The 115,090-nt window shown below is 62.6% G+C and carries 101 protein-coding genes, 6 pseudogenes and 1 riboswitch (1 of these 108 cut by a window edge); of the genes and pseudogenes, 63 read left to right on the top strand and 44 right to left on the bottom strand.

Annotated features, from left to right (window positions below):
- The 7 genes from IAE40_RS00530 to IAE40_RS00500 all read left to right on the top strand — a co-directional run.
- Positions 1–229, top strand: partial view of a cyclic peptide export ABC transporter gene (locus IAE40_RS00530; protein ID WP_197890849.1) — the 3' end only. Its footprint begins 1,421 nt before the window's first position; only the last 229 of its 1,650 coding nucleotides appear in the window; its start codon lies off the left edge, out of view; it ends in the stop codon at positions 227–229.
- Positions 230–395: 166 nt separating this feature from the next.
- Positions 396–2,753: a TonB-dependent siderophore receptor gene (locus IAE40_RS00525; protein ID WP_234465012.1), complete on the top strand. Its 2,358-nt coding sequence runs from the start codon at positions 396–398 to the stop codon at positions 2,751–2,753.
- Positions 2,754–2,988: 235 nt separating this feature from the next.
- Positions 2,989–3,792 (top strand): 2,5-didehydrogluconate reductase DkgB, encoded by an 804-nt coding sequence (dkgB, locus tag IAE40_RS00520; RefSeq protein ID WP_200602388.1) that lies wholly within the window; start codon positions 2,989–2,991, stop codon positions 3,790–3,792.
- A gap of 79 nt (positions 3,793–3,871) precedes the next feature.
- Positions 3,872–5,053 (top strand): MFS transporter, encoded by a 1,182-nt coding sequence (locus IAE40_RS00515; RefSeq protein ID WP_200602387.1) that lies wholly within the window; start codon positions 3,872–3,874, stop codon positions 5,051–5,053.
- A 190-nt stretch (positions 5,054–5,243) separates the two neighbouring features.
- Positions 5,244–5,522, top strand: coding sequence for a hypothetical protein (locus IAE40_RS00510; protein ID WP_153773700.1), 279 nt, complete (start codon positions 5,244–5,246; stop codon positions 5,520–5,522).
- The gene (locus IAE40_RS00505; protein ID WP_200602386.1) at positions 5,509–6,240 is read left to right on the top strand and encodes a zeta toxin family protein; all 732 of its coding nucleotides are present in this window, start codon (positions 5,509–5,511) and stop codon (positions 6,238–6,240) included. The genes IAE40_RS00510 and IAE40_RS00505 overlap by 14 nt, the downstream gene beginning before the upstream one ends.
- 131 nt (positions 6,241–6,371) lie before the next feature.
- Positions 6,372–6,836, top strand: coding sequence for a nuclear transport factor 2 family protein (locus IAE40_RS00500; RefSeq protein ID WP_063544979.1), 465 nt, complete (start codon positions 6,372–6,374; stop codon positions 6,834–6,836).
- 62 nt (positions 6,837–6,898) lie between these two features.
- Here the strand turns inward: IAE40_RS00500 and IAE40_RS00495 are convergent, their stop codons facing one another.
- Positions 6,899–7,819 (bottom strand): LysR substrate-binding domain-containing protein, encoded by a 921-nt coding sequence (locus IAE40_RS00495; protein WP_063544980.1) that lies wholly within the window; start codon positions 7,817–7,819, stop codon positions 6,899–6,901.
- Between the two features lie 163 nt (positions 7,820–7,982).
- Between IAE40_RS00495 and IAE40_RS00490 the strand changes: the two genes are divergently transcribed.
- The 10 genes from IAE40_RS00490 to IAE40_RS00445 all read left to right on the top strand — a co-directional run bounded on the left by IAE40_RS00490 (position 7,983) and on the right by IAE40_RS00445 (position 16,261).
- Entirely contained in the window at positions 7,983–8,759 is a 777-nt protein-coding gene (locus IAE40_RS00490; protein WP_197890841.1) for a YqcI/YcgG family protein, read from the top strand.
- Positions 8,760–8,761: 2 nt separating this feature from the next.
- On the top strand, positions 8,762–9,400 hold the full coding sequence (locus IAE40_RS00485) for a LysE family translocator (RefSeq protein ID WP_197890839.1): 639 nt from the start codon (positions 8,762–8,764) through the stop codon (positions 9,398–9,400).
- Positions 9,401–9,425: 25 nt separating this feature from the next.
- Positions 9,426–10,517 (top strand): hypothetical protein, encoded by a 1,092-nt coding sequence (locus IAE40_RS00480; protein WP_054890673.1) that lies wholly within the window; start codon positions 9,426–9,428, stop codon positions 10,515–10,517.
- A gap of 158 nt (positions 10,518–10,675) precedes the next feature.
- On the top strand, positions 10,676–11,371 hold the full coding sequence (locus IAE40_RS00475; protein ID WP_197890837.1) for a sel1 repeat family protein: 696 nt from the start codon (positions 10,676–10,678) through the stop codon (positions 11,369–11,371).
- Positions 11,372–11,530: 159 nt separating this feature from the next.
- A complete protein-coding gene (locus IAE40_RS00470; protein WP_054890674.1) occupies positions 11,531–12,367 on the top strand; it encodes a bifunctional allantoicase/(S)-ureidoglycine aminohydrolase in 837 nt (278 codons plus the stop codon).
- A 121-nt stretch (positions 12,368–12,488) separates the two neighbouring features.
- Entirely contained in the window at positions 12,489–13,106 is a 618-nt protein-coding gene (locus tag IAE40_RS00465) for an START domain-containing protein (protein WP_200602385.1), read from the top strand.
- A 111-nt stretch (positions 13,107–13,217) separates the two neighbouring features.
- Entirely contained in the window at positions 13,218–14,228 is a 1,011-nt protein-coding gene (locus IAE40_RS00460) for an ABC transporter substrate-binding protein (protein ID WP_197890833.1), read from the top strand.
- Positions 14,225–15,010 carry an ABC transporter ATP-binding protein gene (locus tag IAE40_RS00455; RefSeq protein WP_197890831.1) on the top strand — a complete coding sequence of 262 codons (786 nt, stop codon included), beginning with the start codon at positions 14,225–14,227 and terminating at the stop codon, positions 15,008–15,010. The genes IAE40_RS00460 and IAE40_RS00455 overlap by 4 nt, the downstream gene beginning before the upstream one ends.
- Before the next feature lies 1 nt (position 15,011).
- Entirely contained in the window at positions 15,012–15,848 is an 837-nt protein-coding gene (locus IAE40_RS00450) for an ABC transporter permease (RefSeq protein ID WP_197890829.1), read from the top strand.
- A 125-nt stretch (positions 15,849–15,973) separates the two neighbouring features.
- Complete coding sequence (locus IAE40_RS00445; RefSeq protein ID WP_063544989.1) at positions 15,974–16,261, top strand: hypothetical protein; 288 nt, start codon at positions 15,974–15,976, stop codon at positions 16,259–16,261.
- A 24-nt stretch (positions 16,262–16,285) separates the two neighbouring features.
- On the opposite strand, the gene IAE40_RS00440 is transcribed toward IAE40_RS00445, so the two are convergent.
- On the bottom strand, positions 16,286–16,564 hold the full coding sequence (locus IAE40_RS00440; RefSeq protein WP_081311661.1) for a DUF1652 domain-containing protein: 279 nt from the start codon (positions 16,562–16,564) through the stop codon (positions 16,286–16,288).
- Between the two features lie 323 nt (positions 16,565–16,887).
- Between IAE40_RS00440 and IAE40_RS25855 the strand changes: the two genes are divergently transcribed.
- Positions 16,888–17,115, top strand: a complete 228-nt coding sequence (locus IAE40_RS25855; protein WP_054890681.1) for a DUF6555 family protein — start codon at positions 16,888–16,890, stop codon at positions 17,113–17,115.
- Positions 17,116–17,157: 42 nt separating this feature from the next.
- Here IAE40_RS25855 and IAE40_RS00430 read toward each other — a convergent pair whose 3' ends face one another.
- A complete protein-coding gene (locus tag IAE40_RS00430) occupies positions 17,158–18,027 on the bottom strand; it encodes a pirin family protein (RefSeq protein ID WP_200602384.1) in 870 nt (289 codons plus the stop codon).
- Positions 18,028–18,222: 195 nt separating this feature from the next.
- Here IAE40_RS00430 and IAE40_RS00425 point away from each other — a divergent pair, with 195 nt between their 5' ends.
- Positions 18,223–19,278, top strand: coding sequence for a HEAT repeat domain-containing protein (locus tag IAE40_RS00425; RefSeq protein ID WP_200602383.1), 1,056 nt, complete (start codon positions 18,223–18,225; stop codon positions 19,276–19,278).
- A gap of 100 nt (positions 19,279–19,378) precedes the next feature.
- Complete coding sequence (locus IAE40_RS00420; RefSeq protein WP_153773710.1) at positions 19,379–20,971, top strand: response regulator; 1,593 nt, start codon at positions 19,379–19,381, stop codon at positions 20,969–20,971.
- Positions 20,972–20,977: 6 nt separating this feature from the next.
- On the opposite strand, the gene IAE40_RS00415 is transcribed toward IAE40_RS00420, so the two are convergent.
- Entirely contained in the window at positions 20,978–23,047 is a 2,070-nt protein-coding gene (locus IAE40_RS00415; RefSeq protein WP_200602382.1) for a hybrid sensor histidine kinase/response regulator, read from the bottom strand.
- A 341-nt stretch (positions 23,048–23,388) separates the two neighbouring features.
- Here IAE40_RS00415 and IAE40_RS00410 point away from each other — a divergent pair, with 341 nt between their 5' ends.
- Positions 23,389–24,195 carry a CSS-motif domain-containing protein gene (locus IAE40_RS00410; RefSeq protein WP_197890820.1) on the top strand — a complete coding sequence of 269 codons (807 nt, stop codon included), beginning with the start codon at positions 23,389–23,391 and terminating at the stop codon, positions 24,193–24,195.
- A 16-nt stretch (positions 24,196–24,211) separates the two neighbouring features.
- Here IAE40_RS00410 and hppD read toward each other — a convergent pair whose 3' ends face one another.
- Positions 24,212–25,288 carry a 4-hydroxyphenylpyruvate dioxygenase gene (gene hppD, locus IAE40_RS00405; protein WP_063544992.1) on the bottom strand — a complete coding sequence of 359 codons (1,077 nt, stop codon included), beginning with the start codon at positions 25,286–25,288 and terminating at the stop codon, positions 24,212–24,214.
- A gap of 308 nt (positions 25,289–25,596) precedes the next feature.
- On the opposite strand from hppD, the gene IAE40_RS00400 reads away from it, so the two are divergent.
- Positions 25,597–27,183 (top strand): EAL domain-containing protein, encoded by a 1,587-nt coding sequence (locus IAE40_RS00400; protein ID WP_197890819.1) that lies wholly within the window; start codon positions 25,597–25,599, stop codon positions 27,181–27,183.
- Between the two features lie 33 nt (positions 27,184–27,216).
- Positions 27,217–28,104 carry an EamA family transporter RarD gene (gene rarD / locus IAE40_RS00395; protein ID WP_197890817.1) on the top strand — a complete coding sequence of 296 codons (888 nt, stop codon included), beginning with the start codon at positions 27,217–27,219 and terminating at the stop codon, positions 28,102–28,104.
- Here rarD and IAE40_RS00390 read toward each other — a convergent pair.
- Positions 28,067–29,638 carry a TerC family protein gene (locus tag IAE40_RS00390; protein ID WP_197890815.1) on the bottom strand — a complete coding sequence of 524 codons (1,572 nt, stop codon included), beginning with the start codon at positions 29,636–29,638 and terminating at the stop codon, positions 28,067–28,069. The two genes, rarD and IAE40_RS00390, sit on opposite strands and share 38 nt — an antisense overlap.
- Positions 29,639–29,900: 262 nt before the next feature.
- Here IAE40_RS00390 and IAE40_RS00385 point away from each other — a divergent pair, with 262 nt between their 5' ends.
- Entirely contained in the window at positions 29,901–30,485 is a 585-nt protein-coding gene (locus IAE40_RS00385; protein ID WP_153773716.1) for a LysE family translocator, read from the top strand.
- Positions 30,486–30,490: 5 nt separating this feature from the next.
- Here IAE40_RS00385 and IAE40_RS00380 read toward each other — a convergent pair whose 3' ends face one another.
- Both IAE40_RS00380 and IAE40_RS00375 read right to left on the bottom strand, forming a co-directional pair.
- The gene (locus IAE40_RS00380; RefSeq protein WP_197890813.1) at positions 30,491–31,270 is read right to left on the bottom strand and encodes an AraC family transcriptional regulator; all 780 of its coding nucleotides are present in this window, start codon (positions 31,268–31,270) and stop codon (positions 30,491–30,493) included.
- A gap of 10 nt (positions 31,271–31,280) precedes the next feature.
- Complete coding sequence (locus tag IAE40_RS00375) at positions 31,281–31,823, bottom strand: helix-turn-helix domain-containing protein (protein ID WP_200602381.1); 543 nt, start codon at positions 31,821–31,823, stop codon at positions 31,281–31,283.
- A gap of 151 nt (positions 31,824–31,974) precedes the next feature.
- On the opposite strand from IAE40_RS00375, the gene IAE40_RS00370 reads away from it, so the two are divergent.
- The 3 genes from IAE40_RS00370 to IAE40_RS00360 all read left to right on the top strand — a co-directional run bounded on the left by IAE40_RS00370 (position 31,975) and on the right by IAE40_RS00360 (position 35,571).
- A complete protein-coding gene (locus tag IAE40_RS00370) occupies positions 31,975–32,757 on the top strand; it encodes an aldolase (protein ID WP_200602380.1) in 783 nt (260 codons plus the stop codon).
- 33 nt (positions 32,758–32,790) lie between these two features.
- Positions 32,791–33,681 (top strand): dihydrodipicolinate synthase family protein, encoded by an 891-nt coding sequence (locus IAE40_RS00365; RefSeq protein WP_200602379.1) that lies wholly within the window; start codon positions 32,791–32,793, stop codon positions 33,679–33,681.
- Between the two features lie 135 nt (positions 33,682–33,816).
- Positions 33,817–35,571, top strand: a complete 1,755-nt coding sequence (locus IAE40_RS00360; protein WP_200602378.1) for a hypothetical protein — start codon at positions 33,817–33,819, stop codon at positions 35,569–35,571.
- 27 nt (positions 35,572–35,598) lie between these two features.
- Here IAE40_RS00360 and IAE40_RS00355 read toward each other — a convergent pair whose 3' ends face one another.
- On the bottom strand, positions 35,599–35,775 hold the full coding sequence (locus IAE40_RS00355; RefSeq protein WP_153773721.1) for a hypothetical protein: 177 nt from the start codon (positions 35,773–35,775) through the stop codon (positions 35,599–35,601).
- A 192-nt stretch (positions 35,776–35,967) separates the two neighbouring features.
- Here IAE40_RS00355 and IAE40_RS00350 point away from each other — a divergent pair, with 192 nt between their 5' ends.
- Complete coding sequence (locus IAE40_RS00350; protein ID WP_153773722.1) at positions 35,968–36,744, top strand: hypothetical protein; 777 nt, start codon at positions 35,968–35,970, stop codon at positions 36,742–36,744.
- 22 nt (positions 36,745–36,766) lie between these two features.
- Here IAE40_RS00350 and IAE40_RS00345 read toward each other — a convergent pair whose 3' ends face one another.
- Genes IAE40_RS00345 through IAE40_RS00330 form a run of 4 tightly spaced genes read right to left on the bottom strand, consistent with a single transcriptional unit; the run spans position 36,767 to position 39,606 of the window.
- Positions 36,767–37,501, bottom strand: a complete 735-nt coding sequence (locus IAE40_RS00345; RefSeq protein WP_197890810.1) for an amino acid ABC transporter ATP-binding protein — start codon at positions 37,499–37,501, stop codon at positions 36,767–36,769.
- Entirely contained in the window at positions 37,488–38,135 is a 648-nt protein-coding gene (locus IAE40_RS00340; RefSeq protein WP_197890808.1) for an amino acid ABC transporter permease, read from the bottom strand. The genes IAE40_RS00345 and IAE40_RS00340 overlap by 14 nt, the downstream gene beginning before the upstream one ends.
- A complete protein-coding gene (locus tag IAE40_RS00335; RefSeq protein WP_054890699.1) occupies positions 38,136–38,801 on the bottom strand; it encodes an amino acid ABC transporter permease in 666 nt (221 codons plus the stop codon). It lies immediately after the preceding gene.
- A 22-nt stretch (positions 38,802–38,823) separates the two neighbouring features.
- Positions 38,824–39,606 (bottom strand): transporter substrate-binding domain-containing protein, encoded by a 783-nt coding sequence (locus tag IAE40_RS00330; RefSeq protein ID WP_200602377.1) that lies wholly within the window; start codon positions 39,604–39,606, stop codon positions 38,824–38,826.
- 278 nt (positions 39,607–39,884) lie between these two features.
- Here IAE40_RS00330 and IAE40_RS00325 point away from each other — a divergent pair, with 278 nt between their 5' ends.
- Entirely contained in the window at positions 39,885–40,568 is a 684-nt protein-coding gene (locus tag IAE40_RS00325) for a FadR/GntR family transcriptional regulator (protein ID WP_054890701.1), read from the top strand.
- 177 nt (positions 40,569–40,745) lie between these two features.
- Complete coding sequence (locus IAE40_RS00320) at positions 40,746–42,068, top strand: MFS transporter (protein WP_063545000.1); 1,323 nt, start codon at positions 40,746–40,748, stop codon at positions 42,066–42,068.
- A 27-nt stretch (positions 42,069–42,095) separates the two neighbouring features.
- On the opposite strand, the gene IAE40_RS00315 is transcribed toward IAE40_RS00320, so the two are convergent.
- Genes IAE40_RS00315 through IAE40_RS00305 form a run of 3 tightly spaced genes read right to left on the bottom strand, consistent with a single transcriptional unit; the run spans position 42,096 to position 47,721 of the window.
- Positions 42,096–45,227, bottom strand: a complete 3,132-nt coding sequence (locus tag IAE40_RS00315; RefSeq protein ID WP_200602376.1) for an efflux RND transporter permease subunit — start codon at positions 45,225–45,227, stop codon at positions 42,096–42,098.
- A gap of 14 nt (positions 45,228–45,241) precedes the next feature.
- A complete protein-coding gene (locus IAE40_RS00310) occupies positions 45,242–46,447 on the bottom strand; it encodes an efflux RND transporter periplasmic adaptor subunit (RefSeq protein WP_200602375.1) in 1,206 nt (401 codons plus the stop codon).
- A 47-nt stretch (positions 46,448–46,494) separates the two neighbouring features.
- Positions 46,495–47,721 (bottom strand): TolC family protein, encoded by a 1,227-nt coding sequence (locus IAE40_RS00305; protein ID WP_200602374.1) that lies wholly within the window; start codon positions 47,719–47,721, stop codon positions 46,495–46,497.
- 216 nt (positions 47,722–47,937) lie between these two features.
- Between IAE40_RS00305 and aroQ the strand changes: the two genes are divergently transcribed.
- Together aroQ and IAE40_RS00295 are read left to right on the top strand one after the other, a co-directional pair.
- Positions 47,938–48,387 carry a type II 3-dehydroquinate dehydratase gene (aroQ, locus tag IAE40_RS00300; protein WP_065863678.1) on the top strand — a complete coding sequence of 150 codons (450 nt, stop codon included), beginning with the start codon at positions 47,938–47,940 and terminating at the stop codon, positions 48,385–48,387.
- Positions 48,384–49,232, top strand: coding sequence for a shikimate dehydrogenase (locus IAE40_RS00295; protein WP_200602373.1), 849 nt, complete (start codon positions 48,384–48,386; stop codon positions 49,230–49,232). The genes aroQ and IAE40_RS00295 overlap by 4 nt, the downstream gene beginning before the upstream one ends.
- A gap of 30 nt (positions 49,233–49,262) precedes the next feature.
- Here IAE40_RS00295 and IAE40_RS00290 read toward each other — a convergent pair whose 3' ends face one another.
- The gene (locus tag IAE40_RS00290) at positions 49,263–49,832 is read right to left on the bottom strand and encodes a thioredoxin family protein (protein ID WP_125929988.1); all 570 of its coding nucleotides are present in this window, start codon (positions 49,830–49,832) and stop codon (positions 49,263–49,265) included.
- Entirely contained in the window at positions 49,822–50,097 is a 276-nt protein-coding gene (locus tag IAE40_RS00285; RefSeq protein WP_054890709.1) for a DUF2790 domain-containing protein, read from the bottom strand. Before IAE40_RS00285 ends, IAE40_RS00290 begins: the two co-directional genes overlap by 11 nt.
- Positions 50,098–50,314: 217 nt before the next feature.
- Here IAE40_RS00285 and IAE40_RS00280 point away from each other — a divergent pair, with 217 nt between their 5' ends.
- From IAE40_RS00280 to IAE40_RS00265, 4 genes are all read left to right on the top strand, one after another.
- Entirely contained in the window at positions 50,315–51,055 is a 741-nt protein-coding gene (locus IAE40_RS00280) for a response regulator (protein WP_054890710.1), read from the top strand.
- Positions 51,052–52,353 carry a sensor histidine kinase gene (locus IAE40_RS00275; protein ID WP_200602372.1) on the top strand — a complete coding sequence of 434 codons (1,302 nt, stop codon included), beginning with the start codon at positions 51,052–51,054 and terminating at the stop codon, positions 52,351–52,353. Before IAE40_RS00280 ends, IAE40_RS00275 begins: the two co-directional genes overlap by 4 nt.
- Positions 52,354–52,545: 192 nt before the next feature.
- The gene (locus IAE40_RS00270; RefSeq protein WP_054890712.1) at positions 52,546–53,172 is read left to right on the top strand and encodes a ferric reductase-like transmembrane domain-containing protein; all 627 of its coding nucleotides are present in this window, start codon (positions 52,546–52,548) and stop codon (positions 53,170–53,172) included.
- A 15-nt stretch (positions 53,173–53,187) separates the two neighbouring features.
- Entirely contained in the window at positions 53,188–53,682 is a 495-nt protein-coding gene (locus IAE40_RS00265; RefSeq protein WP_197890803.1) for an HvfX family Cu-binding RiPP maturation protein, read from the top strand.
- Positions 53,683–53,806: 124 nt separating this feature from the next.
- Here the strand turns inward: IAE40_RS00265 and IAE40_RS00260 are convergent, their stop codons facing one another.
- The 5 genes from IAE40_RS00260 to IAE40_RS00240 form a co-directional block, all read right to left on the bottom strand.
- Positions 53,807–54,511, bottom strand: a complete 705-nt coding sequence (locus IAE40_RS00260; protein ID WP_197890801.1) for an HvfC family RiPP maturation protein — start codon at positions 54,509–54,511, stop codon at positions 53,807–53,809.
- A complete protein-coding gene (locus IAE40_RS00255; protein WP_197890798.1) occupies positions 54,504–55,337 on the bottom strand; it encodes an HvfB family MNIO-type RiPP peptide maturase in 834 nt (277 codons plus the stop codon). The genes IAE40_RS00260 and IAE40_RS00255 overlap by 8 nt, the downstream gene beginning before the upstream one ends.
- A 315-nt stretch (positions 55,338–55,652) precedes the next feature.
- On the bottom strand, positions 55,653–56,213 hold the full coding sequence (locus tag IAE40_RS00250; protein WP_153773734.1) for a DUF4174 domain-containing protein: 561 nt from the start codon (positions 56,211–56,213) through the stop codon (positions 55,653–55,655).
- Positions 56,214–56,414: 201 nt separating this feature from the next.
- A complete protein-coding gene (locus IAE40_RS00245; protein ID WP_200602371.1) occupies positions 56,415–61,301 on the bottom strand; it encodes an NEL-type E3 ubiquitin ligase domain-containing protein in 4,887 nt (1,628 codons plus the stop codon).
- Positions 61,302–61,410: 109 nt separating this feature from the next.
- The gene (locus IAE40_RS00240; protein WP_200602370.1) at positions 61,411–63,771 is read right to left on the bottom strand and encodes a DNA polymerase II; all 2,361 of its coding nucleotides are present in this window, start codon (positions 63,769–63,771) and stop codon (positions 61,411–61,413) included.
- A 198-nt stretch (positions 63,772–63,969) separates the two neighbouring features.
- Here IAE40_RS00240 and IAE40_RS00235 point away from each other — a divergent pair, with 198 nt between their 5' ends.
- Positions 63,970–66,123, top strand: coding sequence for a TonB-dependent siderophore receptor (locus IAE40_RS00235; protein WP_197890795.1), 2,154 nt, complete (start codon positions 63,970–63,972; stop codon positions 66,121–66,123).
- A gap of 27 nt (positions 66,124–66,150) precedes the next feature.
- Here IAE40_RS00235 and IAE40_RS00230 read toward each other — a convergent pair whose 3' ends face one another.
- On the bottom strand, positions 66,151–66,630 hold the full coding sequence (locus IAE40_RS00230; RefSeq protein WP_153773738.1) for a VOC family protein: 480 nt from the start codon (positions 66,628–66,630) through the stop codon (positions 66,151–66,153).
- A 215-nt stretch (positions 66,631–66,845) separates the two neighbouring features.
- Here IAE40_RS00230 and IAE40_RS00225 point away from each other — a divergent pair, with 215 nt between their 5' ends.
- The 3 genes from IAE40_RS00225 (at position 66,846) to IAE40_RS00215 (ending at position 69,436) form a co-directional block, all read left to right on the top strand.
- Positions 66,846–67,415 (top strand): ComF family protein, encoded by a 570-nt coding sequence (locus tag IAE40_RS00225; RefSeq protein WP_153773739.1) that lies wholly within the window; start codon positions 66,846–66,848, stop codon positions 67,413–67,415.
- Positions 67,415–68,089, top strand: coding sequence for a hypothetical protein (locus tag IAE40_RS00220; protein WP_200602369.1), 675 nt, complete (start codon positions 67,415–67,417; stop codon positions 68,087–68,089). The genes IAE40_RS00225 and IAE40_RS00220 overlap by 1 nt, the downstream gene beginning before the upstream one ends.
- A gap of 144 nt (positions 68,090–68,233) precedes the next feature.
- Entirely contained in the window at positions 68,234–69,436 is a 1,203-nt protein-coding gene (locus tag IAE40_RS00215) for an MFS transporter (RefSeq protein WP_200602368.1), read from the top strand.
- 4 nt (positions 69,437–69,440) lie between these two features.
- Here the strand turns inward: IAE40_RS00215 and IAE40_RS00210 are convergent.
- The 3 genes and pseudogenes from IAE40_RS00210 to IAE40_RS25905 all read right to left on the bottom strand — a co-directional run.
- Positions 69,441–69,701, bottom strand: a pseudogene (locus IAE40_RS00210) (LysE family transporter); the annotation flags it as partial.
- A 115-nt stretch (positions 69,702–69,816) separates the two neighbouring features.
- Positions 69,817–71,019, bottom strand: coding sequence for a hypothetical protein (locus IAE40_RS00205; RefSeq protein WP_200602367.1), 1,203 nt, complete (start codon positions 71,017–71,019; stop codon positions 69,817–69,819).
- Positions 71,020–71,348: 329 nt separating this feature from the next.
- Positions 71,349–71,594 (bottom strand): DUF2971 domain-containing protein, encoded by a 246-nt coding sequence (locus tag IAE40_RS25905; protein ID WP_442797130.1) that lies wholly within the window; start codon positions 71,592–71,594, stop codon positions 71,349–71,351.
- Positions 71,595–71,768: 174 nt separating this feature from the next.
- Between IAE40_RS25905 and IAE40_RS00195 the strand changes: the two are divergent.
- A pseudogene (locus IAE40_RS00195) lies at positions 71,769–72,399 on the top strand (LysE family translocator).
- Between the two features lie 121 nt (positions 72,400–72,520).
- Here the strand turns inward: IAE40_RS00195 and IAE40_RS25645 are convergent.
- The 4 genes and pseudogenes from IAE40_RS25645 to IAE40_RS00175 all read right to left on the bottom strand — a co-directional run bounded on the left by IAE40_RS25645 (position 72,521) and on the right by IAE40_RS00175 (position 80,202).
- Complete coding sequence (locus tag IAE40_RS25645; RefSeq protein WP_234465011.1) at positions 72,521–72,997, bottom strand: hypothetical protein; 477 nt, start codon at positions 72,995–72,997, stop codon at positions 72,521–72,523.
- A gap of 2 nt (positions 72,998–72,999) precedes the next feature.
- Positions 73,000–73,293, bottom strand: coding sequence for a hypothetical protein (locus IAE40_RS00185; RefSeq protein ID WP_200602365.1), 294 nt, complete (start codon positions 73,291–73,293; stop codon positions 73,000–73,002).
- A 74-nt stretch (positions 73,294–73,367) separates the two neighbouring features.
- A pseudogene (locus tag IAE40_RS00180) lies at positions 73,368–73,736 on the bottom strand (LysE family translocator); the annotation flags it as partial.
- Positions 73,737–73,854: 118 nt separating this feature from the next.
- On the bottom strand, positions 73,855–80,202 hold the full coding sequence (locus tag IAE40_RS00175; RefSeq protein WP_200602363.1) for a non-ribosomal peptide synthetase: 6,348 nt from the start codon (positions 80,200–80,202) through the stop codon (positions 73,855–73,857).
- 415 nt (positions 80,203–80,617) lie between these two features.
- Between IAE40_RS00175 and IAE40_RS00170 the strand changes: the two genes are divergently transcribed.
- Both IAE40_RS00170 and IAE40_RS00165 read left to right on the top strand, forming a co-directional pair.
- Positions 80,618–81,382 carry a helix-turn-helix transcriptional regulator gene (locus IAE40_RS00170; RefSeq protein WP_200602362.1) on the top strand — a complete coding sequence of 255 codons (765 nt, stop codon included), beginning with the start codon at positions 80,618–80,620 and terminating at the stop codon, positions 81,380–81,382.
- 16 nt (positions 81,383–81,398) lie between these two features.
- Entirely contained in the window at positions 81,399–82,793 is a 1,395-nt protein-coding gene (locus IAE40_RS00165; RefSeq protein ID WP_153773744.1) for an efflux transporter outer membrane subunit, read from the top strand.
- Between the two features lie 51 nt (positions 82,794–82,844).
- Here the strand turns inward: IAE40_RS00165 and IAE40_RS00160 are convergent, their stop codons facing one another.
- The 4 genes from IAE40_RS00160 to IAE40_RS00145 all read right to left on the bottom strand — a co-directional run bounded on the left by IAE40_RS00160 (position 82,845) and on the right by IAE40_RS00145 (position 86,671).
- Positions 82,845–83,825, bottom strand: coding sequence for an LLM class flavin-dependent oxidoreductase (locus tag IAE40_RS00160; RefSeq protein WP_125929998.1), 981 nt, complete (start codon positions 83,823–83,825; stop codon positions 82,845–82,847).
- A gap of 104 nt (positions 83,826–83,929) precedes the next feature.
- Positions 83,930–84,841: a LysR family transcriptional regulator gene (locus IAE40_RS00155; RefSeq protein WP_125929999.1), complete on the bottom strand. Its 912-nt coding sequence runs from the start codon at positions 84,839–84,841 to the stop codon at positions 83,930–83,932.
- Positions 84,842–84,869: 28 nt separating this feature from the next.
- On the bottom strand, positions 84,870–85,589 hold the full coding sequence (locus tag IAE40_RS00150; RefSeq protein WP_267912163.1) for a TraX family protein: 720 nt from the start codon (positions 85,587–85,589) through the stop codon (positions 84,870–84,872).
- Positions 85,586–86,671 carry a metal-dependent hydrolase gene (locus tag IAE40_RS00145; protein WP_197890782.1) on the bottom strand — a complete coding sequence of 362 codons (1,086 nt, stop codon included), beginning with the start codon at positions 86,669–86,671 and terminating at the stop codon, positions 85,586–85,588. The genes IAE40_RS00150 and IAE40_RS00145 overlap by 4 nt, the downstream gene beginning before the upstream one ends.
- 191 nt (positions 86,672–86,862) lie before the next feature.
- Here IAE40_RS00145 and IAE40_RS00140 point away from each other — a divergent pair, with 191 nt between their 5' ends.
- Complete coding sequence (locus tag IAE40_RS00140) at positions 86,863–87,747, top strand: alpha/beta hydrolase (protein WP_200602361.1); 885 nt, start codon at positions 86,863–86,865, stop codon at positions 87,745–87,747.
- A 15-nt stretch (positions 87,748–87,762) separates the two neighbouring features.
- On the opposite strand, the gene IAE40_RS00135 is transcribed toward IAE40_RS00140, so the two are convergent.
- Positions 87,763–88,494, bottom strand: a complete 732-nt coding sequence (locus IAE40_RS00135) for a hypothetical protein (protein WP_197890780.1) — start codon at positions 88,492–88,494, stop codon at positions 87,763–87,765.
- 169 nt (positions 88,495–88,663) lie between these two features.
- A riboswitch (cobalamin riboswitch) is annotated at positions 88,664–88,886 on the top strand.
- Positions 88,887–88,985: 99 nt separating this feature from the next.
- Here IAE40_RS00135 and IAE40_RS00130 point away from each other — a divergent pair.
- The 7 genes from IAE40_RS00130 (at position 88,986) to IAE40_RS00100 (ending at position 95,488) form a co-directional block, all read left to right on the top strand.
- Positions 88,986–89,171 carry a CbtB domain-containing protein gene (locus tag IAE40_RS00130; RefSeq protein WP_063545029.1) on the top strand — a complete coding sequence of 62 codons (186 nt, stop codon included), beginning with the start codon at positions 88,986–88,988 and terminating at the stop codon, positions 89,169–89,171.
- A gap of 10 nt (positions 89,172–89,181) precedes the next feature.
- Positions 89,182–89,871 carry a CbtA family protein gene (locus IAE40_RS00125; RefSeq protein ID WP_054890887.1) on the top strand — a complete coding sequence of 230 codons (690 nt, stop codon included), beginning with the start codon at positions 89,182–89,184 and terminating at the stop codon, positions 89,869–89,871.
- A complete protein-coding gene (locus tag IAE40_RS00120; RefSeq protein WP_200602360.1) occupies positions 89,871–90,266 on the top strand; it encodes a cobalamin biosynthesis protein in 396 nt (131 codons plus the stop codon). The genes IAE40_RS00125 and IAE40_RS00120 overlap by 1 nt, the downstream gene beginning before the upstream one ends.
- 31 nt (positions 90,267–90,297) lie before the next feature.
- On the top strand, positions 90,298–91,050 hold the full coding sequence (gene cobM / locus IAE40_RS00115; protein ID WP_197890777.1) for a precorrin-4 C(11)-methyltransferase: 753 nt from the start codon (positions 90,298–90,300) through the stop codon (positions 91,048–91,050).
- Between the two features lie 63 nt (positions 91,051–91,113).
- Entirely contained in the window at positions 91,114–91,365 is a 252-nt protein-coding gene (locus tag IAE40_RS00110) for a DUF1272 domain-containing protein (RefSeq protein WP_153773749.1), read from the top strand.
- 221 nt (positions 91,366–91,586) lie between these two features.
- Complete coding sequence (locus IAE40_RS00105) at positions 91,587–92,201, top strand: response regulator transcription factor (RefSeq protein ID WP_054890738.1); 615 nt, start codon at positions 91,587–91,589, stop codon at positions 92,199–92,201.
- Positions 92,202–92,212: 11 nt separating this feature from the next.
- Positions 92,213–95,488, top strand: a complete 3,276-nt coding sequence (locus IAE40_RS00100; protein WP_200602359.1) for a transporter substrate-binding domain-containing protein — start codon at positions 92,213–92,215, stop codon at positions 95,486–95,488.
- Here the strand turns inward: IAE40_RS00100 and IAE40_RS25900 are convergent.
- From IAE40_RS25900 to IAE40_RS00090, 3 genes and pseudogenes are all read right to left on the bottom strand, one after another.
- A pseudogene (locus tag IAE40_RS25900) lies at positions 95,463–95,897 on the bottom strand (methyl-accepting chemotaxis protein); the annotation flags it as partial. The gene IAE40_RS00100 and the pseudogene IAE40_RS25900 overlap by 26 nt on opposite strands.
- A 102-nt stretch (positions 95,898–95,999) precedes the next feature.
- Positions 96,000–96,716: pseudogene (locus IAE40_RS25895) on the bottom strand (PAS domain-containing protein); the annotation flags it as partial.
- 193 nt (positions 96,717–96,909) lie between these two features.
- A complete protein-coding gene (locus tag IAE40_RS00090; protein WP_197890773.1) occupies positions 96,910–97,929 on the bottom strand; it encodes a LacI family DNA-binding transcriptional regulator in 1,020 nt (339 codons plus the stop codon).
- Between the two features lie 195 nt (positions 97,930–98,124).
- On the opposite strand from IAE40_RS00090, the gene IAE40_RS00085 reads away from it, so the two are divergent.
- The 3 genes from IAE40_RS00085 (at position 98,125) to IAE40_RS00075 (ending at position 100,513) form a co-directional block, all read left to right on the top strand.
- A complete protein-coding gene (locus tag IAE40_RS00085) occupies positions 98,125–98,664 on the top strand; it encodes a gluconokinase (RefSeq protein ID WP_200602358.1) in 540 nt (179 codons plus the stop codon).
- A gap of 111 nt (positions 98,665–98,775) precedes the next feature.
- Positions 98,776–100,128: a GntP family permease gene (locus IAE40_RS00080; RefSeq protein WP_065863646.1), complete on the top strand. Its 1,353-nt coding sequence runs from the start codon at positions 98,776–98,778 to the stop codon at positions 100,126–100,128.
- Between the two features lie 85 nt (positions 100,129–100,213).
- On the top strand, positions 100,214–100,513 hold the full coding sequence (locus IAE40_RS00075) for a hypothetical protein (RefSeq protein WP_112898371.1): 300 nt from the start codon (positions 100,214–100,216) through the stop codon (positions 100,511–100,513).
- A gap of 3 nt (positions 100,514–100,516) precedes the next feature.
- Here the strand turns inward: IAE40_RS00075 and IAE40_RS00070 are convergent.
- Together IAE40_RS00070 and IAE40_RS00065 are read right to left on the bottom strand one after the other, a co-directional pair.
- Positions 100,517–100,711: pseudogene (locus IAE40_RS00070) on the bottom strand (helix-turn-helix domain-containing protein); the annotation flags it as partial.
- Positions 100,712–100,815: 104 nt separating this feature from the next.
- On the bottom strand, positions 100,816–101,712 hold the full coding sequence (locus IAE40_RS00065) for a LysR family transcriptional regulator (RefSeq protein ID WP_054890745.1): 897 nt from the start codon (positions 101,710–101,712) through the stop codon (positions 100,816–100,818).
- Positions 101,713–101,824: 112 nt separating this feature from the next.
- On the opposite strand from IAE40_RS00065, the gene IAE40_RS00060 reads away from it, so the two are divergent.
- The 3 genes from IAE40_RS00060 to IAE40_RS00050 all read left to right on the top strand — a co-directional run bounded on the left by IAE40_RS00060 (position 101,825) and on the right by IAE40_RS00050 (position 104,889).
- Complete coding sequence (locus IAE40_RS00060) at positions 101,825–102,220, top strand: RidA family protein (RefSeq protein ID WP_153773753.1); 396 nt, start codon at positions 101,825–101,827, stop codon at positions 102,218–102,220.
- A gap of 295 nt (positions 102,221–102,515) precedes the next feature.
- Positions 102,516–103,613, top strand: coding sequence for a carboxynorspermidine decarboxylase (locus IAE40_RS00055; RefSeq protein WP_054890747.1), 1,098 nt, complete (start codon positions 102,516–102,518; stop codon positions 103,611–103,613).
- Positions 103,614–103,644: 31 nt separating this feature from the next.
- Positions 103,645–104,889, top strand: a complete 1,245-nt coding sequence (locus IAE40_RS00050; protein WP_200602357.1) for a saccharopine dehydrogenase family protein — start codon at positions 103,645–103,647, stop codon at positions 104,887–104,889.
- Positions 104,890–104,932: 43 nt separating this feature from the next.
- Here IAE40_RS00050 and IAE40_RS00045 read toward each other — a convergent pair whose 3' ends face one another.
- A complete protein-coding gene (locus IAE40_RS00045) occupies positions 104,933–105,331 on the bottom strand; it encodes a RidA family protein (RefSeq protein ID WP_197890771.1) in 399 nt (132 codons plus the stop codon).
- A gap of 134 nt (positions 105,332–105,465) precedes the next feature.
- Complete coding sequence (gene mqo, locus IAE40_RS00040; protein ID WP_200602356.1) at positions 105,466–107,040, bottom strand: malate dehydrogenase (quinone); 1,575 nt, start codon at positions 107,038–107,040, stop codon at positions 105,466–105,468.
- 255 nt (positions 107,041–107,295) lie between these two features.
- Here mqo and IAE40_RS00035 point away from each other — a divergent pair, with 255 nt between their 5' ends.
- From IAE40_RS00035 to IAE40_RS00025, 3 genes are read left to right on the top strand one after another with little or no spacing between them, the layout of a single operon-like run.
- Complete coding sequence (locus IAE40_RS00035) at positions 107,296–108,516, top strand: putative DNA modification/repair radical SAM protein (RefSeq protein WP_153773757.1); 1,221 nt, start codon at positions 107,296–107,298, stop codon at positions 108,514–108,516.
- Positions 108,507–109,340, top strand: a complete 834-nt coding sequence (locus tag IAE40_RS00030; RefSeq protein ID WP_200602355.1) for a TIGR03915 family putative DNA repair protein — start codon at positions 108,507–108,509, stop codon at positions 109,338–109,340. Before IAE40_RS00035 ends, IAE40_RS00030 begins: the two co-directional genes overlap by 10 nt.
- Positions 109,341–109,393: 53 nt before the next feature.
- A complete protein-coding gene (locus tag IAE40_RS00025) occupies positions 109,394–109,612 on the top strand; it encodes a DUF2970 domain-containing protein (RefSeq protein WP_054890753.1) in 219 nt (72 codons plus the stop codon).
- A 293-nt stretch (positions 109,613–109,905) separates the two neighbouring features.
- Here IAE40_RS00025 and IAE40_RS00020 read toward each other — a convergent pair whose 3' ends face one another.
- Positions 109,906–110,985, bottom strand: a complete 1,080-nt coding sequence (locus IAE40_RS00020) for an ABC transporter substrate-binding protein (RefSeq protein WP_200602354.1) — start codon at positions 110,983–110,985, stop codon at positions 109,906–109,908.
- Positions 110,986–111,199: 214 nt separating this feature from the next.
- Here IAE40_RS00020 and IAE40_RS00015 point away from each other — a divergent pair, with 214 nt between their 5' ends.
- From IAE40_RS00015 to IAE40_RS00005, 3 genes are all read left to right on the top strand, one after another.
- Positions 111,200–112,852: a nitrite/sulfite reductase gene (locus IAE40_RS00015; RefSeq protein WP_054890755.1), complete on the top strand. Its 1,653-nt coding sequence runs from the start codon at positions 111,200–111,202 to the stop codon at positions 112,850–112,852.
- Positions 112,836–113,330, top strand: a complete 495-nt coding sequence (locus tag IAE40_RS00010; RefSeq protein ID WP_054890756.1) for a DUF934 domain-containing protein — start codon at positions 112,836–112,838, stop codon at positions 113,328–113,330. Before IAE40_RS00015 ends, IAE40_RS00010 begins: the two co-directional genes overlap by 17 nt.
- 126 nt (positions 113,331–113,456) lie before the next feature.
- Positions 113,457–115,034: a hypothetical protein gene (locus tag IAE40_RS00005; RefSeq protein ID WP_200602353.1), complete on the top strand. Its 1,578-nt coding sequence runs from the start codon at positions 113,457–113,459 to the stop codon at positions 115,032–115,034.
- Positions 115,035–115,090: the final 56 nt, after the last annotated feature.

The following is a 115,090-nucleotide window of genomic DNA, read 5'->3' as shown; positions in this document are numbered from 1 at the left end:
GCTGGTCAATGCCTGGATCGAACAACGCCCGGTGCTGGTCTTCGATGAATGGGCCGCCGACCAGGATCCGACCTTCCGTCGCATCTTCTATACCGAGCTGCTCCCGGACCTCAAGCGCCTGGGCAAGACCATCATCGTGATCTCCCACGATGACCGCTACTTCGACATGGCCGACCAGCTCGTGAGGCTGGAAGCCGGCAAGGTCGTCGAGGAGCTGACACCCGCCTGAAAAAAACAGAACCGGATTTTTCCGGTTCTGCTGTGTGTGTGCGTCTCACTAGATGTAATGCAAATCATTATCTACAACATAATCATAGAGTCTGCCAATGCACGTCTTCCCTAACCTTCGCCCGTTGTCAAAGGCCATGCTTGTCCGGCGCCTCATGGCGTCCGGCTTGCCCGCCACCGCTGTCGGCATGATGCTGGCAGCGCCGATGGTTGCCCAGGCCCAGCAAGTGGCCTTCAACATTCCCCAGCAGGCGCTTGGTAGCGCGTTGATTGCCTTCGGGCAGCAGAGCCAGTGGCAACTGCTGTACTCTCCCGACCAGATCAGCGGCCTGCGCAGCACCGCAGTCAAGGGTTCGCTGGAGCCCGATGCCGCGTTGCGCCAATTGCTCGGCGGCACGGGCCTTGGCTACAGCATCAACGGCACCACAGTGACCATCAGCGGCCGTAGGGAAGGCGGCGCGGTGGAACTGGGGGCGACCAACGTCAACGCTGGCGTGCTGGGCGAGACCACCGAAGGCACAGGCTCGTACACCACAGGCTCGATGAGCACGGCGACCAAGTTGCCGACGTCGCTGCGCCACACGCCGCAGTCGGTCACGGTGCTGACCCGCCAGCGCATGAACGACCAGAACATGCAGACCCTCGAAGACGTCTCGCTGTACACCCCTGGCCTCACCCTGCGCAAGACCGGCGGTGAACGTCCGACCTTCTATTCACGCGGCACCTCGGTCGACAACATCATGATCGACGGCTTGCCGGTGGCCTACGATACCGACACCCTCGGCACCTCGATGCTGTCGATGTTCGATCGCGTGGAAGTGGTGCGCGGCGCCTCCGGCCTGATGGTCGGTGCCGGCAACCCCTCGGGGACGTTGAACCTGATCCGCAAGCGACCAACCATCGAGCCGCAGATGTCGATCACCACCAGCGCAGGCTCGTGGAACAACTTTCGTACCGAACTCGACGCCAGCAGCAAGCTCAACGACAGCGGCAGCGTACGGGGTCGCGCCGTCGTCGCGCTGCAGGACAAGGACAGCTTCGTCGACGACTACAGCAACAAACGCCAGTTGATGTACGGCATCACCGAATTCGACCTGACCGAGGACACCACCCTCACCCTGGGCGGCTACTACAACCGCGAGGACAACCCTGGCGCCGATTGGTCCGGGCTGCCGACCTACGCCAACGGCAACTTCCTGCCGATCTCCCGCTCACACCGCATGAGCCCGTCCTGGACCTACTGGGACAAGAAGAACAAGAGCGTCTTCGCCGAGATCGAGCACCACTTCGACAATGACTGGAAGCTGCGCCTGAACACCACCTGGCTGCGCGGTGAGATGGACATGCTCGGTACCAGTTTCTATCGCCTCGACCAGGCGGCCGACACCCTGCAGCTCAACGTAGGCCGCTACACCTACGAGCACACCCAGAAGAGCGTCGATGGCTATGTCAGTGGCCCGTTCAGCCTGTTCGGTCGCACCCACGAACTGGTGCTCGGTGGCAGCTACCGCCACGACCGCACCGACGACGGCCCTGGCGGCGGCCCGCTGGGCACCTTCGATTACCCGGTCGATCCGCTGTCGTTCGATTTCGGCTCGGTGCCCAAGCCCGAGATCGACTTCAACTGGTCGCGCAAGGGCAAGGTCGAGCAGTCCAGCACCTACGCCACCGTTCGCTTCAACATCCAGGACGACCTCAAGCTGACCCTCGGCTCGCGTCTGGACTGGTATGAATACGAACAGCAGACCCAGTCCGGCGACTTCGCCTTTGGCGGCAGCTCCAAGGCCACCCGCGAGTTCACGCCCTATGCCGGCGTGGTCTACGACCTGAACGACACCTACTCGGTGTACGCCAGCTGGACGCGTATCTTCAAGCCACAGGAATCCCGCTCGGCCACCGGTTCCATCCTCGATCCGGTCACCGGCACCAACTACGAGACCGGGATCAAGGGCGAATACTTCGGCGGCGCCCTGAACGTGAGCCTGGCCTACTTCCAGTTGAACCAGGAAAACCTCGCCAAGGCCCTGCCACAGTCGTCCTGCCCGGACCTCTCCGACGGCTGCTACGAGGCGGCGGGCGAAGTCGAGACCAAGGGCGTCGAGCTGGAAGTGCAAGGCATGCTCGCCGAGGGCTGGCAGGCGTCGGTCGGCTACACCTATGCCGCCGCCAAGTACGCCAAGGAAACCGGTACTCAACAGAAGGGCGACCGCTTCGACAGCGACACCCCTTACAACCTGTTCAAGGTCAACACCGTGTACCAGTTGCCGGGTGACCTGAACCAGTGGAGCATCGGTGGCGGCTTCCGTACCCAGAGCCGGGCCTATACCAGCTTCGGTGTGCAACAGGGCGGCTACAGCGTGACCGACCTGATGACCGCCTACCGGATCAACAAGCACTTCACCGTGCAAGGCAACCTGAACAACGTGTTCGACAAGCGTTACTACCAGAACATCAGCAACCCGGCCGGGGCCAACATCTTCGGCGATCCGCGCAACTTCACCGTCACCATGAGGTGGACGCTGTAACCTCTGCACCCTCGGGCCTGCCAGTCAGGCCCGATCCATTCTGGCGCGATCGAAACGCCCACCACACGAAGCAATCACCCGCCATTCATGACTCCAGGTCAAAAGACCTTGCCCCCCGCCCCTCTTAATCAACCCCGCTGCAACCTTCAAACTGCTCCCCACTCGAATGGTCGATGTGTCCAGGCGCCAGCGCCTCCCGATCGATCCCGAATTCCCCCATACCAGGAGCAGATCCATGAGCATTCCATCCTTCGGCCTCGGCACCTTCCGCCTCACCGGCCAAGTCGTCATCGACTCGGTCAAGTCCGCGCTGGAGCTGGGCTACCGGGTCATCGACACCGCGCAGATCTACAAGAACGAGGCCGACGTCGGCCAGGCCATCGCCGAAAGCGGTGTGCCTCGTGAAGAGCTGTTCATCACCACCAAGATCTGGACCGACAGCTATGCTGCCGACAAGCTGATCCCCAGCCTGCGCGAGAGCCTGGCCAAGCTGCGCACCGATCATGTCGACCTGACCCTGATCCACTGGCCCGCCCCAGGCAACGGTGTCGAGCTGCGCGAATTCATGGGCGCCCTGGCCGAAGCCAAGAAGCTCGGCCTGACCCGCCAGATCGGCATCTCCAACTTCAACATCGAGCTGACCCGCCAGGCCATCGATGTGGTTGGCAAGGGCGAGATCGCCACCAACCAGATCGAGCTCAGCCCCTACCTGCAGAACCGCAAGCTCACTGCTTTCCTCAAGGAACAGGGCATCGCCGTCACGTCGTACATGACCCTGGCCTACGGCAAGGTGCTCAAGGACCCGGTACTGGCCAAGATCGCTGCCAAGCACAAGGCCACGGTGGCCCAGGTCGCCCTGGCGTGGGCGCTGCAACTGGGCTATGCCGTCATCCCCTCCTCCACCAAGCGCGAGAACCTGGCCAGCAACCTGCTTGCCCGTGACCTGCGCCTGGATGAAGAGGACATGGCGCAGATCGCAGACCTGGAGCGCAATGGTCGCGAAGTCAGCCCGGACGGCCTGGCGCCGGCCTGGGACTGATCCCTCGCCGCACTTGGGCGTCGACTGCGGTCGACGCCACACCTGACATTCCTGAATTCGCCATAACCCGGAGTTTCCGATGAGCGCGCTTTCCCCTAAACGGGTCCTGTTTGCCCTGGCCATCGGCGCCTTCGGCATCGGCACCACCGAATTCGCCCCCATGGGCCTGCTGCCGGTCATTGCCGAAGGTGTCAACGCCAGCATCCCCACTGCCGGCATGCTGGTCACCGCCTACGCCATCGGCGTGATGGTCGGCGCACCGATCATGACCCTGCTGTTCAGCCGCTTCGGCAAGCGTGCTGCACTGATGATGCTGATGAGCATCTTCACCGTCGGCAATCTGCTGTCGGCGCTGTCGCCGGAGTATTACACCCTGCTGGCATCGCGCCTGATCACCAGCCTCAACCACGGCGCATTCTTCGGCCTGGGCGCGGTAGTCGCGGCCAGCGTGGTACCCAAGGACAAGCAGGCCAGTGCCATTGCCACCATGTTCATGGGCTTGACCATCGCCAATATCGGCGGCGTACCGGCCGCCACCTGGATCGGCCAGCAGATCGGCTGGCGCATGGCCTTCGCCGGCACCGCCGTGCTCGGTCTGATCGCCATCGGTGCCTTGTGGTACGCCCTGCCCAAAGGCGAGCGCGGCAGCGTGCCGCATGTGCGCAAGGAACTGGCGGTGATCGCCCGCCCAAGCGTGCTGCTGGCGATGGCCACCACGGTGCTCGGCGCAGGCGCCATGTTCACGCTGTACACCTATGTGGCCCCGGTGCTTGCGGAATTGACCGGTGCCTCCAATGCGTTCGTCACACTGGGCCTGGTACTGATCGGTGTCGGTTTCACCCTCGGCAACAGCCTTGGAGGTCGTCTGGCCGACTGGTCGCTGGACGGCGCGGCACGGATCTTCCTCGGTACCCTGGCGGTGATCATGCTGCTGATGCCGTTGGTGCTGGGTAGCCATGTCGGTGCTGCGCTGGCCCTGCTGGTCTGGGGAGTATTCACCTTCGCCGTGGTGCCGCCGCTGCAGATGCGGGTGATGATCGCGGCGGCCGAGGCCCCAGGCCTGGCCTCGTCGATCAACGTGGGTGCATTCAACCTTGGCAATGCGGTCGGTGCCGCACTGGGCGGCGCGGTGATCAGCCTGGACCTGGGCTACGCCGCGGTGCCGATGGCCGGCGGTTTGCTGTCGGCGGCCGCGCTGCTGCTGGTATGGCTGGGTGGACGCAACAAGGTGGCGAACAGCACCATCAGCGAAGCGCTGTAAGCGCGGTACAGGGCTCTTCGGAGGGGGACTACAGGTAATGGGGAAACGCTGAACCGCGTCTTCTGCCAGTATCGAATGGCCCCTCTTCAGGACCTTCGCCATGCCACCTGCTGATGTTTTCCTGCGCGGCCAGCGCTATGATGCTCCTCATGCACACAGCCCCTTCGTGGCTGACCGGAGGTACATCACGATGACCGCAAAAGCCAGGAAAGTCTCCGAACCTGAGCTCGACGCTCTTGAGCAAACCGTGCCCGAGCATGCCCGTGAGGCGACACTCAGCGCCTATCAGCGCGCCCTGCAGATGAGCCAGCAGGGCGTGCTGACCACTGACGACGGCGAACTGGTCAGGGTCAGCGCGGATGGCGCCCGGACCGTCCTGGCCAAGGCCGGCCCACGGCGCAGGGTCAAGCTCGGCGAGGTTGTCACCGTTCGCAAGGTCGACGACAGCAGCGCCGGTGAGCGTGCCTAGGCTGCGGGTCTTTGCCGGTCCGAACGGCTCCGGCAAGAGCACCATCAAGGCCAGCCTGCCCGCCGCACTGACCCGCCTGTTCGTCAATGCCGACGAGCTGGAAACCCAGGCCAAGGCCAGCGGCTTCATCGACCTCTCCCTCTTCGGCATCCAGGCCACGCTGCCTGACTTGCTGGCGTTCCACCTAGAGCATCCCTTGATCATCAGCAAGCGACTTGCCGGGCAGGTCGGGCGACTGGGGCTCGAGGCGCAGCGGATCGACTACCGTGCGGTACGCATGGATGCCTACTTCGCCTCGGCCATCGCCGACTTCATCCGCCAGCGCCTGCTCGAAGCCCGGGCCAGCTTCACCTTCGAAACCGTCATGTCCCATGGCAGCAAGATCGAGTTCATGCGCCAGGCACAAGCCAGTGGCTACCGCACCTACCTCTACTTCGTCTCGACGGAGAATCCGGAAATCAACCTCGACCGGGTGGCCATCCGTGTCCGCCAGGGCGGGCATCCGGTCAGGCCGGACCTGGTGCGCAGTCGCTATGGACGTTCGCTCGACCTGTTGCCGGAGGCCATCGCCGCCAGCAACCGGGCCTATGTATTCGACAACTCGCAGCAGAGCGCGCTATGGCTCGCAGAGATCACCGATGGCACGCAGTTGGAGTATCGCACCGAGGAGATCCCGGACTGGTTCTTTGAGGCCTATGTGGACGAAGTCGAAACCTGAGGCTGGTCCATGATTATTCCAGTTGCCGCAATTATGAACTGCCGCCTGCACTTATTCCCAGCGAACACGCTTGAGCCTACGCTTCATCCATCAGGCCACTTCTTCCGGGCCTGCACATGAGGAGTCCCGCGATGTCCCGCCCACCATTGCCCCCGTTCACCCGCGAAACCGCTATCGAGAAAGTCCGCCTGGCCGAGGATGGCTGGAACAGCCGCGATGCGGCCAAGGTTGCCCTCGCCTACACCCTCGACACTCGCTGGCGTAACCGGGTCGACTTCGCCACCAACCGCGACGAGGCACAGGCCTTCCTGACCCGCAAGTGGAATCGTGAGCACGAATACCGCCTGATCAAGGAGCTCTGGGCCTTCACCGAAAACCGCATCGCCGTGCGCTATGCCTATGAGTACCGCGATGACAGCGGCCAGTGGTACCGCGCTTATGGCAACGAGAACTGGGAGTTCGCCGCCGATGGTTTGATGCAGAACCGTCACGCCAGCATCAATGAAATGCCGATCACGGAAGAAGAACGCCAGTTCCGTTGGCCGCTGGGGCGTCGTCCGGATGACCATCCGGGGCTGAGCAGCTTCGGCTTCTGATCTTGCAGACGCATTCGCCCAGGCCTGTCGTGACAGGCCTGGGCGAAGTGCTTTTACGGTATTCAACCGTACAGGTAGTTGATGTCCTTGAGCGCCAGCGGTGGCACCTGGCCAAGCAGGTAATCACGCAGCTTGCTCATCTGCCGAGCCTTGGGGCTGGCCTTGAGCCAGGTCATGTAATAGCCATCGCCAGTCGCCACGGCCTGCTTGAAGGGTGTGATCAGGCGGCCTGCGGCCAGGTCGGCACTGGCCAATGCCAGATCGACCACCGAAATGCCCAGCCCCTGCTGGGCCGCGGAGATCCCTTGGTCAAGGGTGTCGAACACCTGCCCTTGATCGATGCTGATGTCCAGGGCATCGACCCGCGCCAACCAGCGCCGCCAATCACGGCGGTCGGACGAGGGATGCAGGAATTCACAGTCGCGTAGCACCGACAGGTCTGGCTCAGGATCCTTGAGGTAGTCGGGGTGGCAGACCGGAATCAGCCATTCATCGAACAGCTTCAAGCTCTCCACATCGGCAGGGAAATTGCCGCTGCCCAGCAGGATGGCGCAATCGTAGGGCTCGGAATAGAAATCCACCGTGTCGATGTCCATCCACACGCTCGACAGTTGTACGCTGCAGCTGTCGTCGATCTTCTTGAAACCGTCCAGTGCCTTGAGCAGCCAGCGCACGGTGAGCGTGGAGGCGGCTTTCAGGCGCAGGCCGTAACGGTCCTGGCGCAACAATGCGCAAGCATTCTCGATGATCTTGAAGCCGACCTTGAGCTCCTGGGCCAGCAACCGACCGTGCTCGGTCAAGCGCAGCTTGGGGCCACGGCGCTCGAACAGGTCGCAACCGAACATGGCTTCGAGGGTCTTGATGTGGTGGCTTACCGCCCCTTGGGTCAGGGCCAGTTCTTCCGCTGCGCGGGTGAAAGAGCCGTAACGAGAAGCCACTTCGAAGGCACGCAAGGCGTGCAGGGCTGGAATCCGTTCTGACATCGTCGCCGTCCAAAGCATGAGTGAAACTAATAGTAGGTCATAGTTCCAGGCGTTTTACAACCTTGGGAGGTTCTTCGAAAATGCCGTTAAATAACAATTACAGCTAACCAACACGCCGCGATAAGGCAGAAAAACCACCTTATAGAAACTTCCTGGGGAAACCATGTTTACGGGTTATGGAAACTGCTATCGCCTGGATGCGCTAGAGCTGGCCGATGAACATGTTCGGAACAGGCAGCATTGGACGTACAAGACCATAGAGCACTTCAAGGAAATCCTCGGCAACCCCGGCTTTCCCTGCCTCTTCGGACGCAAGGCAGTCGCTGCCGCCACCTGCCACATCATTTTCGCCCGCGCCGATGATCCGGCCAATGATATCGCCCGCGGTCTCGCCGACTACGTCAGTACCATCGCGCCGATCCCGCTCAAGCAGCGCATCGGCAACCCGCTGCTGGTGTTTCTGGAAACGACCACCGACGCAACGCTGGCCGAACAGCAGGCCCTGGCCTGGAAGATCCTCCAGCAAGTCCACGCCCGCGATCCTCAGCCTTGGCCACAGGATGTGCCACGCGACCCGCATGACACTCAGTGGTCGTTCTGCTTTGCCGGCATGCCACTGTTCATCAACATGAGCTTTCCCGCCCATCGCCAGATGAAAAGCCGCAACCTGGGCAACAGCATCGCCTTCGTCATCAACCCACGGGAAAGCTTCGACGAGGTGGCCAGTGCAGGCACCGAAAGTGGTCAGCGCATCCGCGCTCGGATACGTGAGCGGGTTGCGCAGTACAACGACGGGGTCATCCCCGACAGCCTGGGGTTCTTCGGCCAGGACGACAACTTCGAATGGAAGCAGTACCAACTCCAGGAAGCCGGCTCGCTCAAACCGTCGCGCTGCCCCTTCCATGCCGCTGCAACGCCTGAAAACCAGATCGAGAACTGAATGTGAATACCGCACTGACTGCTACCTACGCCCTCACCGTCCTGCTGCTGATCGCCACGCCAGGCCCGGTAGTGGCGCTGATCGTCAACACCGCTGCCGCCTCCGGTTCGCGCAAGGCCCTGTTCACCGCCGTCGGCACCAACTGGGCGTCACTGGTGCTGATTGGTGCTGCCGCCTGGATCATCATGACCAGCGCCGCCATCGACAAAGCCTGGCTCAGCAGCATGAGCCTGCTGGGCTGCCTGTTCATCGGCTACATCGCCGTGGGCACGCTGCGCGAAGCACTGCAGCCGCAACCGCCGAAGCACACCGCCGAAACCGTCGAAACGCCGCGCAGCGCCGGCCGAGGCGGCCTGCTGCAAGGTTTCATGGTGGGCATTTCCAACCCCAAGGACATCATCTTCTTCATCGCCTTCTTCCCGCAGTTCATCCAGGTCACTGAATCCTTCGAGAAGAGCATGGTGGTGCTGTCGCTGCTGTGGATCGCCATCGACTTCGCGGTGCTGAGCCTCTACATCTTCGCCATCGGCAAGATCGCTTCGCAGCGCAGCAACCGCCTGATCAGCCTGGCCTCTGGCGTCGCCCTGCTGCTGATCGCCGCGGGCGGCCTGCTCTACAACCTCAAGGAGCTGGCCGCCTGAGCCCGCCCGACTCCCAGGAGCGCCCATGACACCGATCGACATCACCCCGGACGTGGGCAGCGCCATTCCCCTGCGAGAAGACTACCAGCGCTTCCTGCTGCTCGGCGGACGCCGCGCGCCGCATACCCTTTACGTGCACGAGCGCGGCTACCGCTCCGACACCATCAATACCGATGCCTTGGGCCTGCGCTACAGCCACTGCGCCGGCAAGCGCTTTTCACTGGCCGAGCGCGGCGGCGCGGCGCGCATCAACCTGCTGGTGGGCGGCTCTACTGCGCTGGGTATCGGCGCCAGCTCCGATGAACACACCGTGGCCTCCTACCTGTCGATGCTCACTGGCGAGATCTGGTTGAACCTGGCCGGCTGCGGCCTGAACGCCACCCAGGAGCTGCTGATGTTCCTCAGCCACCAGCATCGCCTTGGCCAGATCGGCCATGTCGTGGTACTCAGCGGCCTCAACACCTTGGCCCAGGAAGGGCTTGGCGAAATTCTTTCAGGTGACCAGGAACCTGAAGCGGCCCGGCCATACCAGCGTTTTCTCAACAGCTTCAACGAGGGCGTGCAACTGGCCAAACCCGGACGGGCCTCGTTCTGGCAGCGTCTGGGGCAAAGCCTGGCGCCCCGTCGTTCGGCGCCAGCGCCCTGGGCCTGGCCGCTGTCAGCGCCGGAAAAGCGCCTGCTTCGCGCCGCCGATTGCATCGGCCGTACCCTGTGCCAATGGGAGCGATTACTGGCCGACAGCCACACCTCCCTGACGTTCATCCTGCAGCCACTGCTGCCCTGGTGCCGCGAGCAGTTGCCCGTCGGCGAGCAGGCCATGCTCTCGGCGCTGGACCGTCAGCCGGGCAACTTCGACCGGCTGCTGGAGGGTGTCTACGACAGCGAACTGCATTCAACCTTCTTCCGGCGCATCAAGAGCCAGGCGCAGAGCGTACCCTGCTATGACATGAACGGTATGCTCAGCAGCTCACCGGTGTTCAACGAACATCTGTTCATCGATCGCCTGCATTTCAACGACCTGGGCAACAATGCCCTGGCCAAGGTAATCACCGCGAAGCTGGGGTTGGCCCAGGAAAAGTACGCCAACCGCAAGGTCACGCCTTTCAAGCTCGTCTGACAGTCGACAAAGCCTCTTTCGACAGCACCTCGGGATGGCTAGAATAGCCCTTCACCGCTCCCGGTCGCCCGAGGCAAACGCGAATTCGTCATGAACACCCCTGCTGCCCAAACGCTTCTGGTTCGTCCCACTTGGGCGCCAGCCTGCGAGGCCCACTCGTGAGTCCAGCCGTCTTCCTTTCGGGCTTGTTCGCAGCGCTGACGCCGCTTGCCGCCCAGGCGCTCGACGTTCGCATCGATCCCCATGCCGATCTTCTCTACCGCCAGGCATTGCCATTGCTCGAGCAGGCCGACACCGAGGATGACAGCCCCAGCCCACTGCGCACAGCCGAGACCAATGATCCGGAGCTCAGCCGCCAGGGCCAGGCCATGGCCCGCACATTGCCAACGGCGGTAGCGCTACTGGAAAAGTCGGTTGCCTTGGGCCATCCCGTAGCGCAGTACCGCTTGGCTCTGTATTACATGACTTACCTGCCTGCCGGGAAAATTGCCGACGCTGCCTGCCCATTGCTCGAAGCCAGCCTGCGCCAGGGCTTCGCCCCGCCAGCGACAGCAATTGCTAACTGGTGCCCGTCCTACAACCATACTCTCGCCTACCGCGAGGCGCTGGAAGCCATTCCGAGCATGGCGACCCTTTACGCCGCCTACTATCCGCAACCCGCCACTCGACTGGCTTGCAACCGCAGTCGCCCGCAAGGCCTGGAACTTCAATGGGGGCGTCAGCGCGACTACCAGGCCGAGGTCTACCGCCTGCTCGGCGAGCTCGACCCGCAACGGCGTCAGGCTTTTCTGCAGAAGGCGGTGGAGATCAACGGTTGCGCGGCGGCCCAGCAGCGGCTGACCAGCAATCGCTGACCGCACGACCGCTGAGCATTCAGCCGGCAAATACCGGGTATTCCAACATTTAATTTGTGGATGCCAGGGCCTCGCCCCTATGCTGTCCGTGCATCCCCTGCGCCGCACCGGACGGTGCGGTTCACGGCACGGGGAGAGAACAACAAGTCGAGACTGTCCATGTCGAATCACTCCTACTTCGCCCCCCACGGTGGGCACCCGGCTCAAACCGAGCTGCTGACTGACCGTGCCATGTTCACCGAGGCCTATGCCGTCATTCCCAAGGGCGTGATGCGTGACATCGTCACCAGCCACTTGCCGTTCTGGGACAAGATGCGCATGTGGGTCATCGCCCGCCCACTGACTGGTTTTGCCGAAACCTTCTCGCAGTACATCGTCGAAGTCGCCCCTGAAGGCGGCAGCGAACGCCCTGAGCTGGACCCGAATGCCGAAGCCGTAGTGTTCGTCGTCGAAGGCGAGATCGACATCACCGTCGAAGGCAAGCACCACACCTTGGTGCCCGGTGGCTACGCCTTCCTCGCACCAGGGGCCGAGTGGAGCCTGCGCAATAACAGCAAGGCTAACGTCACCTTCCACTGGCTACGCAAGCACTACCAGAAAGTCGAAGGCCTGGCGGTTCCCGAATCGTTCGTCACGCACCGCGATAACGCCACGGTCATCGAGATGCCGGGCACCGAAGGGCGCTGGGTCACCACTCGCTTCGTCGACATGGCCGACATGCGTCACGACATGCACGTCAACATTGTGACCTTCCAGCCAGGCGGCGTGATTCCGTTTGCTGAAACCCACGTCATGGAACACGGCTTGTACGTGCTCGAAGGCAAGGCGGTATATCGCCTCAACCAGGACTGGGTGGAAGTGGAAGCCGGTGACTTCATGTGGCTGCGTGCGTTCTGCCCACAAGCCTGCTACTCGGGTGGTCCAGGGCCGTTCAGCTACCTGCTGTACAAGGACGTGAACCGTCACGTGCACCTGACGCTCAATCCGCAGCGCTGAGGCGCCCACCCGCATCAACCGATCGGGGTCGGCCACGGCCCTGATCGGCGCAACATCATCTTCATGATCGTTCTGCCTGTTCCCGCGCATACTAGGGTGACCCTCTGCGTGGAGCCTGAACATGCCGCAGCTCCTGACCCGAATTCGCCTCGCCATGCTCTGCGCACTTGTCCTGCCGACGCTTGCGTTGTCTGCCGACAACTGGCGCCTCACGCACCAGGAAAGCGGCATCGACATTTATCTTGGCGACGTCCAGGGTTCGCCCTACCAGCAATTTCGCGGCGTTGTCCGGATCAAGGCCAGTGTCCGCACCCTGAGCGATCTTCAGGAAAACCTGCGTGTCGCCTGCAAGTGGTTGTACGCCTGCGCACAGATGCGCCTGCTGGAAGTGGATGGCGACAGCACCTGGGTCTACCTCACCACCGAGCTGCCCTGGCCGGCGCAACCCCGGGACATGGTCCTGCGCGTACGTACCGAGCGGCTCGACGACGGCTCACTGATCCGCAGGCTCGGCGCTGACCCGGACAAGGTGCCGGAGGCCCCCGGCTTCATTCGCGTGCGCCAATTGCAAGGTGAGTGGATCATGCACCCGCTGGCCGAACGTGATACCGAGGTCACCTATAGGCTGCAGGCCGATCCTGCCGGTGATGTACCGGGCTGGCTGGCCAATCGTTTTGTGGTCGATGCGCCAATGGTCACGCTGAAAACACTCAGAGCGGTGGCCGAGCGCCAACCCTGACGCTCCTGGCTGAAGCGGTTTAGGAGCGTTCCTACACGCACTTCGGAGCGTCTGCGCCCATCACCCATCCTTGATGCCCTACCCTGTGGACCTTTCCAACAAGGAGGTGCCATGCGCGCATTTGTTCTCAGTTGCTTCATGCTGCTGGTTGCAGCCCCTGCCACGGCCAAAGAGCAACCCCCTGATCTGACCCCTGTCCACCTGGGCGTCGGTGGCCAGGCCGTCATCTACAACCTGCCGCTGACCGTCGCACTGGAACAGGGCTATTTCCGCGATGAAGGTCTCGATGTGAAGGTCATCGACTTCACTGGTGGCGGCAAAGCGGCACAGGCGCTGGTGGCCGATGCCGTGCAGGTAGTCAGTGGCGCCTACGAGCACACCTTGCGTCTGCAGGCTCGCGGCCAGGCACTTCAGGCCTTCGTGCTGGCAAGCGAGAGCCCGCAGCTCGCCATGGGCATCTCCACCAGAACCCTGGCGAACTACAGCTCGATCGCAGACTTGCGAGGCAAGACCATCGGCATCAGCGCGCCCGGCTCCTCGACCCAGATGCTCGCCAACCGCGTGCTGGCACAAGGAGGGCTCAGCACCGAGGACGTTGCCTTTGCCACCGTCGGCACTGGTGCGACAGCAGTACAGGCGATGCTGAGCGGCAAGATCGATGCGCTGGTCAACGCCGAACCCTTGATCAGCCTGCTGGAGCAACAACAGGCGATACGCCTGATCGCAGATGCGCGCACCCCCGCCGGCACCGCGGCGCTGTTCGGCGGCCCCATGCCGGCTAACACCCTCTATGCCAAAAGCACCTATATCCAGAACAACCCACAGACCGTTCAGGCCCTGACCAATGCCATGCTCAAGGCGCTGACCTGGCTGCACGACGCCACGGATGCGGAAGTCGCCGACCTAGTGCCGACACCCTACCTGATGGGTGATGCAGAGCTTTATCGCCAGGCGTTTCGCAACATCCAACCATCCCTCAGCGTGAACGGTCGCTTCCCTGCAGAGGGGGCACGCAACGCTTTGCAGGCGCTGCAGAGTTTCGACCCGGTCATGGCCCAACGCCAGATCAACCTCCAGGCGACATGGACCAATCAGTTCGTTGACCAAGCCACGCAACCATGACCTCCACACTCGCTCTGGAAATGCTCGACGTGGAAGCGCGTCACGATCACTTGCTGGCATTGGCACGGGTCGACCTGACTGTACGTGAAGGTGAATTCGTCTGCGTATTGGGCCCTACCGGTTGCGGCAAGTCGACCCTGCTCGACCTCGCCGCAGGCCTCAAACCGGCCTACAGCGGGCAGATCCGCTGCCATGGCAAGCCCTTGGTCGGGTTGAACCACCACGCTTCCTACATGTTTCAACACGATGCGCTGTTGCCGTGGCGCACAGCGCTCGACAATGTGAGCCTTCCCCTGCAACTGCGTGGTGTGAACAAGCAACACGCCAACCAACACGCCGCGTGTTGGTTGAGGCGAGTCGGGCTGACCGACGTTCCCGATCGCTACCCTCACCAATTGTCTGGCGGCATGCGCAAACGTGTCGCCCTTGCCCAGGCGCTGATCCACGACACTTCGCTGCTGCTCATGGATGAGCCCTTCGCCGCGCTGGATGCCCAAACGCGTCAAGCGATGCAGCAATTGCTGCTCGAATTGTGGGACGAACAACGCAAGTCGGTCTTGTTCGTCACCCACGATCTCGACGAAGCCATCACCCTCGCCGACCGCGTACTGGTTTTCAACGCCGGACCTGCATCCCGGTGCATCGAAGACATTCGAATACCCCTGCCACGCCCACGCGACACGATGTCACTACGCAAGAATCCCGAGTCCGCAGCTCTGTACCAGCGTCTATGGCACACCCTGGGGCACCTGCCTCCCGCCACTACAATCGCCCGAGACTGACATGTCGTGGACCATCCTCTGGCTACTACGCGCCGCCCTCCTGCTCGCACTGTTCTCCTTCTGGTCATGGCTGGCTGCCGACGAAGAGCTGGCGTTCTTTGTCGGTCACCCACACGCAGTCTTGCAGCAACTCTGGCGCTGGCTGAGCACGGGCAACGGTTCGCTGGAGCTGTATTGGCAAGATCATCTGCTGACTACGCTGAACTTTCCCGGCACGCTCTACCCTCACTTGCTGGTCACACTGACCGAAACGCTCCTGGCCTTTTTGCTAGGGCTCACCTCAGGCCTGGCACTCGGTCTCTGGTTAGGGCTCACGCCCACGCTGGCGCGGGTATTGTCGCCGTTCATCAAGGCTGCCAATGCGGTCCCCAGGGTGGTGCTGGCGCCCTTGTTGGTGATGTGGCTGGGGCTGGGCATCGCCTCGAAGGTCGCGCTGGGCATCACATTGGTATTCTTTGCGGTCTTCTTCAACGTCTACCAGGGCGTGCGCGAGGTAAGTCCTGCGCTGTTGGCCAACGTAAGATTGCTTGGCGCCAACCGCTGGCAACTCATTCGTATCGTCTATCTGCCTGCCGCCCTGGGTTGGGTGTTTTCCAGCCTGAACACCGTCATCGGCCTGGCATTCGTCGGGGTCGTGGTCGGTGAATACCTGGGATCGACACGCGGAATTGGCTACCTCATCCTGCAAGCCGAGGCCACCTTCGACGTCAACACCGTGCTGGCGGGCATCATCGTTCTCACCTGCTGCGCCCTGCTCTTCGATGCCCTGCTCGCCAGGCTGGAGCGGCGTCTGTCAGCCTGGCGCCAGCAGTCGGATGATGAACCTCGACGTTGGTAGAAAATTCCAATGGAACATAGTCCGGCTGGCGCCCTCAACATGCCTACGTCCTTCGGAGACTTAGCCATGTCATTGCCCTTGAGTACGCACGATCACCGGCATCACCGGCCGTTCTGGCAACAGCCATGAAGATGCCCGGCCGCGCGCCCAGCTCCTGCCTGCAGCTCGACTATGTTCGCGACACACTGTTCGGCCCAGTGGCGCAGAGTGTCGAATGCCATGCCCAACTGGCCGCGCTTAATTTGCAAGGGCACCCTGCGCTGCGTTTGCACATTCACCCGCCACTTCCGGACAAGGTTGAACGTGCTCATAGTGTTGCATTCGTCTGGCAGGGACGCCGTTATCGGGGGGTAGTGCGCGACTGCGGCAAATGCGGCGACGGTGGTTTGAATCTGCTGCTTGAGCTGCAGTGAAGCGATCGGCCGCCCGGGATCAGGCTATATAAGAGCCTTCTGGGTAGTCACCTTGAGGTCAGGTGCATGCCCCACTCGTTGCGCGCCACGCAACTGCCCGACCAAACCGACCAGGTCACGACAACTGTTAAGGCTATCGAGCGGTATGCCTGTCAGAGTGTAGCCATCCTCCAGGCTCTCACCCCGTCCCAGGCGAATGGTCAGGCTGACGCCATCGGGGCTACTCACTTCGCACCGATCGGGCAGACAGGCCTGCTCGATCAACTGACGCATCTCCAGCATCGAAACGCCGATCAACGACATGTCATGACCCTCTCTTCAACGGATTGCCTTTGATGGGACTACACGTTGTGCAGGTGTAGCGCCAATTGATAGTGCTCATGTCCCCGCCGGCAGCCCATTCATCCTGGCAATGTCCAACGCGCAAAAGCCTTATCCACTCTAGTGAGTGGAACCATGGCGCGATGGCTCGTTCGATTGGTTGCCTGGGCGATGCGACAAACGGCAGCAAAAGTACCGTTCGTCGTGTGCAACGAAGATTTTGCAAACTTTACCGTCTGGCTCGATTTCACAGCATCAAGCCATGGACCGTCGTGTTGCGCGTTGCGCTGAGGAATCGGGTAGCGATGATTGATGCAAAACTGTTCGTGATCGACTATGCGCTGCACGGCGAGCACAAGTCGTTCATCATTCGCGCCGAACGTATGGATAATGCCGAGGCCTGGCATTGGGCAAGTTGCGATGCCGGCGTCGGCAAAATCGGCCGCTATGGCCGAGAAAAGATCAAGAAAGTCAGTAGACCCATGGCCGAGCGCTATGGCATCAGCGAGGTGAGCTGGCGCGCCTCTGGCTGAAATTGGCTTGTGGCAGCGCCAGATACCCCGCATGACGTGCGTTCAGGATTTCACCATCTGCCCAAAACGCCCTGCGTGGAAGTCGTCGAATGCTTCGGCGATTTGAGCCTGGGAGTTCATCACGAACGGGCCATAACCAACGATCGGCTCATCGATCGGTTCGCCACTGAGCAATAACAAGGTGGCGTCTTCCAGCGCAGTCACGCCGGCATGTTCGCCATCGCGCTCCAGCAACACCAGGCTGGCCGGGCTGACGTCCTGCTGGTCGTTAACCCGTATCGACCCGCGCAGTGCAACCAGCGCGGCATTACGCCCCAGCGCAATCGGCAAATGCAGCGTTGCCCCAGCCTGCAAACGCACGTCCCACACATCCATGGACGTGAACGTCCGGGCAGGTCCCCGGTGTCCACGGTAATCGCCTGCGATCACCCGCAGGCTGCCGATACCCTCGCCTAGCGCTACTCGGGGAATCTCAGCATCCAGTAGCGTCTGGTAACCCGCCGGAGTCAGTTTGTCGCGGGCAGGCAAGTTGACCCACAGCTGCACCATCTCAAGCACGCCACCGCTGCGGGCAAAGGCCGGCGAATGGAATTCTTCATGGATGATGCCATTGGCTGCGGTCATCCACTGCACGTCGCCAGGGCCGATCAAGCCGCCGGCGCCGGTGGAGTCTCGGTGTTGGAGTTCTCCCTGGTAGACAATGGTCACGGTCTCGAAGCCGCGATGCGGGTGCTGGCCGACTCCGCGACGGGCGTTGGTCGGCGGGAACGTGTGAGGGCCAGCGTAGTCCAGCATCAGGAACGGGCTGATATGGCGTGCCAGTTGATCGTAAGTGAACAGACTGCGCACGGGGAAACCATCCCCAACCCAATGGGCGTGAGGACTACGGTGAATACCCAGAATCTTTTTCACGAGATATCTCCTCTCTTGGCTGGCAAGTATTCTACCGATGAACACAATGATGCATTAGGCGGACAAAATAGCTTTATTTGTCTCATATGCAGGACAATCCTTCCCTGCACCTTCCAATCCGAAGGCTTGCCCGGCCCCGTTGCATTTAGCCGCCGGCTGCCCCAAGCTCAGCCCTTCCTGACCCCGGTACCACTAATGCCCAAACGTAGCCGCTACCTGATCGCACTGCTGCTCATCCTGGCGATCCCAGGGGTGATCGGTTATTTGTGGCGCGCGCCGAAACCGGTGCCCTCCAGCCTGCCGCCGCAGAGCTATGCCAAGGCACTGCGCCAGGCGCACGAAGGTCTTCCGGGGGCAGCCCGGGTGCTCTACCAACAGTTGCAACGCAAGGACCTGCCGCCGATCCGGCGCGCTGCGCTCTACGCCGAACTCCCTCACTACCCCTCCCCCCAGGCGCTGAAACTGGCCCAGCAGGACCTCGACCACGGTGATCCCCTTGTACGCCGTGCGGCGATCACCAGCATCCGGCGCCTGCTGCCACCAGCCCAACGCAGTCTGGTCCTCGGCCCTTTGCTCGAGGATGACGACCAGAACGTACGGTTCGCCGTGGTGGATGCATTGCTGGGCCTGGACCCCGATGCCATCGGCCTGTATTTCCGACCGCTGCAGGCGGCCTTGGAGCAATACCAACAAGCACTCCAACAGCGACCCGACGATGCCGAGGCACAAGTCCACCTGGCGCGGCTGTACCTTCACGAACAGGATTACCCACAGGCCGAAGCGGCGCTTCAGCGCAGCCTTGCTCTGGCACCGCAGGATCTGCAAGCGCTTGCAACGCGGGTACGCCTGCTGGAGCGCCAAGGCCAGCACGACGCCTCCCGCGAGGTGCTGGGCAAAGCCCTGGCGCTGCGCCCGGACTCTGCGTTTCTGCAATATGAACTGGGCCTGTGGCTCACCCGCCATGATCAACAGGAATACGCCTTGCTGGCTTTTTCCCGAGCCGTTGAACTCGAGCCGGACAATGCCGACTACCGCTACACGTTGGCCGTCACCCTGCATGACCTTGAACAGGTCGAAGCAGCACAAAAACAGCTGGAAACCCTGCTCGACCGCCAGCCCGCCAATCGTCGAGCTCGGGTACTGCTGATTCGCTACTGGAAGGAAACCGGGCAGATACAGAATGTACAAGTCTTGCTCGCCGAACTTGAGCGACAGAACCCAGACGATCCCTATTTGCAACAAGGTTTGTAGAACCGGTTTGAACCTCGGCGGAACGCTGGTGGTCCAGTGGGTAGTAGCACGCTGAACGCACGGCCATTTCCGGCCAGGCCACTGCCCTGGGAGATTCGTCTTGTCCGGTTCGTTGTCGTTGGACGAACGCACCCTGATCCTCGCACCCGAGCAGGTTGCAGCGACTGTCGCCAACCTGTTGTCTGGCAGCGGTATCGCCTGCCTGTGTACAAGCGACAAGCAGCGCTTTGGCCTATGGCTGGCAGAGGGTGTTGCCGTGGTAATCGTCGACTCGCAGGCTTTGTCCGACAACCCGCAGTCACCCCTGCACCTGTTCATCGAGGGTCAACCCGAATGGTCCGACCTGCCGGTATTGCTGCTCAACACCCATGCGACGACCGTTAATGTGTCGATGTTGCAAGGGTTGGGTAATCTGTCGTACCTGAGTTACCCGTTCGACGAACAGCAACTTTTGGGCGCGACGAACCAAGCTCTGCGCGCTCGGCGTCGACAGTACATGGCGCGCAACGCGTTGAGCGCGCTGCACCAGCGCCTGGAAAGCCTACAGACTGGCGACCAGGTCCGACACCAGACTCGCAAGATGGAAGCTATTGGCCAGTTGGCCGGCGGCGTTGCCCATGACTTCAACAATCTGCTGACCAGCATCGGCGGTAGCTTCGAATTGATCGACAGGCGTCTGCAGCAAGGACGCACCGAAGGGCTCGACAAAGTCCTGCGCATGGGGCAAGACGCCGTAGCCCGCGGGGCGACGCTGACTCACAGGCTGCTGGCCTTTTCTTCCCGTCAATCGCTGCAGAGCCAGGCGGTGGACCTGCATGCCCTGCTCCAGCCTGCGCGGTTGCAGGCTATATTGGGCAGTTCGGTGAAACTGTCCTTGCGCGTGTCGGATGAACTCTGGCCAGTCGAGGCAGACGACAAGCAGTTACGCGAATCGTTGAACAACCTGCTGCTCAACGCCCGGGAAGCCATGCCCAGCGGGGGGCGGCTGTCTATCGAAGCCAGCAACCAGCACATCGACGCTGCACAGTTCCAAGATGCTGGCTTGAGCAGCGGCGACTACCTGCAACTGACCATCAGCGACACTGGCCAGGGCATGTCGCAAGGCACCCTGGAACATGCCTTCGAACCCTTTTTCAGTACCAAGCCCGTGGGCCAGGGCATAGGCCTGGGCTTGTCGATGGTCTATGGGTTCAGCAAACAGTCCCACGGCCATGTCACGGTGGACAGCCAGATTGGCCGGGGCACGCGGGTGGATCTCTACCTGCCGCGCTGCCTGGGCATCCCGCCGCAGGCCTTGGAGGCTGCAAGTACGCCGACGGCAGGGAACTGCCGCGAGGTGTTGATCGTCGAGGACGATCGCGAAGTGCGCGAGCTGCTCTGCCAGGCTCTGTGTGATGACGGCTTCCCCTGCCAAAGCGCCTGCAACGCTACGCAGGCGCTGCACCTTCTGCGTTCCCCCCAGCCCATCGCACTGCTTATCAGCGATGTCGGACTGCCAGGCATGAATGGTCGACAGCTGGCCGAGATTGCTCGCACACTACGACCGAACCTGCCTGTCCTGTTCATTACCGGTTACGCGGAAACGGCCATGTCCCGCGAAGGCTTCCTCGCCCCTGGCATGCAACTGATCTGCAAACCCTTCGAGCTGAACCAGCTGAGCCAGCGCGTGGCACAGATGCTCGGCGAAGCATGATCGCCGTCAGGGCTCGAGCATCCGCTGAACCTGGACCGCGAGGCTTTCCAGCGAGAACGGCTTGAGCATGAGTGCGGTGCCTGGCTGGTCGAGAAGGCTGCGTTCGAGAGGCTGCGCGGTGTATCCGGTAATGAACAGGATTTTCTGAAGGGGTTTGGCCTGGCGAATCGTCTTGCCCACCTGGCGTCCGCTCATACCACCTGGCAAACCGATATCGGTGATCACCAGATCGAATACACCACTCTCACGATAGTGCTCCAGCGCCATACCGGAATCACTGGCTTCGATGACGTCAAAACCATGCTCTACCAGCACCTCCTTCATCAATGACCGTAAATTCCCCTCGTCGTCGACCAACAGTATTCGCTCAGTCCTGCCCTGCTTCAACGCAGGCACCTCTCCCTCTTCATTGACTACAGGCAACTCGCCTGGGTGGCGCGGGAACAGGAGTGTGACCTGAGTACCCTTCCCTGGCGTCGACTCGATCCACACATAACCCCCAGACTGGCGAGCAAATCCGTAGATCATCGGCAGCCCAAGCCCGGCGCCACGACCTTTGGGCTTGGTGGTGAAGAACGGCTCGAAAGCACGGCTCACCGCGTCTGCGGGCATGCCCTGCCCATCATCCTGGACGTGAATGGCGACATAATCCCCGGCAGGGATGCTCTCATCGTGCTCCACCCCATTCTCAAATCGTTCGTTGGCCGTCCGAATAGTCAAGCAACCCCTTTCAACCACCGCATCCTGGGCATTGCTGCACAGGTTGAGAATCGCAACCTCCAACTGCCCAGGATCGACCTGCACTGGCCAGGGCGCTACGTCCAGTTGCCAGTTCAATGCGAATTCTGGCCCGAGAGCCTGATGGATCAATGGCTCAAGATCTTGCAACAGGCCGTTCACATCGAGTAGTCGCGGTCGCAATGGTTGGCTGCTGGAAAATGCCAGCAACCGATGGGTCAGCGCCATCGCACGCTGTACCGACTCGCGCGCCACATGGACGTACTCATCGATGCGCTCCAAGCGTCCCTGGCCCAAGCGACGCTGGAGCAACTCGAGGCTACCGCCAATGCCCGCCAATAGATTGTTCATCTCATGCGCCATGCCGCCCGCCAATTGGCCAACGGTTTCCATTCGCTGCCTATCACGCAGCAGGCTTTGGGCCTCGCGCAAGATCGTGGTGCGCTCCTCGGTAATATCCCGCCCTACTGCAATCAGCACGTCGCCCTCGGGCCGCGCACTCCAACTCATCCAACGGTAGTACCCATCCTTGTGCCTGAGCCGCGACTCCACCTGTTCGATCACCTTGCCCAGCAGCAGATCATTGATCGCCAGGCGGACCTCCGCACGATCAGCGGGATGCACAAGATCGACGAGCGCAATCGCGTTCAGTGACTGCTGTTCCCATCCCAGCACCCGATGCCATGCGTCGTTCGCGGCCAGCAGTTCGAGATCGCGGCTGACGATGATCATCGCATCCCGTGACAGGCGCCAGAGAGGATCACTGTTGGGTAGATGACACCCGACCTGTTGCTCGAAGCTCTGCGCCAGTTCACGCCACTGGCGGATTTGCTCCAAGCTGGCAGTGGTATCGATCGCGGTGTGCAAAAACCCGGCAACCGTACCTTCCTCATCGCGCACGGGGGCGTAACCGAACGCGAACCAGGCATGTTCACCGCTCTCACGATAACGCACCTGGATGGGCGACTCGTCGACAAAACTGGCCCTCCCCTCCAGCGCCTGGAAGACCCGTGGGCCCATTCGCTCCCATTCAACATGCCACAGCTGATCAAAACGTTCCCCTACCTGGCGCTGGTCGTCAGCCAGCAACGCCAGGTAGCTCTGGCTGGGAATCAGAGTCAGTTCCTTGCCCCAGGCCAGTGCGCAGGGAAAGGGCGACAAAAGCATGATATCCACCGCGATACGTAGCGAGGGAGGCCACTGCGACAATGGGCCCAGCGGAGTGCTGCCCCAATCGAAGTGGAGAATATGTTCAGCGCGCACCTCGACCGAGGGTGACGGCGAAACCAGATGTATGACTTGTGTGGCGCCCTTTCGCGCCTGTTCATCGGCAGCCAAGAACAATGCTCCCGGCAAAGGCACCAAGTGGCATGAGCACGTTGGCTGGCAGGGTTTCCGAATCCATGGCAACTCCTGAAGATCATGAAATACCTGAAGGCTAGCACATTGCTATAGAGAACAGCCCGAACACGATTGCACTGATCAGCCTGCACCTTTATCGGCCAGCAGGCTTTTTCAAGGCACGGGTCAAGGAGCAAATGATCTAGCGACTCCATCAACCGTAATCAATCGCACAGGCAAGGGGTGGTTTGTCTCCCCCCATTCACGACATGACTTACAGCGTCACTGGATACACAAGAGCAAGCTTCTTCATTCATCGAAACGATAGGGAGAAGTCAATGAGCATTTCCAGGTATCTGAACCACCGCGTGACCAATCTCATGCTCTCCGTATTGATCGGCACAACCCCCGTGATCTCGGGATTGGTGGTCATGGACTACCAAATGCACAGACAGCTTGAGAAAAAATCGAAGGTCTCCATCGAAGAAGCCGTGTTCGCTATCGATCGTGTACTCGATAGCCTACATAGCGCGGCACTGCAGGCGCAGCCGCTGAGTACCCAGCCATGCAGTGAAGTTCAACAAGAACTGGAGAACCAGGCCAGGCGTAACCCGCGGATTCACTCGTTGGTGTTGACCCGCAACGACATCGGATTTTGCAGTAGCCTGGGCACAAAGCCTTTGTACACGCCTCACTTCGCAAAGGGCGAATACCTGCAACTCAACATGAATTCACCGACCATCCCCAACGGTATTCTCGTGGAGTACCGCTTGGTCGCCGATAACCATTCAGTTATCGCCAGCACCTACGGGCTCGAGCTACGGAACGAACTGCGCGGCTTCAAGGACGGGGTCGTGTTGGAACTTGAGTTTGGCGACCTTTACATCTCGGCCAAAGGTGACAGCCGTAACGAAGTACGCCCCTCGCTGTCGGAGTTCTCGCAGAGCGGCGTATCGGAAAAGTACGGTTACCTCGTCAGAGCGGGTTATCCTGATGGTTTTACGGCTCGCGAGTCACACTATATCAGGACAAATATCATGCCCTCCCTCGTACTTATCGGCCTGTTCACCTCGGTGCTCGTACTTTGGAGCCTCTTGCGTAAACGATACCCTGTCAAAGGGGTGTTGCCGGTCACTGACCGGTAACACCCTGTTCACAAGGCTAGTCGACGTTAAGCACGCCGCGCCGAACCTGATCGCGCTCAATGGACTCGAACAGCGCCTTGAAATTACCTTCGCCAAAGCCATCATCGCCCTTGCGCTGGATGAACTCGAAGAATACCGGCCCCAGCAGGGTTTCCGAGAAGATCTGCAGCAACAGGCGTTTGTCGCCAGGCGCGGACGCACCATCGAGCAGAATACCCCGAGCCTGTAGCTGATCGACGGGCTCGCCATGCCCCGGCAGGCGCTCTTCGAGCATCTCGTAGTAGGTCTGTGGCGGCGGGGTCATGAAACGCGTGCCGATGGCCTTGAGAGCATCCCAGGTCTTGAGCAGGTCGTCGGTCAGGAAGGCCACGTGCTGAATACCTTCTCCATTGAACTGCATCAGGAACTCTTCGATCTGGCCCGAGCCCTTGGACGATTCCTCGTTCAGCGGAATACGGATCATGCCGTCCGGCGCAGTCATGGCGCGCGAGGTCAGCCCGGTGTACTCGCCCTTGATGTCGAAATAGCGGATCTCGCGGAAATTGAACAACTTCTCGTAAAAGCCTGCCCAATAGCTCATTCGCCCACGGTAGACGTTGTGCGTGAGGTGATCGATGATCTTCAGCCCCGCGCCTGCCGGATTGCGGTCAACGCCTTCGATAAAGTTGAAGTCGATGTCATAGATCGAGCTGCCTTCCTCGAAACGATCGATCAGGTACAGCGGCGCACCGCCGATGCCCTTGATCGCTGGCAGCCGCAGCTCCATCGGGCCCGTTTCGATTTCGACCGGCTGAGCCCCCAACTCCAGCGCGCGGGCATAGGCTTCATGCGCATTGCGCACGCGGAATGCCATACCGCAAACGGACGGACCATGCTCGGCAGCAAAGTAGGAAGCGATGCTCTTGGGCTCGTTGTTCAGGATCAGGTTGATGCCACCCTGGCGATAGAGGTGGACATCCTTGGAGCGGTGAGTGGCCACCTTTGTGAAGCCCAATGCCTGGAATACCGGTTCCAGCACGCCAGGAGTGGGCGAAGCGAACTCGATGAACTCAAAGCCCATCAGGCCCATCGGGTTGTCGAAGATATCAGCCATGTTCGTGTCCTCATCTACAGCAAAAAAAACGGTGTCAAACGCTTGGGATGTCGGACAGATGAGGTGGTGAGCAGGGAATACCCCTCACGCTGCGGGAGAGGAAATCGCCATAGAGAAGCTTGAACCCGTGATATGCCATATGGACCTGGTCTCGGCTGGGTCGGCTTTCCAGAAGGGAAAGACCTTATTCTTGTATTCGTAAACTGATTCTACAGTGCGTAATTTCCTTTGTCGCGCATTAGTTCGGTACTCCGCCGAAGGTCCGAGCTATCCTTGTGCAACCACCAGTCATACAAGTCTAGACCCGCATGCCTCTTACGGTTAAACGCACTGCTCGCTGGAGCTGGCGCCGCCTGCTGCCCTGGGCGGTCGGCACACTGCCAATACTGTGCGGCCTGGCGATCATGCACTGGCAGATCGAACGCGATCTGCGAGACAACAGCCAGGCCACCGTCCAGCAGGTCGTCAACCATGTGGAGCGTATCCTGGATGGTGTCTCCAAGGCGGCGCAAGCGCTGTTGCCTCTGGCCGGACGCCCGTGTAGCGAAGTCACACTGGCTTTGCGCGAGCAAGTGACGCGCAATGCGTTCGTACGCTCCACCAACCTGTTTGACCACGACACCCTGTATTGCTCCTCGCTGTTGGGCGATTACGACGAACCGGTCAACCCCCTCGACTACACCGAAGGTCAGCTGTGGCTGATGGATGGCAATTCGATCACGCCCGGCCATCCCCTATTGGTGTATCGCACCGGTCAGGAGGGCCGCGGAGCCATCGCCACGGTCGATGGCGACCACCTGCTCACGGCCCTGCGCTTGATTGCCGATGACGAAACGCTAGGGGTTCAGATCGGCAGGCACTGGTTGGGTGCCGACGGCCTCGTGCATACCGGCACCCCTCCGACAGCCGCCAGCGCACACGTCTCTCAATACTCGGCACGCTACCCGTTCAGCGTCCACGGTGGCTATGGTCCGGACAAACCGATGGAAGTGCTGCGCAGCCAGTACCCGGCGCTGCTGGGCCTTCTATTGGTCATTGGCGCGTTGATCGGTCTGGCCTGTCGTTGGCAACTGCGACGTGCCTCGTCGTCAAGGGCCGAGTTGAACCGGGCGCTGGAGGCGAACGAGTTCATCCCATACTTTCAGCCGGTGGTGCGCAAGGGTGACTACCGCTGGGCCGGCGCCGAGATACTGATGCGCTGGCAACACCCGCACGAGGGATTGGTGCGCCCCGACCTGTTCATCCCCTACGCCGAGCACAGTGGGCAGATCGTGCCCATGACCCGTGCTCTGATGCTGCTTACCGCCCAAGGCCTGGCGCCCTATTCGGCGCTGATGGAGGACGGCTTCCACATCGGCATCAACATCACCGCCGACCACTGCCGCGACCTGGGACTGCTTGACGATTGCCGCACCTTTCTCCAGCACTTTCCACCTGGCCGAGTGATCCTGACCCTGGAGTTGACCGAACGCAAACTGATCGAAGCGACGCCGATCACCCTGGAGCTGTTCGAAAAGCTTCACCAGATGGGCGTGATGATTGCCCTGGACGACTTCGGCACCGGCCAGTCCAGCCTCAACTACCTGCGGCAGTTCAAGATCGACTACCTGAAGATCGACCAGAGTTTCGTCGCCATGATCGGCAGCGATGCACTGTCACAGCACATCCTCGACACCATCATCGACCTGTCGACCAAGCTGGGGCTGGGCATTGTCGCCGAGGGCGTGGAAACCGACATTCAGCGTGATTACCTTGCGCGACAACAGGTGGATTTCCAGCAAGGCTACCTTTACGCCCGGCCAATGCCGCTGGAAGAATTCCTTCAGGCGCTCGCTGCACAGCCTGCCAGCTTGCGGTTGCCCCAGGGCGTCCCCCCTGAGATCATGCCCGGCTGATTCGTCCGTTTACTTTCTGCAACCGAGGCTTTCGTGTCAAAAGGCATCATCTCGTCTGTCATGGCATCCTGTCTGTTCGCCGTGATGTACTTCTATACCTCCATGCTCGCACCGCTCGACGGCGAGGAGATCTTCGGCTGGCGCACCCTGCTGACCCTCCCGTGCCTCACCCTGTTCATGCTGCTCAGCAAGGACTGGAAGCATGTCGGCGAGCTGCTGGCGCGCGTTCGCCAGACCCCTCGCCTGTTACTGGGCATGGTCGGCACGTCATGGCTGCTGGGTGTCCAGCTATGGCTGTTCCTCTGGGCGCCGCTGCACGGGCGTAGCCTTGAGGTGTCGATGGGGTATTTCCTGCTGCCGCTAGCCATGGTCCTGACCGGCAGAGTGGCCTATGGCGAGCGCCTGTCACGCTTGCAGAAGCTGGCGGTAGGCTGCGCCGCGCTTGGCGTTGGTCACGAGCTGTACCAGCATGGCAGTTTCGCCTGGGAGACGCTGGTGGTTGTGATCGGCTATCCGATCTATTTCGTGCTGCGCCGACGCTGCCGCACCGACCACCTGGGCGGCTTGTGGTGCGACATGTGCCTGTTGCTGCCATGGGCCTTGTACTTCGTGATCCAAGGCCCGCTGTCGAGTGCCGACCTGGCTGCACATCCAGGCCTGTACGCCCTGATCCCGCTGCTGGGAGCGATCAGCGCTTCGGCGCTGATCGTCTACGTGCTCGCCAGTCGCCTGCTGCCGTTCGGTCTGTTCGGCCTGCTCAGCTACGTCGAACCGGTGCTGCTGGTCGGCGTAGCCCTGCTACTGGGCGAGAGCATCGCGCCTGACCAGTGGCTGACCTACCTGCCGATCTGGGCTGCGGTGCTGGTGCTGGTGCTCGAAGGCATCAAGCACCTGCTGCGTCAGCGTCGTCGGTCGGTGTAAGACGCACCTGGCGCACCCGCCTCTCCTCCACCGCCACCACCGTCATGGTCCAGCCGTTCCAGGCCAGTTGATCGCCTACCACCGGCAGGCGATCCAGCAGGCTCATCACCAAGCCCGCCAGGGTCTGGTAATCCTCGGTGGCGCGGGCGACGAAGCCGGTACGCGCCTGAACCTGGCTCAGGTTCAGGGCACCACTGACCACGAAACCGCCCGACTCCTCGACGATCCCCGGTCCTTCCACCTCACTGGCGTCTGGTAATTCGCCAGCAATGGACTCGAGGATGTCGGTCATGGTCAGTACGCCGGTGAAGTCACCAAATTCGTTGACCACGAAGGCAATGTGGGTGGACTGACCACGCATCTGCTCCAGCGCGTTGAGAATACTGAAACTCTCCAGCAGGTTCAGCGGTGTACGCACCATGCTTTCAAGGTCTGGCTGATTGCCCGAGAGCAATTCCTTGAGCAACTCCTTCTTGTGCACAAAGCCCAGTGGCTCGTCGATACGACCGTCACGAATCAACGGCAGTCGCGAGTATGGCGAGTTGACCAAGACCTGCGTAATGGCTTCATCCGACAGCGCCAGATCAATGGCATCCACCTCGGCACGGACGGTCATCACGGTGCGTATCGGTCGCTCTGCCAGGTTCAGCACACCGCTGATCATCACCCGCTCGCGGCGGTCGAACAGCACCTGCTCTTCCCCCCCTTCGACCAGGTCGGCGATCTCCTCGCCCACTTCATCGGCCTCGATGCGTCGCCCACCCAGCAAGCGCAGTACAGCATGCGCGGTGCGCTCGCGCAGCGGCTTGTGCTGCTGCAGGCTGCGTTTGCGGCGGGCCCGTGCCACCTGGTTGAACAGCTCGATCAGGATCGAGAAACCGATAGCCGCATACAGATAGCCTTTAGGGATATGGAAGCCCAGGCCTTCGGCAGTCAGGCTGAAACCGATCATCATCAGGAAGCCCAGGCACAGCATGATCACCGTCGGGTGGGCGTTGACGAAACGGGTCAGCGGCTTGCTGGCAACGATCATGATACCGATGGAGAAGATCACTGCGATCATCATCACCGAGAGCTGCTCGACCATGCCAACGGCCGTGATAACCGCATCCAGCGAGAACACCGCATCGAGTACGACGATCTGCGCGACGATGGGCCAGAAGGCAGCGTGACGCACAGCGCCGGTGCTCTGGGCCACATGCCCTTCCAGGCGCTCGTGCAACTCCATGGTGGCCTTGAACAACAGGAACACACCACCGAACAGCATGATCAGGTCACGGCCAGAGAAGCTCTTGCCCCAGACCTCGAACAACGGCGCGGTCAGGGTCACCATCCACGAGATGGAGGCCAACAAGCCCAGGCGCATCAGCAGTGCCAAGGTCAACCCGATCACCCGGGCACGGTCGCGCTGATGCGGCGGCAACTTGTCGGCGAGGATTGCGATGAACACCAGGTTGTCGATACCCAGCACCAGCTCGAGGACGATAAGCGTCAACAGGCCTAGCCAGGCCGTGGGGTCAGCTAGCCATTCCATTAGCGGGTACTCTCGGGAGAAACGTCACGAAGACGCGGAAAGGATGGCCAGGACGGCCGAAGACTGGGGGGCTCCGCGAAGGTGCTCATAAATACCTTGATAGAAATTTGGGAAGGTGATCCTACAATCGAAGCAGGTTTTCCTGACAGTGTGAAACTATTACAAAAGCTGTAACAGCTCCGTTTGAGCACTTTCGTTCAATACCAGGGCCTCAAAGGTGAGCCAGGATGCGTGACCTCATTCGACATCAAGGAAGCCTTTCATGAGCCTGTCACTGTCCATGGCCGCCTTCGCCTTGGCGGCCTCGATTTCTCCTGGCCCTGTGAATATAGTCGCCCTCGGCAGTGGTGCACGTCATGGGCTGCGTGCCAGCCTGGGCCATGCTGCCGGCGCCAGCCTGGGGTTCTGCCTGCTGCTGGTACTGATCGGCCTGGGGCTGCATGAAGTGCTGCTGCGCTGGCCAGTGTTAAGCCGCCTGCTGCATTGGGGTGGGGTGCTGTTCCTGTTGTACATGGCCTGGAAGCTGTCCAGCGACAACGGCCAGCTGAACGCCAGCCATCAGACGCAGGCGCCCTCGTTCTGGCACGGTGCTGTGATGCAGTGGCTCAACCCCAAGGCCTGGCTGGCTTCAGTGGCCGGAATCGGCGCCTATACCGGCGGCGACCAGCAACTGCTGTGGCTGTTCACCTGGCTGTATGCACCCATCTGCTTCGTCTCAGTGGCCAGCTGGGCGTGGGCTGGCAGCGTGATCAGTCAGTACCTGGGTAACCCACGTCGCATGCGTCTGTTCAATCGCGGGTTGGCGGTACTGCTGGTCGCCAGCGCGGTGTACCTGGTACTGGGCTAACGCGCTCAACCGCCGCTGCGGTAATGCCCTGGCGTGGCGGCCAGATGCTGCTTGAAAGCCCGCTGCAGATGCGCCTGATCGGCAAAGCCCGCCTCCAGCGCCACCTCGGCGATCCCGCGTCCGCGACGCAATTGCGCCCGGGCGTGCTGTACCCGCTGGTCGACCAGATACCCATGGGGCGTCAAGCCAAAGCGTCGACGGAACGCGCGAATCAGATACGCCCGCGACAACCCCGCGGCGGCGCAGATATCGTCAAGGCTCAAAGGGTCGAGGCGATGGGCACGAATGAAGGCCGCTGCCGTCTCCAGACGCGGATGTGCCTGCGAATGCACGCCGGGCGCTGCCTCTAGGTATCCCGGCAGTGCCTTGAAGAACGCCTTCAGCATCGTTTCACTGACGTCGGTATCGCCATCGAACAGCCCGGCGAAGAGCTGCAACAGACGCGCATAGAGCGCTGGCGACTCGCTGTAGGTTGCCTGGGGCAGGACGAAGCCCTGCGCCTCAAGCCAGGGCAGGTCGACGTACAACATCAGGTACGACCAGACCTCACCCTCGATCGGATTGCACGCATGTACCACACCGGGGTTCATCAGCACCGTAGCGCCGGCCGCAAGCTCGCGCCAGGTATCGCCGGACAGATAGCTGCTGCGCCCGCCCGTCACCACACCCACGGAAAAACCTTCATGCGAATGCGGGCCATAGCAGACCTGGCGCCCATCTCCCACCCGCCGCGCCTCGACGAAGGGCAGCGCTGGATCGCGCCAGAACCGCGACACCTCGATCATCGTCCGCGCCTCACGCCTCACCGCCTTGTACCACGACCAGCAACTGCGCCTGGCATTCACCGACCGAGCGCAGCCGATGCGGTGTCTGCGCGTTGAAATGCAGGGCATCGCCCTGCTCCAGCAACACCCGCTCAGACATGAAATCGACCTCGACCTGGCCCGCATGGACGAACAGAAATTCCTCGCCCTGGTGCTCCTTGAACGTGGGATCACTGAAATCGCGGGGTGGCTGAACAAGAAAGGGTAAGAGGCTGCGCTGCCCGATCTGTGACGTCAGCACCGTATAACCCGGGCCTGCACCATCACCTACCAGGGCCTGGCGCTCACCGCTGCGCATCAGGCTGTAGCGCGCCTGGAGAGTGTGATCTTCGGCAAACAATTCTTCGACATTGACGTTCAATGCCCTGGCCAGCTTCAACGCCGCCGCGATCGAAGGGGTGTTCAACCCACGCTCGACCTTCGACAGGTAGCTCTTGGTCATGCCGGATTTCTCAGCCAGCACCTCCAGGGTAATGCCCAGTTTCTTTCTCAGCAGTTTCAAGCGGATAGACATGCGGCGCGGTTTTCCCGTGTGAACGGCCTTGCTAATGACACTTTGTGTCATGTAGATTGTTTTGTGTCATGTGGTTGACCGCCCCTCTCCCGATCAAAGCAGCGAGGCGGGCAAGCACTGGCATCATCAGCACGCCACAGAGGATATCCCCATGGCCAACACCCTGACACTCGGCAAAGAGCAACTGGTGCACAAAGCGCTGGCACAGATGCAAGGCTCACTCGCCGATAATACGTGGACTGTACGCGAAAAGCTGGCCCTGACCTGTCGAATTCTCTTCGACCATGGCCATGATTCAGGCCTGGCCGGGCAGATCAGCGCCCGTGGCCCGCAACCTGGCACGTTCTACACCCAACAACTGGGCCTGGGCTTCGACGAGATCAGTGCCAGCAACCTGCTGCTGGTCAACGAAGACCTGGAGGTGCTCGAAGGCCAAGGCATGCCCAACCCCGCCAACCGCTTTCACAGCTGGGTGTACCGCGCCCGGCCAGATGTGAACTGCATCATCCACACCCACCCCACCCACGTTGCCGCCCTGTCGATGCTGGAGGTGCCGCTGCAGGTCTCACACATGGACCTGTGCCCGCTGTACGACGATTGCGCGTTCCTCGGCGCCTGGCCTGGCGTACCGGTGGGCAACGAAGAAGGCGAGATCATCAGCCAGGCCCTGGGTGACAAGCGCGCCATCCTGCTTTCGCACCACGGCCAGCTGTCCACCGGCACCAGTATCGAGCAGGCTTGCGTCTATGCCCAATTGATCGAACGCGCCGCGCGCCTTCAGTTGCTGGCGATGTCCGCCGGCAGCATCAAATCCATCGACCCGCAGCTTGGTCGTGAAGCCCACGACTGGATCGACCGCCCCAAGCGCCACGGCGCCTCGTTCAACTACTTCGCCCGGCAGAGCCTGCGCAAACACGCCAACTGCCTTGACTGACCCCTGAATGCCTTGCTTGCGGAGCCATCCATCATGACCACAGAATTCCACGGTATCATCGGCTACACCATCACTCCGTTCAGCCAGGACGGCGAACAGCTCGACCTGCCTGCCCTGGGCCAGTCCATCGATCGCCTCATCGACAGCGGCGTACACGCGATCGCCCCGCTGGGCAGCACCGGTGAAGGCGCCTACCTGAGCGACAGTGAATGGCATCAAGTCGCTCAATACAGCCTCGAACGCATTGCCAAGCGCGTGCCCAGCATCGTCAGCGTCTCCGACCTGACCACCGCTGGCGCGATCCGCCGCGCCCGCTTCGCCCAGCAGCACGGTGCCGATGCGGTGATGGTGCTGCCTTCAGCCTACTGGAAGCTCAGTGCAGCCGAGATCCTCACGCACTACCGCAGCATCGGCGCTGCGGTCGACCTGCCGATCATGCTCTACAACAACCCCGCCACCAGCGGCACTGATATGCCGGTGGAACTGATCCTGCGCATTGTCCGCGAGGTGGACAACGTCACCATGGTCAAGGAGAGTACTGGCGACATCCAGCGCATGCACAGGCTGCAGCTGCTCGGAGAAGGCCGGGTGCCGTTCTACAACGGCTGCAATCCGCTGGCGCTGGAGGCTTTCGTGGCCGGAGCAAAAGGCTGGTGCACTGCAGCGGCCAATCTCATTCCACAACTGAACCTGCAGCTGTACCAGGCGGTACTCGACGCCGACCTCAAGCAAGCACAGGCGTTGTTCTACCACCAATTGCCATTGCTGGACTTCATTCTCAAAGGCGGCTTGCCAGCGACCATCAAGGCCGGATTGGCCATGACCGGGCTGCCGGTGGGTGAACCACGTCGACCGGTGTTCGGGCTCGATGAGCAAACTCGCGACACCTTGGAGCGCCTGCTGCACGACCTGCGCAGCCATTGAAGGCCTGGAGATCACTGCACGCCATACGATTGATAGGTGTGACTCCCCCCTACAACTGACAAATTTGCCAGTTGTAGGGGCGAGAAAGCCGAGCTTAAATTCCGCCCAACATCCAACAAGATGAAGGGGCGCGACATGCCAGGCAAGGCTCGAGTCTTTGTATATTGCTGTGCCATTTTTGGCGTATTTGGCCAACTGCCCTCCTTCGCCGCCGCCCCCCCTAATGAACAGCAGGGCGAGCAAGGACCCAGCCAGGCGGCGCCCGCCACGATCCTGGACCAGTCCACGCTGCAGATCGCCGAGCAACCATCGCTGATCGACCGGCTCAACCTGCGCTACAACAATGTAGTGGAGCACTGCGATGACGGTGCTTCGGCCTTGCACTGCAGCGGTATCATCCTGCGCCGCTCCACCTTCAACCCCAACTTCAGCTTCTGGACTCACAGCCCTGCGGCCAAAGCACTCGGTTCGGTGACTTTTTCCTGGTTGCGTGCCGACGGCACCAGCAACAGCAACGACTTGTCCAGCGGTTTCATATTCATGGATAACAGCACCGCGCGTGCTGCTGGCTATGCGCTGCAGACGCCGCGTTGCATCTACCCGTTCATGGCTGGCACCCAAGGGGCCGCCGCGGGTCGATGGCTGCATGGGTGCGGCCCGACCAAAACCGAGATCTGGCAACACAAGGACGAAAGTTCCTGCATGATCAAGGCCACACCCGCGACCGACCCAGACGGTTGGGCTGCCGATTTCAAAGGCGGCGGGTTGGATCGCAGCAAACAGTGCTCTCTGAGTGTCCAGGTACCGGAACAACTGATCACCAGCCTGAAGGTGCGGGCGTCTCACAGTGACATTGCCAAGGCCTATGGCAACGAACTGCTGATTCCCACATGGGACGAAAATTACTCAAAACAGCTGCCGATCGAGGCGTTTTTCTACAACACCGCCAAAAGCGGAGCCTTCGAAAATTCCCTCAACTTGCGCGATGCCTTCTACAAGGAAACCTTCCGCCTGGTCCCCATCGTAGGGCTGGACCTTGGCGCCACTGACAAGCAAGTTTTCAAACCGCTCAGCCGCGATCAGCAAGGCATAGCAACTGCCAATGGCCTGAACCTGCGTTATGCCAACACACTAAACGATTGCGAATTCAAGGCGCCACTCTACTGCGCCGGCGTGATCCTGCGCACCACGACATTCTCCCCCAACTTCCGAGCATGGAATCCAAGCCAGAAATCCGTAGACAGCGGCGCAGTGTCGTTCTCGTACCTGAGAACGGATCTGGGTATCACGACGCTTGCATGGAACACGCTGAACCAAGGGCTGATCTTCAACGAGCTCGACGCCGTCAAGCAACCGCGCATGTATCCGATCACACCGCTGTGCATGTACCCCACCGATGCCGCAAGTTGGAATCGAGGTGCGAATGGCTGTGGCATTCATAGTCAATACGGTGCGATCAGCGACAAATGCGCACCGCAGAATGTTACAAACCTGGCACAACTTCAGCGTCACTTTCATTCGGTAGCCGACAACGGTTCCTACTTCAACGAGCGCAACAAACATCAATGCAGCCTTGCCATCAACCTAACTGAATTCAATCTCGCGTCGGTATCGCGCAAGTCCATGCTCAATGCCCAGCAGCAACTTCACCATAACGAGCTGATCGTGGGGACCTGGCCGCAAAACATTCCTGACCTGCTGCCGCTTGAGGCGTTCTTCTATCAGTACAAGGATGACAATACCGCCAAACCAGCCATTGAGCAGGCCAAGGGCATGCAACAGGACTTGCTGACCACTGCCAACGGCCTGTGGAAGCCCGTGATCCGCCTCAATCTGGCAGCCCCAAGCGGTGGTGCGTTCGCGACATACCGGGCACAAGATCAGAACTGATCGTTCCTCGCCTGTCCCGGACTTGCTTCATACCGACGCCGTCATCCCGATGAAGTTCGCCAGCTCTGCCGTGCGCGGAGCGGCGAACAGTGCGTTCGGCTCCCCCACTTCATGGTTGAGCTGATCCTGCCAGTGGGCGAGCCGCGGCGGCCAGTGTTCGGGCTGGATGAGCAGGGTCGTGGCGTGCTGAAGGATCTGCTGCACGACTTGCAGGATCGTTGAAAGCCCAAAAGCTTGATGGTTGTGCCATGATTCTCGTGGCTGCGGGCTCGGAAGGGCCCGCAACACCCTGAAAAATCTTCGCCAGCCCTGAATTTTGCCTCAGCTCGTCCGTTCGATATGCTGCCCCTCCAAAACGGACCATGACGGTTCCGTCCTGCTATCAAGGATGTGTTCGTGCCAGATCCACGCTTGTCCCTTGCATTGCTCGGCCTTGCCACTATCCTGCTGCTCGGTGGCTGCCAGAGCGGGCCCAAGGCCGACGCTGCGCCACCTGTCGACCCCAAAGCTCGCCAGGCCTTCATCGAGCAGACCATGGGCATGCTGCACCACGACATGCTGGCTGCCACCGGCGGCCAGATGGCTGGAGTGCTCAACCTGAAAGTCACCCTGGATCGCGACGGCCGCCCGATCGCCTGCAGCACCCATCGCGCCAAGACGAGCCTGGCCATGCAGTTCCCTCAAGACATGACCGCCACCGACCGCAAACTCTTGGCCAGTACCGTCCAGAGCCAGTGCTGGAAAACTGTCTATCCCAAAGTGCCCGCCGGGATGCAGGGTGACAAGGGAGAGGCGCAACTGGTCGCGCCGTTGGTCCTGCTCAGGCCGCCCTATGTGTCGGAACTTGAGCAGCAACGACGCCAGCAGCATGCCGATAATCAGTTTCTGTGGCGGACGCTGATGCGCGATGAACCAGTCGACAGCGTAGGTCTGGCCCTGATCCGCTACCAGGCAGATGCGGCAGGCCGGGTAACAGGCTGCCTGGTTGAGCTTGCTCCGCACCCGGTGCGCAAGGACGCGTTTCGCATGGACGGAGCCCTCCAGGCACGGCTCAACCGGCAGTGCCTGAACCTCGACCTGGGGCAGATGCCAGGGTTCGCGCCAGACGCGCATGGCAATTTCGCCGGTAACGGGCTGCTCCAGTACGCGCCCTGGAAAGTCGGCCGTGATTAGGCTGTGTCTGGTCCCGAGGCATTCAGGTCGGTACCGTCATGCCAATGAAGTTCGCCAGCTCCGCGGTACGCGGAGCGGCGAACAGCTCGCCGGGATCGCCCACCTCATGCACCTTGCCCTGATGCATGAACACTAGCTTGTCGCCCACCTCACGGGCGAAGCGCATTTCGTGGGTGACCATGATCAAGGTCATGCCTTCGCTGGCCAACTGGCGCACCACTGCCAACACCTCGTTGACCAGCTCCGGATCCAACGCCGAGGTGATCTCGTCGCACAGCAAGACCTTGGGCGACATCGCCAGCGCGCGGGCGATCGCCACCCGCTGCTGCTGCCCGCCCGAGAGGCGATCCGGGTAGGCGTCGAATTTCTCCGCCAGCCCCACCCTGGCCAGCATGCGCTCGGCCAACTCACGCGCCTGCGCCTTGCCGGTGTTCTTCACCACTTGCGGCGCCAGCATCACGTTCTCGCCCACGGTCAGGTGCGGGAACAGATTGAACTGCTGGAACACCATCCCGACCTTCTGCCGCAAGGCGCGCAAGTCGGCACGGCTGGCGTCGAGGTATTCACCGTCCACCTCGATCACCCCGTCGCTGATCGACTCAAGGCCGTTCAGCGTGCGCAGGAAGGTACTCTTGCCCGAGCCACTGCGGCCGATGATCGCGACCACTTCGCCCTCTTCGATGCTCAGGTCGACGCCCTTGAGCACGTGATTGTCGCCGTAGTACTTGTGCAGCGCGGACACTCTAAGCAGGGGCATGCAGCCTCCTTTCCAGATAACGGGCGCTCAGCGAGAGCGGATAACAGAGGATGAAATAGCCCAGCGCGACCAGGCCATAGACCATGAAGGGTTCGAAGGTGGCGTTGGCGATCATGCCGCCGGTCTTGGTCAGTTCGGTGAAGCCGATGATTGAGGTCACCGCCGTGCCCTTGACCACCTGCACCGAAAAGCCCACGGTCGGCGCGATGGCGATGCGCAGTGCCTGGGGCAGGATGACGTGGCGCAACTGCTCCATACGGCTGAGTGCCAGGCTGCCGGAGGCCTCCCACTGGCCACGTGGAATCGACTCCACGCAACCCCGCCAGATCTCGGCGAGAAACGCACTGGTGAACAAGGTCAGGGAGGTCGCCGCCGCCATCCATGCCGAGACGTCGATGCCGAACAGCGCAATGCCAAAGAACACCATGAACAATTGCATCAATAGCGGTGTGCCCTGAAACAGCTCGATGTAGCCACGGGCCAGGCGCCTTGGCAGTGCCCGCTCGGAAATGCGCCCGATCAGTACCAGCAACCCGGCCAGGCCGCCACAGGCGAATGCCACCAGCGACAAGGCCAGTGTCCATTGAAGGCCCGTCAGCAAGTTGCGCAGGATGTCCCAGAAGGTGAAGTCCATTCAGCGTTTCCCCATCAGCAGGCGCTGCCCGATCCAGCTCAGCAACTGGCGCACGAGGATGGCCATCAGCAGGTACAGGACGGTGGTCAGCAGGTAGGTCTCGAACGCACGGAAGTTGCGCGACTGGATGAAGTTGGCGGCGAACGACAGTTCCTCGGTGGCAATCTGCGAGCACACCGCGGAGCCGAGCATGACGATCACGATCTGGCTGGTCAGCGCCGGCCAGACCTTGGCCAGCGCAGGCCGCAGGACCACGTGGCGGAACGCCTCGAACCGGCTCATGGCCAGGGCCGCTGCGGCTTCCAGTTGCCCCCTGGGAATCGCCTGGATGCCGGCGCGAATGATCTCGGTGGAATAGGCCCCCAGGTTGATCACCATCGCCAGCACTGCCGCCTCCCATTCGCTCAGGCGCACGCCCAGCGCGGGCAGGCCGAAGAAGATGAAGAACAGCTGCACGATGAACGGCGTGTTGCGGATCAGTTCCACGTACAGGCCGAACAGCAGGTCGAACGGGCGCAGGCGCCAGGCCCGCACACCGGCGCCGATCACGCCGATGGCAAGGCCGAGCACAGTGCCGATGGCGGTCAGCTGCAGGGTGAACAGGGCCCCCTTGAGCAGCAGGTCACCCTGGGCGAGCACGGGGGCGAAGTCGAATTGATAAGCCATGGCTAGAGGTGTCCGCAGCCGCTCAAAGATCGGCTGGGAGAGGTTGCTTGAGCCATTTCTCGGCATTGCGGTTCAGGCTACCGTCGGCCTTCGCCGCGGCCAGGCTGCTGTTGACCTTCTCCAGCAGCGCCGCCTCGTTCTTGGCCACACCCACATAGACTGGCGAGTCCTTCAGCTTGACCTTCACCACCGGCACCTTGGCCGGGTTCTTCTCGGCGATGGCCGACATCACCACGCTGCCGCTGGCAATCAACTGGACCTGCCCGGAAAGGTAGGCGGCGATGGTCGAGTTGTTGTCTTCGAAGCGCTTGATCACCGCATTCTTGGGCGCCACGGCGGTCAGGGCCATGTCTTCGATCGAGCCGCGGGTGACGCTGATGGTCTTGCCGGCGACCGCGCCAATGTCATCGATCTTCGCCTCGGCTGGGCCGAACACGGCCAGGTAGAACGGCGCGTAGGGCTGCGAGAAGTCGATCACTGCCTCACGCTCAGGGTTCTTGCCCAGGCTCGAGATCACCAGGTCGACCTTGCCGGTGGTGAGGAACGGGATACGGTTGGTGCTGTTGACCGGGGTCAGGGCCAGCTTCACACCGAGCTTGTCAGCCAGCAGTTGCGCGGTATCGATATCCAGGCCACGGGGCTTCATGTCCGGGCCGACCGAACCGAACGGCGGGAAGTCCTGGGGCACGGCCACCTTGAGCACGCCACGGGCACTGATATCGGCCAGCGCGTCGGCCTGAGCCAACGGCAGGGCCAAGGAGGTGCCACAGAACAGGGTTGCCAGGAGCAGGGAGCGGAACGTCATGGGTAGGCCTCGCAGGAACTCGGGTGATGGGACTGACCTGGCCATTGCAGGGGGCATGCCAGTCTGCGCCCCACCCCGTTGCGAAACGCTGCCAGGCCCGTGACTGCAAGGTCTTACTGGTCTGAACAGTTGCAGCGCATGGTCGTCCTCTGCCCCGCAATGCGCCCTGCTTTCGTGCAGGGCCTTGAGGGGCTGCGCCAGGTTGGCGCAACGCTTGCCAGCACGGTCGGTTCACCGTAAAACGTCAGCGTCATTGCCCTCTGACTGGTCTGAACAGCATGCTCGACACCCTCCCCCGCGCCGTCCCGGAACTGGCCCTGCAGGCCATCCGCAAGCTTATCGATGAAGGCGGTTACCAGCCGGGTGATGCCCTGCCCTCGCAACGCGATCTGGCCGAACGGCTTGGCGTCAGCCGCGCCTCACTGCGCGAGGCGCTGTCGTCGCTCAGTGCCCTGGGGCTGGTGAGCGTGCAGCCGGGCAAAGGCGTCTTCGTGCAGAGCCCGACACCCAGCGGGTTCTCATGGCCCTATGCCGAACAGGTATCGGCGGCTGATACCTTCCAACTGCGCTATGCGCTGGAGGGTTTCGCCGCCGGGCAGGCTGCGCTGGCACTGACCGCCGATCACATCGACAGGCTCCAGGCCAACGTCGAGGCCATGCGCCAGGAGCTGCGCAACGGACGCTTCGAGCAGGCGGCGCGGCTTGATTTCGAGTTCCATCAGTTGCTGCTGCAGGCCTGCGGCAACCAGGCGATGCTGCAGGTGATCACCACCAGCCAGGAAATTTTCCTGGAGAGCCAGAAGCTGCCGTTCATTCGCCCTGAGCGGGCCATGGAGACCTGGCAGGAACATCGCAAGATCCTCAAGGCCCTCGAGCGCAGGTCGCAAGCCGGGGCGCAGCGAGCGATGCAGGAGCATATCCGCAATGCTGCCTCGCGTACCGGGGTGGTATTCGCCGTCTGAGCGAGTACTGCCGTGCGCTGGTTCGCGACAGATTACCGGTTGAAACAGATATCCCGGTGTCGCCCTCAAGGATGCACCGCCCCCCGCCCTCCGCTCTACTGGCCCTGACAACGAGACGACACGGCTCGACCGTGTCCAACCCCGCCAGGCTGCCTATGACAACCGGAGAGCATTCGCATGTCTGTATCCCATGAGGTATCCCCCGCCACCCTGCGTCGGGTGATTGCCGCCTCGGCCATCGGCAACTTCGTCGAGTGGTTCGATTTCGCGGTATACGGTTTTCTCGCCACGCTGATCGCCAGCCAGTTCTTCGCCAGCCAGGACGCCAGCGTCGCCCTGCTCAAGACCTTCGCCGTCTTCGCCGTGGCCTTCGCCCTGCGTCCGCTGGGCGGCATCGTGTTCGGCGCACTGGGCGATCGCCTGGGACGCAAGCGCATCCTGTCGCTTACCATCCTGCTCATGGCGGGCTCCACCACGCTCATCGGGCTGCTGCCGACCTACGCCAGCATCGGCATCGCCGCGCCCGTACTGCTGACCCTGGCGCGCTGCCTGCAAGGTTTTTCCGCCGGTGGCGAATACGCCGGGGCCTGCGCTTACCTGATGGAGCATGCGCCTCGGGAAAAACGTGCGTTCTACGGTAGCTTCGTGCCGGTCTCGACCTTCTCGGCGTTCGCCTGCGCGGCGGTCATTGCCTATGCCCTTGAAGCCAGCCTGACGCCGGACGCCATGAACACCTGGGGCTGGCGCGTGCCCTTCCTGATCGCCGCGCCGCTGGGTCTGGTCGGGCTCTACCTGCGCTGGCGCATGGAGGAAACACCGGCCTTCCGCGAAGCCATCGCCGAGGGCCGCGAGCACGAACATTCGCCACTCAAGGAAACGCTGCGCCACCATGGCCGGGCGATCCGCAACCTGGGCGCGTTCATCTCACTGACGGCGTTGTCGTTCTACATGTTCACCACCTACTTCGCCACCTACCTGCAACTGGTCGGCAACCTCAGCCGCGCCCAGTCGCTACTGGTCACCACCGTGGCGCTGCTGTTCGCAGCGGCTGGCTGCCCGCTGGCAGGTGCCTTTTCCGACTGGATCGGACGCCGCCGGACCATTGGCTTCACATGCCTCTGGGTGATGGTCTGCGTGTTCCCGGCTTACTGGCTGGCAAGCTCCGGCTCGATGGCGGGCGCGTTGCTGGGGGTGATCCTGCTGGCGGTAGGCGCTTTGTCGAGCGGGGTGGTCACCGCGGCCTTGTTGTCGGAGAGCTTCCCGACCCGCACCCGCTACACCGCCTCGGCCATCACCTACAACGTCGCCTATACACTTTTCGGCGGCACCGCGCCGCTGGTGGCGACCTGGCTTATCGGCCAGACCGGCAGCAGCCTGGCGCCGGCCTTCTACCTGGTGGTTATCGCCCTGGTGGCGCTGGTTGGCGGGCTGGCGCTACCGGAGACTTCACGCATCTCCCTGCATGAGGAATCGCTGGGGAGCCAGCCAGCCTCGGTCTGACATCACCGGAGCCGGCTGGTAGCCCTCTCAATCTTCCTCCCGCCGGTACGCCCAGCGATAGAGTGCGGGCAACACCAGCAAGGTCAAGGCCGTCGACGACAAGACCCCACCGATCACCACTGTCGCCAGCGGCCGCTGCACCTCGGCGCCCGTGCCGGTGGCCAGCGCCATCGGGATGAACCCCAGCGACGCCACCAGCGCGGTCATCAGTACCGGCCGCAGACGGGTCAACGCGCCCTCCTCGACCGCCACCCGCAGCGATCGCCCCTCTTCTCGCAGGCTGCGAATGAAGGCGATCATCACCAGGCCGTTGAGCACCGCCACCCCCGACAGCGCGATGAACCCGACCCCTGCCGAAATCGACAATGGAATATCCCGCAGCCACAGGGCCAGCACCCCTCCGGTCAGGGCAAACGGAATGCCTGTGAACACCAGCAAGCCGTCACGCAGGTTGTTGAACATCATCAGCAGCAACGCCATCACCAGCAGCAGTGAAACCGGCACCACCACCCGCAGCCGCTCGGCAGCCGACTGCAACTGCTCGAACTGCCCACCCCAGCGTGTCCAGTATCCAGGCGGGACCTGCACCTGGTCGATCAGGGTCTGCTCGGCCTGCTCGACGAACGAACCCAGGTCACGGCCACGCACGTTGGCACTGACCACCACCACGCGCTTGCCATCCTCGCGGCTGACCTGGTTCGGCCCCAATTGCAGGTTGAGGCTTGCCACCTGCGACAACGGGATAAAGCCGATCTGAGTGGCGCCAGCACTGGCCGGCACCGGTATCAGCAGGTTCGCCAGGCCGTCGACGTCTGTGCGCAGCGCCTCGGACAGGCGCACCACCATGTCGAAGCGCCGGTCCCCTTCGTACAGCGTCCCCGCCTTGCGCCCGCCGACAGCGATGGCCACCGCATCCTGCACCTGGGCAACGTTCAGACCGTGGCGTGCCGCCTTGTCGCGGTCGATATCGATGGTCAGTACCGGCAGCCCGGTGGTCTGCTCGACCTTCACCTCCGATGCCCCCGGCACCTGCTGCAAGGTGGTGGCAATTTTCGCCGCCGTGGCGTTGAGCACGTCCATGTCGTCGCCGAAGACCTTCACCGCCACATCGCTGCGCACCCCGGAAATCAGCTCGTTGAAGCGCAGCTGGATGGGTTGCGACAGTTCATGGTTGCTGCCCGGCACACTGGCGGCAGCCTGCTGCACCTCGGCAATCAACGCGTCGCGCGGTTTGCCTGGATCGCGCCACTGCTCACGCGGTTTGAGCATCACGTAGGCATCGGAGATGTTCGGCGGCATCGGGTCCGAGGCGATCTCGGCGGTCCCGGTGCGGGCGAACACCCGCTCGACTTCGGGTACCTGGGCGATGATCGCCCGTTCCAGGCGTTGCTGCATGTCCACCGATTGGCTCAGGCTGGTGCCCGGCACGCGCAGCGATTGCAGGGCGAAGTCGCCCTCGCTGAGGCTGGGAATGAACTCACTGCCCATGCGACTGGCCAATACACCCGACAGCAGTACCAGGCTTGCGGCAGCGGCGAAGGCCAGCTCGCGTCGACGCAGTACCCAGGCGAGCACCGGGGCGTAACGCTGGCGAGCCGTACGCATCAGCACACCCTCTTCCTCCTTGACCTTGCCGGTAACGAACAGCGCAATCGCTGCCGGCACGAAGGTTACCGAAAGAATCATCGCCCCCAGCAAGGCCATGACCACGGTGAACGCCATGGGGTGGAACATCTTGCCTTCGACACCGGTCAGGGCAAAGATCGGCAGGTACACCACCATGATGATCAACTGCCCGTAGATCAGGGGCCGGCGTGCCTCGCGGGCAGCCGCAAACACTTCATGGAACCGCTCGGCACGGGTCAGCATGCGCCCGTGCTTGTGCTGGGCATGGGCCAGTCGACGGATGGCGTTCTCGACGATCACCACCGCACCGTCGACGATGATGCCGAAGTCCAGCGCCCCCAGGCTCATCAGATTGGCGCTGACCTTGTTGGCGAACATACCGGTGAAGGTGAACAGCATCGACAGCGGAATGACCATGGCCGTGATCAACGCTGCACGGATGTTGCCCAGGAACAGGAACAGCACGGCGACCACCAGGATGGCGCCTTCGACCAGGTTCTTCTTCACCGTGGCGATGGCTTTTTCCACCAGGTTGGTGCGGTCGTACACCGTGACCGCCACCACGCCCTCGGGCAGGCTGCGGTTGATCTCGGCAAGCTTCGCCGCGACGGCCTGGGACACCGTGCGACTGTTCTCGCCAATCAGCATGAACACCGTGCCCAACACCACCTCGCGACCATTTTCGGTCGCCGCTCCCGAGCGCAGTTCTTCGCCCAGGCCGACCTGGGCCACATGGCTGACACGAATCGGCGCACCATCGGCACTGGAGATGACTATGTTGGCAATGTCCTCGATCGACGCCACCTGCCCCGGCGCACGCACCAGCAACTGCTCGCCGTTGCGCTCGATGGCACCCGCGCCGACGTTGGCATTGTTGCCCTGCAACGCCGCGATCAGGTCATCGAGCGTGAGCTTGTAGGCCGCCAGGCGCTTGGGATCCGGTGCAATCAGGTACTGCTTGGCGTGGCCACCGATGCTGTTGACTTCGGCCACCCCCGGCACATTGCGCAGTTGAGGTTTGATGATCCAGTCCTGGATCACCCGCAGGTCGGTGGCGGTGTAGGGCGTACCGTCCTCCTTGAGTGCACCGTCCCGGGCCTCGACCGTCCACAGGAAGATCTCCCCCAGGCCCGTCGAGATGGGCCCCATGCCCGCTTCGATGCCCTCGGGCAATTGTTCGCGGGCGACTTGCAGGCGCTCGTTGACCAGCTGCCGGGCGAAGAAGATATCGGTGGCGTCATCGAAGATCACGGTCACTTGCGACAAACCCGAACGCGACAGCGAACGGGTCTGCTTGAGCCCGGGCAGGCCGGCCATGGCCGTTTCGATGGCGTAGGTGATGCGCTGCTCGGTTTCCAGCGGCGAATAGCCTGGTGCAGCGGTATTGATCTGCACCTGCACGTTGGTGATATCGGGCACCGCGTCGATCGGCAGCTTCTGGTAGCTGTGGATGCCCACCGCAGCCATCAGCACCACGGCGAGCATCACCACCAGGCGTTGCTCGATGGCAAATTGAATCAGGCGTTCGAACATGAGGGTTTCCCGGATCAGTGACTGTGCTCGGCCGAGCCCTTGCCCAGCTCGGACTTGAGGACAAAGCTGCCTGCCGCCGCCACCTGGGTGCCGCGGGCCAGGCCTTCGGTGATTTCGACGAAGCCGCCATCGCGGCGGCCGGTCTTGACTGGCAGCGCCTGGAAGCCATCAGGGGTGCGAGCGAACACCACGCTGCGCTCTTCGAGGGTCTGCAGTGCAATCTGGGGGACCACCACGGCCGCCTCTGCTTGCTCGACGGTCACCGCGATATTGACGAACAACCCGGGGCGCCAGGCCCCATTGGGGTTGGCCAGCGTGGCGCGGGCAGTGGCAGCGCGGTTCTGCTCGCCGAGCAGGTTGCCGACATAGTTGATGGTGCCCTCGACTTGCGCATCGAGGTCCGGCGAACTCACGGTCACGGCGCGGCCGCTGGTGACCTTGTCCAGATCGCGCGGGGTCACGGCGAACGTGGCCCAGACTCGGTTCAAATCGGACAGGGTGAAGGCATTGCTGGCCTCACTCACCACTTCGCCGACGGTCAGGTGTTTTTCCACCACCACCGCATCGAACGGTGCACGCAGCTCGTAGCGATTACCCACCCCCGCCGGGGCCACGGCCGCAACCTTCTGCCCGGCATTGGCCAAGGCGATCTCAGCTTCCTGCAAAACCTGGCGAGCCTGCAGGTAATCCTGCTCGGCGCTGATGCGCTCCTGCCACAACTGCTTTTCACGCTCGAAGGTCAGCCGCGCCAGCTCGACCCGCCGCTGCGCCGCCTGCTGCTCGCTGCGCAGCTCGGAGATCTGTTGGCTGGCGATCACCGCCAGCACCTGGCCACGCTTGACCGGCTGGCCGAGGTCGGCCTGCACCGACTCGACCACACCCGGAACACGCGGCACCACGTGGGCGGTACGGTCCTCATCGAAACGAATCTCGCCAGGAAAACTGATCGCCGTACCCAGGGCACGCGGGCCGGCGGTCACCAACTGGACCCCGGCCGCCTCGATCTGCGCTGCAGAAAGATGCAGCTCGCCCTCTTCATCGTGACCTTCCTCGCCGGACGCAGCAGGCGCACTGCCGTGGTCGTGGCCGTCATCGCCATGCTCGTCATGGCCTGATTCGCTGGTCTTTGCGGGGGCGAGATTGCCGGTCCAGGCCAGCCCACCGACGCCGATCACGGCGACCAGAGTGGCAAGGATGGCGAACGTGCGTGTGGTGTTCATGGGGGCTCCTGCTGCAAATGAAGAAGGTAGAACGCTCGATCCGCGCCTCAGCGCCCGGTATCCAGCTGGCCATAGATCCGCTCGATCTGTGCCCGGGCATCGCTTGCCGACGCCAGGGCGTCGAGGTACTGCCCGCGGGCCTCGATCAGCGTGCGCTGGGCGTCCAGAACGTCGAGGAACGCGAACTTGCCGCGCTCGAAGCCACGCGTAGCGGTATCTACCGCCTGGCGTGCCGAGGGCAGGATGGTGCGGTCGTAGGCGTTGACCTCGGCCATGGCCATGGCCCACTGGCTCAGTGCGCTGCGGGTATCGCTGCGCAGGCGCAGTTCCACTGCGTTGCGCAGGTCGCGGGCCTGGTCGGCGCGACGCGAGGCCGCCAGCACGTTGCCCTGGTTTCGGTCGAACAGCGGCAGCGGCATGGACAGCCCGACCACGTTGACCCGTTCACGGTCCTCGCGGCTGTACTGGCTGCCCAGGCTGACCGTGAGGTTGGGGATCCGCTGGGCCTTTTCCGAACCCAGCGCGGCTTCTCCACGCTCGATCTGCGCGGCCGCAAGGCGCCACTCGACGGTCTGCTCGACCTTGCCCAGCAAGACCTCGGCCTGTGGCGCCGGGCCAGGCAACAAGCCGTTGCCATCAAGCTGCGTGAACGCCACATCGGCGCTGCCAATCAAGCGCGACAGCGCCTGCCAGGCCACCGTGCGATCCGCTTCGGCACGGCGCAGTTGCGCCAGAGCCTGGGCCAACTGCACGTCGGCGCGAGTGGCCTCGACCGGCGATGACTGGCCCGCCGCAACCCGCGCCTTTACCACCCGCAGGCCCCGTACGGTCAAGGCCTTGGACTGCTCGGCCAGCTGCACCGCAGTCTGCGCCCGCAGTGCAGCATGGAAAGCCTGGGTCACATCGGCACGCAGGCCATTGCCCTGGCGCTCGAGCTCCAATCGGGCGATATCCTGCCCGGCCTTGGCCACCTCGACACGCGCGCCACGCTTGCCACCCAACTCGAGCGCCTGGCTGAGCATGACCGTGGTGGTGCTGGTATCGCGGCGAGTGTCTTCACGCTCCCAGGAAAGCTCCGGGTTGGGTATCAGACCCGCCTGGCGCCGTTCGCCTTCGGCAATGCCGAGCGCCTGGCGCACGGCAGCCAGGTCCGGATTATCGGCAAACGCCGCATCGAGCGCCTGGTTCAGGGTCAGGCCCTGTCCTGCCTGGGCGACAGCACTGGCCGACAGCAGGCAAATCAGGGCGAGGAAGCGGGAGGGTTTGAACGGCACGGTCTGGGGTCCTCGACGGCTGGCGATTGCTGGCGAGGGACTCTAGGACGCGGCGGTTATCGTGGCGGTGGCGTGAAGATTACGATTCTGTAATCCAGCCGGAACGGTGGGCGATTATCGCCCCCGATTTTCATACCGAGCGGCGGCAGCTGATTTACAAAACTAACCGGATAGTACAAAAATTGTTGCAACTAACAATAAAAGCGATGCTGCGCCATGCCATGCCCCATCCTTGTACTCAACGGCCCCAACCTCAACCTGCTGGGCACCCGCGAACCTGGTCACTACGGCCGGGAAACCCTCGCCGACCTTGCCAATCTGTGCGCAGCCAGCGCCCGTGAGCTGGGCCTGGAAACCGAGTTTCGCCAGACCAACCACGAAGGTGAACTGATCGACTGGATACATGGCGCCCGTGGCCGCTGCGCCGGCATCCTGATCAATCCCGGCGCCTGGACCCACACCTCGGTTGCCATCCGTGACGCGCTCGTCGCCTGTGAACTGCCGGTGATCGAGGTGCACCTGTCCAACGTCTACAAGCGCGAGCCGTTCCGGCACCTCTCGTTCGTATCGGCGGTGGCCGTGGGGGTGATCTGCGGCTTGGGCAGCCAGGGCTACCGCGCAGCGCTTGCCCACTTCCAGCAACTGCTGCAGGAGGTCGCAGCATGACGCCGCACAGCATCCTCGCTGGCCTGATCGGGCGCGGCATCCAGGCCTCGCGCACACCCGCGCTGCACGAGCACGAAGGCGACGCCCAGGCCTTGCGCTACCTGTACCGGCTGATCGATGCCGACCAGCTGGGTGTGGACGACAGCGCGCTGCCCCGCTTGCTCGACGCGGCGCAGCACACCGGTTTTACCGGGTTGAACATCACCTTCCCGTTCAAGCAGGCGATCCTGCCGCTGCTCGATGAGCTCTCGGACGAGGCGCGCGGCATCGGCGCCGTCAACACCGTGGTGTTCAAGGACGGCAGGCGCATCGGCCACAACACCGACTGCCTGGGTTTCGCCGAAGGCCTGTGCCGAGGCCTGCCCGGCGTTGCTCGGCGCCAGGTAGTCCAAATGGGCGCTGGCGGCGCGGGGGCCGCGGTGGCTCATGCGTTGCTGGCCGAGGAAGTCGAGAGCCTGGTGCTGTTCGAGGTAGACCGCGCACGCGGGCAAGCGCTGGTGGACAACCTCAGCGCACGCTTCGGGGCCGGCCGCGCGCAGTTGGGCGAAAACCTGGCCCACGCCCTGGCGACAGCCGACGGGCTGGTCAATACCACGCCGGTGGGCATGGCCAAGCTGCCGGGTACGCCGTTGCCGGTCGAACTGCTGCACAGGCGCTTGTGGGTGGCGGAGATCATCTACTTCCCACTCGAAACCGAGCTGTTGCGCCACGCCCGGGCGCTGGGCTGCCAGACACTCGACGGCGGCACCATGGCCGTGTTCCAGGCGGTCAAGGCATTCGAGCTGTTCAGCGGTCGCAAGGCCGACCCGATAAGGATGCAGGAACACTTTGCCAGTTTGCGCTGAGTGGCCCGCTGCAGCGGCGCTAGCCGGCGCCTACGTCGACGGCTCGGCCAGCAGCTCGCGGATCACCTGTTCCTGGCCAGCGTAGTCCCCTTCACCGAAATGCACATGGCGCACTTGCCCCTTGCGATCGACGAAGTAATGCGCCGGCCAGAACTGGTTGCCCCAGGCATTCCAGATCCGGTAGTCGTTGTCGACCGCCACCGGATAACCGATGTCGAGCGAGCGTACCTTCTGCCTGAGATTGCCCACATCATGCTCGTAGTCGTACTCCGGCGTATGCACGCCCACCACCACCAGCCCCTGGTCGGCATAGCGCTTGGCCCACTGGTTGACGTACGGCATGCTGCGCTTGCAGTTGATGCAGTCCCAGGTCCAGAAGTCCACCAGCACGACCTTGCCCTTGAGCGCAGGCGCATCCAGCGGCGGCGAGTTGATCCACGCCTGGGCACCTGCCAGCGAAGGCATCGGCCCCAGGTCGTCGCGCGCCAGCAGGTGCCCGGCCAGGCCCAGGCCTGCGAGCGCCAGGATCACACCGCCCACCTTGAGCCAGCGACGTCGCCAGGGGCGGCCTGGCTCGGCCTGGCTACGATCAGTTGTCATGGCAACCGCCGGTGGCGTAGGTACGGTACTCGACGCTCTGTGCCTGACCCTGCGAGTCCAGGTAATCCATGCGGGTATTGACCACGCCACAGGCGTTGCTGCGCTCGTTCTTCACCGACAGTACGCGCTTGACGTCCAGGTGATCACCGTAGCGGTACTGCATGGCCTGGCTGTCGGGCATCGGTTGGGTGCTGGCCTGGGCGGCGATGGCGCCGAAGCTGAGTACGGCGAACAGGCTGGCACTGGCAAGGGTCTTGAAGTTCATGGTGAATCTCCTGCGGGGCTTTAGGTGGGGAGCAGTTCACTCCCCGGTCGAGAGCCATTTGAAGCCCGCCAGGTATCGCCCATGTGTCGAGAAACGCGCGTGCTGCTTCGTTCTGTATCTGTGTCGCCGACAGATACACTGCAATACAAACACCCGCAGGCAAGCGAGCCGAGCCTCGTTACACTGTGCCCATCGCACTCATTACAGGACCACCATGATGGAACACGTCGATCACATCCTGATCGTCGACGACGACCGCGAAATTCGCGAGCTGGTCGGCAACTACCTGAAGAAGAACGGTCTGCGCACGAGCATCGTCGCTGACGGTCGGCAGATGCGCAGCTTTCTCGAGGGCAACTCCGTCGACCTGGTCGTGCTCGACATCATGATGCCCGGCGACGACGGCCTGTTGCTGTGCCGCGAATTGCGCGCTGGCAAGCACCGCAACACGCCAGTCTTGATGCTCACTGCACGCAACGACGAGACCGACCGCATCATCGGCCTGGAAATGGGCGCCGACGACTATCTGACCAAACCGTTCTCCGCCCGCGAGCTGCTGGCGCGGATCAATGCAGTGCTGCGTCGCACGCGCATGCTGCCGCCCAACCTCACCATCAGCGAAAGCAGCCGGCTGATCGCTTTCGGCCAATGGCGCCTGGACACCACCGCCCGTCACCTGCTCGACGACGAAGGCACCCTCGTGGCCTTGAGCGGCGCCGAGTACCGCCTTTTACGGGTATTCCTCGACCATCCGCAGCGGGTGCTCAGCCGCGAGCAACTGCTCAACCTCACCCAGGGCCGCGAAGCCGACATCTTCGACCGGTCCATCGACTTGCTGGTCAGCCGGTTGCGCCAGCGCCTGGGCGACGACGCGCGCGAACCGACCTGCATCAAGACCGTGCGCAGCGAGGGCTATGTGTTCTCGCTGCCGGTCTCGCTGATCGAGTCGCCGACATGAAGTGGCCGGGCACCCTCGCTTCGCGCCTGGCGCTGATCTTCCTGACGGGGCTGGTGCTGGCCTACGGCTCCTCGTTCGGCCTTCAGTTCTACGAGCGCTATGTCAGCAGCCGCTCGATGATGCTGAGCAACCTGGAAATGGACGTCGCCACCTCGGTGGCCATCCTCGATCGCCTGCCCGCCGCCGAACGTGCTGGGTGGCTTGCGCGCCTGGAGCGTCACAACTACCGCTACCGCCTCGACCAAGGCCTTGTCGGCCAGAGCATGCCCAGCGCCGACCCGCCCATGGCAGCAGAGTCGATCGTCAAGGCGATCGGCAAGGACTATCACCTGACCTTCCAGGATATCCCCGGGCCGAACCCGCACTTCCAGGCGCACCTCAAGTTCGCCGACGGCGCACCACTGACCATCGACGTCACCCCGGCGCCGGTGCCACTGGCCACCTGGCTACCGGTGGTGCTGTTGTTCCAGCTGGCGATCCTGCTGCTGTGCACCTGGCTTGCGGTACGCCTGGCGATCGGCCCGCTGACGCGCCTGGCCCAGGCCGTCGACCACCTCGACCCCGACAAGCCGGGGCCACAGCTGGATGAGAGCGGCCCGCGCGAGGTGAAGTACGCGGCCGTCGCCTTCAACGCCCTGCAGGCACGCATCGCCGCTTATCTCAAGGAGCGCATGCAATTGTTGGCCGCCATCTCCCATGACCTGCAGACACCGATCACACGTATGAAGCTGCGCGTGGAAGTGATGGACGACGGGCTGGAGAAGGACAAACTGTGGAGCGACCTGAGCGCCATGGAGCATCTGGTGCGCGAGGGGGTAGCCTACGCCCGCAGCATGGACAGCAGCACCGAACAGCCATGCAAGGTCAATCTAGACGCGTTTCTCGACAGCCTGGTATTCGATTACCAGGACAGCGGTGCGCAGGTCGTACGCTGTGGCGACACCGACACGGTGCTGCACACCCGCCCGCATGCCCTGCGCCGAGTCCTGGTCAACCTGCTGGACAACGCCTTGAAGTTCACCGGCTCTGCGCGCCTGGAAGTCAGCCACCGGAGTACCGGCGACACCCTGATCCGGGTGCTCGACGAAGGTCCGGGGATTCCCGAGCAGGAGTTGGGCGAGGTGCTCAAACCCTTCTATCGGGTCGAAGGTTCACGCAATCGCAGTACCGGTGGGACCGGGCTTGGGCTGGCAATTGCCCATCAACTGACCCAGGCCATGGGTGGGCGTCTGAGCCTGAGCAATCGTGAAAGCGGTGGGCTGTGCGCCCAGGTAGAACTGCCGCCCTCGCACCTGTAGAGATAACCCTGTCTATAGGAGGGGTCTCCCCTCCTACCCTCGGGTCTTGTACGGTTCTGTAGCACACCCGCCCAACGGTACACGCCGATACACAACCCGCGCCTCGCCGACACACTGCAGATACCCCTTTCCAACACACTCCCAGCCACAACAACGCGACGGCATTCGCCGTCGACGACCTGGGAGCTGCTCATGAAAAACCTCGCGTTACCCTCCGGCTGGAAGCTGTTCGCTGCCCTTGCCGGCCTGACCCTGCTGATGACCGGACTGGCACTGTGGATGCACCCCGTCGGCTCTGCCGATGCCCTGCGCACCGCCATCCGCGCCACCGCGCGAAGCTCCTTCGCGCTGTTCCTGCTGACGTTTCTGGCCTCCTCGCTGGTGACCCTGTTGCCTGGCGCCTTCAGCCGCCAGGTGCTGCGTGAGCGACGTTTCCTCGGGTTGGCCTTCGCCTTCTCCCACACGGTTCATGGCGTGCTGATCTACCTCTATGCGCAACGCTTCCCGGAACTGTTCTGGGCCGGCCGCACCGCAGTGGCCAACATTCCTGGCAGTGTCGGCTACCTGTTCATCCTGCTGCTGACCCTTACATCGTTCAAAGGTGCCATGCGCCTCCTAGGCGGTCGCCTGTGGCGAGGCCTGCACAGCACCGGCACCTGGGTGCTGGCCGGGGTGTTCTGCCTGTCGTTCTACAAGCGCATCCCGATGGGCGGCTGGTACCCGCTGGCATTCGCCCTGATGTTCGCCGCCATCGTCCTCAAGCTCACCGCAAAGCGCGCTCAACACCTGCGCCGCGCCAAACCCGCCCTTTCCTGCTGAAGCGAGACCTGCACCATGACAACACTGATCAATCGCACCCTTGCACGCATCGATAACACCGGCAACTGGAGCGCGGACCTGCCCCTGCGGCTGTTCCTGGCCTGGGAGTTCTTCGAGTCGGGCCTTGAAAAGTTCAACGGCAACAACTGGTTCGTCGACTTGCAGGCCAACTTCCCCTTCCCGTTCAACATGCTGCCCGCTGAGTTCAACTGGCAGGTGTCGATGTGGGCCGAGCTGATCTGTCCGTTGCTCCTGCTGCTGGGCTTCGGTACACGCCTGGCCTCGGTCGTGTTGGCCGTGGTGACGGTCGTCGCGATCGCCTCCGTGCACTGGCCGGCACATTGGTCCTCGCTGGCTGAGCTGGCCCAGGGCTATACCATTACCGACCGCGGCTTCGGCAACTTCAAGCTTCCGCTGATCTACCTGGTGGCGTTGCTGCCCCTGATACTCAAGGGATCGGGTCGTCTGAGCCTGGATTATTGGCTGACTCGCCGCTGGCAGCACGGCTGACCAAGGGTCTGCAGAACACAAAGCCCACGCCTGTTACCAGGTGTGGGCTTTGTGTTTTTCGCGAAGTGGAAACACCCGTGGATGGGCCCGCACGATTGATACGGGCACCTGTTGAGGCGCCCCGTCAGGGCGCCCGGGTTCCAATGATCACACCCTGGGCGCGCAACCCTTCGAGCATTGCTCTCCCGCCCTCGAGCGACGCCTCGCCCCCCAGCGCCAGCAAGCGCTCACGCCCGCTGCCCGAGGCGTTCAACAGCTGCCACGCCAGTGGCGCCAGGCGGGAAAAGTGCACCTTGAATCCTGCATCGCGGTGTACCAGCAGCAGGGACGGCATCTCTGGCGCCTGTTCAGGCTGGTAACCCGGGCCGATTTGCTCCACCGGCCACTGGTAAGCCAGCACCTGGGCCACACAGGAGAGCAGCGGCTCGCCGTCGAGCAGATCGCCGTCTGGATCGTGTGCCGGGTCCTGCGCATCAGTGAGGCTCAGGTACGCCTCGATCCACTCGTAATGCGCCAGTTCCAGTTGCCAGGGTGCATCCAGCTCGACACCCTGCAGGTAATCGATGAAGCACTCGGCGATTTCGGTGAACAACGGGGTCTGGCTGCGATAGTTGGCGTAGAAGTCGCGCACCCGGGCATGCCAGACCTGATCGCCCAAGGTCCTGCGCATCACCGGGAAACTGCCGGCCAGCAAGCCCTCGATGGCACCGTAGAACAGCTCGCGGTAGACCCTCAACCGCCGCGCCTCGATACCGGGTGGCGCCGGATGGCGCAGCGGGTCGCGCAGGTGACGGGCCAGGGTGAATTGTTGCTCGCGCAGCTCAGTCATGGCGCAACCCTCCGGCAGCCTGCTGCAGCGCCCGGATGCGTGCAGTCTCGGCCAGCAGCTCGGCCATGGGCGGGTAGTTGAAATCGCGCTCCAGCACTGTCGGCTGGTTGCCGAAACGCTGGCAAGCGATCGAGAACAGCGTCCATACGTCTTCCTTCACCGCAGCGCCGTGGGTATCGACCTTCAAGTCCGGCGCCTCGTCGTAGTGCCCCGCCACATGCATGCCAACCACCCGTTCGCGCGGCAGCCCTTCGAGAAAGGCCAATGCGTCGTATCGATGGTTGCAGGCATTGACGAAGACGTTGTTGACGTCCAGCAGCAGGTCACAGTCGGCTTCCTCGAGCACGGCGCAGATGAACGACAACTCGCTCATCGCCTGGTAAGGCGCGGCGTAGTAGCTGATGTTTTCCACCGCGATACGCCGGCCCAGACAATCCTGGGCCTGGCGGATACGCGCAGAGACATGGCGGACAGCTTCGTCGGTGAAAGGAATAGGCATCAGGTCGTAGAGATGGCCATCATCGCTGCAATAACTCAGGTGTTCGCTGTACAGCTTCACCCGGTATCGGTCCATGAAACGGCGGGTGCTATCGAGCAGCTTCAGGTCCAGCGCCTCGGGGCCGCCCAGCGACAGTGACAGGCCATGGCAAGCGATTGCGAAACGTTCGGCGAGCTGCGCCAGGCCATGGCCAAAGGCGCCGCCGACATTGATCCAGTTTTCCGGGGCGCACTCGAGAAAGTCCACGGTGCCTGGCTCCAGTTTCAGCAGTTCGGCAAGCAGGCCGCGTCGCAAACCAAGGCCGGTGAGCAAGGGTTGGGAATGCATGAGAGAAGTCTCCGCAGGGGCCGGAAACGACTGCGGGGCAAGCCGCCTTCCGTTGAACGATGGAAGATGGCTTGCCCCGCGCGCTAACCGGCGAGAGGTCAGATTTGTCGAATGAAACGGCAGAACGGCGGGAGAGGATTGCAGATAGCGGTCATGGCAAGGCTCCACATCGGTCGAAAGGTCAGCTCATTTCGCCGCAATGGTGTGTCCTTGGTGTATCGGGCAATGGCGGAATTTGTATGGCAATCGGTCACCGGGGCCCGGTGATACAGTGCGATACAAAAACGCCGGTCTGCAAAGACCGGCGCGGGGGGTTCAGTCGTCCAGTGGCTTGGGCGGTGCTGCCGGCTTGGCCGGTCTGGTGGCCTTGCCAGTTTCTTTCGCTTTGGGCTCTGCGGCCGGGGCGGCGGCTACCGGCTCGGGTGTCGCGATGGCTTTCTCAGCGGCGGGCAGTTCGTCAACCGCCTTGAAAATCGCCTGCGGGTCGATCTTCTCACCGCTTTCATCATCCTTGAGCATGTGCCGCTCGCCATCCTTGCCGATCAGGATCACCTTGGTGCCTTTGCTCGCGCCAAGCTTGAGCTCGCGGATCAGCGCCATGGTGGTCTGCTGCTCAAGGTTCTTGTCTTCGCGTTTGCCCATCATCTGGGCAACGCTGAACAGCACCAGGTTGCGCTCCTTGAACCCGGCCTGGGTAGCTGGATCCTTCATGGCCTCTTCCAGCCCGCGCAAGGTCGGGTCGGCGCTGCTGGGGGCGATCACGACCAGTGGCCGTGCCTTGCCCAGCTCCTTGGCCAGGGGCGCATCGCTGTCTGCCGCCAACAGCGGGGCGGCGACGGCAAGCAGGGTGGCGAGGGTCAGTGACCGGACGAGCATGTGTATCTCCTTGTTCTCTCGATATATCAATGACTACAGATCATAGAGAAAGATCCGAAACGGAGCCTAAACCACCTGCGGTGGACCATGCGCTGTGCAAAGGTAACTTCCGGTGTCCAGGCCTTCGCTCAGGAGGTACGGAAATGGCCGGCACCCACTGCAGAGCATAGCCCAACAATGAACGCCGGCCCCCTTCGCCGCTCAGCCCATGCCGCTGCCACGGCTTGGTCCAGGCTGCGGCTCGGAAGCACCCGGTTCCAGCTGGGATGGGTTCTGCGCCAGTGCGGCTCGGGTCAGTTCTATGATCCGTGCCTGCACCGCCGCATCGTGCTCGGTCGACAGCAGGTCCATCGTCTGGCGAAAGGTCTGTGAATCCATGCCTGTGCCAAGCGCGCGCATGCGCTCGGCGAATTCGCTATCGACCAAGCGCATCTCAAGGCTGGCACGCTGCTCGCGCAGTTGCCGGTCGATATCGGCCTGCCGCTGCTGATGGTCCTCCAGGGCGTCCCCGCTCAGGCCGTCGGCTTGAAGGCTCAGTTGGCCGGACTGCGCCTGCAGCCGCTGCACCTCGTCACGCAGGGCTTGCAAGGTGTCGTCATAGGATCGAGCGCCTGATGAATCATCGCCAGCCATCTCCTGAACCACCTCGATACGCTCGAAGAACGGCTTCTTGATGGCGTCGAACTCCGCTTGATGGCTGTTCTTGAGATGCTCGGTCCAGAATTCACGCATGAACAACGACTCGACCATGGCCTGCTCGGTTTCCCCCTCGCGCAGCCGCTGGCGGGCGGCTGCCAGACGCTCGGGAGTCAAGCCGGCAGTCTGCTGATAGGCGATGTCTGCCGGTTGTGCAGGCAGATCGAAGTCATCGCGCAGCATGACACGGTAGGCCAGTTCCACCTCGACTTCATCGGGATCACGCCCCGCGACCACACGAGCGGCAATGTCATCGACGGCAATCCGTTCGATTTCATCCAGGCGCCACAGCTGCCGGCCCAGGCGAACCAATGCCGCATCTTGGGCACCCGCCTTGGCGTCGACCAGCGCCTTCCAGACCAGCATGCGCACTTCCAGTCGGCTGAAGTTACCGATGACACTGTCCTGGCAGGTCCTGGGCAACATCGCCTGGGTGAACAGTTCCTCGCGCACCTCGGCATGCTCGCGCATCGCAAGCATCATGCTGGTCACTCGCCGCCCGAGATCCGCGCCATGGTTGCGAAAATCCAGTGTCTCCAGCAGGCGGCGCAACAAGTCCATGAAGTCGGCGCTGCCCGGCGCCTCGGCCAGCCCATTCCAGTACTCGTCGAACTGTGCGGTGGCGCCTGATTCGATCACCCGTTGCCAGGTATTGCGGGCACTGTCGAGCGCAGCAGCACCCTCCTCCGCTTGATCACTGACATTTTCGGCTTCCAGCTCCTCTTCAATTATCAGTTGATGACGAATCATGAAGCTGCGCAGTCGCTGGGTCGACGTGGCGCTCAGCGGGTTCTCGCTCAACAGCACCGCGCGGGCGTACCACCTGGGGGCACTGAAGAAGTGATCGGGAAGTTCGACAATTGCGTTGTGACGCAGGTCAGCGACCACCAAAGAGCCTCGACTCAGCAAGCCCTCGGGCAACTCGCTGATTCCGGTATGCGCCAACTGCAGGGAGTTCAGATGCGGCATGCCCGCCACGGAAAAACTACGCCCCAATGGGTTGTACGACAAATCCAGCAGCCTCAGGTGCGTCAGCTGCAGCAGCGTGGTCGCCTGGCGATCGTCCAGCATGATCTGATTGCCGGTCAGGTCCAGCTCACGCAGTCGCGACAGGTGACGTAACCGGGGCGGCAGGCGGGTAAGCCTGTTGTTGGGTAACTCGAGGACTTCCAGGCGACTGAACGCCCGCATGAATGTGCTGGAAATCTCGGTCAGGCCAATGCCGCGCAACGACAATGACACCACCTGATCGAAGCGAACCTGTTGCGAAAGCTCCGGGAGCGACTGCAGCGACACGGTCCACAGGTTCAGGCGTTGGCCGATCACGCGCCCGTTCTGGTCGTACACCCTGGGCAGCGTGCGCCGCCAGGCCGCAAGCAAGGCGTCACGCATGTAGACTCTTTCGCCACGGGCGCTCAGGCTCATGGGCTGATTGGTCCACAATTGCAGGTCCGTCTCCAGCACTGCCAACTCATCCTCAAGCCGACTCAGCTCGGTGTGAAAGTTCCCGCCGCTGTTGCCAAGCGTCACCAGCCAGGCTCGTACATCGTTGTCGCTCAGGTTCGGGTAGAGGTTACGCACTCTGGCGAACAACGGCCGGCCTCGCCCCCGCCCGCCCCCGCGACCACTCAACGGGTAACCGACCCGGCCATCCGCCAGACGTTGCGGCGCGCGGAACCAGCCTGCAGAGTCCCGCCTGCCGAGCATCGTCTGGACGTCCGCCCGACGGGCCGCGGTCGCGCGCGCCAGGGTCACACGCAGGTTGTGGGCCAGGGGCTCGCCCAATCCCAGGGCCTCCCGCTGAGGGCCATCCATCGCACTGCTCAGGACCTCGAACAACTCCCCTTCCCCGAGCACCGCCTCGGTTGCCCCATCGAGCAGTAGGAAGTCCCCATCGGTGTGAAGCAGTGTCAGAGTGCGAACGGCCTGTGTGCGGTCTATCGACAGCAGCACCGGGCCGTTCGCAGAGCCCTCGCACAAGCGCCAGGCCACGTTGCGCGAAGCACCCGGCAGGATGTCGAGCACCTGCAGCGCAACACGGGCAAGGTCGGCATTCTGGCTAGCGTCCAGATACAACCCTTCGAACACTCGGGCCACTCTGATACGCCACACCGCAGCGCCCGCCTTTGAAGCAAGGTCCACCGCAACCCGGCCGTCATCCAGCAAGCGCTGGCGATCCACAACACTGGCTTCGCGCATCAGTTGCGCAGCCGCTCGACCGTGCAATGAAGCGAACTGCCGACACAGACGCTGGACGCCTGCGTCCCCCGGTGGCTGCTCCAACGCATACAGCTGCTCGAACAGACGCCTTCGTTCGAACCAGATCAACTCCGCCAATGCCTGGTCCGAAGCACCAGCGGCGCCGGGCAGTAACCGCGCCTGATCAAGCACGGCCTCTTCGGTGGGCATGACCCCGCCGCGCAATTGCCTGACCACTCGACGGATGCGCAGGTCCAGCCGATACCGAACGACACTGTCCTGCCATTCGCCATGGGCCACGCGCCCCTCGACATGTACCGCTCGCAGATGCTGAGCCTGTATGTCGTGGGCGAGCAGGATCTCATCGATCTGGTCGTCATCCAGCTCGGCAAAGTCATGGCCCAGGCGCCGGAAAGAGCGCCGAGGGTCATCCCACTCCAGCGGTTGCTCCCACCACAGCCGCCAGCTACCCGCGCCATTGTGTCTGAGCACCGGCGCATGCTTGTCGTCACCCTGCAGGCGCCAGCGCTGATCGCTGCCCTGCGCAACGCGATAGTACTGGCCATCCATTTCAACCCAGCAGCCTTCACCTGCCCGGTATACACCCAGGTCGTCACGCACGGCCCCCGCAGGCGGCGCACTGCGAAAGGGTGTGAGGTCTTCTTTCCACAGCCGCGTGCTGCCGTCCTCCAGCCGCACCGGCAACAGGCTATCGACGAGTGCCGAACGGCTCCAGGCCGCTCGCGCCAGCTGCGCACCTGCCGCCGTAGCCGCAATCATGGCGACATCGCCGGCGACGTTGAGCAGGTGATCGAGTGCCTCGCTGCTGTCCCCCTCGTGCCAGGCCTCGACACCGTGGTAGACCTCACCCAGCAGTTGCCATGCGCTCACCGCGAGCAACACCGCGCCCAGGGCCGGCACGAAAAGCCCCGCTATGTTGAGCAAAGCCCAGCCCTCTGCGGACAAGCGCTGATCGTGCTCACGCCGGACCTGTTCATCCACAGCAGCCGAGGGCACGGCGATCATCGCCGCATCGGCCTTGACCTGCGCGATGCGCGCACGACCCAGCGCAATGAACAGCGAGCCCTCCAAGGTACTGGCGGTGGCCTGGTCGCTGATCTCCCAAGGATGCATGTGCTCTTCCAACGCAATGTTCGCCAGGTCCGACACACCCTGGTAGCCCGAAGCCACAGCAGAAAAGAACGACTGCGCATCGCGGCGCAACACGAAGCGGCTGAAGAAACGCTGATACCCGGGCAGCCGCAAGCGCTTGCCCAGGTCATTGGCAAAGTAGCGCAGGTTGGGAAACGCGCTCCATGGGGTCGCGGGATCGCCCGGAATATGGACCAGCACCCGGTGGCTGGAGCTGTACAGGGGGCTGAGGGTCTCATCGCGCACATCCAGCACCACGATCTGCTCCAGGGTGCACGCCAACAGGCTCAGGCGCTTGCACTGTACCGGTCGTCCTTCGAAGGTCAACGGGGCTTTCTGCGCGCAGAGATTCTGCACCAGCACGTATTCGTCCTCGCTCAGGACGCCTTTGAGCCGAGCGACACAGGCATCGGCCAGCATGCCGTAGCGATGGGCACGGCCGAACACCGAGTCGGCGCCAGCCTCCGAATCGCTGTACAGCTCCAGCACCGTGTGCAAATGGCGCTGGTATTGACCGCCCAGGTCCAGTGACCGGCACAGCGCAGCGAAATGACGCGCACTGGGCAGCCGGGCAGAGCCATTGCCAGGATCGCCTAGCCGGGTACCGGGTAACTGCCCGCCGTCCTCGGTTTCCTCCTCGCGGAAGTTGCCCAGCGCCGCCTCAAGTAGGGGTATTTGGGTGTACACCGGCACCGTCACCGGGTAGCCGATGGGTATCGAGGTGTGCACCGGCTCGCGGTGCCCACGTCGAAACTGCAGTATGCGGACATCGAAAGGCTCGTCGACATGGGGCTTGAGGGCCTCGGCCAGACGAGTCTGGGCAAAGCTGTCCAGGGGTTCCAACTGCCCCATGATGGCTTGAGCCCGCGTCTGGAAGTACACGCTGAGCTGCATCGCCTCGTGCAACTGCTTGACCTGTTCCGGGGAGGCCTGACGCAGCCAGTCCGGCAAACGCTCCCCAATCACGGCGTCCTGATGCAAGGCCGGAAAATCGGGGACGGTCATGGCGTCTTCTTCGCGCTGTTCGCGGGGGGTCGGCATGGCATCGCGCTCCTTGAAAAAAGAAGCGCAGGCTAGGTGGCAGGGTCCCCGCTCGGGCAGTAGATAGATGCCACCCCGACGGCGGCCCACCGAGCGTGCGGCGGGGCCCTCAGAAGAGCAGGAGCTGGCGATCGGTCAGGCTGGCGAAATCATCCCCAACGAACGGCAGGATCGCATCCGCCACCGGCTGCAACTGCCGGCTCAGGTAGTGCTCGTGATCGACTGGCGACTGCAGGTTCTCCAGAGGCTCAGGGCCTGCCGTGGTGATGAGGTAGCTGATCCAGCCTCCCCGCTGGTATTGCAGCGGGCGACCCAGGCGCAGGTTGTATTCATCGGCAAGGCGCGCGGCGCGCACATGGGGAGGCACGTTGCGCTGGTAGTCCTGCAAGGGACGACGCAGCCGCTTGCGATACACCAGCAGTTCATCCTGTTCGCCCAACAGCGTGCGTCGTACATAATCGCGCACATAGTCGCGGTAGGGTTGGCCCCGAAAGATCCGGCCATACAGCTCCTGCTGGAACTGCCGGGCCAGCGGCGACCAGTCGGTGCGTACCGACTCCAGCCCTTTGTACACCACCTCGTCCTGGCCGTCCGCGCGCTGTACCAACCCGGCATAGCGCTTCTTGCTGCCCTCCTCGGTGCCGCGGATGGTCGGCATCAGGAAGCGCCGGTAGTGGGTTTCGAACTGCAGCTCCAGCGCACTGTGCAGCCCCAGCTCTTGATCCAAATGCTCGCGCCACCACTGGTTGACCTCAGCCACCAGTGCACGCCCGATACGCGCCGCCTGCTCCTCGTCGTGCGCCCCCTTGAGCCAGACGAAGGTGGAGTCGGTGTCGCCATAGATCACGTCATAACCACGTGCTTCGATCAGCGCCCGGGTCTGGCGCATGATCTGATGCCCGCGCAGGGTGATCGAAGATGCCAGGCGCGGGTCGAAGAACCGACAACCGCTGGAGCCAAGCACGCCGTAGAAGGCATTCATGATGATCTTCAGGGCCTGGGACAACGGGGCGTTACCCGCTTTCTTCGCCGCTTCGCGATTCTGCCAGACCCGCTCGACGATGGCTGGCAAGGCGTGGCGGGTACGCGAGAAGCGGGCGCCACGAAAGCCCTCGACCGAGCTTGTCTGATCGGGCTCGCGCAAGCCTTCCACCAGCCCCACCGGGTCGATCAGGAAGGTACGGATGATCGACGGGTACAGGCTCTTGTAGTCCAGCACCAGCACCGATTCGTACAAGCCTGGCCGCGAGTCCATGACGAACCCGCCTGGGCTGGCCTCGCCCTCGCGGCTGCCCAGGCTCGGCGCGACGAAGCCCAACCGGTGCATGGCCGGGATGTACAGGTGACAGAACGCCGCCACCGAGCCACCGCTGCGGTCCACCGGCAGGCCAGTCACCGTGGCACGTTCAAGAAGGAAGTCGAGCAGCCGGGTGTGCTCGAAGATGCGGGTGACCAGCTCGCAATCCTTGAGGTTGTAGCGCGCCAGGGCCGGCTTGTCCTCGGCGAACATCCGGTTGATCTCATCCATGCGCTGGTAGGGAGTGTCGATGGCCTTGCCTTCCCCCAGCAGGGTCTGGGCGACGTTTTCCAGGCTGAACGAGGGGAAGCTCCAGGTCGCCGAGCGCAGGGCTTCGATGCCGTCGATCAATAGCCGCCCCGGTGCATCGGCGAAGAAGTGCGTGCGGCTGCCATGCTCGCGCAGGGTCATCGGCGCACCATCGCGGCCCAGGCACAGAGGCACCTGCAACTGCCGAGCGTGATCATGGAGGATACGCAGGTCGAACTGCACCAGGTTCCAGCCGATGATCGCGTCCGGGTCGTGACGCTCCAACCAGCGGTTGAGGCATTCGAGCAACTGGCCACGGTCGGCGCAGTAGTGCAGGTCGAAATCCTCCACCTGCATTGGGCCGTTGGGAGGTCCGAGCATGTAGACCTGGCGCTGACCGCATCCCTCCAGCGCGATGCTGTACAGCTCGCCCCGTTCGCTGGTCTCGATATCCAGAGACACCAGGCGCAGGCTCGGGCGGTAGTCCGGATGAGGCTTGAGCTGGGCATCCACGACCGTTCCCTGGGCATCGACACGACCACCGAACAAGACCGGCGCGGTAATGAAGCGCTCCATCAGATAGCGCTCCGGCGGTCGGATGTCGGCTTCCAGCACCTCGACGCCGGCCGTGCGCAAGCGTTTGTCCAAGGCCATCAATTGGCGGTGTTGGCGGCAGTAAAGGCCCATCACCGGCCGCTGCTGAAAGTCGCGCAGTTCAAGGGGGCGCAGCTCTGCGCCCGGCTCATCGCCGAGCAACAGTTGTGCATGTGCGGCCTGCTGCGCGGGCACGAACGCCACCGAAACCTGCGCGCCCAGGCGTACACGCCGGGGGCCCTGGTCGGTGGCCAGCCAGAACTCCACACACGTGCCGTCGGGGGTGTCATGCCAATGGCGGGTCAGGACAAAACCCTGCTGCAGCTCCACATGGACCTCACACACTTGATCAAGCGCGAATTCTACCCGCTTTGCGCAAGCCCCGGGACGTCTGGCGATTCTGCAACACGCGGGCAGATGTGAAAAATTTGTCGATTTTTTGGCATACCACGCTTTCGAGGCGCGACAAATCCTGACAAACTTATTGCCAATCATTCTCATAAGCACTAGCAACAAGGATATCCAGGCATGACCCCTGCTGCTCCGCCTCGTCGTTTCGCGCTCAACCTGCTGGCCCTGGCCGTCTGTCTCAGCACCCTGCCCCATGCCATGGCTGACGACCAGCAACCACCCGCGACGCTGGAACTGGGCGCCACCGAGATCAGCGACAACCGGCTGGGCAGCACCACCGAAGGCAGCACGTCCTACACCACCGGCGCCATGAACACCGCGACCAAGCTGCCGTTGACCATGCGCGAGACCCCGCAGGCGGTCACCGTGATCACCCGTCAGCGCATGGACGACCAGAACATGACCAGCATCAACGACGTGGCCCGCTACACCCCGGGGCTGTTCCTCAACCAGTCCAGCGGCCCCGGCCGCCAGAGCTACACCGCCCGAGGCTTCGACGTCGACAACCTGATGTACGACGGCATCCCAAGCGCCTATACCGGTTGGGTGGTTGGCGCCCAACCCAACCTGGCGATGTTCGACCGCGTCGAAGTGGTTCGCGGCTCCACCGGCCTGGTCACAGGCGCCGGTACACCATCAGCGGCCATCAACCTGGTGCGCAAACGCCCACTGGCCGAACAGAAAGTCACCGTTACCGGCGCGGCCGGCAGCTGGGACAACTACCGCGGCGAGCTCGACGCCTCCAGCCCGCTCAACGACAGCGGCACCCTGCGCGGCCGGATAGTGACCTCCTACCGCGACGCCAACGGATTCCGTGATGGTCAGGAAGAAAATCATGGGCTGTTCTATGCCATCAGCGAAGCCGACCTGAGCGACGACACCACCTTGACCCTGGGCTTTTCGCACCAGAAGGACAAGACCAATTTCTTCTGGGGGGCCATCCCGACCGACCTCAGCGGCCATCACCTGGATGTGTCGCGTTCGTACAACCCCGGCACCGACTGGGAAGACAAGGACCAGGAGATCAACACCCTCTTCGCCGAAGTGCGCCACCACCTGGCCAATGACTGGAAGCTGCAGGTCAACGCCAACTACAGCGAGCAGAACGCGCTGTTCCGCGGCTCTTACCTGTCGCGCTGGAACACCGCCAAGACCCTGAGCAGGACGGTCTACCAGTCCGCGCACGACGAGAACCAACTGGGTCTCGACGCCTTCGCCAGCGGCCCCTTCGAGCTGCTGGGCCGCAGCCATGAATTGGTGCTGGGTGCCAGCAAGCGCATCTACGACATGAATGAGCGCGAATACAGCCCCTATGACACCGACTATCCGCTCGATAGCGGCAAGCCGAACTTCCTGCACACTGGCAACAGTCGCTACCTGATCAACCAGGAAGGCGTCTACGCCACCACCCGCCTGAGCCTGGCAGACCCACTCAAGCTGATTCTCGGCGGACGCCTTGACTGGTACGACTACGACCAGCGCGACAACAACGACGGCGACTACAAGGTGACCCGCAACGTCACTCGCTACGGCGGCCTGATCTATGACCTGGACGAGCATCATTCGGTGTATGTGAGCTACACCGACATCTTCACTCCGCAGAGCGGCAAGGATGTCTCCGGCAAGCCGATCATCCCGATCGTCGGCAAGAACTATGAAGTCGGCATCAAGGGCGAATATTTCGACGGTGCCCTGAACGCCAGCCTTGCGGTGTTCCGCATCGACCAGGAAAACCGCCAGGTCCAGATCGGCGCGGCCAACTGCCCGCAGATGACCTGCTATGAAGCCTCGGGCGAAGTACGCAGCCAAGGTATCGATTTCGAACTGCAGGGTGCACTGACCGACCATTGGCAGATCGGCACCGGCTACACCTACGCCCGCGTGCACACCATCAAGGACGAGAAGAACCCGGCGAGCGTCAACAAGCCGCTCAAGTCCGACACGCCCGAACACCAGTTCAAGCTGTTCACCACCTACCGCTTCCAGGGCCCGCTGGAAAAACTGCGAGTGGGCGGCGGCATCACCTGGCAGAGCCGCATGTACAACGACATCCCGGTCGATGGCGGCAACTACCGGTTGGTCCAGGGTAGCTACGCAGTCACCGACCTGTTGGCCGGCTACCAGGTCAACCAGCATCTGGACCTGCAGCTCAACGCCAACAACATCTTCGACAGGAAGTACTACTCGTCCATCTCGAAGTCGGTGGACTACGGCGGCGACACCTTCGGCGATCCACGCAACCTGATGCTGACGGCCAAGTACAGCTTCTGACCCTCGCGGGCTGGCGGGCCAGGCCTGTCAGCCCTTGATCGCGCGCTCGATCGTGGCGATGTCGATCTTGTCCATCTTCATCATCGCCTCGAACGCCCGCTTGGCTGCCGCGCGGTCGCTACCGCCGACCGCGTCGGTCAGCACCCGCGGGCTGATCTGCCACGACAGCCCCCATTTATCCTTGCACCAGCCGCACACGCTGGCCTGGCCACCGTTATCGATGATCGCGTGCCAGTAGCGATCGGTCTCGGCCTGGTCGTCAGTGGCCACCTGGAACGAAAACGCCTCGGAATGCTTGAACGCGCCCCCACCATTGAGGCCCAGGCACGGGATGCCCATCACGATGAACTCCACCGTAAGCACATCACCCTCTTTGCCCGAGGGGTAGTCGCCCGGCGCCTTGTGCACGGCCACCACACGGCTGTCGGGGAAAGTGTCGGCGTAGAACTGCGCCGCCGCCTCGGCATCGCTGTCGAACCAGAGGCAGATGGTGTTCTTGCTGGGCATGGCAGGCTCCCGGATCGGTGGATGATCCTGAGCAGTCTAGCCGGGCCCGTCACAGGTAACTGACGAGGGCGACACACGGACAGCTCGGAATTTTCCTACGCAAGAAACGGAAAGCGAGAAGTCGAAATTGGGACTTCCCCGTCGCAACATTGCCACCGCGGCTGATTGATAGCCGTTCGAACATCTCTGGCATATCAACGACAAGGAAGCCCCACATGGACATTCGCGAACTGCCGGGCAACGACGCCTGGGATTACGGTATCAGCCTCGACAAACATGTCCTCTACAGCGTGCCGGTCGGCGAAAACGCCCAAGGCTACATGCAGTTCGACACCACCCGCACCGCCATCGGCGAGGCTGTATTCCAGCTCAAGTACCGCGACGACTACGACCTGGTGGACTTCCTCGCAGAATCTGTCGTCCAGGCGATACAGAATGTCCCGGTGGATGTCGTGCTGCCCATGCCCGCCAGCCGCCAGCGTACTCGCCAGCCCGTGCACGCGGTGGCAGAACGGGTAGCCCAGTTGCTGGAGCTCGAGTACTGCGACCAGACACTGATCAAGCACAGCAGCACCGTCGCAATGAAAGACCTGGCGACCTATGAAGAGCGCTGCGCCGCGCTGCAAGGTTGCTTTGTCACCCACGACAAACTCCACCCGTGCAATATCCTGCTGCTCGACGATCTGTTCGACACTGGCGCCTCGCTGGAAGCCGCCTGTACCGCCCTGCGCGGATACGCTAGCATCCGCTCAATTGCAGTCGTCACCCTTACACGGAGGCATTGATGCCGAAGGTTTTCATCTCCGGCTCGATCACGCTCAAGCGTCTCGACTCCCAGGTCGAGGCGCGGCTCGACAATATCGTTGCCAGCGGCCATGAAGTGCTGGTCGGTGACGCCGCAGGCGTGGACCAATGCGTGCAGCAGTATTTCGCCAATCGCCAGTACGCCGCCGTTACGGTGTACTGCACCGGTGACACGCCTCGCCACAACCTTGGTGCGTGGCCACTCGTGGCTGTCTGCCCACCCGCCAATGCCAGGGGCCGCGCGTTCTACACCGCCAAGGACCTCGAAATGGCCGAAGCAGCCGATTTCGGCCTGATGATCTGGGACGGCAAAAGCCCCGGCACCTTGAGCAACGTCTTCGAACTGCTGGACAGAGCCCGGAAGTCGGTGGTTTACCGTCAGGCCGCGGGATTGTTCTGCAACGTCCATTGTCTGGACGATCTGCAGGCGCTCATCGCCCAGATGGACGAGCCGGCTCGCCTGGAGGCCGACAAGAAGGTCGGCTTGTCCAAGCGGATCGAACGGCTGTCGAGCAAAGTCGAAGATCCGGTAACCATTCGTCAGCAGATCGATGAACACCTCACGGCCATCGCCCGTCACCAACGCCGGGTGGCCGAGTTGCAAGCCAAGCTGGACGCGATATCTACATCCACCGGCGCCGACCTGTTCTCCTGAAGGCAACCGGCCGGGCGCCGGTTGCCTGTGGAACGGTTTGAACATTCAGCCAGCACACGACTCAATACGGGATTGACGCCCTTTTCGGACATCCGTACGATTTATTCGTACATCCGTACGAAATTATTCCAGCGAGTCTGTACCATGCCCGCCACTCACCGCCTGGCCCGCTACGCCTTGTATCTGCTATTTCTGCTTCCTGGCCTGACCCTCGCCAGTTGGGTCACCCGCACCCCAGCCCTGCGCGACGGCCTGTCGGCCTCCACCGAACAGATGGGGATGATCCTGTTTGGATTTTCAGCCGGAGCGATGTGCGGGATTCTCAGCGCCGGACGCCTCATCACCCGCTTCGGTGCGCACCGAATGATGCGCATCGGCCTGCTCGGCCTGTCCGCCGGCATGCTGGTGCTCGCCGGCAGCAGCGAGTTGGCCAGTGCCTGGTGCGCCTTTGCCGGGCTGTTCATCTACGGCATCGGCATGGGCTGGGCGGACATCGCAGTGAACATCGAAGGTGCCGCCGTGGAGCGGGAAATCGATGCGCCGATCATGACCACCCTGCACGGGTTCTTCAGCCTCGGTACCCTGGTGGGCGCGTTGGCCGGGATGGGCATGACCGCGCTGCAGGTCCCCCTGGACCTACACCTGGTCGTCGCGGCACTGCTTTCGGCCGGCGTGACCCTGGCCCTCGTCCCCCACGCTCCTCGGGCCAGTGAACGAGCAGCGAATCAACCGACAACGCAGGCAGCCGAGTTTGCCTGGGGCGCCTTGCTCAGTGACCGTCGCCTGTTGCTGATCGGCTTCGTGGTGCTGGCCATGGCACTGGCCGAGGGTGCGGCCAATGACTGGCTGCCGCTGCTGATGATCGACGGGCACGGATTCGCAGAAACCACCGGCACGCTGATCTACCTGGTGTTCACCATGGGCATGACCCTGGGTCGATTCGCCGGAGCGCCGGTGGTGCGCCGCTTTGGCCGGGCGCTCACCTTGCGCGCCAGCGCACTGCTGGGTGCAGGCAGCCTGGCGCTGGTGGTGTTCTGCGAGGTGCAATGGATCGCCGCAGCCGCCGTGATGCTCTGGGGCATTGGCGCATCGCTGGGTTTCCCCCTGGCGATCTCGGCAGCCGGGGAAAGCGGTGCACACAGCGACCAGCGGGTAAGGCTGGCGGCAACGGCGGGATACCTGGCGTTTCTGGTCGGCCCGCCCTTGCTGGGGTTCATCGGCGAGCATCATGGCTTGCGCCTGGCGATGCTGCCGGTGCTGACATTGGTGGCCCTGGCGTTCATCGTGGCGTCGGCGCTGCGCGAGCAAGCCCCTTTGCCTGCCGATACCTGCGAAAAGGCCGGCTGAGTGGCTATCGCCGCGCAGCCAGCAAGCCAAGCCCTGCACACCCCAGCAACGAGGCGCTGATCCGATTGAACAGCCGCCGTGGCCGCGGCTGGTTGAACCAGCGCTGCAGGTAGGCACCCAGCGCCGCATAGATCGCGATCGCCGCCCACTCCAACAACAGGAACCACAACCCCAGCCAAAGGAACTGCTCGCTCACGGGGGTGGAACTGCCGATCGACACGAACTGCGGCAGCAAGGCTGTGAAGATGAGAATCGCTTTCGGGTTGTCGATTGACTGTCAATATATACCTGCATCTGAAAACGTCTACACCCGCCCTCTACTCAAGCGGTACTTAGGCTACGTATGGTCTCTTCTGATATGCAAACAGCGGTTCACCCATTCACTTTGAAGGAATTTTTTCGATCAGCAACTTCACTAACTCCTGAAGATTCACCGGGTAATCGTCCCCCCCGGCGATAGATCCTTGCATACCAAAAATCTTAGATGCCACTTCTGACTTTATCTTATTTTGCTCATCATTAGGCAACGACGCAATGTAAGGTGTCATAGCTCTTAAATCCAACGCAATTCTTCTATTCATATGCTCTTGGATACGGTGCCTCGATGACTCTCTAGCCAAATAAGCTGCAGGAACAGACAACGCCAATGCTGCGAACACCTTTAACAAAATATGCGGCAAGTCAAAATTTCCACTCAGCGTTTGGTACAACGCTGCAAAAACAACCAAACCGGAAATACCCATACATGCAAGAGACCAGTATCGCATTTTGTCTGCCCTTACACCTTCTTCTCTAGCAGTATTTGCATAATCAATTAAAAGAACTTTTGCAGCGTTCTCACCTAGCAATTTATCAATCTGCGAGTCGACCTGCTGGCTCCTTTTCGCAGCTTCCTGCGAAATTATGTCCGCACCAGCAACTTCACGCTCCACAGCCGCCTTAATACTTCCAATATCCCCGCGCAGAGTTTCTAAATCCGCTGCAATGGTCGCAGCTGCCTCAGAGGCCTTACCCATACTTGCAGAATTCTCCCTCTTAATTGCATCAATATCAGAAAGCCCTTTAGCTATAATCCTTTCAAAGTTCTCAACATCAGAACGAAGCTTTGCTTGCAATTCAATTATGGACTTATGGGCATCATTAATATTCATTTCGCTCGAAGAAGCCACCCTAAATTCCTCGACGTTCAGGACATAAGGAAGAGTAAACTCTTCGCCATTATCAATACGATCGGAAAAATCGGCCGAAATCCTCTCTAATTTTTTAGCTAACTTAAGGGCTCCCTCACCATAAGAACCTCGGCCAATTATCGCCAAACCTAGGGCCCGTGCATGCACAGCAACTCCCTTAGCGCTAGATACTGCCGCTTCAACATCACCCTTAGTAGCCCTACCTACAAAATTCTTATGATTAATTTCTAAATTACTTATACTCTCCCTATCCGAACGGGCCATTTTTTGATCGCCGATCTCGGCCAGCAATTCCTTCAATGAAATAATTATGTCACTTACTTTCTGCTTGCAAATGTCTATTGGATCTAGCATCTCACCCTCCACGGCAACCAGACCTGCGCGAAAGCGCACGCCTTTGTCACTTGATACGATAGCACTTAGCCACCTACCTGGCGACTATGACTATATTACCGAGACTAATAACACACCCCATGGTCCACGGCTCACCTCTCTATGGCGACCCAAGTAGCGCACCTATCTTTCGGTCTAACACCTTAAAATCAATCGCCCATCGGCACGATTTTAATTCTGTATTTGACATCCCCATTTTTACCAAAGGTATGTCTTGAGTATTACAAATCTGCTCCAGCCTAAATAAGTTATCCGCACTGATCCGCACCCCAGCATACACCCTCTTAGGTTTCGGGACAGGGATAGAGGTAGGTGACGGTATAAAATTATTAGAATATACTAACCTCCCCCTTCTCATACGACCACTCTTTATTCTTCGTGATCGCCGGCAATCCAACAGATAACGGATTTACCTTTGAACGATCCAAATCGATCATATGCTCGGAATGAGCATGTAGGATTTCACTATATAAAATCGGACACATGAACCTTGTATTAAGATCATGCACACCCAAGGAAGTGAAATCATACTCAATGCAAAACCCCGCATGATCTCTAGCATAGTGCGCCCACATCAAAATTGACCTTTCCGACTCACAAAACGAACATATCTTACCCAACCCTTTCGTTTTCTCGGAAAAATCATTAATCATTTTACCTCGCCTCTCATTAAGCACCGCAATAATAGCCTCATATAGAATTGGCTCCACTTGATGGGCAAGCGGCCATTAAATAACGAGGAGGCACTGATGAATAATTCGACACTCCTACTGCTTATACCGGCATGTTTCGCCCTTAACATGGCGCCCGACCCAAATAATTTACTTTCAGTCAATAACGCCACGCATTACGGCTTCTGGACTTCGTGTTTTGCAGGCACTGAAAGACTCATTGCTTTTTCCGCAATGATAGCACTCACAGCAACGGGCTTACCCGCTGCACTTGAAGCATCCGAGCTATTCCGAGCTATTGTTTTATGGAGTGAAGATTCTCGGCGCCGCTTATCTATTCTATCTATCCTTCAAGCTCTGGACAGCAAAAATCCAAAAGCAGCGATCGGACAGTTGGAAGCAAAGAAACTTTATGCACCTAGCGAAACAAGAGTTCCTAATTGCAACTGGAAATCCAAAACCGATATTGATATTCACTGCTTTTCTACCCCAATTCATAGATCCAGCGCATGATGTCGCGCCGCAATTTGCGACGTTAGGCGCTCTGTTCCTGGTACTTGAGATGGTCGCACTTGCAGGATATGCATTGATCGGGCTGCATTTGCGCCGCTGGTTCAATGAGCCCCAAGGAAAGCGCCTGTTCAACCGCATTTGTGCGGTGCTTTTGTCGAGAGCAGCCTCGGTGTTGCTCGCCACACGGCGGGCCTAAGATACCTCAGCGGCCAAAAGATGGCTAATCTATCTGCCATTTCTTGACTGCTGGCAAAGCCCTACCATCTATCTAACTCGGCAGGAGGTACGTGCAGAGCGCTCATCAAACGCCCAGTAAATTAACGTGATGAAGCTGCAACAATCGACTTAGCGACCTCAAGCTGAACTACATTATCCCCATTTACAGCATAAAGGACACCACTTAGGGGGCCGTCATCAGTCAGCACTGTGTAATCTGAAACAAGACTAATCAAAGAGGCATCAGTCAAACCAAATTTCAGAAAATAGGGTGAGGCAGAATCATCCACTATCGTAGATTCAATCTGCTGAAACTCAGAAAGCAACAATCTTGCAGCCTCATAAACTCGAGAGCCCAACTCCCCACCAAGGTCAATGAGATTGGAAACCTCTGTAGCAATATAATGTGTTGTGAAGACACTTTTGAAGCGCCCCATAAACCTAACAACAATTTGATAGTCCTCCTGACTATACCCATTTAGCCTGTCCGACTTAGAAATGTGCCTGCCATCTTCTACCAAACCAATCACCAGCAGAAGTAAAAGATTGGTATCGATAATAAGCCCAGCACTACTCAAGGCTATTTCTCCTTGTAGGTTCTGAAGCCTCTGAACTCATAGGTGAAAGCATCAACCAGAAAAACCTTATATTCTCTACGGCGACCCATCAAAGACGCCAATTTAGAAATATTGTCAGGTGCGATACCGTAGAAGTTGTCCTCTCTGTCGATGTCGTAGCTGAAAGTTACTTCATACAGCTTTCCATCTGACGAGGTCATTGCCTCCTCAAGGGTGACATTCTTAGCCTTAGGGACTAATTTCTCGACATTTCCTCGTGCGACCTGCACTGCCCGATCAAAATCAAGCGCTGCCATTTGCAACTCCTCCATTAAATCCAAATAGTATAGGAGGCCGGAAGGAGGGAGGAAAGTACATATTAGCGATCACTAGGATTGCCCGCCGCCACCCAGAACTCCTGCCGTGCCAGGCGCCAGGTACCGCGCGACTGCCCGCCGGCATGGGGCGCCTCTGCCACGGGTGCCCGCCACAGCTGCCAGGCGATATAGAACAGGTAAGCCGCGCCCACGAGCTTGATGCTCAGGAACAGGTATTCGCTGGTATGCAGCACCACCGCCAGCCCCATCGCCGCCAAGGCGATCATGCCGCTGAAGGCGAGGATACGCCCGCTTCCTGCCAGGCAAGCAGTGCGCAAACCGTGGCGGCTGGCGTTGTGCAACGACAGCAGGTTGTTGGGCCCCGGCGCCATGTTCAGGGCGAAGCAGGCGGGGATGAACAGCAACAGGCTCGACAGGTCCATTATTTTTCTCCATGCGGACCCCGGTAGCCTTGCGCCCTGGCGCCATGCGGTCAAGCACAGTGGCGTGGTCATTCGCCGGCACAGTGAATCCGGGGCTGCGACGCAGCCCCTGCCCGCCTCAGATCCTGCGTCGTGCCTTCAGCCCCGGGATGGTAGTGGCTGCGATCTCGACCTGCGGCTTTTCCCACCCGGTACTGGCCGCCAGGCCTGCCAGCGTCGGCTGGCGGAACAAGGTGCGTGCGTCGGCTTGCAACCCCGCCTGGCGCATGCGCGCCACCAGATTCACAGCCAGCAGTGAATGCCCGCCCAGTTCGAAGAAGTTGTCGTCGCGCCCAACCTGCTCGACTTTCAGCACTTCGCTCCAGATCTGCGCCAGGGTCTGCTCCAGCGCGTTGCGTGGCGCCGCGTAGGCGCGGCTGATCACCGACTCCGCGCCCGGCTCGGGCAGTGCCTTGCGGTCGATCTTGCCGTTGGGGCTAAGCGGCATGTCGGCCAGGGCGACGAAGGCCGAGGGCACCATGTACTCCGGCAGTCGCGCCAACAGATGGCTACGCAACGTATCCAGCGCCGGAGCGGGTTGCCCCTCTCGGCAGGTGAAATAGGCGACCAGGCGCTCGTCGCGCACCAGGACCACGCTCTGGCCCAGCGCAGGATGCCCACCCAGCAGTGCCTCGATTTCACCGAGCTCGACGCGCAGACCGCGCAGCTTGACCTGGAAGTCGTTGCGCCCGAGGAACTCCAGCTCGCCATCCTCGCGGTAGCGCACCAGGTCCCCGGTGCGATACAGCCGATCGCCCTCGACGAACGGGCTGTCGATGAAGCGCTCGGCCTGCAGCACCGGCAACCCAAGGTAGCCGCGTGCCACGCCGACGCCGCCGATGTGTAACTCTCCTGCCACGCCCATCGGCACCGGCCGGGCATGGGCATCGAGCACGTAGAGCCGGGTATTGGCGATCGCCCGGCCGATCGGCGGTGGCGTGTGCGGCAGCGGCTGATCGGGTTCGAGCGTCCAGGCCGTGCTGTCGACCGTAGCCTCGGTCGGCCCATAGACATTGTGCAAGCGCACCTGCGGCAGGCGCCGGCGCACGCTGGCAGCCAGCGCCAGGGTCAACTCACCCCCGCCACAGAAGATGTCGATCAGGCTCGTACAGCGTTCGACGCCCGGCTGCTCGAGAAACTGGTGCAACAACGCCGGGACGAACTTGATCGTGGTCACCTGGTGAGTCTGGACCAGTTGCACCAGATAAGCCGGATCGCGATGGCCGTCTGGGCGGGCCAGCACCAGGCGCAAGCCTGCACACAACGGCCAGAACAACTCCCAGACCGAACCGTCGAAGCTGAACGGCGCACGCTGCAACAGCGCATCACCCGGACGCGGCGGGCAGATGCTCGAGCCCCAATGCATGAGGTTGCCCAGCCCGCGGTGCTCGATCATCACACCCTTGGGCATACCGGTCGAGCCGGAGGTGTACATCACGTAGGCAAGGTTCGAAGGCGTCAACGCCGGCACCTCAGGGGCCTCGGCAGGCTGCGCTTGCCAGCCTCCCTGGTCGAGATCCACCAGCGGCACCGACGCCGGATCGAACAGGCCACGTGTCGCCCCATGGACCAGCACTGCCAGCGGTGTACTGTCCTCGACCATGTAGCGCAGGCGTTCATCCGGGTAACCAGGATCCAACGGCACGTAGGCACCGCCGGCCTTGAGCACGCCCAGCAGCCCGGCCAGCAGCGACAGGCCGCGCTCGATGCAGACGCCGACACGTGTGTCAGGCTGTACGCCCAAGGCCACCAGGTGATGGGCCAGACGGTTGGCCTGCTCGTCGAGTTCACGGTAGCTCAGCGCCGCCTCGTCGGTCTGCAGCGCCACCGCATCCGGCGTGCGCAGCACCTGGGCCTGGAACAGCGCCGGCAGGGTCTGGCGCATCAACTCGTGGGGCTCCTGGGTGGCATTGAGTTCGTGCAGCAGCCGTTGCAGCTCGTTCTCAGGCACACTGCACAACTGTTCGATCGGTGCCGAACCACCCTGCTCCAGCGCCTCGACCAGCCCCTCGAGGGTACGCTCGAGGTAGGCCAGCACACGCGCTGCACCCAACGCTCGCGGCGCGCGAACGTTCAGGTGCAAGGCCTCGTCCTGATCATCCACCGACAGCACCAGCGCATGGCTATGTACTTCGCTGGCTTCCAGCAAGCGGGCACCTGGCAATGTCGATTGCCCTGCCACCAGCCCATGGCGGAAATTGATCAGGCTGTTGAACAGCGGCACACCCGCTGGCAGCCCGCTGCAACGCTGAGCCAGCAGCAAGGGGGCATCTTCGTGGCCCAACAGCGCGGCAAGCCCGGCATGGGTGTCGGCCAGTGCCTGCGCCACGCTGCGGCCCGCCAGGCTCACCCGCAGGGGCAAGCTGTTGATGAACATGCCCAACGCCCGATCGGCCCCCTCGCCCGCCATCATCCGCCCCAGCAACACGCTGCCGAACACCACGTCGTCACGACCGCCCAATGCCCCCAGCACCTGCGCCCAAGCCAGGTGGAACAGGCTGGCCAGGCCGACATCCTGCTGCCGGGCCAGGCGGCGCAAGGCCTCGGTGAGCACGAGCGGAACCTCATGCGCAAGGCTCTCCAGCGCGCCCACCTGCACCTGATCCTCGACCATGCCCGGCAACGTCGGCGGTGCCTCGACACCTGCCAGCAATGCCCGCAGGAACGCCTCGTGCCCTTGCTGCCGCGCCTCGGCGCCGCTGAGCGCGACATAGTTGCGATAAGGCACAGGCGCCGGCAGCGTATGACCCTCATCGCTCATCAGGGCCCGCAGCTCACCGAGCAACACCTGCACCGACACGGCATCGTTGACCAGATGGTGGAAACGCAACAGCCCCAACCAACGACCGTGCTCACGGTCTTCGGCACCCGCCAGCGCCATCATCGGCGCACGACGCAGGTCCAGCGGGCGTTGCGCCGCAGAGTAATGCGCAGCCAACGCCTGCGCCGTATCGTCCGGCCCGGCCCGCAATACCTCCACGGGCAATTGCGCCTGACGCCAGACCACCTGCTGCGGTTGTTCGAGCCCTTCCCAGGCCAGGCTGGTGCGCAGGATGTCGTGACGCTCGACGACCTGTTGCAACGCGTGGGCGAATGCCTCGAATGCCGTCTGGTCGGTAAAGGCGAACAGCGCCTGTTGCTGATAAGGATCATGGCTGTCGCGCAGGTGGTGATAAAGGAGCCCCTGCTGCAAAGGCGCCAAAGGGTAGATTTCCTGCACATTGCCCGCACCACCCGGTATCCCCGCGACGATCGCGTCGATCTCGCCCTGGGTCAGCGACACCAGGCTGAGCAGCTCCGGCGTGATGTGGCTGCAATCAGCAGGCACACGGTTGTCTTCCACCTGAGCGAGGGAACGCTGGCTGGCCGCGGCCAGACTCGCGAGGGTCGGCTGGCCGAACAGCACCTGCACGTCAGCCTGCAGGCCTTGCTGGCGCATGCGCTCGACCAGTTGCACTGCCAGCAACGAATGGCCGCCCAACTCGAAGAAGTGATCGTGACGACCAATGCGCTGTACTCCCAGCAACTCGCTCCAGAGTGCCGCCAGGCGAACCTCCACGTCGCCGCGGGGTGCTTCATGGGCGCGGCGTACCGACGCGGTTTCATCCAGCGCCGGCAAGGCGCGGCGGTCGAGCTTGCCATTGGCGGTCAGCGGCCAGTGGTCGATGCGCTGGTAGCCGACCGGCAGCAGGGCCGCAGGCAGAAGGCCGCGCAGGTGCTCATGCAGGTCGCCGGGGGTGACCGCATCTCCGATGAACCAGGCCTGCAGTTGGCCATCGCGCAGCAGTACCACTGCTTCACGCACCTGTCCGTGGCTGGCCAGCGCAGCCTCGATTTCGCCGAGTTCTACACGCACACCGCGGATCTTCACCTGATCGTCGTTGCGCCCCAGGTATTCAAGGGTGCCGTCGGCAAGCCAGCGCACCCGGTCGCCGGTGCGGTACATCCGTGCGCCGGCTTCGTCACTGAACGGGTCGTCCAGGAAACGCTCGGCAGTCATCTGCGGGCGATTCAGGTAGCCGCGAGCGACCCCCAGGCCTGCTACGTAGAGCTCACCCGGTACGCCGACCGGCAATGGCTTGAGCTGCGCATCGAGCACATACAACCGTGTATTGGCCACAGGCGTGCCGATATGCAGCGCGCCACCCGCCATCACCCGCCCGGAGCTGGCGACCACCGTGGCTTCGGTAGGGCCGTAGTTGTTGATGACCGCATAGGCCCGCTCACGCGACAGGCTGCGCAGCCGGTCGCCCCCCACCAGCAGGGTGCGCAGGGTCGGATGATCATGCTGGGTGAAAGCATGTTCGGCCACCGGGGTTGGCAGGAAACTGACCTGCAGTGGCTGGGCCCGCCACCAGCGCAGCAGCTTGTCGATATCCTCGCCACCTTCGCTGGTAGGCGCCAGGTGCAGCGTCGCACCCGCGCACAAGGCTGGCCAGACCTCCCAAGCCATGGCATCGAAACCAAAACCAGCGAGGCTCGACGTGTGTCCGCCAACGCCCAGGTCAAAAGCCTCGCAATGCCAGTCGACCAGGTTGGCCAGCATGCGGTGTTCGACCATCACCCCCTTGGGTTGGCCGGTGGAGCCTGAGGTGTAGATCACATAGACCAGGCTCTCGGCCACAAGCCCCGCCACGCGAGGATTGTCCAAGGTGGCCGCGGCTGCCGGGCAGGCGTCGAGCTCGATCAACGGCAGTGCATGGCGTGGCAGACGCGCCAGCAGATCCTGCTGTGTCAGCAGTGCCACTGGTGCGCTGTCTTCGAGCAGGTAGGCGATGCGCTCACGCGGATGTGCTGGGTCGATCGGTACGTAGGCCGCACCCGCCTTGAGCACCGCCAGCAGGCCCACGAGGGTATCCAGGCCACGGCGGGCAACCACCGCAACGCGCTGCTCGGGCCTCACACCTCGCTCGATCAGACGCAGGGCCAGTGCATTCGCGCGCTGATTCAGCTCGCCGTAACTCAGGCTGCGCTCTTCGTGCACGGCGGCAATGGCCTCGGGCATCAGCGCCGCGTGTGCCTCGATTCGGCGATGCACGAGCGGCTCGCCAACTGCACGCCCCGTCGCGTTCCATGCCTGCATCTGCCGATGCTCGGCAGGTGTCGGCAGATCGAAATCGGCAACCGCCAACGCGGATGTCGCCAAGCCTTGTTCCAGCACGTGCAGCAGCCGCTGTGCCAATGCCTCGGCCTCGTCGCTCGCCAGCCAGGCGCGGTGATGTACCAGGTGCAACCAGGCCTTGTCGTTATGGCGGTTGCTGCGCAGATGGATGGCCAAGGGCGTGGATTCGTAGCTGTTGGAGACCTTCACCGTGTGGGCGCTGGCCGCGCCGTAACGGTAGTCGTGATCGTCCTGCTCGTAGGAGACCGACACCTCGAACAGTTGCCCGCGCTCTTCGCGCAACAGGCCCAGTGCTCGGTTCAGCTCACTCACGGCCAGCCGCTGATGGCGAAAATCGCGGCGCAGGGTGTCGCGTATCGCGACCACCAGTTCGGCGAAACCCAGTGCCGGAGAGAACGCCAAGGGCACCGCGCTGACCTGCACGAAGGTCCCCAGCGTAGCCTTGAAACGTGCGCCGCCACGATTGAGCAGCGGCAGGCCCACCACCCAATCCTCGCGTTGTGCGCTGCGAGAGAACAGCACATGCAGTGCAGCCAGCAGTACATGGAACGCCGAGGCCTGGTGAACTTCGGCCAGGCGTTTCATGCGCTCGTGCAACGCATCGGGGAACGTCTGAACCCAGGTGCGCGAAGGTGCTTCATCGGTGGCTCGACGGTAAGGGTGACGCGCTGCCAGCAGCGGCTCCGGCACGCTGGCGAAGCGCTTGAGCCAGTATGCGCGATCACGGGCCTGGCGAATCGAGCCCTGGTACTGGCGGTCTTCGTCGATGAAGTCGGCATAACCGGCCTGGGCCCGTGGCGCCTCGCCGCCTTCGAGCAGCGCGGTGTAATGCTCGCCCAGTGCCTTGAGCATCTGGCCGAAGCCCCAGCCGTCGAGAATCAGGTGATGGGCCTGGGTTGCCAGCCAGTGGTGCTCCGGCCCCAGGCGAATCAGGGCAAAACGCAGCAGTGCCGTGCCGTCGAAGCGATAACCCTGGCCCATTTGCGCCTGAATCAATGCCGTGGCCGCCGCTGCCGGGTCAGCTTCAGCCGACAGGTCCAGCAGGGGCAACGCCAGGCTGGCATGCTCGGCGAAGCGCTGCACAGGGAGGCCGTCGGCCCCGGCACCTGGCAACAGCTCGGTGCGTAACACCGGGTTGGCCGCCACCAGTTGCTGCAACGCTTGGCGCAGGGTGTCCGGCCGCAGGTCGCCCGTGAGTTCGACATAGCCGCCGATGGTATAGAGCGGAGAATCGCCGTTGCTCAACTGGTCGAGCCAGATGTCCCGTTGAGCGCTGGTCAGGGGGTAGGTATCTGCGGCAGGCATGGGCTGGGAGGGTCCTTCTCCGTTGATCGTCCGCGGATTCAAGCATCGCTTCCCTACCCTGTATGGCCCCGGAAACCCGGACAGTCGCCCGCGCATCCTCGGTCGCTGATTTTTCTGTAGGAAATCAGCTACATATCAACCCCTTCGATAGCCTACCCGCAGGGCCAACCGTGGCAAACGTGATGGCAACAGCAGCTTTATGACGTCAATTTGTCGACTACTGCCGAAACATTTGCATTTAGTCTGTCCGAATCATCCCCCCACTTTGTCCGATTCGATGCCATTTTCTGTCCCCGGTTTCCACTACAGACGCAGGCGCCAGGCCCAGGCTTGAATAGCGCCACCCTCGACCGGCCAGGGCGTAAGACCATTCGCCACCCGCCTGCGCAGTACCCGATTCAAGGATGAACAGGACATGAAGCTGACCCGCAGCCTCGAACATCACCACGACGCGCGCCTCTACCTGCAACTGGGAGAGCTGATCGCCAGCACCGGCGAGGATCATTTTGCCGAGCGCATGCTCCAGTTGGTCGACAGCCTAGTGCCAGTGCACCGGCTCGACCTGAGCGAGTGGACCCTGGATGCCCGACAGACCGGCGTCACTCGGGTCAAGGTGCTGGGCGGCGCGGGGCTTGCCCAGGAGTTTCCTCCGCCTGATCAGCCCAATCACCCACTGTTGCAGAACATCCTGCAGATGAAGGATCCCCTGCTCATTCAGGTCAAGGCGCCTCATGCCACCGGCAACCCGCAATCCAGTGCTCACCAGTGCAACCTGGTGTCGTGCAATGGCGACCGCCGTTGGGTCATCTGCTTCCATCGCCTGCCCAGCCAGATGGCCTTTTCCCTCGGCGAACTGTCGCTGCTCAAACGCCTCTCCGACACCTTGCTGCCTCTGCTTGAACACCATGCGCAGCACCAGGTGCACGTGCAGGGTGAAGGTTCGGCGACGCCCGACACCTTGCGCCACGGCTTCGACGAGCGCCTGGCCCAGGAAGCCGTGCAACTGTCGAGCCGTGAGCAGGAAGTCTGCCTGGGGCTGCTCACCGGTGGCACCGTACCGGAAATGGCCCAACGCCTGAACGTGAAGAACAGTTCGGTGGAAACCTACCTCAAACGCGCCACCGCCAAGCTTGGCGTCAGTGGCCGCCACGGCCTGGCCAGATGGATGGCCGGTGCCTGACTCCAGAGAACCCGCGATGCCCAGATACCCTGCTGCCGTGTTGGCGGTGTTGCTGACCGGCTGCACCCTGGCCCCCGACTATCAACGCCCCGCCCTGCCTGTCGCACCTCGATTCCCAGGGGAAGCCAGCCAGGATGCCATGGCTCCCAGCCGCCAGCACGACGACTGGCACCAGGTGTTCCAGGATCCGTTGCTGCGCCAACTGATCGACAACGCACTGCTCAACAACCGCGATCTGCGCGTAGCAGCGCTCAACGTCGAAGCCTATCGTGCGCAGTTTCGTATCCAGCGCTCGGAGTTGCTGCCCAAGGTCTCCGCCGACGCCAAGGGCCAGCGCCAGTACCTGCCGCGGCGCATGACCGGGACCGGCGACGGGGCCATCACCCAGACCTACGCCGCCACGCTCGGGGTGAGCGCCTATGAGCTTGACCTGTTCGGCCGCCTGCGCAGCCTGAGTGACAAGGCCTTGCTGACCTATCTCGCCAGCGAACAGGCCCGGCGCAGTGTGCAGTTGGGGTTGGTGGCCAGCGTGGCAAGCAGCTACATGACCTGGCGAGCTGACCTGGAGCTGCTCGAACTGTCACGCCAGACCCTGATCGCCGACCAGGAAAGCCTGCGCCTGACCCAGGGTCAGCGTCGCGCCGGCACTGCGTCGGCATTGCAGCAGATCCAGGCGCAGACCAGCGTCGACACCGCTCGTGCCGCAGTAGCCCGCTACCAGCGCCAGGTTGCCCAGGATATCAACCAGCTGACCCTGCTGGTCGGCGCGCCCCTCGATGAGCGTACGCCCAATCTGCCGCTGGCCTCGCAGCAGATCGTCGGCTTGCCGCCCGGCCTGCCCTCGGCACTGCTGCAACGTCGCCCGGACATCCTGGAAGCCGAATACCAGCTGCGTGCGGCCAATGCCGACATCGGTGCCGCACGGGCAGCGTTCTTTCCCAGCATCAGCCTGACTGCCAACGCAGGCAGCAGCAGTCGCGAATTGTCCGGGCTGTTCGACGGCGGCAGCGGTACCTGGTTGTTCCAGCCGCAGATCAACCTGCCGCTGTTCACTGCCGGCAGCCTGAGGGCCAGCCTGGACTATGCGCGCCTGCAAAAGGAAATCGAGGTGGCCCGCTACGAGAAATCGATTCAGGGGGCGTTCCAGGAGGTGTCTGACGGCCTCGCGGCGCGCGCCACTTATCAGCGGCAACTGGTGGCCCAACGCGACCTGGTGGCCTCCACCCAGCGCTACTACGACCTGGCCCGCAACCGCTACCGCATTGGCGTGGACAGCAGCCTGACCTTTCTCGACGCCCAGCGCTCGCTGTTCAGTGCCCAGCAGGGCTTGATCAACGACCGGCTGGCGCAATTGCTGGCAGAGGTGAACCTCTATGCCGCGTTAGGGGGAGGCTGGACAGACGCGCACTGAAGCCAGGCCGTGGCCCGCGGCCGCGCCTTGGCGCCTGCCGCTCAGGTCGAGTCAGGCCAGATCGGCAAGGGCCTGGGCCGCATATGCGTGGGAGCGCAAGCGCGCCAAGGGGTCATGGATCCGGCAATCGATCATCAACTCATCGGCGCCAGTCTGTTCGATCAGTGTGCGCAACCCATCCCTCACCCGCTGCGGCCCACCGGCCACGGTACAGGCCATCACCTGTTCCAGCACCGCCCGTTCATGGCCCGGCAAGCCCTCGACATAACCTTCCTGCGGCAGGGGCAGCAGGCCGTGACGTCCGACATGCAGATCGAGCATCCATTTGCGGTGCGAGCTGGCCAGATAATCGGCTTCGGCATCGCTGGCTGCTGCGAACAGATTCATGCCCACCATGACGTAGGGCTTGGCCAGTTGCGCCGAGGGTTGGAAGTTCGCGCGGTAATGGGCGATGGCCTGCAGCAGGTAGCGCGGGGCGAAATGGGAGGCAAAGGCGTAAGGCAAGCCGAGCCGTGCCGCAAGGTCGGCGCCGAACAGGCTGGAACCCAATATCCACACCGGCACCTCGTGCTTGCCCGGCACCCCGCGCACCGATCGCTGGCCGTTGTCGGCCAGGTAGTCGCGCAACTCGGCGATGTCCTGGGCAAAGTCACGCTCGGGCGCGACGCCGCGCAAAGCACGGACGGTCGGGCCGGAGCTGCCGGGGGCACGCCCCAACCCCAGGTCGATGCGCCCCGGGTGCAGGGCATCGAGCGTGCCGAACTGCTCGGCGACCACCAGCGGAGCATGATTGGGCAGCATGATGCCACCGGCACCCACGCGAATATGCCGCGTGGCATTGGCGATCTCGTTGATTACCAGCGCTGTGGCGGCAGAGCCGATGCCGGGCATGTCATGGTGTTCGGCGATCCAGTATCGAGCGTAGCCGTGCTGCTCGACGTGGCGTGCCAGTTGACGGGATTCCTCGATCGCATCGGCCAGGGTCTTGCCCTCGCCAATCATGACCAGGTCCAGGACAGACAACGCAGTCATGGCGTCTCCATAAGTCGTGACGGATATGACTGCACAGTGTCCAGGGCCACGCCTGGGCGATAAACCGCAAAACGGGCCCTACACACGGTCCCTGCATTCCCCAATCAGCGTTCCCAGGGCACTCCATGCTCCCAGCGGGCGACCAGCAGGTCGATGAAACCTCGCACCCGTGGCGACAAATGGCGCTTGCTGGGGTAGACGATACGAATCGGGTCCGCTGGCGGCCGGTAATCCGCAAGTACCTCGACCAGCGTTCCAGCGCGCAAGTCGTCGCCGGTGATGTAGGTGGGCAGGTGAATCAGCCCGAACCCGGCGCGGGCGCCATCGAGCATGGCCTCGGAGCTGTCGATGTTCAAGCGCCCGGGCTCTTCGCACAGGTGCAGCCCTTCATCGGTGTGGAAGCGCCAGGGGCTGGCCTTCTCGCCCGCCAGAAAAGCGATCTTGTCGTGCCCATACAGGTCTGCCGGTACCTGGGGCACCCCATGACGCTGCAAGTACTCGGGTGCAGCGCAGGTGACGAACTGCTGCCACGCCACGGTGCGTGTCAGCAGTTGCGAGTCCTCCTTGGGCGCACCGATGCGCACGGCAACGTCCACCCCCTCCTCCACCAAATCGACGAAACGGTCGGTGAAGCGGATATCGGCGCGCAGTTCCGGCCATTGCTTGAGGTAGACATCCAGGATCGGCAGCACATGACGCTGGCCGAACGACAGCGGCGCAGTCAGGCGCAGGGTGCCGGTCGGTCGTCCACGGCGCTGGGCCATCGTGGTCTCGACTTCGTCCAGGTCTTCGAGGATCTGCCGCCAACGCTCGAACGCGACCTGGCCTTCATCGGTCAGGCTCAGTTTGCGCGTGGTACGGTTGAGCAGGCGCACGGCCATGCGCGATTCGAGGCGCGCGATGCTCTTGCCCACCGCCGAGCGGGTCAGGCCCAGGCTCGCGGCGGCTGCGGTGAAGCTGCCGACCTTCACGGCACTGACGAAGGCGGCGATGTCGCCGAAGCGGTTGGGTTCCATGAAGCTGTTCCTGGATATCCGAGGCTGCCTAGGATGGGGGCAGATCGAGGTATTGCAAGGCCTTGATCGCCATCAGGTGCAAAGGATAGAACCCGTAGGCCCAGCGTCCCACAGGCACGATTGAGGCGCCCTGGTACGCCAGCATGCGCAAACCCAATGGCAGCGCCATTGCCGCGGTGGCCAGCACCAGCAGGGAAAAGGGCTGCCAGGGATGCGCCCATAACCAACTGTTGGTCAGGTTTGCGCCCATTGCCAGCAGACAGGGCACCAGCCAGCCGGGCCGACCTCGCGACCACAGCATCAGGCAGGCCGCCGGCAGCAATACCCCCGGCAAGCCATACATCAGTCGATCACTGAAAACCAGCGCCAGCCCGGCACTACCGAGGCCGACAATGCGCGCAGCAGGCTGTGGATGCTTCACCCCCCAGGCGACCAGCAGGCCAAGGGTCAGGGTGGGCATGACATTGAGCGTGTGCGAGCCATTGTCCAACCAACGGTACGGGCCCTCGGCAAGTACCGAGAAGGCCAACATCCAGCTCAGGTAGCGCGCGTTGGCTGCCGTGTACAGCGCGCCTGGCTGGGCGCGTGAGACATGACAGGCGATCACCAGGCAGAACAGTGGAAACGCCAGGCGCCCGACCACGAACAACCCGTCGGCACTGGGCCACAGGTAGCGCAAATGATCGGCGACCATGCTCAGGATCGCCGTCCACTTGACCAGGTCGAGCCCGGCCGAGCGGCCGTTCAGGGCGCCACCCCGGATTGCGGCGAGGGATTCAGGTAGCGTGTGGTCCAAGCCGCCAGGGGCAGCGGAGGTTGCTGTTGGAGGATGCGACGCCAGATCAGCCCCAGGTCATGGCCGTTGAACATCGCGGCACCGTCACTCCAGTTGGCTGGGGTATCGACCACCCACTGACCCTGGCTGTCGCGATGAGCCATGCGGAAACGGAAGGTGTAGTTACCGGGAATGCCCATGCGCAGGTCGGTCACCACCAGCACATCGCCGACCACGTCATAACGCAGCCAATCATCGGTGAACCAGCGCAGCCGCTCGTGCAGCGCGACGCCCTCGAGCACCTTGGCGGCGTCCAGGTTCAGCGACAGGCGCTGCATCTCGGGTGGTTCGCGGTCGAAAACGCTGCTCACGCCCTCGTAGTAATGACCATCCGCCGTCTTGGCCAGCACCCGCCAGACCAGGCTGTTGAAGGCCATGGGCACTGCCCGCACATGATCGACAACAACGCCCTGGCGGCCCAGGGCCTCATGGAAACGCTGCTCGACCGCCATGCGCCCGGCCAGCCCGAACCCCAGATACGCCGTACTGAACAGCAGAGCCGCTGCCATCAGGGGTATCGCCCGACCACTCAGCCCCCGCCACGCGGCGTAGATCACAGCGACCAGCAGCGGCACGGTGTAGATCGGGTCGATGATGAACACTGCCGCCCAGCTTTCGGGAGTGAACGGCAGCGGCCAGAACAATTGCGTGCCATAGACCGTGAAGGCGTCCAACAGGGGATGGGTGACCAGCACCAGCCAGAACGCCACGAACAGTCGGGGCCAACGGTAGCCTCTGTCGGGCCGGCGCCTCTGCCCTACCCAGGCCACCAGCCACGCCAGCAGCAGCGCCAGGCCGGTAAGGACGAAGATCGAATGGGAAAAACCGCGGTGATAGGTCATCTGCGAAACAGGGTCCGCATACCGGATCACCACATCGAGATCGGGCAAGGTGGCCAGCGCGGCACCGTACAACAGCGAACGGCGGCCCTGGATGCGGCCGAGCACGGTACCTTGCAGGGCGGCGCCAAGTACGGCTTGGGTAATCGAGTCCAAGGTAAGTCTTCCATCGACAGGGTCAGGGAAACCTACCCCTCGGCGCCCGCTGCGGCAAGCGTGCAGATCCCCTCGAGGGCGCTGGGGAAACAGCTTGCAAACATGTGTCAGCACCGCTCGGGAAAAATTGCCTGCAGCGAGGCCATGGCTTCTGTTAAAAACGACGATTTCCAGCACGCCTGATGACACCCATGACCGACACCCTGCTCACTCACTTCAAACGCCGCTGGCTCACCTGGCTGGCCATGGCCTTGCTGGTGGTGGGCCTGCCCGCGGGTTGCGCGGTCTTGCAGCACAAGGAGCGCGAACTGGTGTTTCGTATCGAGCCGGGCCAGGCCAGTTGGTTCAGGGGCCTGCCGGCCGGCGTACAGGAGCTGGACCTGCGCCCGCGCAGCTTCACCGACGGCCAGAGCCTGCACGCCTGGTGGTGGCCGGCCAAACGCGCCGATGCGCCAGCGATACTCTACCTGCACGGCGTACGCTGGAACCTCACCGGTCAGTTGTTCCGCATCGAGCAGCTGCACGCCATGGGCTATTCGGTGCTGGCCGTGGACTACCGCGGGTTTGGCCAGAGCCAAGGCGACCTGCCGTCCGAGGCCACGGTATACGAGGACGCCCGAATTGCCTGGGAGCGCTTCGCCCAGTTGCATCCGGTGCCAAGCAAGCGCCTGATCTTCGGCCATTCGCTGGGCGGTGCGGTCGCTGTCGAGCTTGCGTCGGAGCTCGCACGCCAGGCACGCCAGCAAGGCCAGCCCGTACCTGCGCGCGGCCTGATTCTCGAATCCACCTTCACCTCCCTTGGCGACGTGGCAGCATCGGTGGCCGATACCGCACTGCCGGTACGCTGGCTGCTGTCGCAGAAGTTCGACTCGCTGGGCAAGATCGCCGATATCGATTTACCTCTGCTGCTGGTGCACGGCCTGGACGACCGCTATGTGCCGCCACGCTTCAGCCAGGCGCTGTTCGAGGCCGCGCAGCAGCCCAAGACCTTGCTGCTGGTGCCGGGGGCAAGCCACAACAACAGCATGAGCCTGGCAGGCCAGCGCTATCGCCGCGCCATCGAAGCCTTGCTCTGAGGCCCGGGGCGATGATCACTGTACGGGCAGGAAATTCATCAGCAGCAGGCTCTGCGCATAGTTGAGGCCGATCCGTCGGTAGCGCTCATCGAGCATCTGCGCCAGCAGGTCGAGGCGTGCGACGATCTTGCCGAACTCGACGGCAAAACTCAGGTTGCTGCCCTCTTCCGAGATCTCGTTGGAAAACAGCAGCAACACACCATTGGCGTCCTGGCGCTGACCGAGCATCCAGGTGGCCTTTTCGATGTTGCGCGCGGCGTTATTGACGAACAGTGGGTCAATGGCGTCGGTCATGTAGAACTCGGTGCGCCCACCGTGGGCGGTAATCAACATGCTGCCGATCGCATAGATGAACGCACCGACCCGATCACCGCGAAACTCCGGGCTCAAGGCATAGCTCAGCGCCGCCAGGTCACGGCGCTCGCCCAGTTGCGGCAACGACTGGCGCTGCTCGATGGCCTGGCGGATCTGGCGCTCGGCAGTGGCGGCATCCAGGTATCCGGACTGCTTCCACTGACTGGGGTTGCGCAGGTAGAGCTTGTTCATCAGCAGATACAGGCTCTGCAGGTTGTCGCGCATGGACAAGGTGGCCATGCGGTCGACACTGGTCTGGAACAGCTCGCCAGGATGCCCGTTACCCAACTGGGTGAATACGTCACGCCCCTGCTGCCCGGTGCACCCGCACAGGGCGATCAAGACACCCACCAATGACAGGCGGGCACGGCGGCGAAAGGCGGGAACAGGCATTTGCACCGGGGTCCAGGGTCAGCGGCCGGGCCGGGAATCGGCGCAGCCTGGCCATGCATAGAGCCCCTGAATGTAAAAAAGTGCGACGTTCAAGGCTGACTGAGGATTTTCAGCCCGCCCATTTGCTCAATTCGTAACAAGAATTGACGACCAAAGCGTGGCCGTGATCTCCTAATACATTACGTAGGGTGCCCCTTTGCAGGGGTGAAACGGGAAACCGGTGCGTCACAGGCCCTTCATGGGTCTGGCAAGTCCGGTGCTGCCCCCGCAACGGTAAGCGAGCGAGCGTCTGATCCACTGTGCCTGCAGTGCGGCATGGGAAGGTGACGCTCTCCCCAGGAGCCAGGCTCCTGCTCGTCAGCCCGGAGACCGGCCCGACGTCTTGTGATCACACCCCGCGGTGGGCGGGCGCTGTTGCATGTCCCTGGGCGGTTCTCGCCTGGGGTTGCCGCGCTTCCTGTCGCCCATGAAAAAAAGCAGAGGAATGCGTCATGTCCGTCACCAGCGCCAAACACAGCATCGCCACCCCCGTCAGCCTCAGCCAGCGTCTCGTCGTTGCGGTCGGCGCCAGCCTGCTGGGCTTGTGCCTGGTGTACTTCGCCGGGTTCTCGCACCTGGAGGCTGTGCACAACGCTGCCCACGATACCCGTCACAGCGCCGCCTTCCCTTGCCACTGAGTGTCCGATGATGATCAAGCGTATCGCTCGCACTGCAGGCTTCAGTGGCCTGCTCGCCGCACTTTTGCTGACGCTATTGCAGAGTTTCTGGGTCGCTCCGTTGATCCTTCAAGCCGAAACCTATGAAAACTCGGCCCCCACCGAGCAGCACGAGCACGCCGGTGAAAGTGCCGCTGGCCATGAGCACGGTGCAGAAGCCTGGTCACCGGAAGACGGCTGGCAGCGCGTGCTGTCGACCACCGGCGGTAACCTGGTGGTGGCAGTCGGTTTCGCGCTGATCCTCGCCGCACTCTACAGCCTGCGCGAACCCGGTCGAGTCAGTACTGGCGCCTTGTGGGGCCTGGGCGGCTTCGCCGTGTTCTGCCTGGCACCGACCCTGGGCCTGCCACCCGAACTGCCTGGCACCGCCGCGGCCGATCTGGGTCAACGCCAGACCTGGTGGATCGGCACCGCCGCCGCCACTGCTGTGGGCCTGGCGTTGCTGGTCTTCGCGCGCCACTGGCTGCTCAAAGTGCTTGGCGCTGCGCTGCTGGTGGTACCGCACCTGATCGGCGCCCCTCAGCCACTGGTGCATGAAAGCCTGGCGCCCGAAGCGCTGGAAGCACAGTTCAAGGTTGCCTCCTGGCTGACCAACGCAGCCTTCTGGGTCGCACTGGGTCTGCTGAGCGCCTGGCTGTACCGCCGCTCCGCGCAGGCCTGATGGCCGCGCTCTATGTCGGTTTCGGCTGCCGCCGGGGTTGCCCGGCGGCGGTTCTGGAAACCCTGCTGCACCTTGCACTGGCCAACAACGGCCTGACGCTGGCCGCGTTGCGAGGTATCGCCAGCATCGATCTCAAGGCTCAGGAGCCCGGCCTGCGGCAACTGGCCGAGCAGCTCGGCCTGCCCCTGACGCTGTACAGCGCCCGGCAACTGCAGCCCTTCCTGCCGTTGCTCAGCCACCGCTCCGAAATGGCCTTCAACACCACCGGCTGTTGGGGAGTGGCAGAAAGCGCGGCGCTGGCACTGGCGGCGAGCGAGGGTCAGCGCTCGCCGATCCTGACAATCACCCGACAGGTGCTCGGTGACGCTACCCTGGCGCTGGCCAGCAACGGATAATCGCACTTCATTTCACCTTCAAGGACTTGCCATGACGGTCTATTTCATCGGTGCCGGCCCCGGCGATCCGGAGCTGATCACGGTCAAGGGCCAACGCCTGATCCGTCAATGCCCGGTGATCATCTACGCCGGCTCACTGGTACCGGCCGCGGTACTCGAAGGCCACACCGCCAGTACCCTGATCAACAGCGCCGAACTGCACCTGGAGCAGATCATCGGCGCAATCCGCGACGCCCATGACCAGGGCCTGGATGTGGCCCGTGTACACAGCGGGGACCCGAGCCTGTATGGCGCCATCGGCGAACAGATCCGCCACCTGCGCGAACTGGGCATCGACTACCAGATCATTCCTGGCGTTACCGCCACAGCCGCCAGCGCCGCCCTGCTCGGCTGCGAACTGACGCTGCCGGACATCTCGCAGACCGTCATCCTGACCCGCTACGGCGATCGCTCGCCGATGCCGGCAGGCGAGCAACTGGCGGACCTGGCGCGCCACCGCAGTACCTTGGCCATTCACTTGGGGGTACGCCATCTGCCGCGCATCGTCGAGGAGCTGCTGCCGCACTATGGGGCGGATTGCCCGGTGGCAGTGATCCACCGCGCCACTTGGCCGGACCAGGACTGGGTCAGGGGCCGTCTCGCCGATATCGTCGAGGGTGTTGCCAACAAAGGCTTCCGGCGCACGGCACTGATTCTCGTCGGCCATGTTCTAGGCGACGCACCGTTTGCCGACTCGGCCTTGTACCGCGCCGGCCACGCCCATCTGTATCGCCCCGGCGACTGAGGATTGCCAGCCAGCGTCCAGCGACCGACACTGGCGCATCTCTGTCCGCACCGGAGTTGCGCCATGCTCGAGCTACGCCCCAATTGCGAATGTTGCGATACCGATTTGCCCCCCGACACCCTGGACGCGCTGATCTGCTCGTTCGAGTGCACCTTCTGCCGCCGCTGCGCTGAACAGCATCTACAGGGACAATGTCCGAATTGCGCGGGGCAATTGCAGCAACGCCCGACACGGGTCGGTGCTGCGCTGCTCAAAAATCCCGCGTCGACGCATCGCGTGAATAAACCGCATCCCGCCTGTGCGCGCCCGACCTGAGCGCCCTTACCCCACACCCGCCCGCGAGGGTCTCATCGCCCCTCGCCCCTAGTTTCTTTTGTAAGACTTTTCACCAGCAAATGGCGGCTTTTTCCACACGCCTATACTCGCCATTATCAAAGCGTTCTGATGGACGTATCGTGCCCGCAGCCAGATTGGCCCTACAGACGTATTCCTGGATAACGTCAGGAACGAACATTATTTCGTACAGGAGTTTTCCAATGACCACCGTACTGATGGTCGATGATCACCCTACCGTCCGCCTCGCCGTGCGTATCCTGCTCGAGCGGGAACGCTTTGAGGTTGTCGGTGAATCGGGCAATGGCATCGAGGCCGTGCAGATGGCACGCCAGCTTGCACCGAAGGTGGTGATTCTCGATATTGGGTTACCGGGCCTGGATGGCATGGAAGTGATCAAGCGTTTGCAATTGCTCGATCCTGCACCAAAAATCATGGTACTCACCGGGCAGTCCTCTGATCTCTACGTCCGTCGCTGCCTGGATGCCGGAATCTCGGCCTTCGTCAACAAGGACGAAGACCTCGATGCCCTGTTGTTCGCGCTCAAGGCCCTGGTCAAAGGCTATTCGACCTTTCCGCAGATGTCGGTGAACAGCAGCACCCTGGAATCGGAAACGGTGAGGCTCAACAGCCTGTCGAATCGGGAAATGGAAGTCCTGCGCAGGCTCGCGCGGGGAGAGAACAACAAGTACATAGGGACGGCCATGAACCTCAGCGCCAAGACCATCAGCACCTACCGCGGTCGAATCGGAGAAAAACTCAAGACCGAGTCGCTGGTCGAAATGGTCGACCTGGCCAAACGCAACCAAGTGAACTGAGCCTCGCGACGATGAGGCACACCCTTGGCGGCCTGCTACTGGCAGCGGCGGCCCTGCTGATATCGGGCGCCGCCATTGGTGAAAGCGAACCGCGACACTTGCTGGCTCGCTCGATCAGTGCCAGTGTCGCGCTGCCGCTGAGCGACAGCGACCGCCAGTGGCTGCGCGAGCGCAAGGTGCTGGTCCTGGGCAGTTCGCGTCCTGACTACCCCCCCTTTGAAATCAATGTCAGCCCAAACGACTACGAGGGGTTGAGTGCGGACTATGCTGGCCTGATCGGCGAGCAACTGGGCATGCCGATCGAAGTACGCCGTTTTGCCAGTCGCACGGCGGCCATCGAAGCCCTGCACCAGGGGCAGATCGACCTGCTTGGCAGCTCCAATGGCTTCGAAGCAGCCGATGCCAAGTTGTCCCTGAGCCAAACCTATGCCGACGACCTTCCGGTGATCGTCACACGTCAGGACCGCCCCCAGTTGCACAGTGAGGATCTGGCCGGCCTGCGCCTGGCCATGGTCGATCACTACCTGCCCAAGACGGCTGTCCAAGCCCTGTATCCCCAGGCGCAGCTGATCCTCTACAGCTCGACCTACGCAGGCCTCAGCGCAGTGGCGCAGGGTGATGCCGATGCCTACATCGGCGATGCCATCAGCTCGGACTTCGCTATTGGACGAGCCTATCAAGGCCTGGTGCGCATCGACCATTTCGTCCAGGCACCCGCAGGCGCTTTCGCCTTCGCATTGGACCAGCACAACACCAGGCTACTCGGCCTGGTCGACCAGGCGTTACAGAGGATTACCGACAGCGAGCGCCTGAACATCCTGCGCCGCTGGTCCAGTGGCAACACCAGCCTGCTCCTGCAGCGTCGCCTTTCCACGCTCACCGATGAAGAACAACGCTGGCTGGCCAGAGCCCCCAGGATACGGGTACTGATCAACCCAAGCTTTGCACCAATCACATTCAACGACACCCAGCAGCAACCCAACGGCATTACACTGGACGTTCTCAAACAGATCACTTTGCGCACCGGCCTGCGTTTCGACATCGTTGAACGCAACTCCGTGGCGGCCATGGTCGATGAGGTGGCACGGGGTGATGCACAGCTGGTCGGAGCCCTGGACTACAGCCCGTCGCGCGCATCGCGCGTGCGTTTCACCCGCCCCTACCTGGTCAGTCCCAACGTGCAGGTCGTGCGCCGCACCAGCACGCAGGCCGGGCCACAGAACGCACAACGCATCGCGCTGGTGCGTGACGGTTCCCAGGAGGTCGCGCTGCGCCAGCGTTATCCGCAGGCTCATGTGGTCGAGGCCAGCAACACGTTGGCGATGATGGAGTCGGTGGCCAAGGGCAATACCGACGTTGCCCTGATCAGCAACATCAGCGCGTCCTACTACCTGACTCATGTGTTCAAGGACAGGTTGCGCATCGCCGGCTTGCAGGACGACAGCCAGACAGCAATAGCTTTTGCCGTGGCGCCCGATCTGCCGCAACTGCAGTCGATCATGGACAAGGCGTTGCTGAGTATCCCGCCGGAAGAACTGGACCAGTTGATCAACCGTTGGCGTACCAGCACCATCGTCAGCGATAGCCTGTGGGGCAACTACCGCTCGCTGGCGTTGCAGGTGCTGGTGCTTTCGGCATTTTTGCTGGCCGGCGTGGTGTTCTGGAACGGCTATCTGCGCAAGTTGATCCACCAGCGCAGCGAGGCACAACGGGCGCTTCAGGCCCAGCTCACGCTCAGCCGCAGCCTGCTCGAACAGTTGCGCCAGGCCAAGGAGGATGCCGAGCGTGCCAGCCAGGCCAAAAGCAGCTTCCTGGCAATCATGAGCCATGAGATCCGCACCCCCATGAACGCGGTGATCGGGCTGCTGGAACTGGCACTCGAAGACAACCGTCAAGGCCACAGCGACCCGCAGGGCTTGCAGACTGCACACGATGCCGCACTCGGCCTGCTCGACCTGATCGGCGATATCCTCGACATCTCGCGCATCGAGTCCGGGCACATGGTCTTGCAGCCCGTAGCCACCGACCTGGTCGAGCTCGTCCGCTCGACCGTACGCGCCTTCGAAGCCAATGCCAAGGTCAAGGGACTGACGCTTCAAACCAGGCTCCCAGAGTCGCCGATCTGGGCCTCTGTCGATCCGGTAAGGCTACGCCAGGTGGTGTCCAACCTGCTCAGCAATGCGATCAAGTTCACCGAGCAAGGCCAGGTCGAAGTCGGTCTGATTGTGCAGGCACGCACCAAAGATGTCCTGCAGATGGAACTGCAGGTGCAAGACAGCGGCATCGGCATCAGCGAAGCCGATCAGGCCAAATTGTTCCAGGCTTTCGCCCAACTCGACGGCCAGCGCGCACGCCATGGTGCCGGGCTGGGCCTGATCATCAGCCGTACACTGTGCCAGCTCATGGGCGGCGTCCTGCAACTGCAGAGCCTGCAGGGCGTCGGCACCCGAATCGATATAAGCCTGTCGCTGCCGAACGCCGAGCCCCTGGTTGCGCAGCCCCTGCCCGAGCTACTCGGCGACACTGCCCAGGCCGGTCCTTTGCATGTCCTGGTCGTGGATGACTACCCGGCCAACCTCATGCTCCTCGAAAAGCAACTATGCACTCTCGGGCACAAGGTGCGCCTGGCTGAAAATGGCCAGACGGCCCTGGCGCTCTGGCAGGCCGAAGCGTTCGACCTGGTGATCACCGACTGCAGCATGCCCGTGATGGATGGCCACGAACTGACACGACGCATCCGTACATTGGAACGCGAACGCGGTGCCCAGCCCTGCCGAATCCTCGGCGTCACGGCCAACGCCCAGGCCGAAGCCAAGGCACAGTGCCTGGCCGATGGCATGGACGAGTGCCTGTTCAAACCGATCGACCTGCGTACCCTCAAGGCCCACTTGCCCCAGGCGCCGACTACCGAGGCAACGCCCCCGGAAGATGCACCGCCTGACAGTGGTTTCGACATTGCTCAGTTGCGCCATCTCACCCAGGACGACGTAGAGCTGACTCGGCGCCTGCTCGAACAACTCGCCCAGAGCACCGCGCAAGACCTGCAGGCCCTGCGCGAACTGGCCCCGGGCCACACATCGGCGCAGGTGAAAACGCTGGTGCACCGGATCAAAGGCGGTGCGCGCATGCTCAAGGTCAGGGGTGTGGTCCGCGATTGCGAAACGCTGGAACAGGCACTGGCCGATGGAGCGCCCAGCGATGCATTGCTCGCGCGCCTGGAGGCAAACCTCCAGGGCCTGGAGCGTCAGTTGCGCGAGGGGCTCAATGCAATTGCAGGGTCGAACTGATCTGGCTGATCGCATCGACCACGTGACGTGAGCCTTGCTGGATCTCCATGATCACGGTACCGGCCTCGTTGGCCAGCTCCACGCCCAACCCCGTGCGCGACAGGCTCGACTGCATGCTGGCCACCGCCGTCAGTGACAGGTCGTGATTCTGTCGCACCACCTCGACGATCTCCAGCGTGGCTTTGCTGGTCCGCGCCGCCAGGCTGCGCACCTCGTCAGCCACAACCGCGAAACCGCGCCCGTGCTCACCGGCCCGGGCGGCCTCGATGGCGGCATTGAGTGCCAACAGGTTGGTCTGGTCGGCAATCCCGCGAATGGTCAGGACGATCTTTCCGATCAGCTCCGACTGCTTGCTCACCGCATCGATGCTGCGCGCCGCGTCGTTGAGCTCCTCGGAAATCTGCTCGATCACCTGCACCGTCTGCTGCACCACCTGGGTTCCCTTGCGCGCGCAGGCGTCGGTCTGCACGGAGCTTGCGTGAGCCGCATCGGCCGCGCTCTGCTGGGTGCTGACCTGATTGGTGATGTCGCTGGCGAACTTGACCACCTTGTACAGGCGGCCCTTGCCATCGAAGATCGGATTATAGGAAGCCTCCAGGTACACCGTCTGGCCTTGCTTGTTGACCCGTTCGAAGCGGTGGGAGTGATACTCGCCCCGGTTGAGCGATGCCCAGAACTCCCGGTACTGGGGCGATTCACGCTCATGGGGCAGGCAGAACAACCCGTGATGACGCCCCGTGACCTCCTCCAGGCGATAGCCCATGGTGTCGAGGAAGTTCTGGTTGGCCGTGATCACCCGCCCTTCGGGGGTGAACTCGATCACCGCCATCGAGCGACCGATGGCCTTGAGCAGGCTTTCGCTCTCATGCTCTTCGTTGACCCTGCGGGTGATGTCGGCCGCGACCTTGATCACGCTGGTAACCTGCTGTTGATCATCGAGCACTGGCATGTAGCTCGCCTCCAGCCACACCTCGCGCCCGGACTTGTCGATACGTTCGAACGTACCGCTGATCGCCTTGCCCTGCCCCAGCTCGTGCCATAGCTGCTGGTACTCGGCGCTCTTCGCATAGGTTGGGTCGCAGAACAGACGGTGGTGCTTGCCGCGGATCTCATCGGCGCTGTAGCCCATCGTTGCGCAGAAGTGGTCGTTGGCGTCGAGGATGGTGCCATCCGGGGCGAACTCGATCATCGCCATGGAGCGACTGATCGCGGCCAACTTGGCTTCCATGCCTGCCAGTGCCTGGCGGCTACGCTGAATCTCGATCAGGTCGGACTTGCGATGGTACTCGAACATGCGCCGGGCCTCCTTGTGTGCGCAGGGGTTTCCTGAGCATAGATGGGCCCCGCCGCCATGCAAGCGATCTGATATCACCTTGTGATTAGGCGGTTTCGAAGGGAGATTCGACCGTATCCACGTCCGGTCAGGTGCTTTCCCGCACCACCAACTCGAAGCCCATGTCCTGCTGCTGCTCCACGTCCCGCTTGCCGTCGAGCAGACTCAACAGCGCCTGCGCGGCAGTGCGCCCCACAGCGGCCCTTGGCGTACGGATCGAGGTCAGGCGCGGCACCATGTGCGCCGAAGCCGGCAGGTCGTTGAAGCCGACCATCGCCACCTGCCGCGGAACCTCGACACCTTGGCGCAACGCCTGGAGCACCGCGCCCTGGGCCAGGTCATCGTTGCAGAAGAACAGGCCGTCGACATCCGGTGCCTTGGCCAGCAAACGGCTGAACAGCTCGCCACCAAGGCCGATCGATGAGGGTTGTGGGTCCAGCATCTCCAGCTCCGGTGCCTGCAAGCCGGCCTCCAGCAAGGCCTGGCGAAACCCCTCGGCGCGCTGCATCACCCGCGGATCGAGCTGCGCCGCGATGAAGCCCAGGCGCCTGCGGCCACGCTCAATGAGGTGGCGAGCGGCGGCGCGACCCGCCTGCTGCTGCGAAAACCCCACCGACAGGGCGCCCGGCTCCCCGCCAAGCTCCATCATGTGGACACAGGGCACGCCGCTGGCTGCGAGCATCTGCCGCGAAGCATCGCTGCGCTCGAACCCGGTCAGCAGGATGCCGCAGGGCTGGTAGGCCAGGTAGTTGCGGATCAGGTTCTCTTCCTCGGCGCTGTCGTAGTGATAGTTGCCGATCAGCACTTCCAACCCGCGTGGACGCATCACCTCGTGAATCGCCTCCAGCGTGTCGATGAACAGTTGGTTGGACAGCGATGGAATCAATACCACCACCGACTGGCTGCGTGCCGATGCCAGGGCACGGGCGGCCGGGTTGGCCACGTACCCCAGGCTCGCTGCGGCGGCAATGACCTTTTCCACCAACTCCGGTGCAACCGTGCTGACGCCGCGCAGCGCGCGCGAAGCGGTAATGGGAGAAACCCCTGAAAGCCTGGCGACTTCGGCCAGAGTGGGACGACCTGTGGTGCGGGAGCCGGTGCGGGTCATGAATGTTGTAATTTTACTACTTGCAAGAAGTGGGAACGGTCACTAAGGTAGCGCTGTCTCAGGACGCAGGCAACGTAATAATTGCCGCAGCATCCATACTGCGTATCACAAGATCAATAACACCCGGGAGGGTGGCGCTTGCACCACTGCTCGTCGAGAGCAAGACAGCGCTGTCTTACCCCGCAGGAGGTACCGATGAACCTTTCCCCTTGCGCCATCGTGGTCATGGGCGTGGCAGGCTGTGGCAAAAGCTGCGTCGGCCAGGCCGTTGCTGCACGTAGCGGCGGACGCCTGATCGAGGGCGACGCCTTCCACCCTGCCGAAAACATCCAGAAGATGAGCGCCGGCATTCCCCTGGACGACAACGACCGTGCCGGTTGGCTGGTACGCCTGGGCGAAGAGCTGCAGGCCACTCTCCAGGCCGGTGAACGCCCGATCCTCACCTGCTCGGCGCTCAAGCGCCGCTACCGCGACACCCTGCGCCAGGCCGTGCCAGGCCTGGGCTTCGTCTTTCTCGAATTGAGCCCTGAAGAGGCCGAGAAACGCGTGCTCGCCCGCCCCGGCCACTTCATGCCGGCAAGCCTCATCACCAGCCAGTTCGCGACCCTCGAATCGCCGCGTGGCGAACCGCTCACGCTGGCGCTGGACGCCACGCGTCCGATCGAAGCACTTGCCGAATCCGTGCACGACTGGCTAAAGCCCTGCGGTGACCGGCACCTGGCGCGAACTGCCTGATCCGGCGGTTTTCCGGCTCACCAAAGACAGCGCTGTCCCGACGCCTGCGGGCGTCAAAAGTTCACTCAAGTTTCGCCATTACAACAACGACAAGACCGAGGCATAGACACCATGTTCGGACTGGCTACTGATACCTACCTGCTGCTCGACGCGCTCGTTACCATCGTCGGGCTCATCCTGCTGATCACCCATTTCAAGGTCCACCCCTTCGTCGCACTGACCCTGGCCGCAGGCTTCCTCGGCCTGACCTCCGGCATGCCGGTGGCCAAGGTCATGAAATCGTTCCAGGACGGCTTCGGCGGCGTGCTCGGCTTTGTCGGCATCGTCCTGGCGCTGGGGACAATGCTCGGCAAGCTGATGGCCGACTCCGGCGGCGCCGACCAGATCGCACAGACGCTGATCCGAGCCTTCGGCAAGCAGAAAGTGCATTGGGCGATGATGTTCGCCGCATTCCTGGTGGGCATCCCACTGTTCTTCGAGATCGGCTTCGTGCTGCTGATCCCGCTGGTATTCATCGTCGCCCGCCGCTCCGGGGTGTCGCTGGTGAAGATCGGCATCCCGCTGCTGGCAGGGCTCTCGGTGGTGCATGGCCTGGTGCCGCCGCACCCTGGGCCATTGCTGGCGATCGGCATTTTCCACGCCGATATCGGCAAGACCATCTTCTACGGCCTGCTGGTGGCGCTGCCTACTGCAGTCATCGCCGGGCCGCTGTTCGGTAACTTCATCTCCCGCTACATTCCGGGCAACCCGTCCCAGGAGCTGATGGACCAGATCGCCCGCGACTCCGACCAGAAAAACCTGCCCAGCTTCACCATCACGCTGGTCACCGTGCTGCTGCCAGTGGCGCTCATGTTGCTCAAGACCTTTGCCGACGTGGTACTCCCGACTGACCATATCGTGCGTCAGTGGATGGACCTGATCGGCCACCCCATCACCGCGCTGCTCGCCGCCTTGCTCCTGGCGTTCTACACCTTCGGTTCGGCCCGCGGCTTCAGCCGCCAGCAGATCATGAAGATGCTCGACCAGAGCCTGGCGCCTACCGCGGCGATCGTGCTGATCGTCGGTGCAGGCGGCGGCTTCAAGCAGATGCTGGTGGACACCGGCGTTGGCAACGTGATCGGACAGATGGCCGTGCAGGCTGAAATTTCACCCATCATGCTGGCCTGGCTGGTGGCGGCGGTGATCCGCATCGCAACAGGTTCGGCAACCGTGGCGACCATCACCGGCGCCGGTATCGTCGCGCCGGTGATCGAACTGGTGCCGGGGGTGAACCGTGAGCTGCTGGTACTGGCCACCGGCGCTGGCTCGCTGATTCTGTCCCACGTCAACGACGCCGGGTTCTGGCTGGTCAAGCAGTACTTCAACATGACCGTGGCCGAGACCTTCAAGACCTGGAGCATGATGGAAACCATCCTGTCCGTGGTCGGCATCATCTTCATCATGCTGTTGTCGATGGTGGTATGACCGTCGGTCGGGATGATGGCACCTTGCTGAGCAGGACGGGGCCCAAGAGAAAGATGCCCCTGTCCTGCGCAAAGGAGTTTGCCCCATGAAGCGATCCCTGACCCGTACCTGCCTGCTCGCCGCCCTGCTCTGCTCACCACTGGCCATGGCGGTTGGCACCGGCACCACTTACCCGGACGATCCGCATAACCCCGCGCCACAGCCTGGTGTAGACAGCACCCTCAACCCGGTTGAAAAACCCATGCCGCGCGATACCGACCCGCGGATCCAGGGCAACGACCCGGAAAGCCCGCCGGCCCGGCAGAACGACAACCGCGACCTGCCCGGCATGGACGGCAGCGGCTCGGAGGGTAATGGTAGCCAGGGCGGCAGTGGCAAGCCCTGACGGTCACCACTGCCGCTTGTCAGGCCTGCTCAACCCCAGCTTTTCGATCTTGTAGCGGAGCATGCCGCGTGACGGCCCCAGCAAGCGTGCCGACTTGGTGACATTCCGGTCGGTGCGCTCAAGGGTTCGGTAGACCCTGTCGCGCTCCATGTCCGGCAGGCGGGCTCCGGCCTCGGGGCGCTGGGGTTCGTAGACAGCGTGATGAGCCATGAACCGGCTGCAAGGTGTACTTGAGCCCCAGCACGACCGGCGGTGTTGCCTGACCGCCAACGCGCGCTCTATCCGGTCGGGAAAGGCCCTGATCAGCGCCCCATCACCTCCACCACCCAGTCGATGAACACCCGCAACCGCGCGCCCACATGCCGATTCGGCGGATAAGCGACGTACAACGGCATCGGCTCCAACTGCCAATCTTCGAGCACCCGCACCAGCGCACCGCTGGCCAGTGGCGCGCGGGCCATGTAGTCCGGCAGCCACAGCACCCCAAGCCCAGCCACCCCGGCCGCCAGGTAGGCGTTGCCATCGTCCACCGCCAGCACTTGGGTACCGCGAACCTGCAGCCGCTCGGTGCCGCGAACGAGGGCATAGGGCAGCGGTTTGCCGGTACGTGCCCAGAGAAAACCTACCGTACGGTGGTCAGAACCCTCCAGGTCCGAAGGATGGGCAGGGGTGCCAAGGCGTTCGAGGTAAGCCGGCGCCGCATACACCCCCAACTGCAGGTCGGCAACCTTGCGCGCCATCAGCGACTGGTCCAGCAGTTCGCCTCCGCGCACCACGCAATCGACATGCTCGCCAATGATGTCGACGATACGATCGCTGACGCCCATGTCGATCTGGATGTCCGGGTAGCGGGCATGGAAGTCCGGCAGCGCCGGCACCAGCACCAGGCTTGCCAGCGGGCTCGGTACATCGACCCGCAACTTGCCACGCGGCAGGCCGGCAGCGCCGCTGAGGCTGCTCTCCGCATCCTCGAGCTCCGCCAACAGGCGCAACACCCGCTGGTAGAACTGCTCGCCATCGCGGGTCACACTCACCTTGCGCGTGGTGCGGTTGAGCAGGCGCACGCGCAGGCGGGTTTCCAACTGCTGCACCAGCTGGGTCACACTGGTGCGGCTCATGTGCAGCGTCTCTGCAGCCTTGGTGAAGCTGCCCGCCTCTACCACCCGGGCAAAGGCACGCATTGCGTCGAACCGGTCCATCAGCGCCTCGATTGTTTGGAATAAACAAACAATGATAACCAGACTGGCACGTTTATCGAACAGGTCCGGGCTCGTACAGTCGCCCCATCACCCCCTTGATGGAGAAAACACCATGAACCAACGCGACGTAGTATTCCCTGCTGGCCGTCAGGCCCTGTACGACATCAATCACTACTCCCCGGCCGTGCGCAGCAACGGCTTGCTGTTCGTCTCCGGGCAAGTTGGCAGCCGCGAGGACGGCTCACCCGAGCCGGGCCTGGAAAACCAGGTGCGCCGGGCCTTCGCCAACCTCGAGGCGATTCTCGCCGCCGCCGGTTGCAGCTTCGCTGACGTGCAGGACGTGACCCTGTTCATCGTCGACCCACAAAACAAGTTCCAGAGCATCTGGGACTTGGTGCGCGCTGAATTCTGGGGGCCAGCACCTTACCCAACGGTGACGGCTGTCGGGGTAACCTGGTTGTACGGCTTCGATTTCGAGATCAAGGTGGTGGCGCGGTTGCCGCAGTGATGTAGCGAGGCAGATGGCCCTATCGCGGGACAAGCCCGCTCCTACAAGAGCGCCGCAACTGCTGCATACTGCGGTGTCACTTGTGGGAGCGGCGGTTCGGCGCCCCGACTTGTCCCGCGATAGGGCCATCTGCCTCCACAACGATTAAGACAGTCACATTCCCCTGCTCTACTCCCCTCACGCGGCCCGCAGCCTGCGAGCTCGGACGAAATGCGCATCGCGCCCTTTCGATATGCGGCAAGTGAAGGCACAATGCGTGTCCTTTTTTTGGCCGGCCTGGCCGGGGGCCTTTGAAATGATCAAGACGCCGTACTACCTCATCGACAAAACCAAGCTGCTGGGCAACCTGGAGAAGATCGCCTACGTGCGCGAACACTCCGGCGCCAAGGCCTTGCTCGCCCTCAAGTGCTTCGCCACCTGGTCGGTATTCGACCTGATGGAGCAGTACATGGACGGCACCACCTCCTCCTCGCTCTACGAGCTCAAGCTCGGCCGCCAGAAGTTCGCCGGCGAGACCCACGCCTACAGCGTGGCCTGGGCCGACGATGAGGTCGAGGAAATGCTGGAGAACTGCGACAAGATCATCTTCAACTCCATCGGCCAGCTCCAGCGCTTCGCCGAGCAGTCCGAAGGCAAGACCCGCGGCCTGCGCGTCAACCCTCAGGTGAGCAGCTCCGACTACCTGCTGGCCGACCCGGCGCGTCCGTTCAGCCGCCTGGGCGAATGGGATCCGGAAAAGATCGAAAAGGTGATCGGCACGATTTCCGGCTTCATGTTCCACAACAACTGCGAAAACGGTGACTTCAGCCTGTTCGACAAGATGCTCTCGCACATCGAAGAGCGCTTCGGCCATTTGCTGCACCAGGTCCAGTGGGTCAGCCTCGGCGGCGGCATCCACTTCACCGGCGAAGGCTACGCACTCGACGCTTTCTGCGCCCGCCTGAAAGGCTTCTCCGAGAAGTACGGCGTGCAGGTCTACCTGGAGCCCGGTGAAGCGGCGATCACCAACAGCGCCTCGCTGGAAGTCACCGTGCTCGACACGCTCTACAACGGCAAGCACCTGGCCGTGGTCGACAGCTCCATCGAAGCGCACATGCTCGACCTGCTGATCTACCGCCTCAACGCCAAGATGGCCCCCAACGACGGCGAGCACACCTACATGGTCTGCGGCAAGTCGTGCCTGGCCGGCGACATCTTCGGCGAGTACCAATTCGATCGTCCTCTGGCCATCGGCGATCGCCTGTCGTTCATCGACGCGGCGGGTTACACCATGGTCAAGAAGAACTGGTTCAACGGTCTGAAGATGCCGGCCATCGTCGTCAAACAGCTCGACGGCAGCGTCGAGGTCAAGCGCGAGTTCGGTTTCGAAGACTACGTTTCCAGCCTGTCGTAAGACCGGCTTTCAGTAAGGAGCAAGGGATAAATTGAAGAAGAACGTTCTTATCATTGGTGCAGGAGGTGTCGCCAAGGTGGTGGCCCACAAGTGCGCACAGCATAACGACGAACTCGGTCGTATTGCGATTGCGTCACGGAACATCTCCAAATGCCAGGCCATCATCGACAGCGTCAAGGCCAAGGGTAGCCTCAAGGTACCCGCAGACATCCAGGCCTTCTCGCTCAACGCCCTCGATGTCGAGGCGACCAAGGCACTGATCCGCGAGACCGAATCGCAGATCGTGATCAACGTCGGTTCCGCCTTCCTCAACATGTCGGTGCTGCGTGCCTGCATCGATACCGGTGTCGCCTATCTCGATACCGCGATTCACGAAGAACCGGGCAAGATCTGCGAAACCCCGCCCTGGTATGGCAACTACGAGTGGAAGCATCTCGAGGAGTGCCAGCAGAAGAACATTACCGCCATTCTCGGTGTCGGCTTCGACCCGGGTGTGGTGAACAGCTACGCGAAACTCGCGCAGCAGCAGTATTTCGACCGCATTTATTCGATCGACATTCTCGACGTCAATGCCGGTTCCCACGGCAAGTACTTCGCCACCAACTTCGACCCGGAAATCAACTTCCGCGAGTTCACCGGGCAAGTATGGAGCTGGCAGAACAGCCAGTGGACCAGCAACACCATGTTCGAGGTCAAGCGCACCGACGACCTCCCGGTGGTGGGTTCGCAGAACCTCTACCTGACCGGTCACGATGAAGTACATTCGATCTCGAAGAACCTGAACGTACCCAATGTGCGTTTCTGGATGAGCTTCGGCGAACACTACATCAACGTGTTCACCGTGCTGAAGAGCCTCGGCCTGCTCTCCGAGCAACCGGTCAAGACCGCCGAAGGCCTTGAAGTCGTGCCGCTGAAAGTGGTCAAGGCCGTACTGCCCGATCCAGCATCCCTGGCTCCGGGCTACACCGGCAAGACCTGCATCGGCGATCTGGTCAAAGGCACCAAGGACGGCCAGGCACGCGAAGTGTTCATCTACAACGTCGCCGACCACGAAGAAGCCTACGCCGAGACCGACAGCCAGGGCATCTCCTACACCGCTGGCGTGCCGCCAGTGGCCGCAGCCCTGCTGGTCGCCCGCGGCGAGTGGGATGCCGGGCGCATGGTCAACGTCGAGGAACTGCCCGCCGAGCCGTTCCTCAAAACGCTGGACGTGATGGGCCTGCCGACCCGCGTCAAGGATGAAAAAGGCGATCGTCCATGGGACGCTGAAGCCTAAGCAGCAAAAAAGAAGGGGCGCCCGTTGGCGCCCCTTCTGCATCTCACCCCTGGCGCCCAACCGCCACGCACTTGATCTCCACCAGCAGCCCGTCATGGGCCAGTTCGCTGACACCAATACAGGTCCAGGGGCATGTACCCCGCGGGAACAGCGCGTCCTTGACCTCACGAAACACCGCCATGTGCTCGCGCAAGCCGACATGATAAGTGGTCAGTTCCACCACATCCGCAAAATCACAACCGGCAGCCGCCAGCACGTCCCTCAGGTTTTCCCACGCCGCGTAAAACTGCTGCCGCGGGTCGGCAATGACCTGCAGATCCGCCGTACGCCCCACCTGACCGGCCAGATACAACGTATTACCGACCTTCAAGGCCGGCAGATAACCGGCACGTTCGGCAAGTTTCTGCTGCGAAGGGGGAATGATCGGAGTGCGGTCGCTCATTGAGGATGTCCAGTGCTTGAGAGTGGACGCATCTTAGCAAGCGAACGCGAAAGCGACCTGCGGCATGGCGGCACGCTTTCGAGACGATAGCTCCGCATCTGGCGGCCCCGCACCAGGGCCGCCAACCGCCGGGCTCAGCCCGCTGGCGAAGTCAGAGGCTGCAGCTGCAGCACTTCATTGGTGTAGTCCCACTCCTCCTGCACCTTGTCAGGATGCTCGTTCAACTTGAGCCCGTAGCTTGGGATGATCTGGTGCAGCTTCTCCTGCCAGGGTGGTGAAGCGACCTTGTCCTTGAACACCTTGCGCAGCAGGTCGAGCATGATCGGTGGCGCGGTCGAGGCGCCCGGCGAGGCACCCAGCAGGCCGGCAATGGTGCCGTCGGCAGAGGTCACGACCTCGGTGCCAAGCTTGAGCACCCCGCCCTGCTCAGGGTCGTTCTTGATGATCTGTACGCGCTGCCCAGCCTGCCACAGGCGCCAGTCTTCTTTCTTGGCATGGGGGAAGTAGGTCTGCAGCGCAGCGAAGCGGTCGTCGTCCGACTGCATGACCTGGCCGATCAGGTACTGCACCAGGTCGAACTCGCGGACCCCGACACGTACCATCGGCCAACTGTTGTGTAGCGTCATGCTGCCGAACAGGTCGAGCAGCGAGCCTTCCTTGAGAAACTTGGTCGAGAAGGTTGCAAAGGGCCCGAACAGAATCACCCGCTTGCCATCGAGCACCCGCGTATCCAGATGCGGCACCGACATCGGCGGCGCCCCCGTCGAGGCGATGCCATAGGCCTTGGCCATGTGGCGCTCGGCAATGGCAGCGTTCTCGGTCACCAGGAACGATCCCCCCACCGGGAAACCTGCGTACTCCTTCGCCTCGGGGATGCCTGACTTCTGCAACAGAGGCAGCGCCGCGCCACCGGCGCCGATGAACAGGAACTTGGCATCGGTGGCCGACGTGCTGCCATCCTTGAGGTTCTTGTACTCCACATGCCACGAGCCGTCGTCGTTGCGGGTGATGTCCTGCACTTCGCTGGAGAGCTTGAGGTCGAAGTTGGGGCGGGTCTGCAGGTACGTCACGTACTGACGGGTGATCTCGCCGAAATTGACGTCTGTGCCGATCGGCGTCCAGGTCACCGCAAGCTTCTGGTTCGGGTCGCGCCCCTCCATCATCAACGGCACCCACTTGGCGATCTGTGCGTTGTCTTCCGAATACTGCATGGGCTTGAACAGCGGGCTGGCCTGCAGCGCCTCGTAGCGCTTGCGCAGGAAACGGATATTGTCATCGCCCCAGACAAAGCTCATGTGCGGTGTGGCGTTGATGAACGAACGTGGGTTCTTCAGTACCCCCTGCTTGACCTGCCAGGCGAGAAACTGCCGGGTGACCTGAAACGACTCGTTGATCTCCACCGCCTTGCTGATGTCGATCTTGCCGTCCTTTTCAGGGGTGTAGTTCAGCTCGGCCAGCGCCGAATGCCCGGTACCGGCGTTGTTCCAACCGTTTGAGCTTTCCTCGGCGACCTTGTCCAGCCGCTCGATCATCTCCATCGACCAACCGGGCTCGAGCTCGTTGAGCCACACGGCCAGCGTGGAGCTCATGATCCCGCCGCCCACCAGCAGCACATCGACCCGCTTGCTCTCGGCGGCCTGGACGGCCGTGAGGCCAAAGGCCAAGGCCAGGCCCGCAAGGGCCGGTTTGAATGCGATTTCTCTGTTCATGTGCTCCCTCCGTCGAGGCACCGCTGGCCCCGATCCTGTCCGTGAATGTGCCTTGCCCCTGGTCCGAGTGTTCGTGCCTGTGGCGTACGAAATCCCAGGCAAGCTTAGCTGAGTGATTCAGTCAGGTTAGCCGCTCGCGCATTCAGGCTGTGGTGGTGGAACCGAGGTCGAGCCGTCAGGCAACTTCAAGAAGCCTCTTGCAACTCGACCGCTCTGCAAATACTGTATGAAAAACCAGTATCTCGAGACATCCCCATGCAACTCATCGCCAAGCTCGGCATTCTCGCCGACGCCGCCAAATACGATGCATCCTGCGCCAGCAGCGGCGCGCCCAAGCGCAGCTCGCGGGGGCGTGACGGGCTTGGCGCCACCGATGGCATGGGCATCTGCCACAGCTACACCCCTGACGGGCGCTGCGTATCGCTGCTCAAGGTGTTGCTCACCAACTTTTGCCTGTACGACTGCCAGTACTGCGTCAATCGCCGCTCCAGCAACGTGCCGCGCGCACGCTTCAGCCCCGAGGAAGTGGTGCGCCTGACCCTCGACTTCTACCGGCGCAACTGCATCAGCGGGTTGTTCCTGAGCTCGGGCATCATTCGCTCGGCCGACTACACCATGGAGCAGTTGAACCGCGTTGCCAGGCTGCTGCGCGAAGAGCACGGCTTCCGCGGCTACATCCACCTCAAGACCATTCCCGACGCCGACCCGCTGCTGATCGAAGAAGCCGGACGCCTGGCCGACCGACTGAGCGTCAACGTCGAGCTGCCCACCGAGGCCAGCCTCAAGCGCCTGGCGCCGGAAAAACAGGCACACACCATCCGTCAGGCCATGGGCGTGATTCACCAGGGCCAGCAGGCCGTGGCCGGCGAACCGCGGGCGCCGCGTTTCACACCGGCCGGGCAGAGCACCCAGGTAATCGTCGGTGCCGATACCACCGACGACCGCACCCTGCTGCGCAACGCCGAATCGCTGTACCAGGGCTATGGCCTCAAGCGCGTGTACTACTCCGCCTTCAGCCCGATCCCGGACAGCCCGAACAGTGTGCCGCTCGCCGCACCGCCGCTGCTGCGCGAGCACCGCCTGTACCAGGCCGACTTCCTGATGCGCGGCTACGGCTACAAGGCCGGCGAGCTGCTCGGCCAGGCCGGTAACCTGGCGCTGGACATCGACCCCAAGCTGGCCTGGGCCCTGGCCAACCGCGAGGTCTTTCCGCTGGACCTGAACCGCGCCGAGCCCGCCCTGCTCGCCCGTATTCCCGGTATCGGCCTGCGCAGCGTACAGCGGCTGGTGGCGCTGCGACGCGAGCGGCGGATCCGCTACGACGATCTGATCCAACTGCGCTGCGTGCTGGAAAAGGCCCGGCCGTTCATCGTCACCAGCGATTACCGCCCGGCCCAGGCCGAACTGCGCAGCGGCTTGCTGCGCCAACGCCTGCGCGAACCGCAGGCACCGGTGCAGATGGGGTTATGGGCATGATCGCGCTGGATTGCGACGACCTGTTCGGCACCTGGCGCGACCAGGCGCGAGTCCTTCTCGGCCATGGCATCGACCCGGCCGAGGTGACCTGGGGCCAGGGGCCGATGGACGACCTGCTGGCCATCCCCACGCCTTTGCCACAAGGACCCGGCCCCTTCCGTGCGCGGGTGCCCGCGGCCTTGCTGGCACAGCTTGAGCAGGCCGCTCGCTATCGCGGCGAACAACGCTGGAACCTGCTGTACGAAGTCCTCTGGCGTGTCGCCCATGGAGATCGCACGGCAATGCTCGCCGGCGACCGCCTTGGCAGCGAGTTGCAGCGGCGTATCAAGCAGGTCTCCCGCGAGGCGCATCACCTGCACGCCTTCGTGCGCTTCGTGCCATTGCCGGAAGCGGTCGCCGAGCGCCTGCAACTGGACCTGGTGGCCTACCACGAACCTGCCCATGACATCCTTGAAAGCGCCAGTGGCCATTTTGCCGACCGCCTCGGGCGCCAGCGCTGGCTGATCGCAACGCCCACCGATGGCATACGCTTCGACGGCAGCAAGCTCGACTACCGTCGGCAGTGTCCGCGTGAATGGGTGGACTGGGCGCGCCATGCCGAAGATACCGGCGCCGAGCTGTGGCGTACCTACTACCGCTCCACCTTCAACCCGGCGCGGCTGAACCCTGATGCCCTGCGCCTGCATATGCCGGGGCGTTTCTGGCGCCACCTGCCCGAGGGCATGCTCATTCCCCAGCTCGAAGGTTTGGCGCGCCAAGGCAAGCAACGCGACGGGCAGGCACTGGAGGTTGGCTTGCAACGTGGCAAGCGGGTCGGGCGCTGAGCGCCGTTGTTGCCTACACTTTCGCTGATTGCCTCTGATTTCCGGGAGCCACCATGGACGATTCCAGCCAAGGCAAGCCACCCACCTTCTGGCAGATGCTGCACAGCATCCTGGCTGCCGCCTTCGGCGTGCAGAGCGGCAAGAACCGCGCGCGCGACTTCACCCACGGCAAGGCCAGCCACTTCATCGTGATGGGGGTGATGTTCACCCTGGTGTTCATCCTGGTGCTGGTGGGCCTGGTGCAGTTGGCGATGCATCTGACGGGGCGGTGAAACACTCATTTTGCGTGCGCAAGCCAGAACGCACCCGCCCGCGGAATTCTCTCCCGCGGGCGGCTCAGGTTGCAGTTCACGGTCTGAAGTTTGCGTTACTGATGGCTGACCCAGTACACAGCGGTCACGACAACCAGCACGATCAGGCACAGGATCGCCCAGGCGTCGACACTGCTGTCAGGCTTGCGGAGCTTGGTCGGGTTTCCCATTGCATTGCCTCTTGTAGTGGTTATGGGAATGCACGTCACACCAGCAGTTAAGTCCAGCAATGCCCTTTGCTCAAGCAGGGTCTTTCAATAATCGACGGGTGACGCCAGGAACGGGTAGCGATAGTCGGTGCCCCGCCCCTCTGCGCTGTAGCGGCGAAAGTCGATGCCATAGCCTTTACGGGCGCTCAGTTCCAGCCAGCGCTGCGCCTTCACCGCATCGATGGCCTGCAGCACTGGCAGGCGGTACAGGTGTTGCCCGTCGCGGTCCATCGCCAGGCCCCGGGCGTCGTCATGCAGCATCACCATGGCCCAGCCGCCCAGGCTGAAATGCCCGCCCATGAGCACGCTCAGCCGCCCATCCACGCGAGCCTGCAAGGCCTCGGGCGAACTGTTGACCGCGCTGAACAACACATCGCGCCCCGGCACCAGGCCAACCGCCTCGAACGCCTGCATTGCACCGAACGCCATCTGGTCGTTCGCCGACCACACCAGGCGCACCCGCGGATAGCGCTGCAGCAGCAACTTGGCCTGCTCGAAGGCCCGTTGGCGGCTCCAGCCGCCATACACCAGCTGGCGCAAGCGTACGTGCGGAAACTCGGCCAACGCCCGCCGCATGCCTTGCTCGCGCAGTTGCGAAGCAGGCGTGGTGCTGATGCCGGAAAACGCCAGCAGCTCGATCGGTTCGCCTGTTCGGGGCAGGCTGGCGACCAGGTCGTGCAGCATCTGGTAACCCGCCTGTTCGTCATTGCCGACCAATGAGCCGAGCAGCGGCGCGTACTTGCCCGGCTGTGCCTGAATCTCTTCGGCCTGTCCCTCGGTCAGGCCGTTGTTGACCAACAACAGCTTGACCCCGCTGCCCTGCGACAGGCGCATGATCTCTGGCGCCACATACTGCTCGTTGACCAGCACCAGGTAGTCGGGCTTGTGCTCGCCCTGCAGGATCGCCCGCGCCTGCTCCAGTTGCCGCTCGGCCTGGCGCTCGCCGTACTCCACGCGCAGATCCATGCCCAGGTCGTCGGCCGCCGCTTGCATGAACCGCGAATAGCCAACCCAGAACGTCTCATCGGACAACCCGGGATTGAGAAAAACCACCGAAGCGGCTTGGGCGCTTGCCACCAGTGGCAGACCCAGGCACAAGCTGCGGCACAGCGTCCTGATGACCATGCGAGACATCCCTGCAAAAGCAAAGGATACAGTATAACGGCGCATGGCCATCACGGATAAATAGCAGCCAGTCTCACTTAGTCCAAATGGTTCTTTTCATATGCAAAAACATCACTTTAGCGCATAAATACAACCTGTTATCGTTCCCCCGCTCCGACCCGGAGTGCGCGGCCGTGCGCGCGATTAGCTGCATGCAGCCTGAGACAGGACTTTTATGTACGTATACGACGAGTACGATCAGCGGATCATCGAGGACCGCGTCAAGCAGTTCCGTGATCAGACCCGCCGCTACCTGGCCGGTGAGCTGAGCGAAGAAGAATTCCGCCCTCTGCGCCTGCAGAACGGCCTCTACATCCAACGTTTCGCCCCGATGCTGCGCGTCGCCGTGCCCTACGGCCAGTTGAACGCGCGCCAGGTCCGCATGCTGGCCAAGATCGCCCGCGACTACGACAAGGGCTACGCGCACATCTCCACCCGCCAGAACGTGCAGTTCAACTGGCCTGCGCTGGAAGACATCCCGGACATCCTGGCTGAACTGGCCACCGTGCAGATGCACGCGATCCAGACCAGCGGCAACTGCCTGCGCAACACCACCACCGACCAGTTTGCCGGTGTTGCCGCAGACGAGCTGATCGATCCACGCCCCTGGTGTGAGATCGTCCGTCAGTGGACCACCTTCCACCCGGAATTCGCCTACCTGCCGCGCAAGTTCAAGATTGCGATCAACGGTTCGAAGGAAGACCGCGCGGCCATCGAAGTGCACGACATCGGCCTTGAGCCTGTGCGCAACGAAGCCGGCGAGCTGGGCTTCCGCGTGCTGGTCGGTGGCGGCCTGGGCCGCACGCCGGTGGTCGGCTCGTTCATCAATGAGTTCCTGCCCTGGCAGGACCTGATCAGCTACCTCGACGCCATCCTGCGCGTGTACAACCGTTACGGCCGTCGTGACAACAAGTACAAGGCGCGGATCAAGATCTTGGTCAAGGCCCTGACGCCAGAAGTGTTCGCCGAGAAAGTCGAGGCCGAAATGGCCCACCTGCGTGGCGGCAACAGCACCCTGACCGAAGCAGAAGTCCAGCGCGTCTCGCGTCACTTCATCGACCCCGAGTACCAGGCCCTCGACAATGTCGACTACAGCGCCCTGGACCAGGAGCACCCAGGGTTCGCCCGCTGGCGTTCGCGCAACACCCGTGCGCACAAGAAGCCTGGCTATGTGGCCGTGACCCTGTCGCTCAAACCTACCGGCGTCGCTCCAGGCGACCTGACCGACAAGCAGCTCGATGCCGTGGCCGACCTCGCCGAGCGCTACAGCTTCGGCTTCCTGCGCACCTCGCACGAGCAGAACATCATCCTCGCCGACGTCGAGCAGCGCCAGCTGCACGCGCTGTGGCTGGAACTGCGTGAAGGCGGTTTCGCCACGCCGAACATCGGCCTGCTGACCGACATCATCTGCTGCCCAGGCGGCGACTTCTGCTCGCTGGCCAATGCCAAGTCGATCCCGATCGCCGAATCCATCCAGCGCCGCTTCGACGACCTGGACTACCTGTTCGACATCGGCGAGCTGGACCTCAACATCTCCGGCTGCATGAACGCCTGCGGCCACCACCACGTGGGCCACATCGGCATCCTCGGCGTGGACAAGAAAGGCGAGGAGTTCTACCAGGTGTCGCTGGGCGGCAACGCCGCGCGCGATGCGAGCCTGGGCAAGATTCTCGGCCCCTCCTTCGCTCAGGACGACATGGCTGACGTGATCGAGAAGCTGATCAACGTGTACGTCGAGCAGCGCAACGAAGACGAGCGCTTCATCGACACCTACCAGCGTATCGGCATCGACCCATTCAAGGAACGCGTCTATGCAGCGAATCATTAAGAACAACCAACTCATCGACGAAACCTGGCACCTGCTGCCCAAGGAAACCTCGTTCGACGAGCTGACCAACTGCGACGACTACATCGTTCCACTGCAGCTGTGGCGCGACCATGCCCATGCCCTCAAGGCCCGCGACGGCGGCCTGGGCGTGTGGCTGGACAGTGACGAAGAAGCCGAGGAAATTGGCGAGGACGTCCAGCACTTCCAGGTCATCGCCCTGAACTTCCCGGCCTTCACCGACGGGCGCAACTACTCCAATGCGCGCCTGCTGCGTGATCGCTACCAGTACAAGGGCGAGCTGCGCGCCATTGGCGATGTACTGCGCGACCAACTGTTCTACATGGCCCGCTGCGGCTTCGATGCCTTCGCCATCCGTGCCGACAAGGACCCGGAAGACGCGTTGCAGAGCCTGAAGGACTTCTCGGTCACCTACCAGGGTGCCACCGACGAGCCGCTGCCGCTGTTCCGCCGCCGCTGATCGCCGCCTGCTGTAACGAACGGCCCGCCTTCTGGCGGGCCGTTTCGTTTGCGCGTTTTTTCTAATGTTGAGTGCTGGCCTGCCGATATCACTGGTGTACCCGTATCTCTATTCGGCAGGACGCTAATGAATCCGATAACAGCTGCACAGCGCCTGGCCCCGGTCCTGACTGCCCCGCAACCGGCCCCGGCCAGCGCCAGCAACCCGACCGGCATCGCCAGTGTCTCGGCAGTCCCGAGCACCAGCGTGATTCTCGGCCAGAGCAACACCATCAGCGATTCCGAGACCTACTCGCGCCAGGGGCTGCTGCCAGGCCAGGTCCGCTATGTCTGGGAAAAGGACAGCCAGGACAAGCTCGCCACCACGCTGCAGACCGCCTTCCAGTCGTCCAGCAGCGCGGGCCGCTTCAAAGGCATTGGTGCGGCCTTGATCGAACAGCTCGCACAGAACGGCGGCAAGAACATCTCGCAGTCGGTGTTCGCCTTCAGCGACGACTCTCCAATCGACCCTGGCGTGCTCAAGCTGCAGCAGCAGCGCCTGCGCGAGAATCCCGACAGCGGCGTCACCTTCAGCCTGACCACCGCGTCCGGCGCGACCATTCGCTTGTCGCTGGCCAGTAGCGAAAAGGGCCTGGCGGTGAGCGCGGAAGTCGAAGGCGGCTCGCTCAGCAGCGAAGAACTCAAGGGCCTGGGCAACCTCGCCGACTCCTTCCAGTCCACCATCGATGGCCTCAACGAGGTGCCACCCCAGCTCAAGCTCGGCGCACTGGTCAAGCTCGATCCGAAGCTCTTCAGCGCCTTGCAGATGAGCAGCAAGTTCGAATCCCTGAGCGGCGAGCAGACCTTCTCCCTGAGCCTCGATGACAAGGCGCGCAGCCTCAGCCTGCAGGGCCCGACCGGCCAGGTGCAACTGAGCCTGGACACCCAGGACGCCGAGCTGCTGGGCAAGTCGGCGCAGCGCAACGCGGCGATCGACAACTACCTGACCCAGTTCGACGCCGCCCAGCGCCGTGGCCGTGGCGACGAGAACCTGATGAACCTGTTCAAGAACGCGTTCACCCAGCTCAACAGCATCGACGACAATCGCCAACCTGCGGTGCAAAGCCCGACGGCCCTGAACGACAAGGACCGCGCCCTGCTCAGCGGCCTGGCCGACTTCAGCGCCTCGATCAGCGAAACCACGCGCAGAAGCAACCCGATGCGCCTGGACGAAACCGACAGTTTCACCTTCAGCACCTCGCAGAGCACCACGGTCAAGAACCGTGGCCTGCAGGACCGGTCGGTGGAGCAGAACCAGCAGAGCAAACTCACCGCCTCGTTCCACCGCGGCCTCAATCCGCTGACCAACCTGGTGCTGGGCAGCGACCGCGAGTCGCAAAACTACAGCTACCATCTGATCGACGACCAGGCCAGCAGCACCACCCGCCTGGCCTATGACAAAGGCCAACTGGTGGAAGCCAGCGCCACCCAGCAGGCGAGCCAGAAAGAGCGGATCCTCACCTATGTCGATGGCCACCTGAAAAGCGACGTGACTACGCCCAAGGCGGTGACCCAGTCGCGCAACGTGCTGAACCTGCTCAGGGATTCATTCGAGCAGGACCGCATCGCCCAGCGCGATCGCGGTGTGTCGCTGCTCGAGGGGCTGCTGCAGTCGCAGCGCAGCCGCTGGTTGCTGCAGACCGATCCGTCGAAGATCGCGGCCTGACAAAGGACCTGTGGGGGGGGGGCACCCCCCCCCCCCCACGGACTGGGTGAAGCACA

It is taken from the genome of Pseudomonas sp. S44, assembly GCF_016624805.1.
Classification (GTDB): domain Bacteria; phylum Pseudomonadota; class Gammaproteobacteria; order Pseudomonadales; family Pseudomonadaceae; genus Aquipseudomonas; species Aquipseudomonas machongensis.
The sequence above is the reverse complement of the archived record's forward strand: the minus strand, read 5'-3'. Positions and strand labels throughout refer to the sequence as shown.

Excerpts from the sequence above, each read along its gene's own strand:
- IAE40_RS00480 (WP_054890673.1), top strand. The coding sequence starts at position 9,426 with ATGACACCGATCGACATCACCCCGGACGTGGGCAGCGCCATTCCCCTG.
- IAE40_RS00260 (WP_197890801.1), bottom strand. The coding sequence starts at position 54,511 with ATGACTGAGCTGCGCGAGCAACAATTCACCCTGGCCCGTCACCTGCGC.
- IAE40_RS00085 (WP_200602358.1), top strand. The coding sequence starts at position 98,125 with ATGAACCTTTCCCCTTGCGCCATCGTGGTCATGGGCGTGGCAGGCTGT.
- IAE40_RS00460 (WP_197890833.1), top strand. The coding sequence starts at position 13,218 with ATGCGCGCATTTGTTCTCAGTTGCTTCATGCTGCTGGTTGCAGCCCCT.
- IAE40_RS00225 (WP_153773739.1), top strand. The coding sequence starts at position 66,846 with ATGGACATTCGCGAACTGCCGGGCAACGACGCCTGGGATTACGGTATC.
- IAE40_RS00510 (WP_153773700.1), top strand. The coding sequence starts at position 5,244 with ATGACCGCAAAAGCCAGGAAAGTCTCCGAACCTGAGCTCGACGCTCTT.
- IAE40_RS00235 (WP_197890795.1), top strand. The coding sequence starts at position 63,970 with ATGACCCCTGCTGCTCCGCCTCGTCGTTTCGCGCTCAACCTGCTGGCC.
- IAE40_RS00025 (WP_054890753.1), top strand. The coding sequence starts at position 109,394 with ATGGACGATTCCAGCCAAGGCAAGCCACCCACCTTCTGGCAGATGCTG.
- IAE40_RS00130 (WP_063545029.1), top strand. The coding sequence starts at position 88,986 with ATGTCCGTCACCAGCGCCAAACACAGCATCGCCACCCCCGTCAGCCTC.
- IAE40_RS00265 (WP_197890803.1), top strand. The coding sequence starts at position 53,188 with ATGACAACACTGATCAATCGCACCCTTGCACGCATCGATAACACCGGC.
- IAE40_RS00010 (WP_054890756.1), top strand. The coding sequence starts at position 112,836 with ATGCAGCGAATCATTAAGAACAACCAACTCATCGACGAAACCTGGCAC.
- IAE40_RS00450 (WP_197890829.1), top strand. The coding sequence starts at position 15,012 with ATGTCGTGGACCATCCTCTGGCTACTACGCGCCGCCCTCCTGCTCGCA.
- IAE40_RS00105 (WP_054890738.1), top strand. The coding sequence starts at position 91,587 with ATGACCACCGTACTGATGGTCGATGATCACCCTACCGTCCGCCTCGCC.
- IAE40_RS00250 (WP_153773734.1), bottom strand. The coding sequence starts at position 56,213 with ATGCTCGTCCGGTCACTGACCCTCGCCACCCTGCTTGCCGTCGCCGCC.
- IAE40_RS00135 (WP_197890780.1), bottom strand. The coding sequence starts at position 88,494 with ATGCCTGTTCCCGCCTTTCGCCGCCGTGCCCGCCTGTCATTGGTGGGT.
- IAE40_RS00280 (WP_054890710.1), top strand. The coding sequence starts at position 50,315 with ATGGAACACGTCGATCACATCCTGATCGTCGACGACGACCGCGAAATT.
- IAE40_RS00345 (WP_197890810.1), bottom strand. The coding sequence starts at position 37,501 with ATGCCCCTGCTTAGAGTGTCCGCGCTGCACAAGTACTACGGCGACAAT.
- IAE40_RS00425 (WP_200602383.1), top strand. The coding sequence starts at position 18,223 with ATGCCCAAACGTAGCCGCTACCTGATCGCACTGCTGCTCATCCTGGCG.
- IAE40_RS00490 (WP_197890841.1), top strand. The coding sequence starts at position 7,983 with ATGTTTACGGGTTATGGAAACTGCTATCGCCTGGATGCGCTAGAGCTG.
- IAE40_RS00360 (WP_200602378.1), top strand. The coding sequence starts at position 33,817 with ATGCCAGGCAAGGCTCGAGTCTTTGTATATTGCTGTGCCATTTTTGGC.
- IAE40_RS00275 (WP_200602372.1), top strand. The coding sequence starts at position 51,052 with ATGAAGTGGCCGGGCACCCTCGCTTCGCGCCTGGCGCTGATCTTCCTG.
- IAE40_RS00325 (WP_054890701.1), top strand. The coding sequence starts at position 39,885 with ATGCTCGACACCCTCCCCCGCGCCGTCCCGGAACTGGCCCTGCAGGCC.
- IAE40_RS00335 (WP_054890699.1), bottom strand. The coding sequence starts at position 38,801 with ATGGCTTATCAATTCGACTTCGCCCCCGTGCTCGCCCAGGGTGACCTG.
- IAE40_RS00340 (WP_197890808.1), bottom strand. The coding sequence starts at position 38,135 with ATGGACTTCACCTTCTGGGACATCCTGCGCAACTTGCTGACGGGCCTT.
- IAE40_RS00495 (WP_063544980.1), bottom strand. The coding sequence starts at position 7,819 with ATGTCAGAACGGATTCCAGCCCTGCACGCCTTGCGTGCCTTCGAAGTG.
- IAE40_RS00015 (WP_054890755.1), top strand. The coding sequence starts at position 111,200 with ATGTACGTATACGACGAGTACGATCAGCGGATCATCGAGGACCGCGTC.
- dkgB (WP_200602388.1), top strand. The coding sequence starts at position 2,989 with ATGAGCATTCCATCCTTCGGCCTCGGCACCTTCCGCCTCACCGGCCAA.
- IAE40_RS00290 (WP_125929988.1), bottom strand. The coding sequence starts at position 49,832 with ATGACAACTGATCGTAGCCAGGCCGAGCCAGGCCGCCCCTGGCGACGT.
- IAE40_RS00445 (WP_063544989.1), top strand. The coding sequence starts at position 15,974 with ATGAAGATGCCCGGCCGCGCGCCCAGCTCCTGCCTGCAGCTCGACTAT.
- IAE40_RS00375 (WP_200602381.1), bottom strand. The coding sequence starts at position 31,823 with ATGTCTATCCGCTTGAAACTGCTGAGAAAGAAACTGGGCATTACCCTG.
- IAE40_RS00455 (WP_197890831.1), top strand. The coding sequence starts at position 14,225 with ATGACCTCCACACTCGCTCTGGAAATGCTCGACGTGGAAGCGCGTCAC.
- IAE40_RS00110 (WP_153773749.1), top strand. The coding sequence starts at position 91,114 with ATGCTCGAGCTACGCCCCAATTGCGAATGTTGCGATACCGATTTGCCC.
- IAE40_RS00065 (WP_054890745.1), bottom strand. The coding sequence starts at position 101,712 with ATGGACCGGTTCGACGCAATGCGTGCCTTTGCCCGGGTGGTAGAGGCG.
- IAE40_RS00020 (WP_200602354.1), bottom strand. The coding sequence starts at position 110,985 with ATGGTCATCAGGACGCTGTGCCGCAGCTTGTGCCTGGGTCTGCCACTG.
- IAE40_RS00470 (WP_054890674.1), top strand. The coding sequence starts at position 11,531 with ATGTCGAATCACTCCTACTTCGCCCCCCACGGTGGGCACCCGGCTCAA.
- IAE40_RS00315 (WP_200602376.1), bottom strand. The coding sequence starts at position 45,227 with ATGTTCGAACGCCTGATTCAATTTGCCATCGAGCAACGCCTGGTGGTG.
- IAE40_RS00060 (WP_153773753.1), top strand. The coding sequence starts at position 101,825 with ATGAACCAACGCGACGTAGTATTCCCTGCTGGCCGTCAGGCCCTGTAC.
- IAE40_RS00170 (WP_200602362.1), top strand. The coding sequence starts at position 80,618 with ATGAAGCTGACCCGCAGCCTCGAACATCACCACGACGCGCGCCTCTAC.
- IAE40_RS00295 (WP_200602373.1), top strand. The coding sequence starts at position 48,384 with ATGACGCCGCACAGCATCCTCGCTGGCCTGATCGGGCGCGGCATCCAG.
- IAE40_RS00090 (WP_197890773.1), bottom strand. The coding sequence starts at position 97,929 with ATGACCCGCACCGGCTCCCGCACCACAGGTCGTCCCACTCTGGCCGAA.
- IAE40_RS00045 (WP_197890771.1), bottom strand. The coding sequence starts at position 105,331 with ATGAGCGACCGCACTCCGATCATTCCCCCTTCGCAGCAGAAACTTGCC.
- IAE40_RS00410 (WP_197890820.1), top strand. The coding sequence starts at position 23,389 with ATGAGCATTTCCAGGTATCTGAACCACCGCGTGACCAATCTCATGCTC.
- IAE40_RS00390 (WP_197890815.1), bottom strand. The coding sequence starts at position 29,638 with ATGGAATGGCTAGCTGACCCCACGGCCTGGCTAGGCCTGTTGACGCTT.
- IAE40_RS00270 (WP_054890712.1), top strand. The coding sequence starts at position 52,546 with ATGAAAAACCTCGCGTTACCCTCCGGCTGGAAGCTGTTCGCTGCCCTT.
- IAE40_RS00215 (WP_200602368.1), top strand. The coding sequence starts at position 68,234 with ATGCCCGCCACTCACCGCCTGGCCCGCTACGCCTTGTATCTGCTATTT.
- hppD (WP_063544992.1), bottom strand. The coding sequence starts at position 25,288 with ATGGCTGATATCTTCGACAACCCGATGGGCCTGATGGGCTTTGAGTTC.
- IAE40_RS00230 (WP_153773738.1), bottom strand. The coding sequence starts at position 66,630 with ATGCCCAGCAAGAACACCATCTGCCTCTGGTTCGACAGCGATGCCGAG.
- IAE40_RS00400 (WP_197890819.1), top strand. The coding sequence starts at position 25,597 with ATGCCTCTTACGGTTAAACGCACTGCTCGCTGGAGCTGGCGCCGCCTG.
- IAE40_RS00330 (WP_200602377.1), bottom strand. The coding sequence starts at position 39,606 with ATGACGTTCCGCTCCCTGCTCCTGGCAACCCTGTTCTGTGGCACCTCC.
- IAE40_RS00255 (WP_197890798.1), bottom strand. The coding sequence starts at position 55,337 with ATGCATTCCCAACCCTTGCTCACCGGCCTTGGTTTGCGACGCGGCCTG.
- IAE40_RS00125 (WP_054890887.1), top strand. The coding sequence starts at position 89,182 with ATGATCAAGCGTATCGCTCGCACTGCAGGCTTCAGTGGCCTGCTCGCC.
- IAE40_RS00370 (WP_200602380.1), top strand. The coding sequence starts at position 31,975 with ATGGCCAACACCCTGACACTCGGCAAAGAGCAACTGGTGCACAAAGCG.
- IAE40_RS00075 (WP_112898371.1), top strand. The coding sequence starts at position 100,214 with ATGAAGCGATCCCTGACCCGTACCTGCCTGCTCGCCGCCCTGCTCTGC.
- IAE40_RS00055 (WP_054890747.1), top strand. The coding sequence starts at position 102,516 with ATGATCAAGACGCCGTACTACCTCATCGACAAAACCAAGCTGCTGGGC.
- IAE40_RS00465 (WP_200602385.1), top strand. The coding sequence starts at position 12,489 with ATGCCGCAGCTCCTGACCCGAATTCGCCTCGCCATGCTCTGCGCACTT.
- IAE40_RS00320 (WP_063545000.1), top strand. The coding sequence starts at position 40,746 with ATGTCTGTATCCCATGAGGTATCCCCCGCCACCCTGCGTCGGGTGATT.
- IAE40_RS00175 (WP_200602363.1), bottom strand. The coding sequence starts at position 80,202 with ATGCCTGCCGCAGATACCTACCCCCTGACCAGCGCTCAACGGGACATC.
- IAE40_RS00155 (WP_125929999.1), bottom strand. The coding sequence starts at position 84,841 with ATGGAACCCAACCGCTTCGGCGACATCGCCGCCTTCGTCAGTGCCGTG.
- IAE40_RS00035 (WP_153773757.1), top strand. The coding sequence starts at position 107,296 with ATGCAACTCATCGCCAAGCTCGGCATTCTCGCCGACGCCGCCAAATAC.
- IAE40_RS00310 (WP_200602375.1), bottom strand. The coding sequence starts at position 46,447 with ATGAACACCACACGCACGTTCGCCATCCTTGCCACTCTGGTCGCCGTG.
- IAE40_RS00515 (WP_200602387.1), top strand. The coding sequence starts at position 3,872 with ATGAGCGCGCTTTCCCCTAAACGGGTCCTGTTTGCCCTGGCCATCGGC.
- IAE40_RS00165 (WP_153773744.1), top strand. The coding sequence starts at position 81,399 with ATGCCCAGATACCCTGCTGCCGTGTTGGCGGTGTTGCTGACCGGCTGC.
- cobM (WP_197890777.1), top strand. The coding sequence starts at position 90,298 with ATGACGGTCTATTTCATCGGTGCCGGCCCCGGCGATCCGGAGCTGATC.
- IAE40_RS00245 (WP_200602371.1), bottom strand. The coding sequence starts at position 61,301 with ATGCCGACCCCCCGCGAACAGCGCGAAGAAGACGCCATGACCGTCCCC.
- IAE40_RS00365 (WP_200602379.1), top strand. The coding sequence starts at position 32,791 with ATGACCACAGAATTCCACGGTATCATCGGCTACACCATCACTCCGTTC.
- IAE40_RS00385 (WP_153773716.1), top strand. The coding sequence starts at position 29,901 with ATGAGCCTGTCACTGTCCATGGCCGCCTTCGCCTTGGCGGCCTCGATT.
- IAE40_RS00140 (WP_200602361.1), top strand. The coding sequence starts at position 86,863 with ATGACCGACACCCTGCTCACTCACTTCAAACGCCGCTGGCTCACCTGG.
- IAE40_RS00500 (WP_063544979.1), top strand. The coding sequence starts at position 6,372 with ATGTCCCGCCCACCATTGCCCCCGTTCACCCGCGAAACCGCTATCGAG.
- IAE40_RS25905 (WP_442797130.1), bottom strand. The coding sequence starts at position 71,594 with ATGTGGGCGCACTATGCTAGAGATCATGCGGGGTTTTGCATTGAGTAT.
- IAE40_RS00030 (WP_200602355.1), top strand. The coding sequence starts at position 108,507 with ATGGGCATGATCGCGCTGGATTGCGACGACCTGTTCGGCACCTGGCGC.
- IAE40_RS00220 (WP_200602369.1), top strand. The coding sequence starts at position 67,415 with ATGCCGAAGGTTTTCATCTCCGGCTCGATCACGCTCAAGCGTCTCGAC.
- IAE40_RS00185 (WP_200602365.1), bottom strand. The coding sequence starts at position 73,293 with ATGGCAGCGCTTGATTTTGATCGGGCAGTGCAGGTCGCACGAGGAAAT.
- mqo (WP_200602356.1), bottom strand. The coding sequence starts at position 107,040 with ATGAACAGAGAAATCGCATTCAAACCGGCCCTTGCGGGCCTGGCCTTG.
- IAE40_RS00440 (WP_081311661.1), bottom strand. The coding sequence starts at position 16,564 with ATGTCGTTGATCGGCGTTTCGATGCTGGAGATGCGTCAGTTGATCGAG.
- IAE40_RS00100 (WP_200602359.1), top strand. The coding sequence starts at position 92,213 with ATGAGGCACACCCTTGGCGGCCTGCTACTGGCAGCGGCGGCCCTGCTG.
- IAE40_RS25855 (WP_054890681.1), top strand. The coding sequence starts at position 16,888 with ATGATTGATGCAAAACTGTTCGTGATCGACTATGCGCTGCACGGCGAG.
- IAE40_RS00380 (WP_197890813.1), bottom strand. The coding sequence starts at position 31,270 with ATGATCGAGGTGTCGCGGTTCTGGCGCGATCCAGCGCTGCCCTTCGTC.
- aroQ (WP_065863678.1), top strand. The coding sequence starts at position 47,938 with ATGCCATGCCCCATCCTTGTACTCAACGGCCCCAACCTCAACCTGCTG.
- IAE40_RS00120 (WP_200602360.1), top strand. The coding sequence starts at position 89,871 with ATGGCCGCGCTCTATGTCGGTTTCGGCTGCCGCCGGGGTTGCCCGGCG.
- IAE40_RS00080 (WP_065863646.1), top strand. The coding sequence starts at position 98,776 with ATGTTCGGACTGGCTACTGATACCTACCTGCTGCTCGACGCGCTCGTT.
- IAE40_RS00160 (WP_125929998.1), bottom strand. The coding sequence starts at position 83,825 with ATGACTGCGTTGTCTGTCCTGGACCTGGTCATGATTGGCGAGGGCAAG.
- IAE40_RS00285 (WP_054890709.1), bottom strand. The coding sequence starts at position 50,097 with ATGAACTTCAAGACCCTTGCCAGTGCCAGCCTGTTCGCCGTACTCAGC.
- IAE40_RS00005 (WP_200602353.1), top strand. The coding sequence starts at position 113,457 with ATGAATCCGATAACAGCTGCACAGCGCCTGGCCCCGGTCCTGACTGCC.